The following is a 110,160-nucleotide window of genomic DNA, read 5'->3' as shown; positions in this document are numbered from 1 at the left end:
CGGCAATCGCTCGGCCACGCGCAAGCGCTTCTCCACTCCGCGTACCAGCTTCGACGAGCAGGAGATATCGGGCATCAGGGTTCCCACGATGGTCATGTGGGGCAAGGAGGATGCCCTGATCCCGTTCGAAGCTGCGGGCTGGTACATGGATCACCTCCCCGATGCGACGCTGGTCGCCTATGACGGTATCGGTCACATCCCGATGGAGGAAGCGTCTGAGCGCAGCGCGACCGACCTCATGGTATGGCTTTCGGAAATCCGCATGGCACCAATGGAACAATCCATGGAACTGCCGCCTGCCGAGGCCGTTCTAACCCCTTGAACATGAGGGGCCGCAACTGGGCGGCATAGAAAAGATCAGGAAGGAGCGCGGGCTTGCGCACATTGGGACTCATCGGCGGGATGAGCTGGATTTCCACCCGCGCGTTTTACGAGCGGATCAACAAGCAGGTGCAGAAGCGCGGCCAGCCGATGGCCAGCGCGCCGATGCTGATCGAAAGCCTCGACTATTCGCGGATCTACCAGGCCAAGCAGTCAGACGACTGGGACGAAGTCGCCAGCATCCTCGTCGACAGTGCGCGCAGGCTGGAAACCGCCGGAGCGCAAGGCCTCCTGATCGCGGCCAACACGATGCACAAGTGCTACGACCGGGTGGCTGAGGCGATCTCCATCCCCGTCCTCCACATCGCTGACAGCGTTGGCAAGGCCATGCAGGAAGCGAAGTGCGAGAACGCCGCACTGCTCGGTACGCGCTACATCATGACCGAAGGCTTCTATCGCCAGCGGCTGGTGTCCCACGGCGTCGACTTGCTGCCGCCCGATCCGCAGGACGTCGAACTGGTCGACGGCATCATCTACAAGGAACTGATGCTCGGCCGCGTGACCCGCGATGCGGAGCGCGCGCTCAAGACCATCATCACGATGAAGGAAAAGGAAGGGGCGAAAGCCATCGTCCTTGCCTGCACCGAACTGGAGATGGTGGTGGATACCGATGCCAACGTCCTGCCGGTGTTCGATTCCACCGATATCCACTGCCGCGCGGCGGCCGATTGGATGCTCGAAGCAACTTAAATCAATCTCGGATTGCAACCCAGATTGTATAATTGCGACATTTCGGTGACGGTCTGAAATTTTCCTGCGAAAACTAGCCTTAACGGGCTTGCGTCTCGATTTTCGTTCGGCATGTTCCCAATCCTCATTTCTCTGGGAAGGGACTGCAAATATGAAAATGAATATGGGTCGCCTCGCGACTGTAAGCCTCGTCGCGCTTGCGGGAGCTGCTGTTGCTACGCCTGCCGCAGCACAGAAGATCGAAAACCAGTACGTCTGCGTCTTCAACCCCGGCCTCGTGAGCCAGGGTCAGGTCAAGGCAGAAGCCAGCCGCTCGGCTCGCGCTGCCGGTGGCAATGTCAAGTTTACCTACGAACGCACCATTCGCGGTTTCGCGGTCAACGCTTCGGCACAGGGTGTCGCCAACATGCAGGCGAAGAACCCGCGCATCGCCTATTGCGAGCAGGAGCAGGTCTACAACGTCTCCGCTCCGCCTCCGGGCAAGGGCCCTGGCGGCGGTGGTGATGGCGGCGGTTCCAGCCCCGCGCAGACCACGCCTTGGGGTATCGAACGCGTTGGTGGTGGCCAGACCGGCGCGACCGGTCGTGCGCTCGTCATCGACAGCGGTGTCGATCTCGACCATCCCGATCTCAACGTGAATGCGGGCCTTTCGGTCAACTTCACGCGTGACAAGAACGCAGACGACGGCAATGGCCACGGCACGCACGTCGCCGGTACGATTGCGGCGATCGACAACAGCATCGGCGTGATCGGTGTTGCTCCGGGCGTCGAAGTGATCGGTATCAAGGTTCTCGACCGTCGCGGTTCGGGTTCGACCAGCGGTGTGATCGCAGGCATCGAATATGCCGCTTCGATCGCCAACGCGAACGACGTTGCCAACATGTCGCTCGGCGGCGGCTTCAGCCAGGCGCTGAACGATGCCGTGATCGCGGCAGCACAGGGCGGCCTCGAGTTCGCACTTGCTGCGGGTAACGAAAGCACCAGTGCGACGACCAAGTCGCCTGCGTCGGCCAACCACCCGAACATCTACACGATCAGCTCGTTTGCACAGGGCGACAACTGGTCGAGCTTCTCGAACTACGGCAACCCGCCGGTCGACTATGCAGAGCCGGGCTCGGGCATCCTGTCGACCTACAAGGACGGCGGCTACGCCACCCTTTCGGGTACCTCGATGGCAAGCCCGCATGCAGCAGGCCTGCTGCTGCTCGGTTCGATCCGTAGCGGTGGTACCGTCAACGGCGATCCGGACGGCAACCCGGATACCATCGGTATCAACTAAGACCCTCGGGGTCGCAGTTACGAAGGGCCGCGCGTTTCAGGACGCGCGGCCCTTTACTTTGCCCGCTCACAGCGAGCGTTCTGACGAAAAGCCCGCAAGTTCGCTATTCGTTCACGTTGTCGGCATGAATCGCCTGACCTAAGCCTCTCTCCCGCATGGAAAGAGCCCCTTACGCTGCCGATCCCGCCGCTTCGCGCGGACGCGAGTTTGCCGAAGATCGCGACGGTGCGCGCGGTCCGCGCAGCGAATTCCAGCGCGACCGCGACCGGATCATCCACTCGATTGCCTTCCGCCGCCTGCGTTCCAAGACACAGGTTTTCGTGGCGCCCGATGGCGATCACTACCGCACCCGGCTCACCCACAGCCTGGAAGTGGCGCAGATCGGCAGGGTGATCGCGCGCGAGCTAGGCCTCGACGAGGATTTGACCGAGGCCCTGTGCCTTGCCCACGACATCGGCCACCCCCCCTTCGGACATGCTGGCGAGGAAGCGCTCGAAGAAGCGATGACGCATGCCGGTGGCTATGACCACAATGCGCATGGCATCCGTGTGCTGGCGCGGCTCGAAAGCCCCTATCCGGACCATCCCGGCCTCAATCTCACCTGGGAGATGCTGGAAGGGATGGCCAAGCACAATGGTCCGGTTAAGACGATGAACTGGGCGCTTGCCGAGATCGACGACGCATTCAGCCTCGAACTGGATCAATGGCCGTCGCTCGAAGCGCAGGTTGCGGCGGTTGCCGACGACATCGCCTATGACAATCACGACATCGACGATGGCCTGAGGGCTGGTTTCCTCTCGCTCGACGACCTGATGGAGCTGGACCTCCTCGCCGACCAGTTCCGCCGGGTCGAGAAGCGCTTCCCCCATGCCGCGCGGGAGATCCAGCTGCGAGAGCTCGTGCGGAGCCAGATCGGGCTTATGGTCAACGACGTGCTTGAAAACACGCGCGCACGGGTCAAAGGCATGACCAGCGCCGACGAGGCGAGGAGAGCGGGCGAGCAGACGGCGGGCTTCTCGCCGGACATGGCTGCCGAAGAAAGACGATTGAAGAAGTTCATGTACGAGCGGCTCTATTATCATCCGGAGCAGATCCAGACGTCGGAGCGCGCGCGTGATGTCGTCGCTCGCCTTTTCGAAGCTTATCGCGACGATCCGAAGATCATGCCCAATGGCTGGGCGGAGCAGCTGCCCGCAGGCGAGCCGCACACGAGCCGGCACATCGCCGATTTCATCGCTGGGATGACGGACCGTTTCGCCATCGACCAGTGCCGCAGGATCTACGGCAAGACGCCCGAGGGGCTGTCCAATGTCTGATGCGCTGCGCCTGTGCCTCGTCGGTGCCACCGGCCTGATCGGCGGCGAGGTGATGCGCGAATGCGTCGGCCGCGAGGATATCCGCATACAGGGAATCGGCCGGAGCGAGGCGAAGTTTCCGCGGGGCCTGAGGATCGAATACTTCGTGGCCGAGCCGTCCAAATGGGGCGAAGTGCTGGAGGCGATCCGTCCCAAGGCGATGATCTGTTCGCTGGGCACGACATGGAAGAAGGCTGGCGAGGACGAAGCCGCTTTCAGGGCGGTCGACGAGACAATCGTACTCGATACGGCAAGAGCGGCCAAGGAATTCGGCGTCGAACGTTTCGTCGCAATCAGTTCTGCCGGGGCGGACCCGGCATCGAAGACATTCTACCTCAAGGTCAAAGGCGAGGTCGAACGCGAGCTGACGCGCATGCGGTTCAACCGGCTCGATATCCTGCGGCCCGGCCTGCTTCTGGGCAATCGCGAGAACGACCGCCGACCGGGCGAGCGCTTCGGTATCGCGGTCGCGCCGGTTGCCAACCTCTTGATGCATGGCAAGCTTCGCCAATATCGCGGTATCAAGGCCGAAACTGTGGCGCAGGCCGCTCTCTCACTGTCGAAGCGGGCGGCGCGCGGAAGGTTTGTGCATGACAATGACGCGATCATCCGCGCGGCGCGCACGCTCCCGCAACTCGTGAACGACTGAGGGGACACACCATGTGGTCGATAGCATTCAGCGCAGCCAATATCCTCGCGCTGGTGATGTGGGCGGCGCTTATCCTGCTGCCGCGCTGGCCCGCCCTGATGGCGGCTGCCCTCTATCTTGGGGTCGGGCTGCTGTGCGGCGCCTATTCCATCGGCCTGATCGGCATCCTTACCGGCACCATCGACCAGGTCGGAGGCACGGGGGCATCGATGGACTTCGGTTCGATTGAAGGCGTCCGCGCGATCTTCGCCAGCGATGGCGGAGTGACCATCGGCTGGATCCACTACCTCGCTTTCGACCTCTTCGTCGGCATCTGGATCGCCCGCGACGCCGATGCGAAGGGCTTTTCGCGCATCGTGCAGGCGCCGATCCTGCTGGCGACTTTCATGGCTGGGCCGCTGGGCTTGTTTATCTGGCTCTTGCTTCGTGAGCGGCGCGCGCGCGAAGGTGGCCGCTGGCAATAGGCCGCTTGTGCTCTTTTCCATGCGTGGCATGATGCACGCAGAGGAGAGAGCCACACATGACCGACGAGCCGAAGCTGTCATTCGATGCCTTCGTCCGCCACTGGGCGGCCGAGCGACCCGATCACATCGTTCTGGAGCAGGGCGATGAAGCGATTAACTTCTCGGATTTCGAAGAACGCAGCCGCAAGATCATCGCCATGCTCGCCTCCCACGGCGTGGGGAAGGGCGACCGGATAGCCTGGCTCGGCAAGAATTCGCGGCACTACTTCGAACTTTTTTATTCCGCCGCGCGCGTAGGTGTTGTGATGGTGCCGATCGGTTGGCGCCTCGCCGCGCCCGAGATCGCCTATATCCTTGGCGATACTGCTGCGAAGCTTCTGTTCCTGGGAGAAGGCTTCGAGGAAATGGCAGAAAAGGCATGCGGCCAGATGGACAGTCCGCCCGAGGTCCTGACCACTCCGGCGGGCCTTTCGGAGATCGATGCGTCACCGGCTGCCGAATTTGCCGCTGCAGGTCCGGATGACGCCGTCCTGCAGCTCTATACCTCGGGCACGACTGGTAATCCCAAGGGCGCGGTCCTGACCAATCGCAATCTCTTCTCGCTCCGCGTGCCGAGCAAGGAAGAGGGGCAGCCGTGGTCCTTCTTCGACGAGGGCGAGGCGATTCTCGTCTGCATGCCCTGCGCGCATATCGGCGGTACGGGGCTCGGTATCATGGCGATGGGGGCGGGCATCCGCGCGATCGTGCAGGAGGAATTTACTCCCGATGGCGTGCTCGATGCGTTCGAGCAGGGGATCACCCGCCTGTTCATCGTGCCGGCAGCGCTACAGATGGTCGTCCAGCATCCGCGTGCCAAGACGACCGATATGTCGGCGGTGAAATACGTCATGTACGGCGCTGCGCCGATCCCGCTGGACCTGCTCCGCGAGGCGGTGCGCACAATTCCCGAAGCGGGCTTCATGCAGTGCTACGGGATGACGGAGACGACCGGCACCATTGCTGCGCTTCCGCCCGAAGACCATTCGCTCGAAGGCAACCAGCGGATGAAGTCTGCGGGCAAGGCCGTGCCCGGTGCAGAACTCAAGGTGATCGGCGAGGACGGCGAGGAACTACCGCGCGGAGAAGTGGGCGAATTGATCTGCAAGAGCCCGTCAAACATGGCCGGTTACTGGAACTTGCCGGACGCGACGCAAAGCTCGCTCAAGGACGGCTGGATGCATACCGGTGACGCCGCCTACATGGACGAAGACGGCTATGTCTTCATCCAGGACCGGATCAAGGACATGATCATTTCTGGCGGCGAGAACGTCTATCCGGCGCAGGTCGAAAGCGCGATCTACGGCCACCCAGCGATCGCCGAAGTCGCCGTGATCGGCGTTCCCGACGAGACCTGGGGCGAGGCGGTGAAGGCCTGCATCGTCGCCAAGCCGGGCGAGGAAGTGGACGAAGCTTCGATCATCGAATGGACCAGGGAACGGCTGGCCGGGTTCAAGGTCCCCAAGAGTATCGACGTGATCGACGTGATGCCGCGCAATGCCAGTGGCAAGATCCTGCGCAAGGACCTGCGCGCGCCCTATTGGGAAGGGCGTGAGAGGCAGGTGAATTGAAACGTCACGCGCCCGCCACGGCGCGCAATTCCGAACCAATTGCCGAAGTTCTCGCCAGGGAATTGCCGGCTGAAGGACTGGTGCTGGAAATCGCCAGCGGCAGCGGAGAACACGCGGTCTTTATGGCGCGCCGCTTCCCGCACATCTCTTGGCAGCCGAGCGATCCCGATATTGATGCGCTCGCGTCGATCGCCGAATGGGCAAAGGAGGCTGGTCTCGACACCCTCGAACCACCCCTCCAGATCGATGCACGCGCCCCCGATTGGCCGGTCGAACGCGCCGATGCCGTGGTGTGCATCAACATGACCCACATCAGCCCCTGGGAAGCAACGGAGGGACTGTTCGCAGGTGCTGCGAGGGTTCTTGCGGTGAATGCGCCGCTCATCCTCTACGGTCCCTATTTCGAAGACGAGGTCGAGCCTGCGCCTTCCAATCTGGCATTCGACGAGAGCCTCAAGGCGCGCAATCCGCAGTGGGGCATCCGCAAGGTCGCTGATATGGACGCGATCGCTGCGCGCACGGGATTCGAACGAACATTCCGGGTTGAAATGCCTGCAAATAACTTGATCTTAATTTACTGCAGGACTGCATAGTTATGTGCAGTAAAATTATGAGAATGCGATAATTATACTGTTAATTCAGTTCGGAAATAATCATTTTACCCTAATTTCTTCTCGCCTTAACGTGATTAAGGAACAGAATTTCCTTTCATCCCTTCAGTCGGCGACGGGTTGAGGAGATAGGAAATGAAACTAATCAGAAACTTAGCAATTGCGCTTCTATCGACTGGCGCGGCGGTCACACCCGGAATGGCGCAAGTAAATCTGCCGGATACGGCGGCGCAGGAAGGTGAAGCAACAGCGGTGATGGGAGCAGATCTCGAAGCATCCACTGCTCGTGAAATCTCACGCCAAGAGGGGATATCCATCGGCGAGGCAGTCAACGGGTGCGCACTCAGGCAGTTCTGCCGGAATTGCAAAACCGCTTGGAATCGGCGTTTCCTGATAATTTCGCCCGGCTGACATTCGCGGGCCCCGCGAAGATCATTGCGCATTTCGATTCCGCGCCAGATCAATCGGAATTTCGTCGCGCGACCGCTGGATTGCCCGCTTCTATCCAGTTCGAAGTTGGTGAGGCGCGATACAGCGCGAGAGAGGCTGCCAAGATCGAAAATGGAATTCGCGCGACCACGCGCTCATTCCCGGAGATAAACTCGATAGCATTCGATCCTGTCGACGGTGTGATTTACGTGAACGATAAAGAAGACGCACAGATAGAAGCGGCTTTGCGTGGAGCCATTCCGATCGATGAACTCAAGATCATATTCAGGCCCGAAATGGCAATCACGCTCTCGGAAAATGCGATCTCGGGGTCGACCTGGAATGCCGAGACGGGCAGTCACAGCCAGTGTACGATTGGTCTCTCGGTCATCGATTCGTCCGGCACGAAATACACCACCACTGCAGGCCACTGTAACGACGACACGGCTCGCCACGAGTTCAATATCTACCAAGACCGGGCTTACGGTGAGCCGGGAGGAAGTCGCCTGAATTTCATCAGCCAGCGCCTTGACCTTGGAATGGATATTCAATGGCACACGCTTCGCGAAACCGATGATGCGATCAGGGCATATTACTGGGATGGGTCACAAAGCGTGCCGATCAAGGCACGCGGCAGTGGCGCGCCTACTTATGGCCAGACGTTTTGCAAGTTCGGCCGGAAAACCAGCTGGACATGTGGCACTGTCGGTTCGCGCGTCTGGCGCTATGGGGGCTACATGTACTACCTCACTGAACCAAATGGTAAAACCATCGTTCGACCTGGCGATAGTGGCGCCGGTGTCGTCCAGGGGAACACAGGCTGGGGCTGGGTCCATGGACAAAGCGGGACTGGCTCGGGATCAAGTACGCTCGTGTTCATGATTGTGCAGGAGATCTACGACCACACCGACCTTCGTATCCTCGGATGTTCTACCTGCTGACCGCATACGAAAAAGGGAGCCCGATCAACGGACTCCCTTTTTCATTTCGGCTCTATGATGCCGGAAAACGTCAGGTTTCTTTGTCAACGGCGTCGGCTACGGATTCGACGTCCTCGGCTGCGCCTCGAACGGTATTGCAGGCAGCTGCGCTGAGGCTCATGGTGGTAATTCCGAAGGCGATAAGCAGTTTCTTGATCATGATACTTCCTTCCCGAAGAGCCCGAGAATCGGACGTTCGCCGGGATAGAACGAGTGGATATTAGCGCGGTTCCCTTAACGCCAGCTTGGCAGGAAGGGCGCGATCACCCATATCGCCGCGCGATGCACGATTTCCTGACCTTTGCCAGCGATGCCGATTGGCTCGGCATGTGGGGCGCCGTATTCCTGCTTTTGGCAGGATTTGCGCTGCTTATGGAGCGAAGGCGCATGGAGCGCGCGCGGATCGACAGCGTCGGCTGGATACCTTGGACCGGCCTGTTTTTGACCTTCATGGTGGTAGGCGGCGGCCTGCTGGCCGTCGCTGTACCGGGCATAATTCGCGGCTGATGCCTTAGAGGCAGGCTTCCAGATACGCCTGGTCGAAGCCGAACTGGCGTGCCTTTTCCAGCGTGTAGGGACGCAGGCCCGAGGAGCGGAACTCGCCAAGGATCTTGCCGTCCTCGCTCTCGTCCAGATACTCGAACTTGAACAGGTTCTGCGTCACGATCACGTCGCCTTCCATGCCGATCACCTCGGTGATGTCGGTGGTGCGGCGCGAACCGTCGCGAAGGCGCTTCACCTGCACGATCAGATCGACCGATTCGGCGATCTGGCGGCTGATGGCTTCCTTCGGGATCTTGATGTCGCCCATCAGGATCATGTTTTCCATACGGCCGAGGCATTCGCGCGGGCTGTTGGCGTGAAGCGTACACATGGAGCCATCGTGGCCCGTGTTCATGGCAGCAAGAAGGTCGAAACATTCCGCGCCGCGGATTTCGCCCAGGATGATGCGGTCAGGACGCATACGCAGGGCGTTCTTCACGAGGTCGCCGATGGTGATGGCGCCCTGGCCTTCAAGGTTCGGCGGACGCGTTTCCAGCGGAAGCCAGTGCGGCTGCTGCAGGCGAAGTTCGGCGGCGTCCTCGATGGTGAGAACGCGCTCGCCCGGGTCGATCATTTTCGACAGCGCGTTGAGCATGGTCGTCTTACCAGAACCCGTACCGCCCGAGATAACGATGTTCATCCGGCAGGCGCCGGCAATCTTGAGCGCGGTACACATCTTCTCGCTCATCGAGCCGAAGCCCTGGAGCATGTCGAGCGTGATCGGCTTCTCGGAGAACTTACGGATCGAGATTGCAGTACCGCGCAGCGAAAGCGGCGGCACGATGACGTTCACACGGCTGCCGTCCTTGAGACGGGCGTCGGCGAGCGGGGTGGTCTGGTCGACGCGGCGGCCGACCTGGTTCACGATGCGCTGCGCAATCTGGAACAGGTGCTGTTCGTCGCGGAAGCGGATCGGAGCAATGACGAGCTTGCCCTTCTTTTCGATGTAGGTCTGGTCCGGTCCGTTGACCATGATGTCCGACACGTCGGGATCGTTCAGCAGCTCTTCCAGCGGACCGAAGCCGAGCAGTTCGTCGACGAGGACCTTTTCGAGCGCGAACTGTTCGCGGCGGTTGAGCGTGACTTTCAGCTCGGCCAGCACTTCCATGATGATCGGGCGGAATTCTTCCGACAGCTCATCCTTGGACAGCGTTGCTGCGGCTTCCGGATCGACGCGTTCGAGCAGGCGCGGCAGCACCTGTTCCTTGATCTTGTGAACGGATGCCTCGAAGCCGCCGACTTCGCCTTCGGTCTGGTGAGTGGCGTTCATGCGCTCCGAAAGGCGCGCCATGGCATCGGCATTCTTGCCCGAGCCACCTGCGCCCGGAGCGGGGGCAGCATCCTGCGGGAGGGGCGGGAACTGTTCGCCGCCGTCTTTCTTCTGATCGCCCGATTCCTCGTCCGACGAGGAACCGCCGCCGCGCATCGGGCGCGCAACGCCGAATTGCGGACGCGCACCGGCAGACATGCCCGCCGACCCGTTTTTCCGTCCGAATGCACTCATGCCCTAAACCCCCAGAAGGTATTGTTCGGTGACGGGGAATAGCTGCCAGAAAGTGACAAACCCCGTCTTGGTAGGAATGGTGAATAAGTTGGAAACCTTGATTTTTTCCTAAAGGCGATTGCGCGTTCAATATGCGGGGGTATCGTCACGAGGGAATGGCAAGCCGGCAGCGGGAATGCCGGGTCGAACGGGGTCTTGATGAGCGATAACAAGGGGTTGGACTGGAACTGGGCGCTTTCGCGCTCTGCAATAGCGATGGTTCTGGCGGGTCTGGCGATGTTGCCGATCGCCGGTATCAATTCGATTCCGAAGTTTTATCTTCGCACGCAGGACCTGCCGGTCATTCTCGCGATTGCCTCGGTGATGGGCCTGCTGATCTGGCGCCAGCCGGGCTGGAAGCTGCCGGAAAAGCTGCCTTCGACCCGCACGATCTGGATCGTGGCTCTCGTCCTGGTGCCGCTCCTTTGGGCTGGTACGCACCTGATCATGCTCGATTACCCGCTGACCCGCGACGAGCATATGGTCGTGTTCGACGGGGCCAATTTCGCATCCGGACGGCTCGGTTTCGCCTTGCCTGAAGAATGGGCGGGCTTCGGAGAACCGCTGGTACCGAACTTCCTGATCACGGCCGACGGCTGGCAAGCCATGGCTTCTGCTTACCTGCCGATCAACGCGATGATGCGCACCGGTTTCGGGATGTTCGCGGATCCCGCGCTGATGAACCCGATCCTCGTCGCGATCGGGCTGGTGGTCCTGTGGGGCCTCGCCCGTCGGATCTTCCCGGACAATAGTCGGGCGGTCTGGATCGTGATGCTGACATATCTCCTGTCGGCGCAGGTCATGACCAATGCCATGACCAATTATGCGATGACCGGGCACCTGGTTTTCAACATCATCTGGCTTTCGCTTTTCCTGCGCGGCGGAGTTGTGGGTCACGCGGGGGCGATCGTGGTGGGCTTCTTCGCGCTGGGCCTGCACCAGCCGGTCTTCCACCCGCTTTTCGCCGGTCCGATCCTGCTCGGCCTATTGTGGCAGCGCCGCTTCGGCCTGTTTGCGACCTATGCGGTCACTTACGCCGCTGCCCTGCTGTTCTGGTTCTCCTACCCGGTCCTGGTGGTGGACTCGCTCGGGCTTGAGCGCGCGGCCTCCGGTAGTGCGGCCGGGGCGGGCGGGTTTTTCGCCGAACGTGTCCTGCCGCTCCTGCGCATCGACGAGATCATGATCCCGCTCATGCTGGTTAATATCCTGCGCGCCATAGCGTGGAACGCTGCCTATCTGCTGCCGCTGTTCCTGATTGCCGCGTTCGGCTGGAAGAAGCTCGATGCGTTGGGCAAGCAACTTCTGGCAGGCGTCTTGCTGACGATCGTCGCGATTGCGATCCTGCTTCCCTACCAGGGCCATGGCTGGGGCTATCGCTATATGCATGCCCTGCTCGGCCCGCTGTGCCTGCTCGCTGGGTATGGCTGGAAGCTCCTGCCTGATGCGCAGAAGCCTGCTGCACAGGGCGGTATCATCGCGCTGGCGCTGGTCTCTGTGCTGGCGCTGCCCTTCCAGTGGTGGAGCGCGCACCGGTTTATCGAGCCGCATGTGAAGCTTTATGAGGTGCTGAGCACGCAGGGGACAGACTTCGTCCTCGTCGATTCCGAGATGCCGTCTCACGCAGTGGACGATGTGAGGAACCTGCCCGACCTGTCGAACCGTCCCCTGATGTTCTCGAGCCGCGAAATGGATGCTGCGCAGATGGACGAGCTGTGCGACAGGGGCAGCATCGCGGTCGTTACGCGAGCTGATCTGAAGACCGTCGGTCTTGCCGAAAACCTTCCCGACGAGAGCCCGGAATTCGATGCGAAGGCCCGGGTGCTTGAAGGCAGGGAATGTGTCCACCCGGTCAAGCACTAACGCTTGGCCATCACCTGCTCGATAAGCTTGGCGTAGTCGCGCGCCATTCGCTGCGCACTGTAATCGCGGATGATGCCCGCACGATCGGGCGTCGAGGCGGCAATTGCCGCATCCAGCCCCTCGCACCATAGACGCGCCGTGTTTTTCGGGTTTTCGACGTCGACCGGAAGCTGCGCCATCTGCCGGTCGAGCTCGGCGTCGGGCGCGGCTCCCTGCTGCCCGATAACCGTGGGAGCCTCGCATGCGAGTGCCTCGAGCGCGACAAGCGGGGTGCCCTCGGTCTCGCCGGGGAGAATGCAGGCGGCACAGGTCGAATAGAGCTGGGCGAGCTCGGCAGGGCCGGGGCGCCAGTGACAAGTCACGTTGCTTTGCGCCCAATCGCGCGGGTCGATCGTCCCGTATCCGGCAAGGACGAACTGTCGGTCCGGCATCGAGCGGGCCATTTCGCGCACGATCTCGATGCCTTTCTTGGCCACGAACCTTCCCACGAACAGCAGCGAACCATCGCGCGGCTGGCCGGTGGGGGCGAAGACATCGGTGTCGATGCCGTTGGGGATCACCGTCGCCAGCGGACCCTGGACGGGCCTGGAGTTCTTCAGCTTCGCCTTGGTAACAAACGCCAGCGCATCGGTGTTTCCGAGGATGCGCGGGGCAACGCGATCGTTGAATACCGAGAACGCGAGTTGACCGAAGCGCGAGGAAAACCTTACCTCGCCCGTGTGCTTGATCACGATAGAGGGGGTCTGCCGGTGCGCACTGGCAATTGCGGCAAGATTGGAAAGGTAGACGCTGTCGTGCACCAGCATGACGTCGGCCTCGCGCGCCGCCTTGTTGAGCGCGCTGACATCTGCCGGATGCGGGATGAGCAGCGGAACGCCGAGGCGCTTCTCGAACCAGTTGGTGGCGCGGATGGGCATTCGGACATAGGGCTTGTCCGAAGTGTCGCCCGCCTGTGCTTCACCGGTATGGGCCGCCAGCGTAACCTCGTTTCCGGGCATGCGCGCCAGTTCACGCGCGAGCAGGTGCGCCATATGCGCGACGCCGCCGCCTTCTTCGCGAAAAAAGCTCGAAATGCACAATATCCGCATCGGTCCTGCAGCCCTAGCATGAAGCACCCGATTTGAAATGAGTGGCAGCGTTCCATCCACCGGTGCGGCAGATACGGTGCCGCCCAAGCGCAATCTAGTGCGCCTGGCGATCGGGCTGGCCCTGGCCGGAGCCTTGCTCTGGTGGCTCTTCACGAGCTTTTCGGTTCTCGAGGCGGATGTGTGGACATCGCTTGGCCGCCACCCCTGGGCAATCGGCGCCATCGCTTTCGCGACCGCCTTCGCGATGGTCCTGGTCAGCACGATCAAGTGGCAGATGCTCCTGCGGCGAGGCGCGCCGGATCTCGCGCGTTCGGTGGGATTCGACCGGCTGTTCGCCTATACTGCGGCAAGCAGCGCGATCGGGCAGATCGTCCCGCCCTATATTGCCGGGCCGGCGGTGCGCGGCATGGCCATGAAGTCGCAGCACAATGCGGGGTTCGGCCGCAGCGCAATCCTCGCCGGATACGAGCAGGTTTTCGATGTCGTAACCCTGGTCATAGGCGGAATTGCGGCGCTTGCCCTGCTGGTCGGCGGGATTGGCGGCTGGGCGGGGGTGCTGGCTTTCGCTGCCACGCTCGCGCTGGCGTCGGCCGCGGTCTACCTGCTTCCGGAACGGTTTCGACCGGCGCGGATGGCTGCTGTCCTGCCGCGGCGATGGTCGACCACGCGCCGGATCAAGCAAAGCGTGGAAGCAGGGTCGGCGGCCGGTCTCGACGCGCCGCGCCTGCTCGGCCACCTCACGGCGCTGTCTTCGCTCCGCTATGGCGCGCTCGTGGCGCGTACCTTCGGTATCGGGATTTTCCTGCTGCCGATGATTCCATGGCAGACCATCGCGCTGGGATTTGGCGCTGTGCAAATGTCTGCACTGGCGGCGCTTACTCCCGGCAATCTCGGCATTACCGAGCTGGGCTGGAGCGCGATGACGCTGGTCACAGATGCTGCGACCATGGGCGAATTCGTGGCCTTTGCGCTTGCCTTGCGGGTCAGCGGCCTGATCGCCAGCGGCGCGCTGGCGGTGCTTTCGCTGCTCTGGCTCAGGCGGCCTTGATCAGCTTTCGCTCGTCGGCGAACTTCAGCACGCTCGGCAGCTGCAGGTAACGCAGGCGCTTTGCTTCCTTGCGGCCGCGCGTGACCGTGTCGAGGATCAAGCCGCTGAAAAGGCTCAGGAAAGCAAGGATCATCACGCCCGATGCCAGCAGGGCAGTGGGCAGGCGCGGCACGAGGCCGGTCTCGACATATTCGGCGATCACCGGGAAACCGAGGACGAGCGAGGCGAGGAACAGGCCCAGCGCCATCATCCCGTAAAGATACAGGGGGCGCTCCTGCTTGAGGAGGCCAGTAATGGTCCACAGGATACGCAGGCCGTCCGAAATCGTATTGAGCTTGCTCTCGGAGCCCTCGGGGCGTTCGGAGAACTGTGTCGGGACTTCCGCCGCCGGCATTTCGAGCTGGAGCGCATGGATGGTCAGTTCGGTTTCGATTTCGAAACCCTGCGCCATCACGGGGAACGACTTCACGAAGCGGCGCGAGAAGACGCGATAGCCGCTCAGCATGTCCTTGAAGCCGTTGCCGAACATGGTGCGCACCAGCGAGGTGAGCATCCAGTTGCCGAATTTGTGGGCGGGCCGGTAGGCGCCTTCCGCCGCGTTCGACCGCGAGCCGACGACCATGTCGAGCCCTTCCTCGACCAGCTTGTCGACCAGCGCGGGCGCAGCCTCTGCTTCGTAAGTCTCGTCGGCGTCGCACATCAGGTAGATATCGGCATCGATATCCGCGAACATGCGGCGGACCACGAAACCCTTGCCCTGGCGCGGTTCGCTGCGAACGACTGCACCGGCAGCGCGGGCGATCGCAGCGGAATCGTCGGAGGAATTGTTGTCGTAGACGTAGATCGTCGCCTGCGGCAGCGCCTTCTGGAACCGCTCGATCACTGCGCGGATAGCCAGCCCCTCGTTGTAACAGGGCAGGAGGACCGCAACGCTCGGTTCGGCGCTGGCGGCGTGGATTGCGGGCGCAAAGTCCTGCTTCAGCATATTCACGAGTGCTTCTCCGGCTGCTGATGCATGATACTTGCGACCCCCTCGAATTTCGTCTGCGAGCACCCTTGGCGAAGTTTGGTAAACAAGCGGTAAAGCATCGCCCGCTGGCCAAGCATGGCAGGAGCGGTTAGCGCGCGATTTCACACGATCTTGCGGGCCTTTCCTCCAGATGCACCAATCCGAACGCAGCGGCATCCTGCTGGCCCTTGCCGGCTTTGCGCTCCTGAGCATTGGCGATGCCGTGGTGAAGACGATGGCAGGCGAGTATTCGCCGCTGGGTGCGGCGGCGCTGCGGTTCGTCATCGGGGCGATCGGCGTATCGCTCCTGCTGCAACTGAATGAAGGGACTGCGGGTTTTCGTCCGAAGAACCCGTGGCTCCAGGCCGCAAGAGGCTTCTGTCTTGCCGCCGCGTCCTTGTGTTTCTTTTCAGCCGTTTTTGTCATGCCACTGGCGACCGTCATGGCGATTGCCTTTGTCGCCCCGATCATCGTTGCCTTGCTGAGCGGGCCGCTGCTTGGCGAGAAGGTGCGCTCCGCCACGTGGATCGCCTCCTTCGCGGCCCTGGGCGGCGTCGCGATGGTGTTGCGGCCGAACCTGGTCGAACTCGGCTGGGTTGCCTTGTTGCCGCTCGGCTCGGCCCTGTTCTTCGCGCTGATGATCATCGCGAACCGGGCCAGTGCAGGGCAGGGTAGCGCGCTTTCGATGCAGGCCTTCATGCAGATTGCCGCGCTTCCCCTGCTGGCCGTCGCGGCGCTGGGTGGGCATTTTTCCGGAGCTGAGAGCCTCGAGCTGACCGTGCCGGATTGGACGGTTCTCGCCCGCTGCACCCTGATTGCCCTCACGGCCAGCACCGCACACTGGCTGGTCTATCTCGGGACCCAGCGGGCAGGCGCTGCCACGATCGCCCCCATGACCTACGTGCAGATGCTCGTGGCGACTCTGATGGGCTGGTGGTGGTTCGGCGATGTCCCCGACCTGCCCACGCTGGCCGGTGCTGCGGTCATCATCGGGGCAGGCCTGCTGCTATGGTGGACTACGCCGCGGGAACCGCTTTCCTTGCCGACCGATTGATTGGATTGCGGGAAACGCTAAGGCTGGTTCCGCAAGGTCTTCCAAGGGGTCATCCATATATGTGCGGAATTATCGGTATCGTCGGCAAGGAAGCGGTTGCAGACAGGCTTGTCGACGGTCTGAAGCGGATGGAATACCGCGGATATGACAGTGCCGGTATCTGCACCATCGAGAATGGCGATCTGGTCCGCCGCCGCGCCGAGGGCAAGCTCAACAATCTGGTCACTGAACTGAAGGACCACCCCGCCGGCGGAGACATCGGCATCGCGCATACGCGCTGGGCCACCCATGGCGCACCGACGGCCAACAATGCGCATCCCCACGCGACCGACAAGGTGGCGATCGTCCACAACGGCATCATCGAGAACTACAAGGAATTGCGCGCCGAGGTGAAGGCTGCCGGTCGCACGATGGAAAGCGATACCGATAGCGAGGTCGTCGCCCACCTGCTGACGCGCCGGATCGAAGATGGCGAGACCCCGCACGAAGCGGTCGCCAACATGCTGCCGCGCCTGCGCGGCGCCTTTGCGCTGGCCATTGCGTTCCGCGACTATCCCGACATGCTGATCGGTGCACGTCGCGGCTCGCCGCTGGTCGTTGGATACGGCGAAGGCGAAACCTATATCGGCTCGGACGCGCTGGCGCTTGCTCCGCTGACACAGCAGATTTCATATCTCGAAGAAGGCGACTGGGTCGAGGTGACGCGCGAGGGCGCGACAATCTTCGACGAGGAGAACCACGAGGTTACCCGCGAGGTCCGCACTTCGGGCGCATCTGCCGCAGCGACCGAAAAGGGCAATTATCGCCACTACATGCAGAAAGAGATCTTCGAGCAGCCGACCGTGGTCGCGCAGACGCTCGGCTCCTACCTGCGCCGCGATGAAGTCTCGGTCGCACTGCCCCAGTTCGATTTCGACATTTCCAGCATCAAGCGCGTGACCATCGTCGCCTGCGGAACATCGTTCTACGCGGGTATGGTCGCGAAATACTGGTTCGAGCAGTTCGCCCGCGTTCCGGTCGACATCGATGTGGCCTCGGAATTCCGGTACCGCGAGCCGGTGCTCGAGGATGGCGGGCTGGCGCTGTTCATCTCGCAGAGCGGCGAGACAGCCGATACGCTCGCAGCATTGCGCCACTGCAAGGAGAAGGGGCAGACCATTGCCGTGGTGGTCAACGTACCCACCAGCACGATGGCGCGCGAGGCCGACCTGCTGCTGCCGACCCATGCCGGACCGGAGATCGGCGTCGCATCGACCAAGGCCTTCACTTGCCAGCTGGCCGTGCTCGCAGCGCTTGCCGCACATATGGCGGTCAAGAAAGGGCTGATGAGCCGCGAGCAAGAGCACGAGGTGGTCACACACCTGCTCGAGGCGCCTGCCTGCCTCAACTCCGCGCTCGACCACGATGACGATATTGCGGCGATGGCGCATCTCATCGCCCCGGCGCGCGACGTCCTGTATCTCGGGCGCGGCCAGGATTATCCGCTTGCGCTCGAAGGGGCACTCAAGCTCAAGGAAATCAGCTACATCCATGCCGAGGGCTATGCCAGCGGCGAGATGAAGCATGGTCCCATCGCGCTGATCGACGATGACGTTCCCGTGATCGTGCTCGCGCCTTCCGGACCGCTCTTCGAAAAGAGCATCTCGAACATGGAGGAAGTGCGAGCGCGTGGCGGCAAGATCGTGCTGATTTCGGATGCCAAGGGCCTGGAAGAGGCGGGCGAGGGCTGCATGGCGACCATCGAAATGCCCCGTGTCCACCCGCTGATCGCGCCTCTGGTCTATGCCATTCCGGTCCAGCTGCTCGCCTATCACGTGGCCTGTGTGAAGGGGACAGACGTCGACCAGCCTCGTAACCTCGCAAAATCGGTCACCGTCGAATAATTTCCCTTTCCGCTCTATCCTTTACCCGGAAATAACCTTTCCTGCGTAATTCGACATGCGTGAGCGACTGGAATTTCAACGCGCCCAATGAGGCCACCCCGCCGACCACGCGGCAGGTAATCGGTCTGGATGATCCAGAAACCGGTGACTGGGCACGTGTGCATGGCAGGCAGTATTCCCTCGTCGCACAACGCGCAGGGACGCGTGTCACCCTACACGCCATTGCGGCGCTCATTGTCACATGGCTGTGCAGTGGAAGCGTCGATCTGCTGTCCCTCCAGGCATGGGGCGCCGCGCTGGGCTTCACCGTGATGATTGCTTTCGCCAGCGATTACCGCCTGCGGGATGCCGAGGACCGGCTGTTCACGCGGACCGAGATGCGCAACCACGCCATAGTGGCTGGCCTCAAGGGAGTGGTCTGGTCGCTCGGCCTGTGCATTCTCGTGGCCTTGGGGGCAGGGGGGCAGATTGCCTCGATCTGGGGCGCAATCGCATTCCTCATCCTCGTGAGCGTTGCCAGCCGTTTCAGCGCGCCGCTCAGTTCGATCGCCTTTACTATTACGGCCTGCGCCGGCTCGTTCATCGCTGCGCTCGCAACCTTCAATTTCGGCCTTGCCCTGCTGATCGCGCTCAGCGCCGGCTTTGCTGTCTTCGGCCTGATCGAATCGGCCCGGCTGGCATTCGAAGCCCGGCTTGCGGACCTCGAAATGCAGGAGAAGAGCGAAACCGTCTCCATGCTCCTGCGCGAATTCGAGGAAGGCCAGGCCGACTGGCTCTGGCAGATCGATACCAATCGCCGCCTGCGCTCTGTAAGCCCGCGCTTCGCCTTTGCGCTCCAGCGCGACACGGCGGATATCGAGGGCAAGTCCTTCCTCCAGCTTATCTCCGGAGACGGCTGGAAGAACGGCGAATTCCCGCAGAGCCTGCATGAACTGGCCGACAAGCTGAAAGGTAAGGAAAGCTTCTCCAACCTCGTCGTCAAGGCCATGGTCCGCGGCGAGGTGCGCTGGTGGGAACTGTCCGGCACGCCGATGTTCGACGAAGACGGCGAGTGGCACGGTTTCCGCGGTGTCGGCTCGGACGTCACGACCCAGCGCGAGAGCACCGAGAAGATCGAATTCCTCGCCCGCTACGATCCACTGACCCAGCTTCCCAATCGCCTCCAGCTGAACGAGGCGCTGGGCAAGGCGCTGACCTATGCCGAACAGTGGCGCACACGCTGTGCCTTCCTGATGATCGACCTCGACCGGTTCAAGGCGGTGAACGATTCACTTGGCCATCTGGTCGGAGACCGCATGCTTGCGCAGGTCGCCTCGCGCCTGAAGCCGCTGATGGACGAAGGCGAACTCGTCGGCCGCCTTGGCGGGGACGAATTCGGCGTGGTCATCCGCGACGCTGCCGACCGCCGCCGTGTAGATACGCTTGCGAAGGCAATCATCGCTGCGCTCACCACACCCTTCTATATCGACAACCACGTGCTCTACGTCGGCACCAGTGTCGGTTCGGCGATCGGTCCGCGCGACGGCCATTCTGTCGAGGAACTGCTGCGCAATGCCGATCTCGCGCTCTATCGCGCCAAGGACGAGGGCGGCGGCACGCATTGCGAATACGAACCCTCGCTGCACTCCAACGCCGAAGAGCGCCGCCAGCTCGAGGTTGCGCTGCGCACGGCCCTGGAAAAGAACGAATTCGAGCTCCACTACCAGCCGGTGGTCGACACGCTCGATGAAAGCGTGGTCAGTTTCGAGGCGCTGGTGCGCTGGAACAGCCCCGAGCATGGCAACGTAAGCCCGGTCAAGTTCATCCCAATCGCCGAAGATACGCGCCTGATCGTGCCGATCGGTACCTGGGTCATGAACGAGGCTTGCCGCGAGGCCGCAACAAACTGGCCTGAAGACGTGAAGGTCAATATCAACGTCTCGCCCGAACAGCTGGTAGAGCCCGATTTCGCCGGAACGGTGGTTCGCGCCCTGTCACACAGCGGGCTCGATCCCTCGCGGCTCGAGATCGAAGTTACCGAAAGCATCTTCATGCGCGATGCGGCTGTTGCGCGCAAAGCGCTGGAACAGTGCATGGCACTGGGCTGCTCGGTCGCGCTGGACGATTTCGGCACCGGCTATTCCTCGCTCGGTTACCTACGCAAACTCAAGTTCACCACGATCAAGGTCGATCGCCTTTTCGTGCAGGGCGCGGCGCAAGACAGTCCCGAAAGCCTCGCGATTATCCGCGCCGTGGTGGCAATGGCCGACAGCCTCGGCATGACCACGACCGCAGAAGGCGTCGAGAACGAGGACGAGGTCGAAATGATCCGCCGTCTCGGCTGCACCAAGATCCAGGGGTATCACTTCGGCAGGCCGATGCCTGCGGACGAAGCCCGCAAGGTCCTGAAGCGCCGCGGTTTCGACGAGAAGCGCAAGAGCGCCTGAGGCCGGTCAGGCGCTGGCGAGCGCCTTCATCGCACCTTCGAACAGTGCAAGCCCATCGGTCCCGCCATGCGCTGCATCTACGGCACGTTCCGGGTGCGGCATCATGCCCAGCACATTGCCCGCCTTGTTGAGCACACCGGCGATATCGCGGCGCGACCCGTTGAGGTTGTCGGTGTAGCGGAAGGCCACACGGCCTTCGCCCTCGATCCGGTCGAGCGTTTCTTCGTCGGCGAAAAAGTTGCCGTCGTGATGCGCCACTGGGATGCTGATTTCCTGCCCTGCGGAATAGCCGCCGGTGAAGATCGACTGCGCGTTCTCCACTTTCAGCCCGGCATTGCGGCAGATGAAGTGCTGGCTGGCATTGCGCATCAGCGCGCCCGGAAGCAGCCGCGCCTCGGTAAGGACCTGAAAGCCGTTACACACACCGAGCACCGGCACGCCGCGATCGGCGGCACGGATCACTTCGCGCATGATCGGGCTGTTAGCGGCCATCGCGCCCGAGCGCAGGTAGTCGCCATAGGAAAAACCGCCCGGCAGGGCGATGAAGTCCAGTCCGTCGGGCAGCTGTGCATCGCCGTGCCAGACGCGAACCGGAGCCGTGCCCGAGACCTGTTCCAGCGCCACCGCCATGTCGCGGTCGCAGTTGGAGCCGGGGAAGGTGATGACGGCGCTGCGGAAAGCCATCAGCCGAGCTTCTCGATTGTGTAGTTTTCGATCACCGTATTCGCGAGCAGCTTCTCGCACATCTCGGTGAGGGCGGCATCGCTCGTATCGTCGGCAACATCGAGTTCGACTGTGCGACCGATGCGGACGTCGTCGACACCGTTGAAGCCGAGACCTTCGAGCGCATGGTGGACCGCGCGGCCCTGCGGGTCGAGCACGCCGGGCTTGAGGCTGACGAGAACGCGGATTTTCATGGGCGGCCTTTCAACTGGATCGCAGTGGGTCTGCTTTGCGCGCGCCTATGCCGCGAGAGGGCCACAAGAGCAAGAGACGAGCGGGATCGCCCCACAATCAGGCACTTGCAGGACACGGGCGCCTGCAGGGCCTGTCACCGCAATGCAACATTTGCTCAGAACCGCGCAATTCTGCGGCTTACCGACTCGCGTTCCGCGACATTTCGGCTACAGGGCGCGGGTCAATTCACTCCTCCCATCCCACCAACCCGCGCCGCGCATGGATTCGGCGCCGGGCCAAAAGGATTTCCTCTCCCATGATTGACCGCTCCCTTACCCTCCGCCTCCTTTCCGCCAGTACGCTGGCTCTCGCCTTCGCGCAGCCTGCCATCGCGCAGGATGTCGATAGCTCCGACACCGAAGCAACCGGTGCCGAGCAGGCCGACAACGGCGCGCTCGACGTCATCGTCGTCACCGCCAACCGCCGCGAGGAAAACCTGCAGGACGTTCCCGTCTCGGCAGCGACCATCTCCTCCGACGCAGTCCAGAACATCTTCGCGGCCGGTGGCGACACCACCGCGCTGGCCGGCCGCGTCCCGGGCCTGTTCGTCGAAAGCTCGAACGGCCGTGCTGCACCGCGCTTCTACATCCGCGGCCTTGGCAACACCGATTTCGACCTTGCCGCCTCGCAGCCGGTCTCGGTCGTCATGGACGACGTCGTCCTCGAAAACGTGACGCTCAAGAGTTTCCCGATCTTCGACGTCGAGCGCATCGAAGTCCTGCGCGGCCCGCAGGGCACGCTCTTCGGTCGCAACACGCCTGCAGGCATCGTCAAGATCGACACCGTGAAGCCGGGCGACGAATTCGCCGTCACCGGTTCGGCCAGCTACGGCAGCTTCAATTCGGTTTCGATCGATGGCGGCGTGACCGTTCCGATCGTGCCGGGCATTGCCTCGGTCCGCCTGTCGGGCCTGTGGCAGCAGCGCGACAACTGGGTCGACAATGGCTTCACCGGTGAAGAAGACGCCTATGGCGCCTACAGCGACATCGCCGGCCGTGCGCAGATCCTCATCACCCCAACCGATCGCCTGTCGATCCTCGGTAGCTACTCGGTCCGCGATCTCGACGGCACTTCCACGCTGTTCCGCGCCAACATCCTCGGCCCGGGCACGAACGACCTCAACGAGAACTACGACCGCGACACCGTCTTCTACGACGCCGGTGCAGGCAACCAGGCAAAGTACAATGCCGAGATCGCGACCGGTAAGGTCGAGTACGAAGCCGACTTCGCGACCTTCACCAGTATCACCAGCTTCGCCAACAGCGAAGGTTCGAGCCGCGGCGACATCGACGGCGGCTTCGGTGCCAGCTTCCTGCCGTTCATGGGCCCGGGCTTTATCCCATTCCCCTCGGATACGCAGGACTCGATCACTCTCGACCAGTTCACGCAGGAAGTGCGCATCGCTTCGCCCAGCGGCGGCACTTTCGAATGGCAGGTCGGCGGTTTCTACTTCGACAGCGATTTCGACGTGACCACGGTCGGCTTCGATTTCCCGCCGTCCGTGACCGTGAACCACACCAACGAAAGCTGGGCCGTGTTCGGCCAGGCGACGACCGAAGTCACCGAAGCCCTCAAGCTGACCGCAGGCATCCGCTACACAGAAGACGAGAAGGCCTTCTTCGTACGTGACGCAGCCGATCCGCAGGCACGTTCTGTTTCGGACGAGCGTATCAGCTGGGATGTCGCTGCATTCTACGAACTGAGCCTCGACGCCAGCGTCTACGCCCGTGTCGCAAGCGGCTTCCGTGCACCGACGATCCAGGGCCGCGACGTGGCCTTCTTCGCTGCTCCGTCGATCGCCACCAGCGAGAAGATCATGAGCTACGAAGCCGGCTTCAAGTCGGAGCTGTTTGATCGCCGCGTGCGCTTCAACCTCGCCGGTTACTACTACACGATCGACGATCCGCAGTTCTCGGCAGTCGGCGGCGCGGACAACCTCGTGCAGCTCGTCAATGCCGACAAGGGCCGTGGCTATGGTTTCGAGATGGACAGCGCGTTCCAGATCACGCCTGACTTCCTGATCACGCTGGGTGCCAGCTGGAACGACACGAAGATCCAGGACGAAAACCTTGCCGTGGGCATCTGCGCCCAGTGCACCGTGCTCGACCCGATCGTGAACATCGCCGGCACTGACCGCGCGCTGGTGGACGGCAACCCGTTCCCCAACGCTCCGGAATGGATCGGCGACGTCAGCGCCCGCTATGCGATCCCTGTCAGCTCGACCGGCGAAATCTTCGCCTATACCGACTGGACTTACCAGGGTGAGACGAGCTTCTTCCTCTACGACAGCTACGAATATGTCACCGACCCGCAGATCGAAGGCGGTCTGCGTATCGGTTACGCCAAGTTCGACGGCAGCCTCGAAGTTGCGCTCTTCGCGCGCAACATCACCGACGAGGACAATGTGAAGGGCGGCATCGACTTCAACAACAACACCGCTTTCGTGAACGACCCGCGCGTCATCGGCGTGTCGGTTCGCTTCGACTACTAAGTCGAAACGCGAAACCGAAATCCGAAGGGGCCGGGAGGGGAAACCTTCCCGGCCCCTTTTCTATTCGGTGTCCACCAGGCTCTGGTGGATGATGCGTATGCGAAGGGCCTCGTCGTCGCGCAGATACTTCGCTGCGGCTTCGCGGAGCATGTCCGGGCTAATGGCAAGCAGCCGCTCTTCGTAATCGCGATAGCGGCCGAGCCGCTCGGCGCGCAGCTGGGATTCGCTAAGCATTCCCAGCCAGTAGCTGTTCTCGCGACGGCTCTTTGCCAGCTGTTCCAGCATGGGCTTTCGCGCTCGTTCGAGAAGGTCGTCATCGACCGGCGCATCCCGCAGGCCCGCCGCGATGGCATCGATGGTTTCGAACACCGTTTCCGCATCTTCGGGCGCGATGACCACGGAGGCTGAGAAGCTTCCGAAGCCGTCGTAGGTGTCGCTCATAGCCGAGTTCGCACCCGGCGAATAGGATGCGCCCAAGTTCTCGCGGATCTCTTCGAGCAGTTGCAGGCGCATGACTGATGCCAGGAGCCGCATGGTCGCCTCTTCCTGCGCATCGTCATCGTCGGTCGTCGGCCAGTAAACCTGCGCCAAGGCCTGATCCTCTGCGCCTGCATGGCTAAGGGTCACCGGTGCCTTGCGCGACGTGAAGGACACCTGCCGTTCTTCGATAAAGGGCTGCAAGGTCTCCGCCCGTTCGGGCAGTGCGCCGAAAGTGCGTGCAACGGCAGCGATCACGGCTTCTTCGTCGATCTCGCCGACAACCGAGATCTCGATGGGTGCGGATGCGAATTGTGCACTTGTGAGCGCGCGCGCCTGCTCCAGCGTGATGGCATTGAGCGCCGCTTCCGACGGGATGCCGAAACGCGGATCGCCATCGGTGATGACCTGCGGCAGTTCGAATTGTGCCACCCCCTGCGGCGTGGCGTCGGCACGCGCGAAGAAGGGCGGGAGCAGCGCCTGCCAGCGGGTCAGTGCCTCCTCGCGGAAGCCGGGATCGGTGAGATAGGCCGTGGTCAGCTCCATCTGGAGCGGGAGGTCCGCCATGGTTGTCGCCCCGCCGACGCGGAACTGGTCGCTTTGTGTCGACAGGCCGTTCGACACGTCGCGGCCGGCCATGATCTGGCGCAGCTCGTCATAGCTGTGCTTGCCGAGCCCGCCGGAATCGAGCGAGGTCGAGATAAACATTCCGGTGCCGACAGCGTCGTCGGGTATCGACAAGAGGCCCGACCCGATGCGGATGTTGAACCGGACGCGACCCTTCTCGAAGTCCGTCGCCTTGAGGTTGAGGCGGACGTTGTTGGCAAAACGGATCTGGCGAAAGCCGAGATCCTCGACCGTCTCATCGGCGACGATCGACCCGGGCGTGCCGAAATCGGTATAGGCAAACTCTACGGTCTCACCGCCCTGCGGCGCTTCGACCGGGACCGCGCGGGAGGCGTCGAGGACGCTCAGTATGGCGCTTTCTCCCCCCTCTATCGCTTGCTTGGTGCTGACATGCACCAGTGGCGCGGACAGGGCGTAATCCTCGCGGAAAACTTCGGCGACGGCTTCGGGCGTGACCTCCCCGATCATGTCCTGAAACAATTGCCAGCTCGTCTGCGGGGTGACGAAAAGACGACCGGTCTTGGCAGTCGACAGGATCCCGCCTGCGAGAGACCCGCTGCGGCGCGTGTCCTGCTGCTCGGCTGCGGTGCGATACACGCGGGTGAAGTTGGCGACCTGCTCGGCCAGCTCGGCATCGGTAAAGCCATGCTCGATCGCGCGGCGCCATTCCTGTTCGCCGACCTGCAAGGCTTTTTCCCATTCGCCCTCCTTAGCCTGCACGGTCATGGTCGACTGGTCGTAGAGATCGAAGAAGTCGCCGGATGATATGCCGCCGGAAATGATCGGCGCATCCGGCGCGTTGGCGATCTTCTCCAGCCTGCGATTGACCATCGCTCGGCCAAGCGAGGACAATAGTGAGCGCTTGAAATCGGCCTGCCTGCTCTCACGCCGATCATGAGGGGCGAAACGGTCGATCACCACGATATGTTCGACATCGGGATCGACGAAATTGGCCGCGGCGGTACCGCGATCGAGATCGATTGTACCGCCTTCGATACGCTCGATGGCGTCCGGCTGCGCCTCCCAGTCGGCAAAAGTCTCGACCAGTTTCTCGCGCACCAGAGCCGGATCGACATCGCCGACTATCACCAGCGCGGCATTGTCCGGGCGGTAGTAGCGCCCATAGAGATCGCGCAGCCTTTGCGCCGGGGCTGCGTCGATATTCTCGACCGTTCCTTCCGCACGGAAGCGGGCCGAATAACGGGTTTCGGGGGCAATGAACTGGAGATAGTCCCTCAGCCGCCGGATCGAGTAATTGTTGCGGGTACGCGTTTCGGACTGGATCACCCCGCGCTCACGATCGACCGCGTCTTCGGCGATGGTCAACTCGCTTGCCGTCTCGCGCATCAGCATCAGCGCGGTGTCGAGCAATTCGGGATCGTTGCGTGGCAGGTCGAGCCGGTAGATCGTATCCTCGAAGCCGGTCGATGCATTGGTGTCTGCACCGAAGGCCAGCCCCTCGCGTTCGAGAAGCTTGATCATCTCGCCTTCGGGGATGTTGGTCGATCCGTTGAAGGCCATGTGTTCGATGAAATGGGCAAGGCCGAGCTCGTCGTCCTCTTCATCCACCCAGCCGACATCGAAGCCGAAACGGATCACCACGGTTTCTTCGGGCCGCTCGTTCTGCAGGATCGCGTAGCGCAATCCGTTGTCGAGCACGCCATATTCGACCCGTCCATCGGGCGCGATGTCGTAGATTGCATTGCCCCAGGCGTTTGTGGCAGCCGCTTGCTCCTGCTCCACACCGGTTTCCGCCTGCGCAACACAGGGCAGCGTGAGTGCCAGCAAGGGCAAGGGTGCAAGCACCCGCATCATGGTCTTCATTAACAGTCCTCTCCAACTCGCAGGCATAGCAAGGGCAGGCATGACTGCAAGCTGACCGAGCGGTGCACTCTGCCAAGCTGCGAGAGGCGTCGACGAATGCGAATTTGTCTTTCCCGCTCCTTGCGTTAGGGCTTGACCGATGACCGCAGTCGATCTCGTCTATAATCCCGTGTCGGGAAGCTTCAGCCAGGCTCACCTCGATGCTCTCGTCGCGGCATTGGGCGAACAGGGTTTCGCCGTCACGCCCATGCCGACCACCGCCGAGGGGGCACGGCTTTCGGGCACTGCCGAGCTGGTCTGCATCCACGGCGGCGACGGGACCTTGCGCGACACGGTGCAGGCCCTCGGCGAGGCGGCGGGTGAAGTGCCGCTGGCAGTCGCGCCATCGGGCACAATCAACCTCGTCGCGCGCGAACTGGGTTATGCGCGCAAGCCTTCAGCCTTTGCTAAGCAGGTGGCCGAGGGCTGGGCCAGGGGTAGCGGCGGCTGGGTCCGCGCGCCGCTTTACCGGCTGGGCGAAATGCCGATCGTTTCCTGCCTTTCGATCGGGCCCGACAGCCATGCGGTCGCCCGCGTTTCGGGCAAACTGAAGAAGCGCATCGGGCGCTATGCCTATGTCGTGGCGATGGTCCAGCAGATGAGCGAATGGCCACGCAATGCGATGACCGTGCGCGGCGAGCTTGCCGATGGCGAGCTATTCACCTGCGAGGCCGAGGCGGCAATCGTTTCGGGCGCGGCGCTCTATGCGGGGCCCTTCCAGCTGAGCCCCGAAGCCGCGCTCGCCGCCGACGCGGTAGAGCTGATCACCCTTGAACGCTCGACCCGGTTCAGCACCATGCTGCTCAGCCTTGCGGTCATGCTGCGCCTGCCGCTCGACAGGTTCGCAAAGGCACAGATCCGCAGCTGCCGGAGGATCGAATTCGACCGCTGCGTCACGCCCGTCCAGGTCGACGGGGACCACATGCCGGACTGCGCATACGCCATCGCACCTAGCGGGATGACGCTGCGCTACGTGGTGTGATAAGCTTGGATATATGATAGCGAAGCAGATCAGATGCATAGCGGCTTTGCCGATTGCCTTGGCAGCATTGTGGGCCGCCCCGGTCGCAGCATGTGTCTTCACTGTGCCGTTTGAGGCCGAGGTCGTTTACGATCCGCCGGCCGGCATGACCGATCCTGTCGAAATCGCGCAGTGGAAGGCCGAGCGGGCGGCTTTTGCCGAAGCCTATGAAAGCGTCTGGCAAGAGCAGAAGGTCAGAAAACGGCGCTCTGCGCTTGCCGACCTCGCCGCGCAAACAGAGGGAATGGCCCCCAGAGATCTTGCCGAAGATCTCGCGATCAATCTCACGCCGCCGCTGAAACCTGCCTTCGCGAACACCGATTCTTGTGGCGGGATCAGCGGCCCGCCCGTTCTCGACCCGGCTGGATATCATTCTATCGCCGGTTTCGAGGCTATGGCCGTCGAACGCGGACTGTTCGAAGATCCTGCAGACGCTAAGTTCATTCCGAGGCGCGTGGTCCGCGAGCTGGCTCGTTCACGAGGCAAAGGTGATCTGGGCGGTTGCCTCGTCGAAGCGCGGAGCAAGGTCGCCGACGCTTTGCTGCTCCGCTTTTCGCGGCGCGACCTCGTTCGTGCGCTCGCAACCCTACGTGAGAATGGCTTCGACCGCGTGCTGGATGACGGCAAGCACCATTCATACAGGCGTACGGGTGATTTCCGGCTGCTGGCCTTTGTCGACGGTCGCTCGGGAGCGCTGGAATTCAACAGCCGCGCGGGAGCAAACGAGACCTTTTGGGGAGATTCCGCGCGTCAGGAGCTCGCCGCCGAAGAGAGGCGGCGAGTGAGAGGTTTCTTTTCCGAAGACGAGTTGGGGCGCGCGCTGATCGAGGAAGTCCAGTCGATCGTTGCCAACGGCACCGAAGCATGCCCGCAATCGATGCAGGCCGAGGAGCGCTTCTGGATGCAGGTCCGCGAGCTAGCCCTTGCGAACAAGGCCAGGCGCCTAGAGCGCCGCGCGCAGCGAACGGGCCCTACTTCTTAGTCGGTTTGGCCGGCGTGCGCAGGCGGCCGCGGTGGGCGCTCATGTCGAGCACTTCGCCCGGCCCGTTATCCTCGTTCTGGAGGATTCCGAGGCGGCGCGCGACTTCCTGATAGGCTTCGCTTTCACCGCCGAGATCGCGGCGGAAGCGGTCCTTGTCGAGCTTTTCGCCGGTGTTGATGTCCCACAAGCGGCAGCCGTCGGGGCTGATCTCGTCGGCGAGGATCGTGCGGCTGAAATCGCCGTCCCAGATACGGCCGAATTCGAGCTTGAAGTCGACGAGGCGGATGTCGATCGCGGCGAACATGCCGCACAGGAAATCGTTGATGCGGATGGCCATGCTGGACATGTCCTGCATCTCTTCATGGCTGCACCAATTGAAGCAGGCGATTTCTTCTTCGGAGACCTTGGGGTCGCCCAGCGCATCGTCCTTCAGGCAGTATTCGATCAGCGTGTGCGGCAGCACCTCGCCTTCCTCGACGCCGAGGCGCTTGGTCAGCGAACCGGCAGCGACGTTGCGCACCACGACTTCGAGAGGAATGATCTCGACCTGGCGGACCAGCTGTTCGCGCATGTTGAGGCGGCGGATGAAATGCGTCGGAATGCCAATATGCGACAGGCGGGTGAACACATATTCGCTGATGCGATTGTTGATCACGCCCTTGCCGTTGATCGTGCCCTTTTTCTCCGCGTTGAAGGCGGTCGCGTCATCCTTGAAATACTGGATGATGGTGCCCGGTTCGGGACCCTCGTAAAGGATCTTGGCCTTGCCTTCGTAAATCTGGCGGCGACGTGCCATCTCTGCATTCCTTCGCGCGTAAAAGACAGCGCCCCGGTGGGTGGAATCGGGAAGGATCCGCACGGCCCGGGGCGATTGGCTGCCGCTTACCGGAAGGGCGGGCCGAAAGCAATTGTCGGCGGTTCGCTCACGTAGGACAATTTGCGCTTTCCTACCGCGAATTCGCGCCAATACCTGCCGTGCTCCTTGGAACAGTCAGGAGCAGCACATGACAATCGTTACGACACGCGCAGATGCGATCGGGCAGGACTTTAGCGGTTCGGACATGATCGAGACGACCGGTTTCGCGAATGCAGGCGACGGAGGCGAGGGGCGATACTGCCTCATCGATCCGGCGAGTTATTCGGGTGCACCTGCAGATGCCGGCCCTGGCACGATCGAGTGCCTCAACGGCTGGTACCGCCTGATGGGCGCAGAGCTCTACATCGAACAGTTCGGCGCCAGCAGCAGCGGAGTGAACCAGGCGGCCGCAGATGGCACCTCGGGCCTCGACAACGGTCCGGCCATCAATGCCGCGATTGCCTTTGCGTCGGCCAATGGAGCGAGCCGGATCGGTGCGCGCGGCAAGGGGCGTTTCGGGGTCGGGACGAAGATCGTGCTCGACGACGAAAGGCTGACCTTCGGCAACGGCATCTCGCCGTTCAGCCTCGATCTGGTCGCGCTGACGACCAACAGCTTCATCAGCGGCGAGGGCATCGTCGAGGTCACCAAGAACCGCGCTTCGCTCGACGGCTTCTGGCTGCGCATACCGAGCGGTGTCTGGGATCAGGAAACGCAGACCGGAACGCAGGTTTCGGGCGTGAAGACAATCGGGACCAGCGGCAACATCTACCATAACCGCGTCTGGAACGTCGAAGTCATCGGCGGGTACAAATCCTTCGACCTGCAGGGGCTCGAGGGCGATTTTCGCAAGACCCGCGCCAGGGGATCCTTCGCATTCGGCTATCACGTGACGGGAGCCGATAACGAGTTTTCACCCAGCTGCACCGCGGCCGATGGCGATATCGGCTTCTACAACAGCTCGGGTGCGGAAGGCGCGATGCATTGCGTGCGCAACCGGATCAATTTCCACCTCGATGGCGGGCTTCCCACGCGGATGTTCTGTTTCGACGATACGCCGCTCGAAACCGGCATCTGGGCAAGGAACCTGCGCGGCGCCCATATCCTGACCTATCACGGCAAGGTCGGCCAGCACGCTAATGCCGGTGCGACGGCGCATTACGTGAAGCTGGAGCGGTGCCGTCACTGCACTTTCGAGAATGTCGGGACCTATCGCGCGCAGGATGCCGCGACGCTCGCGGTGTCGGCGGACGCGTACTTCCTCGATATTCCGTCCGAGTGGAACGGCGATCCGTGGTCCAGCGTGCGCAACCGCTTCACCGGATACCGGCTGGACGATACCGAGATTGCGCAGGATGCAGCCACTCTCCGGCGCGTGGCGCGCAACGTTTTCCAAGGCTGCGAAGGGACGCATGTTGCGCGTCTTGTCGGCGACAATCACCAGCTGGTTGGCGAGGGTGTCTCGCTCGCCGCCGGTGCAACAGCCTCGTTCGAGCGATATCTGTCCCGCAAGCCCGGGGGTGCCCATCCGCACATCCTCCGCGTGCTGGGCAAGGCCATCGTCTCGCGCAGCGAAACCCAGGATGCCCTGGTCGGCATTTCGCTGAGGGTGCCGATCCTCGACGGTACTGCGACCAGTTTCGCCGGTACCGCCAATGTCACCGAGGTCGAACAGGCAGGCAGCGGCAATTTTGCCGTGTCGATCTCCAATGTGGTTTACGATGTGGTCGACAACCGCATCCGTTTCGACCTGACCGGGCCTGCCAATTTCGACAGCAAGTGCGAAGTCGTGCTGACCGATGTCCTGTGCGACAATGGAGCCTTCTAGCGATGTGCTGGCGGGAGGGGCCGCTGGTCCCTCCCGCCTAGTGCACGGTCTCTTTCCCGCCGTCCTCCTCGACGGCAGGGGCTTGATCGTGTTTCAGTTTCTCGATCAACCGGCCTAGCGTTGCCCGCTGGACAAGTACGCTGAAGAGCACTGCGGCAAAGGTCGCGGCAAGGATGAGGTCGCGCGTTTCGCCCGGCGGCAGCGACAGCGCCAGCGCAATCGAGATACCTCCGCGAAGGCCACCCCACCACAGCACGCGGCCCGCGCCCTTGTCCTGCAGGCGCGCCGCAGGGATCGTCTTGGTCGACACGAAGATGCCGACTGCGCGTGCGGCCAGCGTCAACGGAATGGCGAGCAGGCCGAAGAGCAGCGTGTCCGTGCCCGCCACCAGCACGATCATCTCGAGCCCGATCAGCAGGAACAGGACAGAGTTGAGGAGCTCGTCGAGCAATTCCCAGAACTTGAGCACATAGTCGCGCGTCACGTCGCTCATCGCATAGGTGACGCCGTGGTTGCCGATCAGCAGGCCTGCAACCGCCATGGCCAGCGGGCCGGAAATGTGGAGGTAACTGCACAGCGCATAGCCGCCCATCACGACTGCAAGCGTGATCAGCACCTCGAGCGTATATTCGTCCATTCCCGCAAGCGCACGATAGCCGAGATAGCCGGCGACAAGACCGACGAGAATCCCGCCGCCCGCTTCGATAGCGAACAGTTCGGCGCCCGCAATAAAGGAGAAATCGTTTCCGCTCACCGCGGCGCCGAGCAGGATGATGAAAATCACGATGCCCACGCCGTCATTAAACAGGCTCTCGCCCGCCACCGCGCTTTGCAGCGACTTGGGCACGTTCTCTTCCTTGAGGACGCCGAGCACGGAAACCGGATCGGTCGGGGCAATCAGCGCGCCGAAAACGAAGTACCAGATCGGCGCGATGGACAGGCCGAGCAGCATGCCCACGCCCCACATGGCGAGGCCTACCAGCACCGTCGAGATCATGACGCCGACCGTGGACAGCAAGAGCACGGGAAGCCATGCGACCTTGAGCCGGTCGAGATCGACATGCAGCGCGCCCGCGAAAAGCAGGAAGCTGAGCATCCCCTGCAGCAACGTGTCGGTGAAGTTCATCTGGCGAAGCGTGTCTGCCACCCAGTCATCCAGAGTGACGCCGGGGATGAACGCATTGGCGAGCATCAGCCCGATCGCGGCAATCGCGCCCATGACGGTGAGGCCGATGACATGCGGCAACCTGATGAAATGATGGTTGAACCATCCGAGCAGGGCGGAGGCGACAACCAGCAGTGCGGCGATGTCGAAGGCGGAGAGCGCGGTCGCGGTTTCTTCGTGCATGGCCGAGGAGATAACGCGAGCGTCGCAATTGGCAATGCTTGCGTGTTTTCATCCGCTTGGGCAGCTAGGTGCGCGTCATGCCGTTTCCCTTCCACTATCGCCATTCGGGTCTCGTCGTCGCTTCGGCACTCGAACTGCCCGAGTGGGAGGCGTTTGGCTGCGATCCGGGCGGGGAAGCGGATGTCGAAATCGCGATATCGGACGAACCCTGTCCCGACTGTCCGACCGATGGCAGCGTTGCGGTGGGCGAGGCGCTGCGCTTCGCAGTGGAGGGTATTGGCGGATGGCAGGTCGAGGGAGGCCGCCGGATCACCCTTCATCCCGGGCTGACCGCCGCTCCGCCGGAATTGCGCTTGTTCACGCTCGGGAGCGCATGGGGCGCGCTCGGCTACCAACGCGGCTTTGCCATGTGGCATGGCAGTGCGGTGGCCCGAAGTGGCCGGGCTATCCTGTTCTGCGGCGATGCTGGGGCGGGCAAGAGCACGATGGCGGGCGCCATGCTCTCGCGCGGTAGCAGTCTGGTCGCAGACGATCTGAGCCGCATCGAGCCGGGAGAAGAGCATGCGCTGATCCATCCCTCGTCCGCACGGATCAAGCTGTGGCGCGAAGCGATCGGCCATTTCGGCTGGGAGGAGCGTATCCTCCAGCGCGATTACTACCGCGAGGACAAGTTCCATTGCAGCTCGTCCGACCACCTCGCGGGCGAGGCGGCTTTGCCTCTGGTCGCTATCGTTACTCTTGAAGAGGGCGAGCAGGTGTCGCTTGACAGGCTGGCCGGTGCCGAAGCTCTCGGAGCGGCGATGAAGCAGACGATGTACCGGCCCGAGATGATCGAAGCGCTCGGCACATGGGGAGAGCAGGGCGCACTGGGCGCGCAGATCGCGGCGAAGTGTCCGGTCTATCGACTCACAAGGCCAAAAGACTTCGATTCGCTGGCACGCGCATGCGGGGCTGCCGAAGGGCTTTGGGGCGGTTGAGTGGGGAAAGTGGTGCCCGGGGACGGATTCGAACCGCCGACACTGCGATTTTCAGTCGCATGCTCTACCAACTGAGCTACCCGGGCTAACCTTCGCTGCGGCCTCTCGTGGGGCGCTCCAGCGGTTGGAGTGCGCGCCTATGGCGAAGCGCAGAGCGCTTGGCAAGGGGCTAATTCAATCGTCCTGTGGCTTGATCACTTCGGCAGCGATTTCTTCGGGCAGGGCAGTGCGGCCGGGCACGGCATATCCATCGCCGAACCACTTGGCGAGATCGCGGTCGCGGCAGCGCGTGGAGCAGAACGGCGCGTGTTCCTGGCTACGCGGCTTCTTGCAGATGGGGCAGGGCTTACTCATGCCCCACGATCTGGGCAGAGGCAGCTTCGATGGCAAGACCCGGATCGGTCTCTATCCGCAGTGGCCTTCCGGTGCGGCGCTCCACCTCGGCCAGCCATTCGGGCTTGAGCTTCGCCTTGAGCGCGGGATGCACGGTCAGCAGCGTCACGCCGGCACCTTCGACCGTTTCGGCCCGCCGCAATGCCATGCGCGCTGCCATGCCGGTACGCGAAGTGGCGAAGCGGTGGAGAAGCGAGGGACCTTCCAGCCGCGCGACCATTTGCACGAAACCGAAACCGTTCATCGCGGTGCGCTCGTGCGGCCAGCCATCCAGCGCATCCTCGAGCGCCACGTCGACCGCCTTGCGGTCCGCTTTGGCCTCCAGCGTGGGGAAGTCGATCCCGATCGAACCGCCAAGATCAAACTGGCGGATTGCCTGCGCGATAGGTGCGACCGAAGCCACCGCCAGCGGGCGCGGATCAAGGTGGCCGTCGATATCGACCAGCGTCATGGCAGGCGTCACCGCGAACAGCAGCGATCCGCCATCGAAGGCGATCTCGCCCGTGCTGGCTGCATGCCAGACATCTTCCCAAGCACCGGACGGAAAGCGATGCACGCGCTTGCCCGTCGCGAAGACATCCTCCGCAGGTCTGACTGAAGTGGCAGGACGCGCGGCTGGCAGTTTGTAACGGCCACGCTCGGTCATGGCGGCACGGGTCACGACTAGGTCGATCTGCGCACCCTCGTTGGCGTCGCGCGGGAGCTTGTCGACGAGCACCTCGCGCCCTTCGGCGGTCAGTGCTGTTCCACGGGTGCCTTTCTTCGTGACGAGCTTGGCCTGGAGGCTCTGTCCTGAATGCAATTCGCCCGGCCAGCGGCATTTGGCCGCCAGTACCTCGTCACCGTCGATCAGGATCGCGCGTGTTTCGCCGACGCCTTCCTCGACCAGCCACTCAGGCAATTTCGAAGCCTGCTGCTTTGAGGAGCGCGCGTGTTTCGTAAAGCGGGAGGCCAACCACGCCCGAATGGCTTCCCTGGATACGGGAGATCAGCCCTTCCGCGATGCCCTGGATGGCATAACCGCCAGCTTTGCCGTCCCATTCGCCGCTGGCGATATAGGCGTCGATCTCTTCGGCGGAGAGGCGCTTGAACATCACCACCGTCTCGCTCAATCGCTCGCGCACCGAACCGTCGGGAGCGCGTAGCGCAATGGCCGACAGCACGCGGTGTCGGCGACCGGAAAGCAGCTCGAGGCACTTGCGCGCCGTCGCCTCGTCTTCCGCCTTGGGCAGGATCCGGCGACCGGCGGCGACCACCGTGTCGCCTGCCAGCACGAAGCCGTCATCGCTGGCAGCCGCTTCAGCCTTCTCGCGCGCCATGCGTTTCGCATAGTCGCGTGGAAGTTCGCCCTTGGCAGGCGTTTCGTCGATATCGGCGGGATTGACGGCATCCGGCGTCAGCCCGAGCCGCGCGATCAGTTCGCGGCGACGCGGGCTGGCGGATGCAAGGATGAGCCTGGGCGCGGCCACGAAAGCTCGAACTACGGCTTACTGTGGGCCTGGGCCGCCGCGACCGGGCATGAAGCGATAGGTGATGCGCGCCTTGGTCAGGTCGTAAGGCGTCAGTTCGCAAAGCACCTCGTCGCCCACCAGCACGCGAATGCGGTTCTTGCGCATCTTGCCGGCGGTGTGGCCGAGTACCTCGTGGCCGTTCTCGAGCTCGACGCGGAACATGGCGTTGGGCAGCAGTTCCACAACGCGCCCGCGCATTTCGAGAAGTTCTTCTTTGGCCATTCGATTCCTTAAATTCGTGCAGTTGGTCGATTTGTGTCGCGCGCCCATAGCGTCAGGCGGGATAAAAGGGAAGACTTGGGCATTCAGGACGAGGCAATGCCGCTGCGACGAAATGTTACACGGCAAATGCTTGTTAGGGACTGCTTCTTCGTCGACACGCCGGTCGAGGGGGCCATTCGCGAACGAATGAGAAGAGACCTTCCTCGATGATTTTCTTTCAGAGACTGCCTGTAATTTCTGCTGTCATGCTGCTCGCCACGCAGGGAACGGCGCTGCAAGCACAGCAGGCGGCCGAACCCGAGGAGGAAGCGCCGGTCGCCGTCGATGGCGAAGCCGGATCGGCTCCGGTCAGCGAAGATGGCGATATCGTGGTCTTTGGCACGCGCCTGAAGGGGCAGCTGACGATCGACGACGCTCCGCTGGCGGAATACAACGAGGCCGATATCGCGGCCTTCGGCGCAAGTTCGATCGCGGACGTGATTGCCGCAATCGAACCGGCGACCGGCAGCAGTGCGCGCGGCAACCGCGGCGGCGGTAGGCCGGTTTTCCTGATCAACGGCATTCGCGTGTCGAGCTGGCGCGAATTCCGCTCCTATCCGCAGGAAGCCGTCGCCAAAGTCGAGGTATTCTCCGAAGAAGTCGCGCAGCGCTTCGGTTTCTCGCCCGATCAGCGGGTCGTCAACATCGTCCTGAAGCCCAATTTCCAGGCGCTGACGGCCGAAGTGGAATACGAACAGCCCGGCATCGGCGGCTATTCCTATAACGAACAGGAACTGACCTGGCTCAGGATCGGCGAGAAGGGCCGCCTTAACTTCGATGTCGAGGGCCAGGACCGCAGCCTGCTGACAGAGGCCGATCGCGGTCTCAGCGTGGGCGGCAATACCGACGAAGCGGAATTCCGCAGCCTCGTGTCGGACACTTTCGGCCTGCAGGCCGAGGCGAACTATGCCCGCGCCTTCATCGACAGCGGCACCTCGCTCAGCCTGAACGGTACTTTTGCGCGCAAGGAGAGCCTTTCTCTCGATGGTCTGGCGACTGACGGGATCTCGGTACTCGAGCGGCAGACGGATACGGACAGCTATTCGCTGGGCTCGACGATCAACAAGCCGCTTGGCGACTGGAACGCGACTTTCACCACCGATGCGAACCACACGCGCTCGGAGACCGACATCGACCGCTTCGATGCTTCGGGCTTCGATACCGCCACGAGCCGCACCTATACCATCGCCAACGACCTGACGCTGACCGGCTACCCGATCCAGCTTCCCGCTGGCGACCTGACCATGACGTTCGATGCCGGGTTCGACTGGAAGCGGATCGAAAGCGATGACACGCGCACCGACAATCCGCTCTCGCTTACGCGCAGGCGGGTGAACGGCGGGGTGAATATCAATGCGCCCGTCCTGCGGCGCGGCGGCCCGATTGGAGGTCTCAGCCTCAATTTCTCCGGCGGGGTGGAAGACCTCTCCGATTTCGGCACGCTGGCAAACTGGAGCCTTGGCGCCAACTGGTCGCCGACCGAGGCGCTCAACTTCAGCGCCACACGCATCTGGCGCGAAGTTGCTCCCAGTCTGACCAATCTCGGCAGCCCGCGTATCGAAGAGCTGAACCAGACCGTGTTCGACTATTCGACCGGAGAGACCGTGCTTGCGACCGTCATCAGCGGGGGCAATCCGAATCTTGTCGCAGAGACCCAGTCCGACTGGAGTTTCGGCGCCAATTGGGAATTGCCCTTCTGGGAAAACGCACGCCTGCAGGCGAATTACGGCATCAACCGTTCGCGCGATGTGACGTCGACGCCCTCCTTCAGTTCGGCTTTCGAGCAGGCCTTTCCCGACCGCGTGACGCGCGACGGGGCGGGTGAATTGCTGGCGATCGACCGGCGTCCGCTCACGCTGTACAAGACACGCAGCCGGATCCTGTCCTTCGGCCTCAACACGCGCGGGCAGATCGGCAAGGCGCCCGAACGCCCCGAGCGCGGCGAGGGTCGCGGAGGTCCGCCGCAAGGCGCGGCGAGCGGTCAGCAAAGAGGCGGACCCGGTGGCGGTTTCGATCCTTCGCGCATGGAAGCGATCCGCAAGGTCTTCTGCGAGACGCCCGAAGGCGAAACGCCCGACCTTTCGCAAATCCCCGAGATGTTCCGTGCACGCCTGCTCGATGATGCGGGCAATCCCGATCCCGAGAAGATCGCGGCAGCGCGCGAGCGTTTCTGCGGTGAAGAGGCCGATCAGCGGTCCGAACGCTTTGCCGCGATGCGCACCGCTCTATGTGCAGAGCCGCCCAAGCTCGACGAGTTGCCCGAGCGGATGCTTGCCCGGCTCAAGGGCGAAGACGGCGAGATCGATCCCGAAAAGCTGAAGGCGGCGCGCGAGCGGATGTGTTCTGCCGAGGGCGCACAGGGACAGGTTGAGAACCGTGGCGGAAGGCGCGGAGGCGGGATGGCGCGCATGTTCGGCGGCAATCCGAACGACACGCGCCCGCGCTATTTCCTGTCATTGAACCATGCGATCGCGCTGGAAAACGAAGTGCTGCTGTCGGAAAGCGGGCCGGTTTTCGACCAACTTGACGGCTTTGCCGTCGATGGCGCTCTCAGGTCGCGTGATACGACGCGCCTCGAAGGCGGCATTTTCTGGCAAGGTTACGGTATGCGCCTTTCCGGCAATTACGCCGGCGAAGGCGTCATTCGGGGCAGCGGCCAGCCTGGCTCTACCGACCTCTTCTTCGGTGATCTCGCGACTTTCGACATTCGCCTTTTCGCAGACCTCGGCGAGGTGACGAAATCCGAGGATGGCTGGCTCGAGGGCCTGCGCGTCGCGGTCCGCGTCGACAATGTCTTCGACGCGCGCCGGACGGTGGTCGACGGCAACGGCGATGTACCCGAGGCTTTCGAGCCATTCCGGATCGATCCGACGGGTCGTTACCTCGGCATCGATGTCAGGAAGGCGTTCTGACCTGACTTAGTGCAGCGCGCGCTTGGGGAAGAACAGGCTGGCGAGGCCGCGGACCTCGAAAGGTTTCCAGCTGCCTTCACCCTGCGCAAGGCGGTCCGCAATGGCGTAGACCGCCGCCGGATTGACCCCGAGCCCGCAATGGCTGGCGAGAACTTCGATATTCTCGCAATCCTCGCGGCCGCAGCGCTGGACCGAACCTCGCCAGTGAACCACGCCGTCAGTCCGTGTCAGGATCGAAGTCGTTGGCACCGGCGGTGCTTCGGCGAGCGCCTGGAAATTTCCGTCCCTCATGATCTCCGGCTCCTTGCCGTTGAGATACTCGAACAGGCGGGCGGCGTTTGTATGGCCGCGATCATCGCAGATCGGGCTGCCGAGGCTGATCACGAGGCGTACTTTTTCAGGAGCGAGCTTGGCCAGTTCCCGGGCGAACACCCCGCCGAGGCTCCAGCCGACGATGCTGATCGGGCGGCCGCTGCGGTCATGCAGCTCATCCACGCAATCCATCATCGCATCGATACGGGCCTGATCGACCTTGATGTTGCGTCCGAGGTTCCACCCGGCGCAGTCATAGCCAAGATCGCACAGCAGCCGGCGTAGCGGGCCGGTCGAATAGTCGGAGGCCATGAAGCCGGGCAGGACCAGCACGCCATGTCCGTCGCCCTTGGGCAATTGGCCCATCAGCGGGCGCAGGGCGTAGAAGCTGGCCAGTTCTCCCATGGCACGGCCGGGTTCGGCCAGCGTGAGCAGTCGGCTCGGCGGGCGGGCGTTGGATTGCTGCGTGGCGGCACTGGTCACGTTTTGGATGTTCCTTTCCCTTTCGGGGCAGCCGTTTTCCTCTTCGAGGATGTCTTTGAACGGCTGGCGACCCCTTTGGTGCCCCCCTTGCTCGTCGCTTTGGCGGCGGCAGGTTTTGCGGGCGTTTTCTTCTTTGGAGCAGCCCGCTTCTTGGCGGCAGGCTTGGTCGCACCCTTCTTAGGCGAAGATGGTTTCTTTTTGTTAGTTGGCGCTGGCTTTTCCGCAGTTTTCGCGGCTTTCTTAAGCTCTTCAAAGCTTTGCTGGATGCATTCGCGGTAGAATTCCGGGTCGGGCATCATTTCGCGGTCGGCAGTGAAGGCAATCGTTGCCTCGTCGGTGTAGCTTTGCACCACATGACCGAGCCCGAGACCGTCGGTGAGGCAAAGGAGCCCCATCATGCTCTCCATCTTCGCGCCTGCCGAATAGATCGGGATCGGCGGACCGGGGACATTGGTCACCACGGTCGAAAAGATCGGCCCCACGCCGCGATTGGCAAGGCTGAGCCGCGAATAGAGCTGCGCGCCGAGTGCCATGAACAGCGCAGGGCTGGCCTTGCTCATCTCGGTCATGTTCCGCGCGCCCAATGCGTCGGTCATCGCCTTGGAATTCTTCGTGCGGTCATGCACCCATTCGAGCCGTTCCACCGGGTCCGCGATATGCGTGCCCAGAGGCGCGATCATGGCCGCGACCTGGTTGCCCATCGAGTTTTTCTCGTCCTTCGCGCGGACCGAGATCGGTGCCATGGCGGTGAGCGTCTTCTTGGGCAGTTCGCCCTTGTCTTCCAGATAGCGCCGCATCGCGCCGCCTATGATGGCGAGGAACACGTCGTTGACCTTTGCGCCCTCCGCCGCGGTGCGGATCGCCTTGATATCGTCGAGGGCCACGCTGACGCCTTCGACAACGCGGTGGGGCGAGATCTTGCGGTTGAAGCGGGTCTTGGGCGCGATCATCTCGGTCGAGACGTCGAATTCCTTCGCGGCAAGTCCCTTCAATGCCTTGGCAAGGCCGGGGGCGGCCTTGGCCGCGACCTCGAGCTGTTTCAGCGGATTGGTGATCGCATTCATGTAGCTGCGGCCGAGCAGTTCGGCAGGGTTGGGCAGCTTTTCGGGCTTCCAGTTGTCCGGTCCGGGCGGAGGCGGTTCGTCGGGACGCAGCGTGTGCGTCGCTTCCATGAGGTCGATCCCGCTCATCCCGTCGATCGCGGCGTGGTGGACCTTGGTGATATAGGCGTAGCTGCCCTTTGGGATGCCTTCGATATTGGACAGCCCTTCGACCACGGTGATCTCCCAGGGCGGGCGGGTCAGGTCGAGCGGGCGGGCAAAAACGCGGGCAGCCTGGATGCACAGCTGCCGCCAGTCGCCCGGCTGCGGCAGGGCAACGTGCCTGACATGGTATTCGAGGTCGAAATCGGGATCCTCGATCCAATAGGGATAGTCGAGGTCGAACGGTACGCGCACCAGCCGCTGGCGCATGGTGGTGGAAAGCTGCAGGCGGCTTTCGATAAAGCCGAGGATGTCCTTGAACCGCACGAAGCCGCCGGGCGCGGTCTCGGGATTGTAAATAAGGATCGAGCCGATGTGCATCGGCGAATTGCGCGTTTCGAGCGCGACAAAGCTGGCATCCATGCCCTGAAGCTGCTGCATCAGGCTCTCCTGCAACGGCCCGCTTTTCGCGGGTCCACAAGCGGCAGAGGCTAGCAGAGCGCGGAAAGCGGTCAACTTGCCGCCCCGGTCAAAGCCTGCCGTAGCAGTTACAGGGGGTTAGAGCGCCTCACCCGCCGCAACGCCGCTCGCCCAGGCCCACTGGAAGTTATATCCGCCGAGCCAGCCGGTCACGTCGACCGCCTCGCCGATGGCAAACAGGCCGGGGACTTTCTTCGCTTCCATGGTCTTGGACGAGAGTTCCGCGGTCGAGATGCCGCCCACGGTGACTTCGGCCTTGGCAAAGCCTTCTGTGCCCGATGGGCGGAAGGTCCAGCGCTTCAGGCGTTCCTGTGCCGCTCGCAGCGCCTTGTCGCTCGCATTGCCCAGCTCGGTGTCTATCCCGAGCTTCTCGGCAAGGATGTCGGCGAGCCGGTCAGGAAGCGCCTCGCGCAGTACCGAACGTAAGGTTGCGCGCGGTGTCTCGCGCTTGCGGTCGAGCAGCCAGTCGCCCGAGGACTGGGGCAGGAAATCGATGCCGACTTCCTCGCCGGGTTTCCAGTAGGAAGAAATCTGCAGGATCGAGGGGCCAGACAGCCCGCGATGGGTGAAGAGTGCAGCCTCGGGGAAGCTGGCCTTGCCCGCACTGGCGACAACCGGTGCCGACACCCCCGAAATTTCGCGAAACAGGAGTTCCTCGCCGCCCAGCGTCAGCGGGACGAGGGCAGGGCGAGGCTCGACCACCTTGAGCCCGAATTGCCGGGCAAGGTCATAGGCAAAGCCGGTAGCGCCCATCTTGGGGATCGAGGGGCCACCGGTCGCGATCACGAGCGCCGGTGCGGTCACGATCTGCCCGTTTGCCATCACGGCGAAACGGCCATCCTCATGCTCGACAGCCGTTACCTCTGCGTTGCAGCGGACTTCGACATCGCCCCCAACTTTTCTGGATTGGGCGCATTCTTCGAGCAGCATCTCGACGATCTGTTTCGAGGAACCGTCACAGAACAGCTGGCCCAGCGTCTTCTCGTGCCATGCGATATCGTAGCTTTCGATCAGCGCGAGAAAGTCGCGAGGGGTATATCGGGCGAGGGCGGACTTGGCGAAATGCGGATTGCCGGAAAGGTAGTTCGCCGGCCCCGCGCCGATATTGGTGAAATTACACCGCCCGCCGCCCGAGATCAGGATTTTCTTGCCCGGCTTTTCCGCCTTCTCGAGCACCAGCACGCGCTTGCCCAATTGGCCCGCACGCGCGGCGCACATCAGCCCGGCTGCACCGGCGCCGAGGATTATAGCGTCAAAACTATCGGACATGGCTCAGGCTGCTTCAGGCTCCAGCGGCTTCTGGCGGGCCGCGATGAAATAGAACAGCGTGCCGAGCGCGAAGAGGCCGAAGAAAGTGATCCATGCCTGCGCATCCGCATGGCTCGCGACCCAGCCGGTGCTGACGAATGCAAGGCCCGCGACCACCGCGTGCAACGGATTGAGCGCGCCGTCGCGTTGCTCGATCACAGGCAGGGCAGCGGCGCTGACGAGATAGGTAAAGAGCCGCGTCAGCGTGCCGGCAAGTGCCAGCGCCTCGAAGCCTTCCCAGAGGCCGAATGCAATCCCCGCTACGCCATAGAAAATGATCGAGTTCGAAGGCGTTTGCCACCGCGGACTGACGCGTGCGAACCAGCGGGGCAGCATGCCGCGTTCGGCCATGCCATAGGTCATGCGCGGCAAGGTCACGCCGCCCTGGAAGTTGTTGCCCGCGATGCTGAAGGCGGCGGCAAAGACGATTGCGAATGCTCCGAACTGCCCCATGCTGGCTTCGGCAGCTCCTGCAAGGGCATTGTCCTCGCCTCCGGTGCCGGGCCCGATGGCAAGGAAGGCCCAGATGATCGCCATGTAGAGCAAGGTCACCGCGCCAAGCGTGGTGAGCAGCGCCAGCGGCACATCGCGCTTGGGCCGTTTCATCTCGCCTGCCGGCAGGACGACTGTCTCGAAGCCCATGAAGGCATAATAGAGCAGCAGCACCACGGTCTCGATCTCGCTGAACTCTGGCAGGGCGAAGGCCACATCGTTCGTGCCGGCGAAAAGAGCGGAAACGACAAGCAGGCCGAGCGGGGCCAGCTTGAGGATCGTCATCAGACCCAATGCGCCCACCGATTTCTTCATCCCGAACAGGTTGATCGCCGTGAGGATGGCGATGATCGTCGCGACCGCTCCCACCCGCATGACCGGATCGTTGAGAACGGGGAACAACGCCCCGAGATAGGCGACCATCACATGCGTATTCGCCGCCACGGTCACGATAGCGCTCATGTAGCGCATCCAGCCCGCCTGGTATCCGATGAAGCGACCGAAGGCCGCCTCGCCGTAAAGGACGGGACCGCCCGAATGGTCGAAGCGCGCCGCAAGCCATGCAAAGACGAGGATCAACGGGGCAAACAGGAGGCCACCGGCCAGCATCAGCCAAGGCGCGAAATCGCCGACCGCGGCCACGAGGATGGCGGGCATGGCGAAGATGCCTGCCCCGATCATGCCGTTTACCGGAAAGAGTGCCGTACCCCAGAAGCCGACCGTGCGCGGCGGTGCGATTGTTGTTCCGTCCATGCGGTAGGGGATGGCGGCAAACGCGCCTTTGCACAAGCGCCGCTCGCATACTATCTCCACCCCCATGTCGCGCAGCAAGGCCGGTTCCCCACACGACCCCAGAGGCAAGGAGCGTTTCAACGAGGAACGCGCCACCAAGACCGTGGCCAGCGCGCAGCCGGATCTCGAAACCGGCATCGCGACGATCCGCGAGACGGTGAAGACCCTTAAGCCGCGTCCCGGCGTCTATCGCATGCTCGATACGCGCGGTGACGTCCTCTACGTCGGCAAGGCGCGTAGCCTGAAGGCGCGCGTCGCCAATTACACGCAGGTGAAGGGGCTCTCGAACCGGCTCCAGCGCATGGTCAGCCAGTGCCGCGCGATGGAAATCGTGGTCACCAATTCGGAAGCCGAGGCGCTGCTGCTAGAGGCGCAGCTGATCAAGCGCTATCGCCCGCCGTTCAACGTGCTGCTGCGCGACGACAAGAGCTTTCCCTTCATCCTCCTGCGCGCCGATCACGCTTTCCCGCGCATCCAGAAGCATCGCGGGGCAAGGCGGGCCAAGGGCAATTACTATGGCCCCTTCGCCAGCGCCGGATCGGTCAACAAGACACTGAACGCGCTGCAGAAACTGTTCCTGCTCAGGTCTTGCACCGACAGCTTTTTCAACAATCGCGACCGGCCGTGCCTGCTCTACCAGATCAAGCGCTGTTCGGCCCCTTGCGTGGGAAGGATCGACGAGGCGGGTTACGAGAGCCTGGTGAACGAGGCCAAGGACTTCCTCTCGGGCAAGAGTGGCGCCGTGCAGGCCAATATCGAGAAGCAGATGGCCAAGGCGGCCGAGGATCTCGATTTCGAGACCGCCGCCATCCTGCGCGATCGGCTGCGTGCGGCGACCTTCATCCAGGGTTCGCAGGCCATCAACGCCAGCGGCGTGGGCGATGCCGATGTCTTCGCGCTGGCTGCCAAGGGCGGGCAGATCGGCGTACAGGCCTTCTTCATTCGCGGCGGGCAGAACTGGGGCCACAAGGCCTTCTTCCCGAAGAACACCGGCGACCTTGAACAGGCAGAGGTGCTTTCCGATGTGCTGCTTCAATTCTACGAAGAAGTCCCGCCGCCCAAGACGATCCTCGTCGACCGCGAACTGGCCGAGCAGGAACTGATCGCAGAGGCGCTGGCCGAAAAGGCGGGTCACGCGATTGCCATCTCGATCCCGCAGCGCGGCGACCGGCGCAAGCTCATGCAGCAGGCGCAGCGCAATGCTACCGAGGCGCTCGAACGGCGGCTGGCCGAAAGCGGCACCAAGGCCCAGCGCATGCGCGAACTGGCCGAATTCCTCGAACTGGACGAGGTGCCCCAGCGTATCGAAATCTACGACAACAGCCATATCCAGGGCGACAAGGCGCTGGGCGCAATGGTCGTCGCCTCGCCCGAGGGTTTCGAGAAGGGCCAGTACCGCAAGTTCAACATCAAGCAGGCCAAGACCAACGACGACTTCGGCATGATGCGCGAGGTCATGGCGCGCCGCTTCCGCAAGCTCGCCGAAAGCGAACGCGACGAGGAGAACGGACCCAAGGGGAAAGGCCACGAGGCTATCTGGCCCGACCTTCTCCTCATTGACGGCGGCAAGGGGCAGGTCTCCTCGGTGATGGCGGTGCTGGAGGACCTTGGCATTGCCGAGCAGGTTCCGGTCATCGGTATCGCCAAGGGCCCACACCATGGGCGGGAGGGGCGCGAGGTCTTCCACTTCCCTGACGGGCGCGAAAAGACGCTTCCGGTCAACTCACAGCTGCTTTTCTACCTCCAGACGCTGCGCGACGAAGTCCACCGTTTCGCCATCGGCGCGCACCGCGCCAAGCGCAGCCGTGCCATCACGGCATCGCCGCTCGATGAAATCCCGGGCATCGGGCCAGCGAGGAAACGCGCGCTGCTGCTCCATTTCGGCACTGCCGGAAAGGTCCGCGCTGCGGCGCTCGACGACCTGAAACGCGCGCCCGGTATCAGCGAGGGCGTGGCGCAGCAGATTTACGATTTTTATCATGCTCTGAGCTAGAACGACCGCATGACCAGCTTCCAGTTCGCCATGCTTTCCGTGTTCGGGATACCGGCACTGATTGTGGCGCTTCTCTTCCTTGCGCACCGAATGATGCCTCCGCACGTATGGAAGAGCTGGCCGGTCCAGACGCTCGCAACGATACTCTTCCTTGGTGTGATCGCCGTCCCGGTCGCTATCATCTGGCTGGACAGCCAGGGCGACTATTTTGAAGACCGCTATGCGCTCGTATCCGAAGGGCTGGGCATTCCCGACAGCGCGCAGGTCAGGCACCAAAGGTTCAACACGCTGGGGAATTGCTGGTCGAACGGGGTGAACTGGTCGCCGGATGTGACTTTCTCCTCGCCCGAGGCGCTCGATAGCTGGTTCGAGAGCGAGGCTTGGCACGATCCCTTGCCCCGACAGATAGCGGCCTATTTCGATGTGCCTATGGAGAACGTCACGATCCTCGATCGTGCGCTCGACCGGGCGGAGCGGGACGAGAAATATGTCTGGTCGAAGCGCGAAGACGTCCCCGAATGGCATGGACGGATCATCGGCTACACCAGCCCATTCGTGTGTACCGCTATCGAGCGCGATGAAACCGCAAACACGCTGACGCTGCGCCGCTGCGACCCCATCGCGCAGCCGATCGATACCGGGAACGGCGGACGCGTGATCCTGCGGTCGAGCGGTTCGCCCGGCAAGCTGATCGGCCTCATGAATTACCTTGGCGGTCCGCCTTATTGCACCAACCCCTTGCGGCGCGGGCTGAACCGAATGCTCGGCCTTCCCCATCCCGAGGGCGAGATCGACACGAAGCTGCCCGGATTCTAGTCGCTCAGACGACCTGCAGATGGGCGGAGGAAAGATCGTCTAAAGCGGGGCGATCCGGCTCGGGGAATGCGGCAAAGGTGGCTGCCTCTCCGAATGCGCCCGCAAATATAGCCTCCTTGCCGAAAGGGATGGCGGCTATCGTTCCGCTATCGACGACCCCGATGCGAAGCTGGAAGTCGCCGGTCAGCGAACCTTCCCCGCCCACCACGAGATAGAAGCGCCCCGTGTAGGGGGCGACGAAAACGTAATTGCCATCGAAGCCGAGCCCGGCATCGTCACCCGACTGGCCGATGTAGCTATTCACCGCCCACCCCTTGAGTGTGGTCACCACCAGTGTGGGGTCGGCCAGGCTACCGTCCGTGCCGAGCGTGCTCATGCCCAGTACGTTGAGCGTGTATTCCACCCCCTTCTTGAGCGAGACTAGGAAAGCTTCCGTCTCGCCGGCGGCCGCAATCGAACCGCTGAATGCCTCGCGCACTTCGGCTTCGAGCATTGGCATGACTTCGACCCATTCGCTGCCCTCGATCTCGGCAGCGATAAAGGAGCCGACCAGCGCGTGGACCTGCGCATTGGGGTGGACAGTGTCGAAGAACACGAGGTCGGAACATTCGAGCCAGTCGGCCTTCATTTCGTCGATCGTGAGACCGTTGAGCGCAGCGATTGTCGGCAAGACTGCCTCCAGCGCTCCCTGTTCGATGACATTGCCATCGGCGTCCGTAACATCGGCGAGCGGGACGTAATGGACCGTGGCACCCAGCGCTTCGAGCTGGGGAACGACCTCGGTCCGGATCAGCTGGTCGAGATAGGCCGAATACTCGCTGGCGCGCTGCGCGAAGTGGTATTCCTCGAAATAGCCCTTCCACCCGCCGCCTTCGCCGGGCGAGCCGTCGAGCACACCGTCGCCGTCGACATCGTAATGCGGGATCAGTCCGACGTCGGGAATGCCGGTCAGCACGATCTGCTGGAGGCCGCGCGACACCAGCTGGCTTAGCTCCTGCAAGAGTTCGGCTGCCGAGCTTTGCAGGTCGAGACGTGCATCGTAACGCGTACCAAGCGGTCCACCAGCCGATGCCAGTTCGCGGACATCGTTCCCGCCCATGGTCAGGATGACCAGATCGCCCGCATCGAAGCGCCCGTCGACTGCATCGCGCAAGGCATCTGTCTGTTCATCGAGGCCGGAAACGAATTCCTCGCCGCGGATGATCTGCGCGCCGCCATAGGCGAAATTCAGGCTGTCGCCCCTCGGATCGCCGCGGAAGGGCGCAATGGGGATGCCAATCCAAGGGTCGTCATATCCAAAGGGAAAGACCGGCTCGCTCGGCGATCCGACCAAGCGGTTCGCCAGCAGGTCGGCATAGGTATAGCCATTGGAAAACCGTCCGTCGAAATAGCCAAGGTCTTCGGTCGGCGCACCCTCGGGCAAAGCGGCGAAGGGCAGGCTGTCGTACCACTCGGCAAGGCCCAGCGCATTGCCCGCATCGACGAGGCTGTCGCCGAGAATGTAAACTGCGGAAACATCCAGCACATCGGCGGACAGCAGGTTTGCGTAGGATTTCTTCGCGACTGGATTTGGCATGACGACCTCCCTCGGGGGACGGCCCGATGCGAGATTGACCCGTGGAACGGTCCCGAACATGCGGGAGGGTCTCGCAAGAGGCGCAGCGCGTCAATTGGCTTAAGGTATTGGGCGAAAATGCGTCCTTCGCGAGAAATGCCGCAGAATTGCGCGGTTCATGCCCGCGCCAGATCTCGCGCCGCCAGTTTGCGCTCGATCAATTATTGGCACTCTCGGAAGGGCTAGGCTGCATCGCAGAAGGCTCGGGCGAGTCGTTGCCCGGCCGAACCCAGCCGGGAGACCTGCCATGAAAGCGATACTCTTCAACGCGCATTCCGACGAAGGCCATTCGCGACGTCTCGACGTGGTGCTGGACCTCGTTCGGGCATTCGACGGTCACCTGACCTTGCTCAATGCAGTTCCTTACGAGGCCGCTGCAAGCGCCGATCCCTATGGCGCGGCTTTCGCGGCGATGGTCCCCGTCTGGCGCGAGGAAGCGCGCAAGCTGCGCGAGGAGACCGAGAAGGACCTCGCCAACGAGGATGTGCCGTGGGACTGGATCGACAAAGCCGGACCGGTCTCGCTGGCCCTGTTGCAGAATTCGTCGCTGGCTGACCTGATTGTCCTGGGAGAGCGCGATCCGACCATTCGCGGGAAGACACCGTCCTTCACGGCCGGCGAACTGGCGGTCACGGCGGGGTGCCCCGTCCTTGTCCTGCCAGATGAGTGCGAGCGGCTCGATTTCGACAAGCCTGCGCTGGTTGCTTGGGATGGCTCGGCCGAGGCGAGCCATGCCCTGCGCGCGGCCGTGCCGCTCCTGAAGCGGGCAAGTTCGGTCTGTCTGGTTAGCGTACGCACGAAGAAATCGCGCAAGAAAGACACGCTGGACCTGCCTCCGATACGCGGGGCGGACTATCTCTCGCGCTATGGCATCAAGAGCGAAGTCGTCGAGGTCGACGAAGGCGATGAAGACACTGCGCATGCGCTCAGGAACGCAGCCGATGTGCGCGATGTCGGGCTGGTGGTGATGGGCGCCTACGGCCGGACACGCATATCCGAATGGATCTTCGGCGGCGTGACGCGCGCCATGCTCTCGGACGTCGGCGTGCCCTTGCTGCTCAGGCACTAGGGCCTGGCGGGGCGTCGACCGCGCAGGCCTAGCTGTGCGGTTTGCCGCCCGGCTTGCGCTTGCCGGCGAACTTCTTGCCCGACGGCTTGGGGCCTTTCTTGAACGGTGCGCCAGGCTTCTTGCCGCCCGGGCCACCATGCGGACCCTTCTTGCCGGGACCCTTCCCGAAAGGCTTGGGACGCACGCGCGGACCGCCTTCATGGCGATCGCGGCGGTTCTGGCGAGCCTCTACGCGCGGACCCTCGGGCGCTTCCTCGATCAGGATCGCGTCCTGTTCGTCATCGGCCGACGCAGTGCGGGCGATGGCTTCGGCGAACTTCGGGGCGATATTGGACGGTACCTGGAACCAGGTTTCGAACTGCCCGACGCGGATCGCGCCGATCTCGTTGCGGGTGATGTGACCACGGCGGCAGAGCAGCGGGAGGATCCAGCGCGGTTCGGCATTCTGGCGGCGACCGACGCCGATCTTGAACCACACCACGTCCTCGAAGCCCGGGCGATGGCGGTCGGCCTTGGCCTTGTCGCGCGCCTCGGGTGTATTGGGGATGAGATCTTCGGGCTCGGGCAGCTTCGAACGGTGTGCCTGCACCAGCGCTGCGGCGATATCTTCCGGCGAGCGCTTTTCCATCAGTTCCTTCGCCAGTTCGCGGTCGTGCTCTGCGAACTCGGTTTCGGCGGTGAGCATTTCCATCAGGCGCGAGCGATCCTGCTTGCGGATCATCTCTGGCGTGGGCGCATCCATCCACTGGGCTTCGATCTTCGCGCCGCGCAGCATGCCCTCGACGCGCTTGCGACGGTTGTAGGGCACGATGATCGCCGCCGTGCCCTTTTTGCCTGCACGACCCGTACGGCCCGAACGGTGCTGGAGCGTTTCGGCATCGCGCGGGATCTCGACATGGATGACGAGGCTCAATGTCGGCAGGTCGATACCGCGCGCCGCAACGTCGGTGGCGACGCAGGCGCGTGCACGGCGGTCGCGCAGGGCCTGCAGCGCCTGGTTGCGCTCACTCTGCGAATGCTCGCCAGACAGCGCTACGACGCCGAAGCCGCGTTCCTGCAGGGTCGCGTGGAAGCGACGGACATTGTCGCGCGTGGCGCAGAACAGGATGGCAGTCTCCGCCTCGTGGAAACGCAGCAGGTTCACAACCGCATTCTCGACCTCCGAGGGCGAGACGGTGATCGCCTGATAGCTGATATCGCCATGCCCGCGATCCTCGCCGACGAGGCTGAGGCGCAGCGAATTGGTCTGGTAACGTTCTGCCAGCCGCTCGATCGGGCGCGGCATGGTGGCGGAGAACAGCAGCGTACGGCGCGTATCGGGCGTCGCATCGAGGATCTCTTCAAGGTCCTCGCGAAAGCCCATGTCGAGCATCTCGTCCGCTTCATCCAGAACCACGCCGACCAGACCCGACAGGTCCAGCGCACCGCGCTCGAGATGGTCGCGCAGGCGTCCGGGCGTGCCGACCACGATGGCAGGCCCGGCACGCAGCGCGCGGCGTTCCTTGCTCGCATCCATGCCGCCGACACAGGTCGCGATACGCAGGCCAGCGCCTGCATAGAGCCAGCCGAGCTCGCGGCTCACCTGCAGCGCCAGCTCGCGCGTGGGTGCAATCACCAGCGCCAGCGGCTGTTCGACCAGTGGGAGGTTCGCGGTTTCGGCCAGCAGCGCGTCTGCCAGCGCGAGGCCGAAAGCGACCGTCTTGCCCGACCCGGTCTGCGCCGAAACGACGAGGTCACGCCCTCGCGCCTCTGGCTCGATCACGGCCGACTGGACGGGGGTGAGGGCGGTATAGCCGCGCGCGGAAAGGGCATCGCCGATAACGGGCGGGAGGGTTTCGAAAGACATCTTGGCTCGCAATACAAAAGCGCCGCGGCAACGGCCACGGGGCGAAAACAGAAAGAGGGATGGGGCCGTGTGCAATGACGGCAAAAGGCCCGCGCACCGGCTAACCGGCTCCCACGCGACCTTGGTTCGGCGAGCCCTCTACACGAGTGCGGAGCGTTTGGCTTGTTTTATTTTGCAGGTGCGAAATGAATGGCTCTCATCGCCACTCCCAGCTTCGCCCAATTCACCCCAGGATCACATGCGGGAGGTACCTTGCGAGGTCCCTTGTGATGGGGCTGGCGTCCTCGCGGATCGACATGGCGACGGCCTCGTCGCCCACGATCCAGCTGCCGATGACCGCGTGGTTCTCGCCGCTGCGGGCAAGGGGAGCATAGGCCTGGACGATAGCGCCTTCCGCGCCATAGCCTTCGTCCGGGCCTCGGTGGCGTTGCTGCCCGTCATAGAGCGAGATGTCCGCGCCCTCGCGGCTGAAGAAGGGTTTGCGCACATGGGGTCCGCGCGACATGTCGCGGCCTTCGGGCGAATATTCGAAGTAGGTGGGCAGTAGGTTGGGGTGGCCCTCGTTGCGCTCCCACAGCAGCGGAAGCATGGCCTTGTTGGAGAGGATGGCTTTCCAAGCGGGCTCGATGAAAAGGGTCTCGCTGCCCGGGATGTTCTTGGCGAAGCTTTCGCGCAGCATGTCTTCCCACGGGTAGAGCTTGAACAGCGCGCCGATCCTCAGGCCTTCTGGATCGACGAAGCGGCCATCCTCGGTCATGCCGATGGAAGAGATGTCGACGAAGCGTGTTTCCATGCCTGCCTGTCCGGCAAGGTCTTCGAGATAGGCGACGGTGGCCCGGTCCTCGATATGGTCGGCGACGCCGGAGAAATGGACCAGGCTGTCCTTCTCAAAGATCGCCTGGAAGCGTTCGATCAGTGCTTCGTGGAGGCGGTTGAACTGGTCGGCATCGGGGGGCAGCTGCCCGAGCTCGATCATGTCTTCGAGCCAGCCCCACTGGAAGAAAGCGGTCTCGTAGATCGAGGTCGGCGTGTCGGCATTGAATTCGAGCAGCTTGGCAGGGCCGGAGCCGTCATAGGCAAAGTCGAAGCGGCCGTAGAGCGACGGATCGCCGTCGCGCCAGCTGTTGGCGACGATGTCCCGCATGTCGTCGGGGATGGCGAGGCGTTCCATCAGTTGCTGGCTGCCGCATGCCTCGTCGACCAGCTGGAGGCACAGGGCATAGAGTTCGGTTGACGGATCTTCGATCCGGTTTTCGACCTCGTCGAGCGTGAATTGCCAGCAGGCGCGCTCGTCCCAGTAAAGATCGCCGTCGACGTGATGGAAAATAAAACCGTTGGCCTGAGCAATGTCCTGCCAATTGGGCCGTTCTTCGACCGTTTTTCTCAACATTTCGCGGCTGCGCCCCCGTCGCAAAGAATTTGTCAGGAATTTCCCTGTATGCCCATCAACATAACGGGAAACTGGGGACATCCAATGACGAATTCGCCTTTTCGCACCAGGCGCAGCAAGCGCTCCGGCAAAGTCGCACTGACGACCATGGCCGCACTGGGCGGCGGCGCACTTCTATCGGGCTGCGGCGAGGCTTCGGCCGAACAGACCGTTGCGCCGATGCAGGTGGCCAACGCCGAAGACGGACAGGAAGTACAGGTTTTCGAGAACGTCTTCGCCTGCGCCAAGGAAACCGGCCTCAGCCGCGAAGAATGTGCCGATATGCGCGAAGAAGCGATTGCGACCGCCAAGGAAGAAGCTCCGCGCTTCGAAGCGCTGGCCGATTGCGAGGCACAATATGGTGCCGGCAAATGCGTCGAGGAAGGCGCAGGCCAGGAGCAAACGAGTGGCCGCCGTAGCCATTTCTCGCCCTTCGTGGCGGCCTTCCTGTGGAGCCGCTCGAACCCGCGCCCGGTACCGGCATTCTCCGCTCCGGGTGGCGGCTACCAGACCAGCCGCGGTGTGCGTCTGGGCTATGCAGGTTCGCCGGGTAAGTATTACGCCGGGGCGCGCGCCTTCGAAAAGGCCCGCAGCATTCCGAAGGTGAAAGCTGCCTCGGCGATGGCCAAGGCTGGCGGTTTCGGCGAGAAGAGCCGGGGCTGGAGCGTCTCCAGCCGCACGGGCGCTGCGGGAGCCAAGGCTGCAAGCCGCGGCGGTTAAGCCCCGGCCCAAATCCCGAGATATTTTTACCGGGCTTTGCGGACGACGCCTTCTTGCGCGACGCTGGCGACCAGTTCGCCTGCGCGGTTGAAGATGCGGCCGCGGTTGAAGCCCCTGCCAGCACCCGACCAGGGGCTGTCGGTCGCATAGAGCAGCCATTCGTCGGCGCGTGCCGGACGGTGGAACCACAATGCGTGGTCGAGGCTGGCACCCTTCAGTTCTCCGCGCGCCCAGCTCAGGCCATGCGGCAAGGCGCTAGTCCCCAAAAGCGTGAAGTCGCTTGCATAGGCGATCACCGCGCGGTGAAGCGCCGCATCGTCGGGTAGCGGGGCGGCCGTCCTGAACCAGCTGTGCGCATGCGGGGGTTTCTTGTCCGCGTTCATCCAGTGCAGCTTGCCGCTGGTGCGCATCTCGATCGGTCGCGGGCGGAGCATGAGATTGCGCTGCATCTCCGAGACCTCGTCCATCTCCTCGATGAACTTCTTGCGCATCTCCATGTCCGAAGGGAGGTCCTCGGGATCGGGTACGTGAGGCATGGGGCTGTCGTCATGCTCGAGCCCCTGCTCGGGCCGCTGGAAGCTGGCGGTGAGGTTCAGGATCGGCGTATCTTCCTGCCGCGCCACGACGCGCCGGTTGGCGAAGCTGCGACCGTCGAAATCCGAAGCTACGGAATAGTCGATATCGATCCCTTCGCGGCCACCGCGCAGGAAATAGGCGTGAAGCGAATGGGCTTCCATGCCCTCTGGCGCGCTCGCTTGGGCTGCCTGCAAAGCCTGCGCGATCACCTGTCCGCCGAAGACCCTGCCGATACCGCCGGGCTGCTGGTTGCCCTTGAAGGAGTTCTCACCATCGGGAGCGACGGTCAGGAGGCGAATGAGTCCGGCAACGAGCTGTTCGGGGGTCTTGGTGTCGTTCACGCGGTAGGCTCTGCGTTCCCTTTACGTGAGGGTCAAGAAAAAGGCGGCGACACCGAAGTGCCGCCGCCCTTTGTAGCTTTATGATCGAACGGATCAGCCAGCCGCGAGCGCTGCAAGCAGCAGCAGTGCGACGATATTGGTGATCTTGATCATCGGGTTCACGGCTGGGCCCGCGGTGTCCTTGTAGGGATCGCCCACGGTATCGCCGGTCACGGCAGCCTTGTGGGCTTCCGAGCCCTTGCCGCCGTGATTGCCGTCTTCGATGTACTTCTTCGCATTGTCCCATGCGCCGCCACCGGCGGTCATGGAGAGCGCGACGAAGATACCGCCGATGATCACGCCGAGCAGCAGTGCGCCGACCGCCGCAAAGGCGTTTTCCTGGCCTGCAAGGAACAGGATCGCGAAGTAGACCACGATCGGTGTGAGCAGCGGGAGCATCGAAGGCAGGATCATTTCCTTGATGGCAGCCTTGGTCACGAGGTCCACCGTCTTGGCGTAGTTCGGCTTGCTGGTGCCGGCCATGATGCCAGGATCGGCTGCGAACTGTTCACGCACATCGACGACAACGTCACCCGCGGCCCGGCCTACGGCGGTCATGCCCATCGCACCGAAGAGGTACGGGAGCAGCGCGCCGAGCAGCAGACCCACGATGACGTAGGGGTTCTCGAGGCTGAAATCGACGTCAGCATCCGGGAAAAGCTTCGCCAGGTCGGTTGTGTAGGCGGCGAACAGCACCAGCGCGCCGAGGCCCGCCGAACCGATAGCGTACCCCTTGGTCACCGCCTTGGTGGTGTTGCCCACGGCATCGAGCATGTCGGTCTTTTCGCGAACGCTGTCGTCGAGACCGGCCATTTCTGCGATACCGCCTGCGTTATCCGTCACCGGACCATAGGCATCGAGTGCCACGACCATGCCAGCCAGAGCCAGCATGGCGGTAGCGGCATAGGCGATACCCATGAGGCCAGCGAGCTGGAAGGTGGCGATAATGCCCGCAACGATCACGATCGTCGGAAGCGCAGTCGATTCAAGGCTGATGGCGAGGCCCTGGATCACGTTGGTGCCATGGCCCGTTTCCGAGCTCTTGGCGATCGAGCGCACCGGACGGTAGTTCGTGCCGGTGTAATACTCGGTGATCCAGATGATCAGGCCGGTAATCGCAAGACCGATCAGCGAACACCAGAACAGGTCCATACCGGTGAAGCTGACGACCTGCTCTGCCGTGCCTTCTTCGGCCAGCGGAGCGCCCGGGTCGACACCGGCAACCGCGCCACCGATTTCCGTGCCCATTCCGCCCAGCGCGTAGCTGATGACGAAATAGATCAGGGGAATGGCGAGGACGGCCGAGACGATGAAGCCCTTGTACATCGCGCCCATCACATTCGTGCTGCCCTTGCCGAGCTTCACGAAATAGGTCCCGATGATGCTGGTGACGATGCAAGCACCGCCGATCAGCAGCGGAAGCGACATCATCGGCATCAACAGGTCGCCGAGCACTTCGCTGAAGAGCAGCGCGGTCAGCACCATGGTGACACCGACGGTGACGACATAGGTCTCGAACAGGTCGGCAGCCATGCCGGCGCAGTCGCCCACGTTATCGCCCACGTTATCGGCAATGACGGCCGGGTTGCGCGGATCGTCTTCGGGGATGCCCGCCTCGACCTTGCCGACGAGGTCGGCGCCGACGTCTGCGGCCTTGGTAAAGATACCGCCGCCCAGACGCGCAAAGATCGAAATCAGCGACGCGCCGAAGGCAAGGCCGACGAGGCCGTAGACCACTTCGTCACTGTCCGGTGCGAAATTGGCGATTGCGGTCAGATACCAGAAGAACACGGCGATCGAGAGCAGGGCCAGGCCTGCCACGAGCATGCCGGTAATGGCGCCTGCGCGGAAAGCGAGGGTGAGGCCCTGCTGCAGCCCGCTTTGCGCAGCGGCAGCCGTCCGCACGTTCGAACGCACCGAGATGTTCATCCCGATGAAGCCCGCAACGCCTGACAGCACTGCACCGATGACGAAGCCGATGGCAGGCATCAGGCCCAGGAAAACGAACACCAGGATGGCGACGACGACGCCAACCATGCCGATGGTCGTGTACTGGCGCTTCAGATAGGCTTGTGCGCCTTCCTGGATAGCGGCGGCGATTTCCTGCATTTTCTCATTGCCGGCGCCCGAATTGAGCACCTGGCGGCTGGTGACGAAGCCGTAAATTACGGCAAGCAGTCCCAACCCTATGGATAGGATTACAAGGTCCACGAAAAACTCCCCTCCCGTTATATGTTTGATGCGCTCGGCATGGGAGATGCCGGCGCAACGTGGCGAAGAGGTATATAGGGCATGCAAGTGCTGGCAAGGGGGCAAAGGCGCACATTTCCGCGCTTTTCCCCCGAGCTGCGCGAAAGATTAGTGCGTGTAGCCGAGATTGCCTTCGGGACACTCGCCGTCGAGTATGACCGGATCGGCGCCCTTTGCCGTCACCTGACCGATGCGCGTCACCGGGAATTGCGCGTCGAGACCGGCAGGGCCGGTGCAGAGCAGGACATAGTCGTCACCCCAGCGCATGGCATCTTCCAGCCTGTCTTCCGGAGCCAGTGGAGCGACCAGGGTCCGCTCGATTGCAAGGGTCACACTGCTTGCGTTCGCAATGCGGGATGCATCGAGCAGCAGGCCATCGGAGATGTCCATCATCGCCGAAACATGAGGAGCAAGGTCGCGTCCCAGCGCAAGCTGCGGAACCGGGCGGCGATAGGCACTATCGTCATCATCCGTGTCGTCGCGCAACGCCTCGAAACCGAGCATGGCGAAGCCGATCCGTCCGCCGAGGTAGATTGCGTCACCCGGCCTTGCGCCATCGCGCGCCGGTACGGGACTATGGCAAGCGCGGCCGATTGCCGTGCAGCCCCATGCACGGGCGCCGTCGCCGCGCACCGTGTCACCCCCAAGCAGCAGGACATCGTAGGTTTCGAGTACCTCTTTCAAGCCGGCGACCAACCGGTGATCGTCGCTGCCGAGCATGTGCGAGATGAGAACGCCGACCGGCTCTGCGCCCTTGCCGGCGAGATCCGACAGGTTCACCGCCACCAGCTTCCAGGCGATATCGGCGGGGTCCTGCCCTTCGAGGACATGGACGCTTTCGACCATGGTGTCATGGGTCAGGACCAGCGTTTCGCTGCCGAATTCGATAACGGCCGCGTCATCGGCGAGCCCCCGGGCTTGAGGGGAGGTCGCGATCGCGCGCAGGGCAGATATGAATTCCGCTTCGTTCAATTTGTGGGGGGTGCGGATTGAAGCGACCGGAAAACAGCCAGGGCGCGGTCGAGCCGTGTCACCATGGCATCTTCCTCGTGGGGCCAATTCGCGATGCTTTCGCACTTTTCCGAACTTCGTACGGCCAGTGTCTCGCGCAGGTCGATCTGCATTTGGGAACCACGGATCGTCTCGCCATCCTGCAGGATACCGTCGCGGAGAAAAAATTCGTGACCGCTGGTGCCATCGCCCGGTTCGACGCAACTGCGTTTGATATAATAGAAGTAACGCCCGTCGCCCCGTGTCATCATTTCGATACTGAGCAGGTAATGCGAAAACTGCAGCATGCAGCTTTCGACAGTGCCTCCGGGATTTGGAAGGCGGCAACGGATTGCCACACCATCGACAGAGAAATCCAGCGCATTGGCCGGGGGAAGCGGTGGCGGAATGGCGCCCGCCGGAACAGGCGCGATCGCCATCGAGGTTACCGCCAAGCCTAACGCGGCGAGGCGTAGATTCACCGACCGGCTTCCTTGGCTACTGCGTCGAGAATTCCGTTCACGAATTTCGCCTCTCTGTCGTCGAAAAATGCTTTTGCAACATCGACATACTCGCTGATTGCGGCAGCTTTAGGGACATCGGCGCGGGCGAGCAGTTCGTAACTGCCTGCGCGCAGGATCTGCAGCATGGTCTTGTCGAGACGGGCCAGCGTCCAGCCCGAAGCGAGGCGGGCGGTCAGCAGTTCGTCGATCTCTTCGCGGCGGGCATCGACACCCTTCACGAGGTCATCGAAGAAATCGACGTCGGCATCGGCATATTCCTCGTCCTCGATCACCTTGCCGAGGCGGTGCTGGTGGAATTCGTTGAGCAGCTTGGCAGTGGCCGTGCCTTCCATCTGCTGCTGGTAGAGCGCCTGCACCGCGCCGAGGCGGGCTGCGCTGCGGGCCATTGCGCGGGGGTTGGAGCGGGGGCTGGTGTTCATGACAGTCTCTTGGAAATCGAAAGGGCGTGGGCGGGAAGGCCCTCGGCATCGGCGAGGCGTACGGCAGCCGGGCCGATGGCGGCCAGCGCGTCCGCAGACGCGCCGATGAAGCTGGTGCGCTTCATGAAGTCGAGCACCGACAGGCCGCTGGCAAATCGCGCGCGGCGACCGGTGGGAAGGACGTGGTTGGGTCCGGCGATATAGTCCCCGACCGCTTCAGGGGTCATCCGGCCGAGGAACACGCTACCGGCGTGACGAAGCTTTGCGAATATGGTTTCGGGATCGTCGGTGGCGATCTCCACATGCTCTGCGGCGAGGCGGTCCGACAGGGCAGGGGCCTCGTCGAGGCTGTCGACGATGACGACCAGTCCGTGATCGTCCCAGCTGGCCTTGGCGGTCTTTGCTGTCGGCAGCTTCATGAAGGCTAGATCGATGGCGTCGCTCACCTGTGCTGCGAAGCCGGCATCGTCGGTAATCAGGATCGACTGGCTGGTCGGATCATGTTCGGCCTGGCTGAGCAGGTCGGCGGCAATCCATTCCGCATTATTGTCGCCGTCCGCGATGACGAGGATTTCGCTCGGCCCTGCGACCATGTCGATGCCGACGACGCCGTATAGCTGGCGCTTCGCTTCCGCGACCCATGCGTTGCCCGGGCCGGTGACCACATCGACCCGCTTGATCCGTTCCGTCCCATAGGCGAGCGCGGCCACCGCCTGTGCGCCGCCGACGCGGTAGATTTCGTCGACGCCCGCGATATGCGCAGCGGCGAGGACAAGATCGTTCATCTCGCCCTTCGGGGTAGGCGTCGTGACGACGAGCCGATCCACGCCTGCCACCTTTGCCGGAATGGCATTCATCAGCAGCGAGGAGGGATAGGCCGCCCTGCCACCGGGCACGTAGAGGCCGGCTGCTTCGACAGCGCCCCAGCGCGCGCCGAGGCGCATGCCGATATCGTCGGTATAGTCGCGATCCTCGGGAAGCTGGCCTTCGTGATAGGCGCGGATGCGCGCGGCAGCCGTTTCCAGCGCCTCGCGCAGCTCTGCATCGAGCCTGTCGTAAGCCGCCTTGCAGGCCTCTTTCGAAATCGACCAGTCGTCGTCGGTAGACAGGTTATGCTGGTCGAAGCGCTTGGTGTATTCCACCAGCGCCTTGTCGCCGCGCTCGCGCACTTCGTTGAGAATGCCCGCGACATCGCGCCCGACCTGCATGTCGCTTTCGCGGCGGTCGCGCACGACACGTTCAAACTTCGCTTCGAAGCCGGCGTCGCTGGTACGCAGCAGCTGCATCAGGCTGCTTTCCGGTTTTCGCTGTCGGCGCGGAAGGCTTCAACCAGCGCTGCGACACGCGGATCGGTCTTGAGCGCTGCGCGATTGACGATCAGCCGCGCCGTGATGTCGAGAATGTGGTCGGTCTCGACCAGCCCGTTCTCCTTGAGTGTGCGGCCACTGGAGACAAGATCGACGATCCGGCCTGCAAGGCCTAACTCGGGGGCGATTTCCATCGCGCCGTTCAGCTTTACGCATTCGGCCTGAATGCCCTGGCGCTCGAAATGGCGACGGGTGAGGTTGGGATACTTGGTCGCAACGCGCAGGTGGCTTGCGCCATTGGTCGCGCTCGCGCCCTTGGGTTCGGCCACGGCGAGGTGGCAGTGCCCGATGTCGAGATCGACGGGGGCGTAGAGATCGGCGTAGTCGAACTCTTCGATCACATCGCTGCCCACGATGCCCATCTGCGCCGCGCCATGGGCGACAAAGGTCGCCACGTCGAAAGCGCGCACGCGGATCAGCCGCATGTCGTCGCGCGTCGTCGCGAAGGTGAGCGAGCGGTTGGCCTTGTCGTGGAAGGCATCTTCCGGCACCACGCGGGCACGCTCCATGACGGGAAGCGCTTCATCGAGAATGCGCCCCTTGGGAATGGCGAAGGTCAGGCTGTTGGTCATTGCGGAGCGGCAAATAGGCACGCCAGGCGAAAAGGGCAACGAATATGGGCACCAGCGGAGTGATGGATATCGTTTCGGTCCCAGAAGCCATCGAATGGCAGGCCGAACATGCCGAAATGGCAGGCGCACCCGGAACCGCCCAGGTCGTCCGTGCGCTGCTGGCGCTTGAAACTAGCGATGCTGCGACGGCCAGACGGATCTTCGCGTGGCAGGGCCTGTCCTTGCGCGATGCCATGCCGCTGCGGATCGCGGGCGGGCTGCACAATCTCCTGCTGACCGGTGAGGAACCGCGGTTGGAGGATGTCTATGCTGGCCGCATGCCGGCTCAGGACCAGGTCGATGCGCTGGTACGCGAGATTGTCGAAACGCACGACTTCCAGCTCATGCCGTGGCTCGACGGGCCGCCGCAGACGAACGAGGCAGGGCGCTCGGCGAGCCTCGCCGCCGGTTTGTTGTGGCTTGCGGACAGGCGCACGACGGCGCAGTTCGAATGGCTGGAAATCGGGGCGAGTGCGGGCATCAACACCATGCTGGGGCGCTATCGCTACAATCTGGGCGGTGTGCCCGTCGGCCCGGCGACGAGCCGGATGCAGATCGAACCGGAATGGCGCGGCGGTCCTCCGCCTGCCAAAGAGATCGGCTTCGTGGATGCGCGCGGAAGCGACATTGCTCCGGTGGACCTGACCGACGAACGCCAGGCGCTGCGCCTGAAGAGCTATGTGTGGCCGGAAGCCACCGGCCGCATGGCGCGGATCGATGCCGCGATTGCCCTTGCAAAGCGAATGCCGCCCGAAATCGAGCGAATGGATGCGGGCGATTGGGTGGAACAGGAGCTGGCGCGCGATCAGGAGCACGGCGTTACCCGCGTGATCGCCCATTCGATCATGTGGCAATATCTTCCCGACTCCACGCAAGAGCGGATCAGGACTGCCCTTGCGGCGGCTGGTGAAGCTGCCACGCCAGAGCGCCCGCTTGCCCATCTCTCGCTGGAAACCAATCGGGAGACTTTCGCGCATGAATTGCGGGTGCGCTACTGGCCCGGCGGCGAAGAGGAAACGCATCTCGCGAACGCCCATCCGCATGGCGCGTGGGTGGAATGGCTGGGCGCTTAGCCCGTTCGCGCGAAGAATTCCTCCATCGTGGAATTGACCGCATCGGGCTTTTCCCAAGGGACGAAATGTCCGCACTCGGGCACTTCGACCAAGGTCAGGTCCTCGATGTGATCGGGCAGGGCGGCGGTGTTTTCCGGGGGTAGCGCGAGATCGTCCTGCGCCCAGATCACGAGCGTGGGAATGCCCAGCTTGGGGAAGGGCGGCGGTGCCCAGCCTTCGGGTATTTCGAAGGGCGCGTCCATCGCCGGAATGTCGATCGGGCTTGCGCGGTACCAGTTGAGCATGGCGAAAGCGGCATCGCGGTCCTGCCAGTCCTTTAGCAATTGCTCGCGCTCTTCGGGCTCCATCTTGTCGGGGGCGTCCCAGCGGATTTCCTGTGCGAGAATGCCGTAAAGCCCTTGCTCGCGGACGAGCTCGTCATTCGCGCTATCGCGGAAACCGCGCATGTACTGGCTCGCCTCGCGCTGGACGGGCGAGGTATAGAGCAGCTTCTGGAAAACCGCGTGATGCGGCGCGTTGGCGATTACCGCGCGGGGCACGCGGCCCATCTGCTCGCCCGCCATGGCAACGCCCCAGGCGATGGCTCCGCCCCAGTCATGGCCCACGACGGTAAAGTCTTTCACGCCGAGCGCGTCGGCCAGCAGGAAGATATCGCCCACCAGCTTGTCGGGCGTGTAATTGTCGACGCCTTCGGGCTTCGATGACCCGCGATAGCCGCGCTGGTCGGGCGCGATACAGCGGAAGCGATCGGAGAAATGGGCGATCTGGTGACGCCATGTTCGATGGCTTTCCGGAAATCCGTGAAGGAAGATCAGCGCGGGCGCATCGCGCGGTCCGACATCGACTGTGTCGAGTTCGATACCATTGGCGAGTGTGACGCGCGTCTGTTCCATCAATCTTCCGCCTGCATCTTTTCCATGTATCCGGCCGCGACCATGCCGGCGACCTGGTCGAATAGCTGGTCAGGCGTCCGTCGCATCTCACCCATCGCCTCTTCCATTCCGTCGGCCACGATGATTTCCCGCTGGTTGAGTTCGACGGCATCAATGATCCGTTTCGCCGCATCGTCGGGCCTGATGCCGTTGTCGATCACCTTGTCGCTGCGACCGCGCGGCGTGCCGTCGGCGGAAAGCGCGTTGCGGCTGACATCGGTGGCAACAGATCCGGGGCAGATGACATGCACGTCGATCCCGCTTTGCGACAGCTCACCGCGCAGGGCGTCGGCATAACCGATCATCCCGTGCTTTGCAGCGCAATAGGCAGTGCGCATCGGAACGCCGACCTTCCCCGCGATCGACGAGATGAAAAGCAGCTTCCCGCTGCCGCGCTGCGTCATGTGCGGCAGCAGCGCCTGCGTGGCGGCGATCTGCGCGGTGAGGTCGATGTCGATAATGTCGCGATAGACCTGCATGTCCGTATCGACCGCGGGGCTGCGCTGCGAAATGCCCGCATTGGCCACGAAGATATTGACCCCGTCCTTCCAGCTTGCGGCTTCCTCGGTGGCCTGCCGCATTGCCTCGTCGTCTCGCACATCGAAGGGGAGGGTTTTCGTTTCGGTTTCGAGGCGGTCGGCGACCGCGCTCAGCCTGCTTTCATCGCGGCCGGACAGGATGATGTTGGCGCCTCTCCTGGCCCATTCGCCTGCCAGCGCGGCGCCGATCCCGGAGGATGCGCCGGTGATCCATGCAGTCTTGCCTTCGAAACTCATGCTTGCTCCCTCACGGATAGGTAACGGTCTTCGGCTGGCCGTCGGGGAGCGGGATATATTCCTCGCTATCGCCCGGGACTTCGGGGAAACGTCCCTTCCGCCAGTCTTCCTTGGCCTGGTTGATGCGTTCGCGGCTGGAACTGACGAAATTCCACCAGGCATGGCGCGGTGTCTGGAATGCCTCGCCGCCCAGCAGCATCACCCGCGCGCCGGACTCGCTCTCGAGCGTCATGTCCCGGCCTGGCTGGAGGATGGCGAGTTCATAGGGCTTGAGCGGATGACCATCGATCACTGCCTCGCCGCCCACCAGCATGACCGCGCGCTCGTCGGCTTCTTCCTCGATCGGGATAGCGCCGCCTGCGCCAAGGACGATCTCGGCATAGATGGTGTCGGCATAGGTCGTGGTCGGCGCACGTTCGCCCCAGAGTTCGCCCATGATGACGATCGCCTTGGCGCGGCCATCCTCGATCAAGGGCAGGTCACTAACAGCCTCGAACGCCGGATCGATCTCTTCCTTGCCGTCGGGTAGGGCGAGCCATGTCTGCATGCCGTATAGCTTGGGGCCGGCCGTGCGCTCGGCTTCGGGAGATCGTTCGGAATGAACGATACCCTTGCCTGCCGTCATAAGGTTCACCTGACCGGGCCGGATGGTCGAGAAACTGCCCAGGCTGTCGCGGTGATCGATCGCGCCTTCGAACAGCCATGTGACCGTTGCGAGATTGATGTGCGGATGCGGTCGCACATCCATGCCGGTGCCAAGGTCGAGCTGTGCGGGGCCGAACTGGTCGACGAAAATGAAGGGACCGACCATGGTCCGCTTCTTGGACGGCAGCACGCGTCGGACCTCGAACTGCCCGAGATCATGCGTCGTCGGTGTCAGCGTGAGGTCGATCTGGCTCATGTCATGCCCCTTGTTCCTATGGTGTCGGTGCGGAAGCCTGTATGGCGAGGGCGTGGACGCGCTCTCCGGGAATGTCGCCCAGCGCCTTGTTGACCATGCGCTGGCGGTCGAGGCGCGATTTGTCGGCAAAGGCGGGCGCTTCGATCACCACGGTGAAATGCGATTCCCCGCTGCCGTCGTCGCCCGAATGGCCGGCATGTTTTGCGCTATCGTTGATGACTTCGAGCCGCGTCGGTGCAAAGGCCTCGGTCAGAAGGCGTTCCATCTCCTGTTGGACCGATCCCGACATACGCTCGAATCTCCTCTCGCCTCTTTCCATACAGGGTTTCACTCCCCATCCTAGAACGAATGCGCCAGTCAAAGTTTCACGGAAGATATGAAGACACCGGCAGGGTGTGCGACCACCCGGCCTGCAACGAGCCGGGCGAGTTCCGCGCGCCGGGCAGTGCGGGGCACGGTTTCGACGGGCCGGGAAGCTGGCGCTGGATGTGCCTCGATCATGTGCGCGAATTCAATGCCGGTTACGACTGGTTCGAAGGCATGAGCGCGGAGGAAATCTTCGACGCGCAAAGCCCTGCGAGCGGCTGGCGCACCGAAAGCCCGACATTCCGGCCCACCGCGGGCGTCGACGGTATGCCGCGCTGGGCGGATTACGACGATCCGCTAGATGCGATTTCCGCGCGGGCCAGCGGCATCAAGAGCCGCGCCCGGCGCGAGGCGGAATTGGCGATGGACGGCCGCTTCAGCCGCCAGGAGGCCGAGGCGCTGGAGGTCATGGGGCTGGGCAGCGACATCGACCGACGCAGGCTGAGGCGTCGTTATTCTGAGCTCGTGCGCCGCTACCATCCCGACCGCAACGGCGGGGATCGCCAGTACGAGAGCCGATTGAACCGCGTCGTCGAGGCCTACAACACGCTGCGAAGCTGCCGCGCAATTGCCTGATTAGTCAGCTTTTGCCAGCGCCGCGCGTCGATAAAGCGAGTTATGGTGAGCTCGTTTGTTCCTGCGCCTCGGCAATCAACTGCATGTCGATCGCTTTCGCTTCCTTGTAGGCCGGTCGTTCGCGAAAGCGTGCCGCATAGTCCTCGAAAACCTTGCGTTTCGGGATCGATCCGAATTGCAGCCCCCAGTCGACTTGGCTGCCGACATAGACATCGGCCATGGTGAAGCGGTCGCCGCAGACGTAGTCGCGGTCGGAAAGCAGCATGTCGAACGTGTCCATTGCGCGTTCGTAGCTGCCGAAACCGACCATGCCCTGCTTCTGCGGATCGTCAACGCCCCAGCCCATGCTCCGCGCGACCACGGCCTGCTCGACGGGGCCGGCGGCAAAGAAGAGGCGGCGAAAATAGGCGGCTTTTTCGTGCGTCTCTGGCAGCAGGCCGGCGTCGGGATGCATCTCCGCAAGATAGTGACAGATCGCAGCAGCCTCGGTCACGACATGGACGTGGTCGCCATGATGGTGGACCAGTGTCGGCACCTTGCCGAGCGGGTTCGCCTTGAGGAAAGCCTCGGATTTCGCCGCCCATTCCACCAGCTCGGTATCGTAGTCCGCCGCCACCTCATGCAGCGCCCAGCGCGCGATCTGGCCGCGGCTCATCGGATTGGTGAAGAAGGTGTATTCGGCCATCAGTCTCTCCCGCTTGTATAGAGGGGAGTGAAGCCGCCCCACATCATGCGCATGCCATCGAATGGCATCTCCGCCATTTCATTTTCCCAGAAGGGATCGTTTTCCATCTTCGAATGCGCCGCGTCGGCGGTCTCCTTGTCGGGCCAGATCATCCAGCTGAAGACGATTCTTTCGCCCGGCTCTGCCTTGGTCGCCATGCGGAAATCGGTGACCTTGCCGTCGGTGATGTCCTCTTCCCAGGCTTCGACGATCTCGGTCACGCCATATTCGCGGAACTTCGCGCCGGCCTTTTCCGCCGTCGCGCGATAGGCTTCCTTGTTGCCCTCGGGGACTGCGATGAGAAATCCTTGAACATACATGGCTGCTCTCCTCTCATTCGCGAGGCTAGCACCGAAGCAAGTGCGTTGCGCGTCAATTCTGGCGGAAAGCCCAGCGGAGCGTCTTGCCCATGCCCCATGTCGCCGCACGTGCGGGGATCGAGGCGAGGCCGGGTCGTTCGAGACCGAGCATCGAGCGGGCGAAAGGCGGGAGAAGGGCGACGGCCTCCGCGCCGAGCATCGCCTGCAGGGCGGGAGGTGCGCCTTGCGGGCGCTGGCTGAGGACGAGGTCCGCGATCTCGCGCGCTTGCGGCGATGTGGCGAGATCGCCGCGCAGCTCGCGGAAGATCGCTTCGGCCTCGCGCCGGTCGGTTGGGACCGGGTCTGCGCCCAGGGCATTGGCGATGACTGCGAACTGGCGATAATATTCGTCCTGCTCACTGCCCGGCATGTCGGGCCGGACATGACGCAGATAGGCGGCGAGGAAGCTGGTTGCCTCGGCAACATGGACCCAGGCAAGCGTGCGCGGATCGGTCGCGGAGTAATTCGATCCGTCAGGCAGTGTGCCCCCGACAGCTGCGTGAATCCGGTTCACGCGCTCGATCGCCTGCATCGCATCGTCGCGGTGGCCGAAGGAGGTGACCGCGATGAACCGCGCTGTCCTGCGCAGGCGCCCATGCATGTCGCTGCGGAAGTTCGAGTGGTCGAGCACGCCCTGCAGGGCATGCGGATGGAGCATCTGCAGCAGCAAGCCGCGGATGCCGCCGACCATCATCGCCACGATATCGGCATGGACCATCCGGATTGGCGTGTTCTTCTCGAACAGGGCCTCGTCCGAAACCGGCACCGGCTGTTCGCCGCCCTCGACATCGTTGAAGACGCCGCGAACCTTCTCGACGAGCTTGAGGCGAAGATATTCGCTGGGGGAGGGCGACGCCATGGCACCAATGTAGGAGGACCTTGCGCACTTGGCGAGGGGCTGTGTCGTTCCCATGTGGCCCCTGCAAATAATTTTCGGGAGCACGTGATGCGCGTCAATGCCGACTTTTCCGATCGGGCCATCGTTCACACAGACAGGCTCGAATGGCAGCCGTCGCCCATGATGGGTGTCGATCGCCGCATGCTCGACCGGATCGGCGGCGAGGTGGCCCGCGCGACCTCCATCGTCCGCTATGCCCCAGGCAGTGCCTTTTCGGAGCATACCCACAGCGGTGGAGAGGAATTCATTGTCCTTGAAGGTACATTCCAGGATGAGCACGGCGATTATCCGGCCGGGACCTATGTCCGCAATCCGCCGACCACGCACCATATCCCGCGAGCCGACGATGGTTGCACGATCTTCGTGAAACTCTGGCAGTTCGATCCGGAGGACCGCAACCAGTTCGACCTCGATATGGGTAAGGTTGCGCTCGAGCAGGTGAAGGAGGGCGTCTCTTCCGCGACCCTGCATGCCGATGAGCGGGAGGTTGTCGTGTTGCTCCGGCTCGATCCCGGCGCGCATCACTCGGTCGGGGATACCGGCGGCGCGGAACTGCTCGTTCTCGAAGGCGAGCTGAAAATAGCTGGCGAGGCAATGCAGCGCCATGACTGGCTACGTCTTCCCAAGGGGGATCGCGCCGACCTCCTTGCCGGTCCGCAAGGCGCCCGCATCTGGATGAAGACCGGCCACCTCGCCCATGTCCGGGAACCACAAGCGGCCTGAAATCGGTTTCTCATTGCAATGGGGCATTGCGAGCAGCGCGCGCCTGATCTAACCCGCCTCACGATATGAATGAGATGACCGACAAGACCTTCGAGCCTTCCGCCAAGACCGTGCTGCCCGCGCCCGACACCGAAGTCGATGTGCGCGAGACTTTCGGGATCGACCTCGACTGGAAGGTTCCGGCCTTCTCCAAGCCCGATTCCCGCACGCCCGACCTCGACGAAGCCTATGTGTTCCATCCGGACACGACGCTCGCGATCCTTGCCGGCTTTGCCCACGACCGCCGTGTGATGGTGCAGGGCTATCACGGCACGGGTAAGTCGACCCACATCGAACAAGTTGCCGCGCGCCTCAACTGGCCGTGTATCCGCATCAACCTCGATGCGCATATCAGCCGTATCGACCTCGTCGGCCGCGATGCCATCGTGCTGCGCGACGGCTTGCAGGTTACCGAATTTCGCGAAGGCCTGCTGCCCTGGGCGCTGCAGCACCCGGTCGCTCTCGTGTTCGACGAATATGATGCCGGTCGTCCGGACGTGATGTTCGTTATCCAGCGCGTGCTCGAACAGCAGGGCAAGCTGACCCTGCTCGACCAGAACCGCGTGATCCGTCCCGATCCCAACTTCCGCCTGTTCGCCACCGCGAACACGGTCGGCCTCGGCGATACAAGCGGGCTTTATCATGGCACGCAGGCGATCAACCAGGGCCAGATGGACCGCTGGAATATCGTCACCGCGCTCAACTACCTGCCGGCAGAGACTGAGCAGCAGATCGTCGAGGCGAAGAACCCGGACATCGATCCCAAGATCCTCGCCGACATGATCAAGGTCGCGGACCTGTCGCGCCAGGGCTTCATCAATGGCGATATCTCGACCGTGATGAGCCCGCGTACGGTCATCACCTGGGCGCAGAACTACGCCATCTTCAAGGATGTCGGCTTCGCCTTCCGCCTGTCGTTCCTCAACAAGTGCGACGAGGAAGAGCGCATGCTGGTGGCCGAATACTACCAGCGCGTTTTTGGTGAAGACCTGCCCGAAAGCGTTGTTGGCAAGAGTTAAGGTTGGAGGCTCTATGCATCGCTGTGTTATTTGTGTAGCACAGTAGGTCCATGGGGGTAATCGACTCAATTTTCCGCCGCAAAAGGCCCGAGCCGGAATTCACCGGCCATCGCGGTTATTACGCGACCCATGACGCCTTCGACGATGCGGACTGGGACAGGCGGCTCGACGATCTCGACCACGCGCTTGCTGCCGAGGAAAAGCGGCGACAGCGGTTCTGGCAGCGCGACTACTGGCGCGGCCGGCGCAAGCGCTGGTGGGCTGCGCGCATTGTTGCCGGTATGATCGGAATATTCATCCTGCTTGTCGCGTGGCTCGCCATCACGGCGCCGCTTGGCAAGTCGCTCGAACCGATTGCTCCGCCGCAAATCACGCTGCTCGCTGCCGATGGCACGCCCATAGCGCGCAACGGGGCGATTACCGACGAGCCTGTCGACGTCTCGAAGCTGCCGCCTCATGTCGTCGAGGCATTCCTCGCGATCGAGGACCGGCGCTTCTACAGCCATTGGGGCGTGGACCCGCGCGGTATTGCCCGCGCAGCCATTTCCGGCACGGGCGGTGGCAGCACGATCACCCAGCAGCTGGCGAAATTTACGTTCCTGACGCCGGAGCGCACCCTGACGCGAAAGGCGCGCGAGGCCTTGATCGCCTTCTGGCTGGAGGCATGGCTGACCAAGGACGAAATCCTCGAGCGCTACCTCTCGAACGCGTACTTCGGTGACAATGTCTACGGGCTGCGCGCGGCGAGCCTGCACTATTTTTACCGCAAGCCAGAGAACTTGAGGCCCAACCAGGCAGCCATGCTCGCCGGATTGCTCCAGGCGCCCAGTGCCTATGCGCCGACCCGCCATTACGATCGCGCCGCCAAGCGTATGGGATTGGTCGTCCAGTCGATGGTCGCAGCCGGTTACATAACCGAGGCCGAGGCCCGCGCCATGCGCCCGCCCGCGCTTGATGTGAGGATGAAGAGCGACATACCTACCGGCACCTATTTCGCCGACTGGGCGTTGCCCGAGGCGCGCGAAATGTCGGACAGCGGCTATGCGCGGCAGACGCTCACCACCACGCTCGATTCCAAGCTGCAGAATATCGCCCGCCGGGTAACCTCGCGTGCTCCGCTCGGCGATGCGCAGGTCGCGCTGGTCGCCATGCGAACCAATGGCGAAGTCGTGGCGATGATCGGCGGCAAGGATTACGAGAAATCGCCCTTCAATCGCGCAACGCAGGCCAAGCGCCAGCCCGGCTCCACCTTCAAGCTGTTCGTCTACCTTGCCGCATTGCGCGACGGATGGGAGATCGACGACCGGATCGACAATCGCCAAATTACCGAGGGTTCGTACCGTCCGGGAAATTCGGGCGGCCGCTATTCGGACAGCCTCACGCTGGAAGATGCCTTCGCCCAATCGAGCAATGTCGCGGCGGTGCGCCTTTTCGGCGAAGTGGGGAGCGAGAAGGTTATCGAGACCGCCCGCGACCTCGGGGTGACATCCGATCTCACCAAGGGCGATCCGAGCACGGCTCTGGGCACCTCGACGATGAGCTTGCTGGAACTCACCTCGGCTTACGCCGCCATTGCCGGCAACGCCTATCCCGTCGAACCCCATGCTTTCGCCCGTCCCGAGCGGGGATGGTTCGAAAATCTCGTCGATGGTCCCTCCAGCCTGTCCGGCGATACGCACCGCGAAATGGAGGCCCTGCTAAGGACCGCGATCAACAAAGGCACCGGCCGCGCGGCAACGCTGAGCGGGCCGAACTTCGGCAAGACCGGCACCACGCAGGACAATCGCGATGCGCTGTTCGTCGGCTATGCGGGCGATCTCGTGGTCGGCGTGTGGATCGGCAATGACGACAATTCGCCGCTCGACGGTATTTCCGGCGGCGGACTACCGGCGCGTATCTGGCGCGACTTCATGACGCAGGCGCTCGGCGTGTCGGCTGCTCCCAGCCAGCCCGGTCCGCGCGAGAACACCGATCCGGGCGGACCTGTCGAGCCGCTCGACGTTCCGGACCTGGAGGACATCCCGCTCGGCGATGGCAACAGCCGCCTACGCATCCGCGACGGCGAGGCCGTTTTCTCGACCGAGGTCGATGGCATCCCCATCGATATTACGATCACCGAAGGCGGTATAGGAATCGACGAGGCGGCTATTGAGGAAGCCCGGCGCCGGGCAGAGGAAGCTCGTTACGAGGCAGTCAGGGAAGAGCTGGAGCGCCGACGCGAACCAGCGCAGTAAAGCCTAATCCTTAGGGTCGGCGACCAGCACGTTCATCACGGCAGTAGCGATCGGTCGCGTTCGGTCGTCCTGCCATGCCTCGACCGTCAGATTGGCACTGCGACGGCCAAGCTTGGTCACACGTCCCTTGGCATAGCTGGTCCGGCTCTTGCCGGCGGACAGATACTGCACCGTGATATTGATCGGCTTGAGCAGTGCCTCGCGCCCGCGTTCGGCAAGCTCGGCCCTCAGGGCGGCATAGCCTGCCGTTTCGAGTAATCCGCCGGTGGCGCCGCCGTGATAGTGTTCGGGCCGGCCCTCGACAGCCTCTTCGAAGGCGACACACATCACCGGGACACCGTCTTCCGTGCCCGAAATCTCGATGCCGAGCGAGCGGGCATAGGGCGTCAGCGCGTCGGGATTGCCTCGATCACTCACCGGGCAGCTCCCGCTTGTCGGCCGACTGCCCGATTTTCATGAAAACCGCCTGGATATGGGCGACCGGGTCGCTCGCGTCGCCATCATGCGCAAGTCCGCGCACGAAGGCAGCAGAGCGGGTGACGCGATAGCATTGCGAGCGTCCGAATACCGGCGATCCCTCGCGCGCCGGGCGCACGTAATCGACGCGCAAGTCGAGCGTTGCGATCGGCTCGAACCGGTCCATCGCCTTCCAGATCGCGAGCCCGCTGGCCATGTCCATCAGGCTGAGGATCGGCCCGGAGGCGAGTACGCGCTGCCCGTCTTCACCCAGCAGGTCTTCGCGCCAGGGGAGCTCGAGTTCGACCCAGTCGTCGCCATGGTCGGAATAGCGCAGGCCAAGCCATCCGGAATGTCCGCGGCTGGTGAGGAACGGCGTCGCCGTCCTGGGATCGAAGGAGGGTTGATCGGTCATAGTGGAGAGCCGCCGATAGCGTCCGGTTCCCGACGATTACAATGTTTTAATTCGATCGCGTGGCAACAAGCCGCCAGCCTCCTTGCCGGAGCGTGACACCGGGTCGCGCCTCCCACAATCAGGAGGATTACCTAATGAACCTACCCAAGATCGATCTTTCGAGCCTGCCCGACCTCGACACTTTGACCGGCCTGTTCGGTACCTTGTCGGCGTCCGAAGGCCCGACCGTGGATGACCGCGTGGTCGTGATCATGACCTACATCTACGAAGTCGCTCCGCCCGAAGCGCTGCTGTGACCGGGAACGCGGAACGATGAGAATCGACCCGCAATTGCGCGCGCTGCGGAGCGACACTGCTCCGCAGCGCAAGGCGCAGATCGCGCTCGAAGCGGCGCGCGATGCGTGGGCCCATGGTCCGGCGCGCAGCGTGCTCGAGCAGCTGGAGAGCTATGGCCGCAAGGGCGATCTTGCTGATTATCCTGCGCTGTCCGGGCTCTTCGCAGAGCCCGGGACGGCGAGCGCATTGATCGAGGCCCTGATGGCTTCGCTGCTGGACGAGGTAAGGGCGCACCCGCTCGGGCAGGTCCCGCTGCGGCATCAGTACAAGGATGGCTTGTCGGTCCTGCAGATCGCCCAGCGCGGGCGCGCTGCCTTGTCGCTGATCACATACGAGGAAACGGAAGTCGATCCGACCTCGGTATGTTTTGCCGGAGGCGAGCGTCACGAGGCGGTCCTCGCAGGATCGGCGGACATCTGCGAGTTCGAGCTGCTTGCAGAAGCACCTGGACGCGCCTCCATCGATTGCCGCACCCGCCGCGCAGTGGCCGGCGAATACTTGCTCTGCGAGGGAGAAAAGCAAACCCGCCAGATCCGGCAGGTGCATGGCCGTTTCGTTGTCCTGCGGCTTTCTCGCACCGAAGAAATGCCGCCCGAAACGCGCCAGTACAGCCTTGCCGACGGGCGCCTGCTCCACCGTGCAAGCGGCTGCCGCGCGGAAAGCCAGCGCGAAATGGCGACGGCTCTTCTAGGCAGAATGGGCCGCAGCGATGTCGCCCCGCTTCTTGCGCGGCTTACCAGGGAAGGCAGCGATCACATCCGCTGGCAGACCCTGCGCGAATGCCTCGCTCTCGATACGGTCGAGGGCTTCGGCGCGCTTTCGGCCATTGCGCGCAATCCTGCCGATCCGCTCGCGACGCCTGCCGGTGCGCTGATGGCGCAGCTGGTCGAGGCGCACCCCCAACTCTCTCAAATCGAGGTTTCGCAATGCCCCGTATAATCCCTTCCGATGAAACCGCAGCGCATGGCCTGGAGGACTGCCTCGAAATGCTGGACGCGGTGCCCTTCGAACCGGAAGACGAAAGCAGCCTCGCCAACGGCGCCGTCGCGTTGAAGCGACTGGCCAACAATCGCGACTTCCTCAGTGACTTGCTGATCGAGCAATTGAAGGTCGGTCACAAGGATGGCGGGATCGAGAGTGCTTACGGCCCCCAGTCGATCGTGCTGTCGCGCATGCGAGGCCGCAGTTTCCTGCGCGCCAATATCTGGCCCAGCGAACAGGAAAGCTGTTTCCGGGCGAGCGGGGCGGACGCCTTTGTCTACGGCGTGCCGCATGACCACAATTTCAGCTTCCTAACCGCAGGCTATTTCGGGCCGGGCTACAGCAGCGATTACTATGAATATGACTACGAGAGTGTCGCCGGATATCGCGGCGAGGTGTGCGACCTGCGCTTTGTCGAACGCACGCAGCTGGAGGAGGGCAAGCTGATGCTCTACCGCGCCAATCTCGACATCCATTCGCAATTGCCGCCCGAAAGCATGTCGGTATCGCTCAATATCATGCACATCGACCCGGCACAGGCGTGGTCGGACCAGTACGGCTTCGATCTGGACAGCAATGCAGTGACCGGTGTGCTCAATCCAACGTCGACCGAGTGCTTCCTGCGCTGCGCGGTGGGTATGGGCGGCGAAGAGGCGCTGGACTTCGCCAAATGGGCAGGCCGTGAGCATCCGAGTGACCGGCTGCGGCTCGCCAGCTTCGAGGCGCGCAGCGGGCTGTTGTCCGGGTCCGAGCGCGATCAGCTCTGGCGCGAGGCCGAGCTATCGGGGAGTGTCATGCTGGCGAAAGAAGCGGCGGAAAAGCGCCGCAGGATTGAGCGCGCCTACCAGAGCGCGTAGATCGTCATCACGAGGAAAAGGACGATGAATGCCATGCCGAGCAGGCGGCCAAGTGCGTTGAATAGACCGCGCCGCCGCCTGCCGCGATTGGGCACGGCTTCGAATACGTCCAGAAAATCCAGCATTGATGCGACCCTTCCCCCTTAAAAACCACCTCCTGCGAGCGTATCGATTGCCCCCTGGAGGATGACCGCAGCCGCGTGGCTGTCGATCTTTTCGGCACGCTTGGCGCGGCTCATGTCCTGGCCGATCATCGCGCTCTCGGCGGAAGATGTCGACCAGCGTTCGTCCCACAAAAGGACCGGTAGTTCAAGCGCTTGGGCAAGGTTCCTGGCGTAAGCACGGCTCGCTTGGGCGCGAGGGCCTTCGCTGCCGTCCATATTGCGCGGCAGGCCGAGGACGAGGCCCTTGATGCCACGCTCGGTCACGATTTCCCGCAGTTTGCCGCAGTCCTTGGTGAACTTGCTGCGCGGGATAGTCTTGCCTGCGGTCGCAAAGCGCCAGCCTGCATCGCAGGTAGCGACGCCGATGGTCTTCGTCCCCAGGTCGAGCCCCAGCAGCGCGCCGCCATCGGGCAGCGCATCGCCATAATCGAGCGCGTTGTCGGTTACGACTGTGACGGCGCCCATGCGTCCACGCGCCTGAGCACGTCTTCCTGAAGGTTCTTCCAGAAAAGCGGGATATCGTAGACGTGATAGTTGCCGCCCGGCAGCACGCCTTGTCCGATATCGGGCCCGTCGCCGATGCGCAGGATGCCACTGGTATCGCAGCTTGCCGGGACAGCACCTGCAACGAGTTCGCCGGAGGACATATCCTCGCTCGGCTTGAGCGTGCCGAGATTGTCTGCGGCAGAGGCTGCGCCACCGGTCATGCCGGTGAGCGGATTGACGCACAATATCGTATCGTCCGAGCCGCGTGGTTTGCCGTCCATGCCGGGAAGGGCGCTGTAGCGCTTGAGGAGTTGGCCCGGATCGCCGTCATCGGTGAAGCTGATGAAGCTCACGATGCAGCGCGCCTGGTCCGGCGCGGCGCAGGCGGGCAGGGGATAGGACGGCAGGTCATGCTCGACCGAGATCGGCCAGCCGGGGGCATAGACGGCGGCGATGCGGCCTTCGACCGAGCTGCCGGGTACCTTTTCGCGCAAGAGGCGCAAGATATGGACCGAACCCTGGCTGTGCCCGGCAAGCACGATCGGTTTGTCCTCTCCGACGCTCTCGATGAAGAATTCGAAAGCCTTCTCGACATCGGCATAGGCCGCGTCGATGGCCATGGTCGCTTCTTCCCGGTCGGTCAGGAAGGCACCGACCGCCGCTTGCCGGTATTTCGGAGCCCAGATCTCGTCGGCCCGGTTGAAGGGGCTGGCAAGGCCGCGCAGGAAGAGACGGGCGAGACGATCGGTTTCCTCGTCATCGAGCGGTGCATTCCATTCGCCCAGCGCGCCCTTGGTGTAGCTTGTGGGCGGGACGAAGAAGACGGCGAAATCGGGCGTGGCCTGCGCATCGGCAGCTTCGCCCCTCTGCGATCCTGCGGTGTCTAGGGTGCCCGGAGCATCGAGGCTCTGTTCGGCAGCGGGACTGTCGGGCGAGGGGGTCTGCGCTGCCGGATCGGCGACGGGCTGTGCGACGGCGGGCTGGTAGCGGGACGGGTCGCTCGTGCCGATACCGGGCCGCGAATACCACATGGCAGGATCCTGGTAGGCATTGTCGGCCAGCGCTTGCTGCTCCACGAACTCGCCGCGCGGGACCATTGCGATTTCCGTCGCTTCGCGGGACCAGATCGAAAGCGCGATTACGCCCACGATCAGCGTCACGATGATAATGGCAACAAAGTAGAGAAACTTACGCGCCATTCTCGGCGGCCTCCTGTTTCCTTGCTTCCACGTCGTTCTGTTCGGCGCGGCGTTCCAGCGCGACCTTGATCATGGCGAGCAGCGGATCGGCGAGGAAAAGGCCGATGATGCCGAACAGGATACCCATGATCAGCTGCGTTGCCAGAACTAGCGCTGGTGCAAGATCGACCGTCTTCTTGGCGATCATCGGAATGACCACATATCCGTCGAAGTTCTGGACGATGAAATAGGCTATCAAGGTATAAAGGCCCATGTCCGTGCCACCGGAGAAGCCGACGAGCACCATCAATGCGCCCGAAATGATCGCGCCAAGGTTGGGGACGAAGGCCAGCAGGCCGGTCAGGATCGCGAGCAGCGCGGCCATGGGGACCGGATCGATCCCGAACAACTGCCCGCCGAACGCGAGCAGGATGTAGGTGAAGATGCCTTCGACCAGCATACCGACCAATCGGCCGGCCATGAGGCGCCGCAGGGTCTGCCCCATCCGGGCTGCGGTAACGTAGAAATCGTCGCGACGATTGCGCGGAAGCATCCAGGCGACGCCGCGCTCGTAGACGCTGGGATCGACCGCGACATAGATCCCGATGATCGCAATCAGTAGGATCGTGGTCAGCCCGCCAACTATGCCGCTTAGCGCGCGGGTGACGGTACTGATCCCGCTGCCGATACTGCCGGCATAGTTTTCAAGATGATCCTGCGAAATGTTGAAGCCCTGCGACCTCGCGTAGTCGAGGAGTCCGCCGATCTGACGTTCGATGATGGCGGGAAATTCGGCCGCTTCCTGCGAGATGGTCGAACCGGCGAAATAGACCAGCCAGGCGAAGAACAGGACCACGCCGATCAACACGATGGTGACGCGCCAGGTCCTTCCGATCGGCAGGACACGTCCGAGAAGCCGCGTACCGCCTTCGATCATCGATGCGAATACAAGCGCCCCGAAAATGACCAGCAACGGGCGCGCGATGTAGACGGCAAGAATACACAGGCCGATCACGCCAGCCCAGATCGCTGCCCGCTTGATCTCGGTAAGCATCAGCGGATCGCCGATACGCGATGGGCTTGTGCCGAGATCCTCGTTGGCGATATCGAGCTTGTCGTCGGCCATCTAATTCCCTGTTATTGTGCCTCTTCCGAAGGCTTCGACGGGCGCAGCGTGGTCCATGCGCGACCTTCGCGCAAGCTCGTAAACCAGGTCACCGGATTGAGCGTGGTGGTCCCGTCGAGCGAGAAGGTGATGAATTCAGCCCGGCCGCCGATATTCTCCAGCGGCACTGGCCCGAGCAGTCCGCGCGAGGAATCGAGCTCGCGGCTGTCGGCCGAATGATCGCGGTTGTCGCCCATGACGAAGACATGGCCTTCGGGAATGGTAATCTCGGGGAAATCGTCGAGCGGCTGGTTCATGTGATCGATGATCAGGTAGCTGGCGCCGTTCGGCATGGTTTCCCGATAGACGGGAACGCGGCACACCTGCTCGCCCGCGTCATTGGTGACGAGGAAGCTGGGATCGTAGAAGCCCATGCAGGTAGAGTTCGCATCGACCGGCAGGTCGAGCGGCGGTTCGGCTTCCTGCGGCACGGGTTTGCCGTTCAGGATGATCTGGCCGTTGCTCACTGCAAACCGGTCTCCAGGCCGGCCGACGACGCGCTTGATGTAATCCTCGTCGCGTTCCGGGTGCACGGGAATGACGATGTCGCCATATTCGGGCGTCGCTCCGGCAACGCGCCAGTCGCCGCGCGGCGCGAGATGGAAGCTGACCGAGGACCAGTTCCAGCCATAGGGATATTTGCTCACCACCAGCCGGTCCCCGACCAGCATGTTGGGCAACATGCTCTCCGACGGGATGTAGAAAGGTTTCGCTACGAAGCTGTGGAAGGCGAACACCGCCAGCAACATCAGGGCGAGGCCGCGGATTTCCGCCAGCCAGTTGACCTTCTTGTCGTCGTCGTTGGTGTCGGTCTTTTCGGGGGTCGGTTCTGTCACGGCCGCGGTATCTGAACTCATGCGGGGTGGGCCTCGATGATTACGAATGCCTGTGCCCATGGATGATCGTCTGTGAGGGTGAGATGAATGCTGGCCTCATGGCCGTGCGGCAGCATTTCGGCAAGCCTTAGTGCAGCGCCGCCGGTCAGCGCCAGCGTCGGCGCGCCCGACTTGGCGTTCACGACGCCGATATCGCGCATGAAGACGCCGCGCCTGAAGCCGGTGCCAACGGCCTTGGAGAAGGCCTCCTTGGCAGCGAAGCGCTTGGCGTAGGTGCCGGCGATGGTGAAGGGACGCTTGCGCGCCTTGGCGCGCTCGATCTCGGTGAAGACGCGGTTTTCGAACCGCTCGCCATAGCGCTCGAGCGAATTGGCAATGCGCTCGATATTGCAGAGGTCGGAACCGAGGCCGATAATCATAGAACCCTCGCGAAAATGCCGATGAGGATGACGAGCATCATCCAGTGCAGCACGACCTGCGCCTTGACCAGCGGATGATCGATCTGCCCGCCCGAACGTTTGAGCGCGCCTGAGTATCCGAACAGCTGGACCAGCGGCCAGCCGATCGCGAAGGCCAGCAGCACCTGGCGCGAGAAGGCCATGCCGAGCAGGGCCAGGCTGAGCAGGAAGGGGATCGCTGCAGCTAGTGCCCACAATTGCGCCGCGCGTGAAAGTCCAGCCTCGCTCACCGTGCCCACCTCAACGTGCGTCATCCATCAGCTCGCGCATGTGGCGCACGGCCTGCTCCAGTCCGACGAACACCGCCTCGCCGACGAGGTAATGGCCGATGTTGAGTTCGGCGATCTGCGGAATGGCTGCGATCGGCTGAACGTTTTCGTAGGTGAGGCCGTGACCTGCATGCGGCTCGATGCCGTTCTTCGCGGCGAGCGCGGCCATGTCGGAAATGCGCTTCAATTCGCGCGCGACCTTCTCGCTCTCACCGTCAAGATGGGCGTGCGCATATTCGCCGGTGTGGAATTCGACGACCTCCGCGCCAAGTTTGAGCGCTGCATCGAGCTGGCGTTCGTCCGCCTCGATGAAGAGCGACACGCGGATGCCCCTGTCGCGCAGCTTCCAGACGATAGGGGCAAGCGTATTGTGCTGGCCCGCCGCGTCGAGCCCACCCTCGGTCGTGCGCTCCTCGCGCTTTTCGGGGACGATGCAGGCGGCATGCGGCATATGCCTGAGCGCAATCTCGAGCATTTCCTCGGTCGCGGCCATTTCCAGGTTGAGCGGCAGGTCGGTCGCTTCCTGAATGCGTTTCAGGTCCGCATCGCGGATATGCCGCCGGTCTTCGCGCAGGTGCGCGGTAATCCCGTCACCGCCGACACTCGCCACGATTTCGGCCGCACGCACCGGGTCCGGATGGTCGCCGCCGCGCGCGTTGCGGATAGTGGCGACGTGGTCGATATTGACGCCGAGGCGAAGGGGGCGGTTCAAGCCTTCCGGCTCCCGGGCTTGGTAATCTCGATTGCCGCGAGCTCCTCGGGGACCTCGTCATCGGCATAGGTCGGGAAGTTGATGTCGATCAGCGGGAAGAACGGAACGCCCAGATCGGCCGCGCCATTGCTGCGGTCGACGAGCGAGACTTCGGCGATGACCTCGCCACCCTCGCGCGCGACGGCGGCAATCGCCTCGCGGCTGGAAAGACCGGTGGTGACCACGTCTTCAACCATCAGGACCTTTGCACCCGGTTCGAGACGGAAGCCGCGGCGCAGGTGGAATTCGCCTTCGGGGCGTTCGAGGAACATGGCGTCCTTGCCGAGCGCACGGCCCATTTCCTGGCCGATGATGATCCCGCCCATCGCGGGGCTGACGACCACATCGATCTTGCTGCGGATGTCGCGCGGGATCTTCTGGGCGAGGGCAAAGGCAAGCCGGCCGGCGCGCTCCGGATTCATCAGGACTCGGGCGCACTGGAGATAGTGCCCGCTGTGGCGTCCGCTGGAGAGGAGGAAATGGCCTTCGAGCAGGGCTTCGCTGGCGCGGAATTCGGAGAGGATTTCGTCTTCTGTCATGGTGCGGATGCTCAAAGCGCCTCGCGCGCGTTTGCGCAAGAGGCAAAGGGACTTGCACATTTTTATCCGCCACCCGCTTGAGGCGCGCGCCATCCCTGCCTATAGGGCGCATCGCAAACGGACCTCGCATGAGGTACGGTCGCCGCGCACACGCGGTCTCCGTGAAAGCTCCAGGGTCCGCCTGACGACACGACACGAAAGAGTTCCAACGTAATGAAAACTCTCGGATTTCACCGGATCGTAGCCAGCCTCGCACTGGCGTTTTCGCTGGTCATCGGCACCCCTGCCGCCATGGCGCAGGACGCTATCGAAGCAGCGCAACTCGAATCCGTCGATCCCGCCGATGCGGCGAATCCCGATGCTGTTTCGGAAGGCAGCGGCGGCTACGAGGCAATGGCTCCGACCGAAGGCAAGGGCATGCCCATACCCGGTGGCTGGGACGTCCAGGCGCAGTATTCCGAGACTGGTGAAACTGCCTACACGCTGCACCACGGCCTGATCTGGGTCATGGCGGCGATCAGCGTCTTCGTGCTCGTCCTGATGCTCTACACGGTTTTCCGTTTCCGCCAGTCGGCCAACCCCGTGCCGTCGAAGACCAGCCACAACACGCTGATCGAAGTCGTCTGGACGGTGGTGCCCGCACTCATCCTGCTGGTGATCGCGGTCCCCTCGATCACGCTGATTGCAAAGCAGTACGAAACCCCGCCGAAGGATGCGATCACCATCAAGGCGATCGGTTACCAGTGGTATTGGGGCTATGCTTATCCGGACAATGGCGACTTCGAAATCGTTTCGAACATGCTGTCTGCCGAAGAAGCCGATGCGCGCGGCGAGCCGCACCAGCTGGCCGTCGACAACCGCATGGTCGTACCCGCAGGCGTTCCCATCCGCCTCCAGGTGACTGCGGCAGACGTGATCCACTCGTTCGCGGTGCCGAGCCTCTGGTTCAAGATGGACGCCGTTCCGGGCCGCCTGAACGAGCGTATCTTCGAGGTTGACGAGCCGGGCGTATATTACGGCCAGTGTTCGGAACTGTGTGGTGCGCGTCATGGCTACATGCCCATCGCGGTCGAGGCACTGCCGATGGATGAGTACAATGCCTGGGTCCTGGCGCAGGGTGGTTCGATCAAGGGCGCAGGCGATGACCTCGCTGTCGAAGATGCCGAATCTGCTGCCGATGCCGCCGCTGCCGGTGATGCCGAAGGCGTTACTGAAGCCGCCGCCGCCGAATAAGCCCGAAACGATATTTAGATAAGGTCTAGAGAAACACCATGGCCACTACCGCCGATAGCTTCGAGGCTCACACCGACCACCACGCACACGATGCCGATCACAAGCCCGGCTTCTTCGCGCGCTGGTTCATGTCCACCAACCACAAGGACATCGGTACGCTTTACCTGATCTTCGCGATCATCGCCGGTATCATCGGCGGCGCGATGTCGGGCGTGATGCGCTTCGAACTTGCAGAGCCGGGTATCCAGTACCTCGGCTGGTGGGTCGAATTCTTCGGCGGCGAAGCAAGCTTCGATGCCAACCTCCACATGTGGAACGTGTTCATCACCGCGCACGGCCTGATCATGGTCTTCTTCATGGTCATGCCGGCGATGATCGGCGGCTTCGGCAACTGGTTCGTACCGCTGATGATCGGCGCGCCGGACATGGCCTTCCCCCGCATGAACAACGTCTCGTTCTGGCTCACCGTTGCCGGTTTCGTCAGCCTCTGCTTCTCGCTCTTCGTACCGGGCGGCACGGGTCTCGGCGCAGGTACGGGCTGGACGGTCTACGCACCGCTTTCGACCTCGGGCTCGACCGGTCCGGCAGTCGACTTCGCGATTTTCTCGCTGCACCTCGCCGGTGCCGGCTCGATCCTCGGTGCGACCAACTTCATCACCACCATCTTCAACATGCGTGCGCCGGGCATGACCCTGCACAAGATGCCGCTGTTCGTGTGGTCGGTGCTGGTTACCGCATTCCTGCTGCTGCTGGCCCTCCCGGTCCTCGCAGCTGCCATCACCATGCTGATCACGGACCGTAACTTCGGTACGACCTTCTTCGATCCGGCAGGCGGCGGCGACCCGGTCCTTTACCAGCACCTGTTCTGGTTCTTCGGTCACCCCGAAGTCTACATCATGATCCTGCCGGGCTTCGGCATGATCTCGCAGATCGTAGCCACCTTCAGCCGCAAGCCGGTCTTCGGCTACCTCGGCATGGCCTACGCCATGGTCGCGATCGGCGTCGTCGGCTTCATCGTCTGGGCGCACCACATGTATACCGTGGGCCTCGACGTGAACACGAAGATGTACTTCACCGCGGCCACCATGGTCATCGCGGTTCCGACCGGCGTGAAGATCTTCAGCTGGATCGCCACGATGTGGGGCGGTTCGATCGAATTCAAGTCGCCCATGGTCTGGGCACTCGGCTTCATCTTCCTTTTCACCGTCGGCGGTGTGACCGGGGTCTACCTCGCCAATGGCGGCGTCGACGACGTGGTCCACGACACCTACTTCGTGGTGGCTCACTTCCACTACGTGCTGTCGATGGGTGCCGTCTTCTCGATGTTTGCGGGCTTCTACTACTGGTTCCCGAAGATGAGCGGCCGGATGCACTCCGAACTGCTGAGCCACCTGCACTTCTGGGGCTTCTTCATCGGCGTGAACGTGATCTTCTTCCCGCAGCACTTCCTTGGCTGGCAGGGCATGCCGCGTCGTTATCCCGACTATGCCGAGGCCTATGCCTACTGGAACGAGATCAGCTCGTTCGGCTACACCATCATGGCGCTCTCGATGATCTTCTTCTTCGTGAACATCATCTACGCCTTCGTCGCCGGCAAGAAGGCGGAAGACAACTACTGGGGCGAAGGCGCGACCACGCTCGAGTGGAGCCTGTCCAGCCCGCCGCCGTACCACCAGTTCAGCGAACTGCCGGTGATCGAGGACCACCACGACCACCACGACCACATTGGCGAAGCCAAGCCCGCAACGGCCTGAGGCTAGCTAGTCACTGGACACAGACAAGCGGCCGGTTCCACAAGGGACCGGCCGTTTTCTTTTGCCTGAAAGGATTGCGATGCCCGAAATGAGGACCGTCAGTGTCGGAGATCTGAGCCTGCGCTGCGCGATCGAGGGAGAAGGACCGCTGGTCATCATGGTCCACGGCTTTCCGGAAAGCTGGTACAGCTGGCGCCACCAGCTGGCTCCGCTGGCGGAAGCGGGCTTCACCGCCTGTGCGATCGACGTGCGCGGCTATGGCGGTTCGGGCAAGCCTGAGCCGGTCGATGCCTATGCGATGGAGCATATCGTCGGTGATCTGGTCGGCCTGAGGAAAGCCTTGTCGCCCGATCGGCCCGCGATGCTTGTCGGGCACGACTGGGGCGCCCCCATCGTGTGGAATTCGGCGCTGACCCATCCGGAGCATTTCCGTGCAGTCGCCGGCCTGTCCGTGCCCTTCGCAGGCGTCCCGAGCCGTCCCTTCACCGAGGTCTTCCACGAGCACTTCACGAGCCAGGGCAAATTCTTCTACCAGGAATATTTCCAGGAACCGGGCGTTGCCGAAGCGGAAGCGGAAAAGGATCCGCGCGACTGGGTCTCCCGCATGATGTATTCGATCAGCGGTGACGTGCCGCCGGGTGAATACTGGTCGAAGCCCTATGGCGCGACCTTCCTCGAGGGACTGCCCGATCCGCAGCCTGTCGACTGGCTGACCGAGGAAGATCTCGATTTCTACGAGGCGGAATTCAAACAGTCGGGTTTCCGCGGGCCGCTCAACCGCTATCGCAACCATGTCGACGACTACGAATGGTTGCAGACCTGGCAAGGCAAGCGCATCGAACAGCCTGCCCTATTCATCGGCGGAACGCGTGATCCGGCTACCTACCTGTTCGGTGCAGTGGAGGACCCGATCGCTCTGATGCGGATGTTCGCGCCGAAGGTCGAAGGGCATATTCTGGAGGGCGTGGGCCACTGGACCCAGCAGGAGCGCCCCGCTGAGGTCAACCGCTTGCTGATTGACTGGATTCAGCGGCTCTGAGCCACTATAGGGCGGCCAAGCGAATCCCATGACCGAAGCAACCACATCCTCCACCCAGCTCCCCGCGGACTGGCGCGACTTTTTCGCGCTGACCAAGCCGCGCGTGATGAGCCTCGTGATTTTCACCGGCCTGTGTGGTCTGCTCGCGGCACCAGGCAGCATCCATCCCATCATCGGTTTCACCGCGATTCTCTGTATCGCGCTGGGCGCGGGCGGGGCCGCGGCGCTCAACCAGTGGTGGGAAGCGGATATCGATGCAGGCATGAAGCGCACGTCCAAGCGGCCTCTGCCCGCCGGGCGGATGAACCGCACCGACGCGCGTGACTTCGGTATCCTGATCTCTGCCGCCTCGGTGGTCATCATGGGACTGGGCGTGAACTGGCTCGCGGCAGCGATCCTCTTCATCAGCATCGTCTATTATGCCGTCGTCTACACGATCTGGCTGAAACCGCGCACGCCGCAGAATATCGTCATCGGCGGCGGGGCGGGGGCGTTCCCGCCTATGATCGGCTGGATCGCGGTGACCGGCGACATCACGCTGATGCCGGTCCTGCTGTTCGCGATCATCTTCTTCTGGACGCCGCCGCACTTCTGGGCACTCGCCCTGTTCGTGCAGAGCGATTATGCCAAGGTCGGTATCCCGATGATGCCGGTGGTGAAGGGCGAACGTTCGACACGTCGCCAGATCCTTGCCTATTGCATCCTGCTGGTCCCGATCGCGGCCGCGCCGTGGTTCATCGCCGGCACCGGCGCATTTTATGGCGTTACCGCAATCGTGCTGTCGCTCGCCTTCCTGCTGATGAGCGTGCCGGTCGCCCTGCGTACGGCAGTCAAAGGCGACAAGATGAGCCTTGAGAAACGCCTGTTCGCCTTCAGCGTTTTCTACCTGTTCGCCCTGTTCGCGGCGCTGGTTGTCGACCGTGTCGCAGCCCAATATGGAGTTTTCGGATGACCCCCGAAGAGGAAAAGGAATTTCGCCGCCGCCAGAAGAGCCGGAACCTCGTGCTTGGCGGAATCCTGCTGTTCATGGCGATCCTGTTCTACGCAATTACCATCGTGAGGATGTGAGGGACTTATGACCACCGCGACTTTGCAAAACCGGAAGAACCGCACGGCGATGCTCGCCCTGCTGGCGGCGGCGGGCATGCTAGGTCTCGGATATGCGGCGGTCCCGCTCTACCAGCTGTTCTGCCAGGTCACCGGTTTCGGCGGAACCACTCAGCGCGCAACCGAAAGCGAAGCGGCCATTGCCGAGCGGATTGGGCAGGCGGCGGGCGGCCAGCAGATCTCGATCCGCTTCGATGCCACGACCGCGCCGGGCCTTGGCTGGACCTTCAAGCCCGGACAGGTGACCGATACCGTCACCATCGGCCAACGCGACCTGGCGATCTATCTCGCGAAGAACAATTCGGACCGTCCGGTGACCGGCACTGCGACCTTCAATGTCGAGCCCGAGCAGGCAGGCGCCTATTTCAACAAGATCCAGTGCTTCTGCTTTACCGAGCAGACGCTGCAGCCGGGGCAGGAAGTGCGCATGCCCGTACTTTACTATGTGGACCCCAAGGCTCTGGACGACCCCAACATGGAAGGCGTGGAGCAGATCACCCTGTCCTATACCTTCCACGAAGCGATCGATTAGACCACGAACGCAAGAATAACCTCGGCTGCCCCCTAGACCCGCGCGTTCTTGCGCATTAAGGGCACCCGCATAGCGAAACCCAGGACACAGGTACTATGGCTGGTAACGTCAATCACGAATATCACATCCTCGAACCCGATATCTGGCCGCTGATCGGCTCGATCTCGGCGCTGACCTTCACCAGCGGCATGGTTCTGTTCATGCATGATATGGGCAGTGCCCATCTCGTGCTGGGCCTCGGTATCGCAGGTCTCATCGCCACTTTCTTCTCCTGGTTCTCGAACATCGTGAAGGAAGCGCAGCGCGGCGATCACACGCCGATCGTGCAGTTGCACATGCGTTACGGCATGATCCTGTTCATCGCTTCGGAAGTGATGTTCTTCGTCGGCTGGTTCTGGAGCTGGTTCGATTTCGCGCTGTTCCCCAGCGAGATTTCCGAAGTCATCGGCGGCGAGTTCCCGCCCGTGGCTATCGAATATGTCATCAATCCGTTCAGCCTGCCCTTGCTCAACACCCTGATCCTGCTTTGCTCGGGTACCACGGTGACCTGGGCGCATCATTCGCTGATCCACGGTGACCGCGACGGCCTGAAGAAGGGCCTGTGGGCAACGGTCCTGCTCGGCGCGGTCTTCACCGCGATCCAGGCTTACGAATACGGCGTTGCCCCCTTCGCATTCGGCGGCAACACCTATAGCTCGGCCTTCTACATGGCGACCGGCTTTCACGGCTTCCACGTGCTCGTCGGCACGATCTTCCTGATCGTCTGCCTGGTACGCGCCTATGCGGGCCACTTCACGCCGCGCCAGCACTTCGGCTTCGAAGCCGCTGCGTGGTACTGGCACTTCGTCGACGTGGTGTGGCTGTTCCTCTTCGCCGTCGTCTATGTCTGGGGCGGCTGGGGCGCAGAGTTCCACTGATACGTTCCGGCTTGCCGGACACATGAAAAGGGGCAGTCCGGCAAGTCCGCGACTGCCCCTTTCGCTTTTCGATCGGACGAAACCCAAGATGACCCGCAACATTCCCATCATCCCGACGATCATCGTGGCCGCCGCCATCGCGGTCATGATCGCGCTAGGTTTCTGGCAGCTTGGCCGGATGGGCGAGAAGGAAGCCCTGATCGCACAGGCAGAGCAGTCGTTGAAGATGTCATCCGAGGTCGAATACCCCCGCGATCAGGCAGGGATCGAGGCAGCCATGTATCGCCGCACGACGATCCTTTGCGCCAGCGCATCGGGCGGGACGACGACTGCCGGGACCAGTGCGCGCGGCGAAAAGGGCGTGGCGCAGCGCGTGCTCTGCGAATTGGCGGACGGCACCCCCGTGAAGGTGGACCTCGGCTTCTCGCGCAATCCCGCGCCGGTCCAATGGAGCGGCGGTGAAGTACGTGGCACCATCGCGCCCGGCGGCCGAGTAGTCGCCGCAGAGCCGCTGGCAGGGCTGGAGCCGCTCGCCACGCCGGATCCGCGCGACCTGCCCAACAACCACCTTGCCTATGCCGGACAGTGGTTCTTCTTCGCGCTCACCGCGCTCGTCATCTACATCCTCGCGCTGCGCCGCCGTTCTGCCACCAAGGCTAGGGACGACTAAACACCCGCTTGCTTGCCCGTATGAGCCAGCGCGGCTAACCGCATGCGCGACATGAAATACGTCTCGACACGCGGTGAGGCCCCGAGCCTCGATTTTGCAGGAGTCACGTTGGCGGGTCTCGCCAGCGATGGCGGCCTATACGTGCCCGAAAGCTGGCCGCAGTTCTCGCAGCAAGAGATCGCGGCCATGCGCGGGCTTCCCTATGCCGAACTGGCCGCACGGGTGATGGAGCCCTTCGTCGGTGATTGCCTGACGGGTGAGCGCCTGCGCGAACTGACGGCCAAGGCCTATGGCCGCTTCGCCCACAAGGCGGTTACTCCGCTGGTGCAACTGGACGAGCAACACTGGGTGCTCGAACTCTTCCACGGCCCCACGCTCGCCTTCAAGGACGTGGCGCTGCAGATGCTCGGCCTGCTGTTCGAGGAATTCCTCGGCCGCGAAGAGGGCAGCCTGACCATTGTCGGTGCGACCAGCGGAGACACGGGCAGCGCCGCGATCGATGCGGTAGCAGGCCTCGACAATGTCGAAATCTTCATGCTCCACCCCAAGGGCCGGGTGAGCGACGTCCAGCGCCGCCAGATGACCACGGTGCGCGCGCCCAACGTCCACAACATCGCCATCGACGGTAGTTTCGACGATGCGCAGGCGATGGTGAAGCGCATCTTCGCCGATACCGATGTGGCTGCGAAACACCGCATCGGCGCGGTCAATTCCATCAACTGGGCGCGGCTGATGGCGCAGGTGGTCTATTACTTCGCCGCCTCGCTCCAGCTTGGCGGACCGGAGCGCAAGCTCGCCTTCAGCGTGCCCACCGGCAATTTCGGAGACGTCTTTGCTGGTCATGTGGCAGCGCGCATGGGCCTGCCCATCGAGCAGCTGATCGTCGCCACCAACGTCAACGATATCCTCCATCGCGCGCTGGCGGACGGCGACTATTCGACCGGCACGGTAACGCCCACCTCCGCGCCCAGCATGGATATCCAGGTCAGTTCCAACTTCGAACGACTGTTGTTCGATGTGGGCGGCCGCGACGGGCTGGCCCTTGCGCAGCAGATGCGCGATTTCGATGCGACGAAGGCGATGCGCCTGTCCAACGCACAACGCGAAGGGGCGGCTGCGCTCTTCACCAGTGCCCGTGCTGACGAAGACGATACGCTTCAGGCCATGCGCTGGGCCTGCGAGGAATGCGGCGAGATGCTCGACCCGCATACGGCGATCGGCCTGCACGCGGCGCGCAAGGCCGGCATCGATCCGGCCACGCCGGTGGTGACGCTCGCGACGGCGCATCCGGCCAAGTTCCCCGATCCGGTGGAACGCGCCACCGGTCTGCGCCCCAGCTTGCCTGCCCGCGTCGGCGATCTCTTCGCGCGCGAGGAGAGCTATATCGAACTGCCCGGCGCCTACGAGGCCGTGCGCGATCACATCATGGAGAAGGCTTCCTGATGGCCGAGCTCGTCCGCGATCCGGTGCTGATGGTCGGCGAAGGCTGGGACGGCTATCGCCTGCTCGACAGCGGTCACGGCCGCAAGTTCGAGGCCTATGGCGACTATCGCTTCGTAAGGCCCGAACCGCAGGCCATGTGGACACCGCGCATGGAAGAGTGGGACGCCCATGCCGAATTCGTGCCCGGTAGCGATGAGGACGGCGGCGGGCGCTGGCAGTATCTCAAGGATGTGCCGCGCGATGGCTGGCAACTGGGCTGGGGCGACGAAGTGCGCTTCACTGCACAGTGCACGCCCTTCCGCCACGTCGGCTTCTTCCCCGACATGGCGCCCGTGTGGACATGGATGGGCGAGCAACTCGAGGGCCGCACGGACGCAGAGACGATGAACCTGTTCGGCTATACCGGTGTCGGCACGCAGGCATTGAGCAAATACGGCCGCGTCACCCATGTCGATGCGAGCAAGAAGTCTGTCGCACAGGCGCGCGAGAACGCCGCGCTGGCAGGTCTCGATGATCGCCCCGTGCGCTGGCTGGTCGAAGACGCGATGAAATACGCTGCACGCGAGGTCCGCCGCGGCCGCCGCTATGACGGCATCATCCTCGATCCGCCAAAGTTCGGCCGCGGTCCGGATGGAGAGGTATGGCGGCTCGAACAGGGCCTGCCCGATCTGGTGTCGGATTGCCGCCAGCTGCTCGACAAGGACAGCAGTTTCCTGTTCCTCACCGTCTATGCCGTGCGTATGAGCAGTCTCGCGCTCGGCGGGCTGTTGCAGGAAGTCTTCGAGGGCCTTCCGGGCACGATCGAGCACGGCGACCTCGCCGTGCAGGAAGAGGGTGGTCGGATGCTGCCAACGGCGATCTTCGCGCGCTGGTCCAATCCGCGCTAGGGAAACTTCATGACCGATTCGCTGATCCTCGAAGTCGCCGATTTCGAACATGATGTCCTGACCGGCATCTATTCCGAAGAAACCGGCAAGCCGCAGCCGCTGCGCTTCACCATCCAGGTGCGGATGAAGCCGCTGCGCCACTACGATGCCGACACCCCGCTCGACGATTCGAAGAATTACATGGACCTCAAGTTCGCGGCGTCGCAGGCGCTGCCCGAGGGCGTGCATTTCAAGCTGATCGAGGCGGTGGCGGACCATGTCTGCGAAACGCTGTTCCTCCAGGACAAGCGAATCGAGGCGGTAACGGTGAAAATCGTGAAGCTCGCCATTGCCGAGGCGGGCGAGAAAATCGGTATCACGCTCCACCGCGAGCGTCGCTGATGAAGCGTGTCGAGGTGGAGGGTTTGCCGGAGGAACCTCTCGCTGCGGCGGGGCTGTTTCACCAGAACTGGCTCGACCCGATCGAACGCGCCCTCGACGAAGGCCTCGACGTGATGGCCGTCCTCGTTCCTGCCGATCACACCCATTCCGACTGGCGGCACGCTGCGGTCGCCATGCTGGCGCGCAAGCACACGCCGCACCGCGTGAACTTCATCGCGGGGGAGGGGCGCGGGGTCGACGAGGCAGAAGCCTATCTGGCCGACGCTCCCGGCGTGACCGGCCAATATCTGCAGGTGACCTGATGAGCGTGACGATTCTCTTCCTCGGCCCGCTGGCCGACCTTGCGGGCGCAACGGAGCGCGAGGTCGATGCGCCGGTCGATTGGGCGGGCCTGATCGACGCCGTTGGCGCAGACGTGGCCGGACAGCTCGAACTCGAACGCGTCAATGTCGCCTGCAAGGGCCGCGTGCTGGCAGACAAGCGCGCGCTCATGGCGCAAGATGGTGACGAGGTTGCACTGCTGCCCCCGGTGAGCGGTGGCTAGGCTATCCATATCCAGCCCGCTCGACGTCCGCCTTCTCGACAGTGGGATGTCGGTGGGCGAGGCCTTGGCGGCATTCAACGCGGCGCATGGCGAAGCGGGCGGTGTGGTTTCCTTTCTCGGCAAGGTCCGTCCCGAGGACAATGTCCGCGCGCTGGAACTGACGCATTACGAACCGCTCACGCTTCCCGGGATGGAGGAATTGGCCACGACCGCCGCAAGCAGGTTTGCCCTCGATGGCGCCCTGGTCTGGCACCGGGTTGGCGTGATGACGCCGGGCGAGGCGATCGTTCTGGTCGCCACGGCAGCACGCCACCGGCGCGATGCGTTTCAGGCCGCCGACTATCTCATGGACCACCTCAAGTCCGCAGCATGGTTCTGGAAACGCGAAAGGCGCGATGACGGATGGCACTGGATCGAACCGCGCGGCCAGGACCACGATGACCTCGCCAGATGGCAATAAATTACCCGGTTTGATCTCGATCAAGGAAGCGTGATCGCGGGTTCGGCATAAAGGCTCCAACAAAGGAGATCGTCATGTCGAAGCATCTTACCCGTGACCTGGTGGCCGAGCAGGCCGTTATCGTCGAAGCGCCGGCCAAGCATCAGGAAGCCGATCGCACGTTCGAGCTGCCCAAGGGCCTCTATGGTGCAACGGTCGCGCTCTACCTGGGCTTCATTGCCGTCATGGCTACCGGCCTCCCGTCGCCGGGCCTTATCATTCCGATGACCATCTTCGCCTTGTTCATCGTCGCAGCCTTCGGTGTTCCGGCCATCTGGACGAAGCTCGCGCCGGAAAGCTCCTCGAAGCCGATGTCTTTCGCCAAGCTGCGCAGCCAGGGCATCCAGACGCTGACGGGTCGCCTTTCGGCCAAGGATGCAGCCGTGCAGATGCTCATCCTGCCCGCAATCATCTTCTGCTGGGGCGTAGCGACCATCACAATCGCGGCACTGGTCCGCTAAGAGAAGCCTCAGGAGAGGGGCAAGAGCGCGGGGTCGACCAGATCGATCCCGCGCTTACCTGTGCGCTTGATCGCCCCGTCCTTTTCGAACCGCGTGAGCATGCGGCTGACGGTTTCGATCGTGATGCCCAGCATGTCGGCAAGTTCGCCGCGTGAGAGGGGCAGTTCGAAGCTCGTGGCCGGATGGCAGGGCGAATCGCTGGCAGCGCGGGCGAGCGAGAGCAGGGCACCTGCCACGCGCTGCTCGGCCGAGGCATTCCCGGTGAGCGCGAGCAATTCGCGGCTGGCGTAGAGATCTTCCTGCGTGCGCCGCAGGAGCGCCTGTCCGAGCCGGGGAAAGCGGTTCACCGCCTCGGCAAAATTGGGGCCGGAGAAAACGCACAGCTCCGCATCACCCAGCGCTACGACGTCGTGGCGCATGTAGGGACCGAACATCTCACCGATGAAACCGGAAGGGTGAACGAGCGACAATATGCGTTCGCGTCCGTCGATATCGGTCGAAGTGATCTTCAGCGCGCCGGATTTCAGCGTGGCGCAGGCCGCTTCGCTCTCGCCCGCAGAGAAAAGCGTTTCGCCCCTCGACAATTTGCGGGTGCGGCCGACCCGGGCCAGCTCGTCCCGCTCTTCTTCGCTCAGCACCGCGCAGGCGGCACGGTCGCGAACCGGGCAGGTGGCGCAGGAAAGGCTCATCGAATGCGGCCGCGCAGGGTCGCCAGAACGGCGTCCTCTTCGCTGACCATGGCGATAACGGTTCTACGGGCCTCGTCGATCTTGGTGATATCTTCCGCCGCGACGCGGCTGGCGATGTAGAGAGTGTCGAGGTCGGCCAGCGGCACGGCGGCGCGGCTGCGGGCCGAATCGAGTTCGGCGAGGGCAACCTGCGCTGCCGCCCAGCGGTCGCTTGCAATCTCGCTGCCGCTAGCTTGTGCGACCAATTGCCTTGCGCCGGGTTCGATACGGGTGAATTCGGCATGTGCCTCGCGCGCGGCACCCACGAGGCTGTCCAGGCGCGCATCGAGACCGCCGGTCAGGTCCACTTCGACGGGCGGGACATCCAGGCGCTGGGGCACGGGACTTTCAAAGGTTCCTTCGGTCCGCTCGGAAGCGCGGATAGAGAGCGAGGGATACTCGGATCCGCTCGATGCGCACGCGCCAAGGGCGAGCAACAATGCGAGGGATACCGGAACACTTGCAATTGTAGGCATGCCCGCCACATAGCACGCGGAAGCACAGGTGCCAGTGCGAAAGCCAAAAAACCACCGCATCGAGCGTTGACTTAGTGGCACCTTTCGCCTAACGGCACGCTTCTTTCCGGGCCCGCACACCAGCGGGTCGACGGGCGCGCCGTAGATTCGCAAGGATGCGGCACAGCAATTTGTAACGAGAGATACGACCATGTTCGCAGTAGTGCGCACGGGCGGCAAGCAATACCGGGTTGCCGCCGGAGACAAGATCGCGGTTGAGAAGCTGGCTGGCGAAGCCGGTGACACCATCACGCTGGGCGACATCCTGCTCGCCGGCGAAGGCGACAAGATCGAAGACGCCTCGAAGGTGACTGTTTCGGCCGAAATCATCGCTCAGGCGAAGAGCGAAAAGGTCGTCGTCTTCAAGAAGCGTCGTCGTCACAACTACCGTCGCAAGAACGGTCACCGTCAGATGATGACGCTGCTGCGCATCACCGACGTCGGCACCGGCGGCGCCAAGAAGGCTGCTCCGAAGAAGGCCGAAGAAAAGAAGGCCGCTCCGAAGAAGGACACTTCCGAAGAGAAGGCAGCGCCCAAGGCCAAGAAGGCTGCGCCGAAGAAGGCTGCAGCCACCAAGGCGGCTCCCGCCAAGAAGGCTCCTGCCAAGAAGGCAGCGCCTAAGAAGACCGAATCCAAGAAGTAAGGAACCCGGACCATGGCACATAAAAAAGCAGGCGGTTCATCGCGTAACGGTCGCGACTCAGCCGGTCGTCGTCTTGGTGTGAAGAAGTTCGGCAGCGAAAACGTCGTCGCCGGCAACATTATCGTGCGCCAGCGCGGCACCAAGTTCTACCCGGCCGTCAACGTCGGCATGGGCAAGGACCACACGCTGTTCGCGCTTACCGACGGCGTAGTCCGATTCCACTCGGGCAAGCTCGGCCGCAAATACGTTTCGGTCGACGCGATGGCAGAAGCTGCCGAATAAACGGACGCTCCGATAACGGGATCGTCCAGACGAGACGGTCCCAGCCGGGCTAACGATCCGGCAGACGAAGAGGGAGATGGGGCCGACCCGTCTCCCTCTTGTCGTTTCTCCCTCTTCAAAACCGCTTGGGCGAAAATTCCTTTCGTCATCACGCAATTGTCACGTGTCCGGCCTAGGAGCCCGGAGCGTGGTCCTACGGGGAGTAAAACGTATGTTCCATGTAACCGAAAGGCTGCTGTTGCGGCCTGCCTGGCCCGAAGATGCAGATGCACTGTTTGGCGGTATCGCCGACAAGGGAGTCGTCCGCAATCTTGCCCGTGCGCCCTGGCCGTACCTTCCCGAGCATGCCCTTACCTTCGTCAAGCGCATGCAGGACCCGCGATATCCGGTCTTCCTGATTACCATGCCCACCGAGCGTGGGTCGCAACTCGTCGGCTGTATCGGGATCGATGCAGGCGAGGAGGCTACCGAGCTCGGTTACTGGATTGCCCGGCCCTTCTGGGGCCGCGGCTTCGCGACCGAGGCAGGTCGCGGCGTGATCGAGGTGGCCCGCTTGCTGGGGCATGAGCGCCTGACAGCCGGTCACTTCACCGACAATCCCGCCTCGGGCAAGGTGCTGCGCAAGCTCGGCTTCCTGCCCACCGGCAAGACCGCCATGCGGCACAGCTGCGGGCGCGGCGAGGACGCCGAATGCGTCATGTACAGCCTCGACCTGGAAGAAGGCGAGGTCTCCAGCCTGCAAGCAGCCTGACACGAAAAAGGGCCCCGCGATCGTCTCGCGGGGCCCTTATCGATTCGCTTGTCGAGGCGATTATTCGGCAGGCATCAACGCCGCCCGGAATTCGCCTTCGTACTTGCCGATCAGCGCGCGGTCGTCGTGGTCCCACGGGTGGAAGCCCGGCTTGAAATAAGCCAGCCACGCAGGGAGGATGCGGCGCACCACGCCCGGAGTGACCGTGAGATACTTGAACAGGCCCCACTTGGCCTTCCAGCCGGTGATGCCATCCTGCGCGAGCAGCTCGAGCGTGTCGTGGCAGCGGTTCTTGAAGAAGTTGAACGTCACGATCAGCATCATGAGGCTGCGCAGCTTCCAGCGGCGCCAATTCGTCCAGTCCTTCGTCGCGTGGAGATAGGTATCGAAGGCGACGCCCTTGTGCTCGATTTCCTCGATCGAATGCCATTCCCACATCTTGCGAACCTCGGGATCGGCGTCCTTGAAGTGCCGCGGGTTGGCGAGGAATTCGGCAGCCATCATGGCGGTATAGTGTTCCAGCGCCATGGTCGCTGCGAGATTGACGATGACCGGGCGATCCTTGGTCAGGGCTAGCATCTCGGCAACGCGCTGGTCGATCGCCTTGATGTCGTAGCCGTGATCTTCGGCGAGGCGATTGAAGGCGATGTGTTCGCGGGTGTGGTTGATTTCCTGCTTTACGAAAGCGCGGATTTCTTCGGCCAGCTGCGGGTCTGCACCCTCGCGGTGCGCCTTCACGGCTTCGATGAAGAATGCCTCGCCGCGCGGGAAAGTAGCGGAAAGGGCATTGTGCCATGCAGTGCCGAAGGGTTCACCTGCCCACCAGCGACGCGGCGTGGTGCCGCGATTGAAACGCTCGTCGCGCACGGTGATGGTGAGGTCGGCCGGCGTGGGTGCCTGGCGGTCGGTATCGGTATCGATCTTTACGGGGGCGTTCATGACGGCTCCGGATTGGTTACTTACATGAGTGTAAATAGGCTTTACTGACATAAATGTCAATAACAGTCCGCTATCGGCTTTGCGATCTAGCGGGGATGGGTTAACGCTGGTTGACGATGGCAACTCGCAAACGACTTTCACCCGAGGAATCCCGACTGGCCGCGCTTGAAGCGGCGCGTTCGCTGCTGATCGAAACGGGGCCGCAGTCGGTCACCCTGAAGGCGGTTGCCGGACGAATCGGGCGTACCCACGCGAACCTGCTGCATCACTTCGGCTCGGCTGCGGGCCTGCAAAAGGCATTGGCCGGGCATCTGGCAGAGGCTGTGTGTGCGACCATCGCCGATGCCGTTCGCGCCAGCCGCGCAGGACTGGGCAGTCCGCGCGAAGTGGTCGACCTGGCGTTCGATGCATTCGACAAGGAGGGTGCAGGTGCGCTCGCCAGCTGGATGATCCTCACCGGCAATGAAGACGCGCTGACGCCGATCGTCGAGACTATTCACGAACTGGTCGATGAGATTGCGCCAGAAGAAGCCGCGCATTCCGGAAATGCGACCCAGGTACATGAAGAAACCTTGGCGCTGGTGCTGATGGCCATGGGCGATGCGTTGATCGGCTCCGCGCTTGCCCGCTCACTCGGCCTGCCCGCCACTGCCGCACGCGACCGTGCCGAGCGAATGCTGGTCCGTTCGCTGGAAGCGGTTACTCCGCCGGCGTGAGGCCCGCGCGCAGCCATTCCGGCGCGCTCTCGGCATCGATATCGCTGACCCGCAGGTGATCGACCGCGAGGCCGAGCCTGTCGTAAGCAAGCTTGCGCCGTTTCTCGTCCGACTGCTCCAGCGGCACCACGACAAGCCTGCGATTGACCTTGCTGCGCCAGTTCATGCGGGCGGTATTTTCCTGACCGATGTAACACCCCTTGTCGAAAGCTACGCCGTGTAGCTCCACCGCATTGGTTTCGAGCCAGAGAATGTCGCCCAGCTCAGCCCGTCCTTCCGGCACGCCAAGCGAGAGGCGATGCTCGAGATAGGCCTCGTCTGCCGCGTCCTCGCCGTCCTGCGCGGGGGCAAGCCACCGCTGGCCGAGCGCCGCAAGCCGGGGATCGGGCGCGCCGCCGTCCCCCTGATGTCCCTGCCAATGGACGGCGACACTGTCGTCGACCTCGATGTCGATCCGGCGGCGCAGGCGATAAAGCGTCAGGCGCTTGGCCAGATCCTGTGCGACCTCGGCCTCGCAATCGAGCAGGATCGCACCATCGCCTGCGGGCCAGACAAACATGTCGAACATGGTCTTGCCCTGCGGTGTCAGCAGGGCGGCATAGACCGGCAGCGGCTGCCTGAGATCGTTCGTCAGCAGGCCTTGCAGGAAATCGAGGACATTGTCGCCGTCCTCCCCCTGCGGGCTCAGGCGGATCACGGCGCGGTTCATCAGGCGGGTTGCTGTCATGGGTGACAGATAGGTGCCTGCCCGCCATAGGCAACCGTCATGAGCACGGTATCCGAATCGCTAACCATCCGCCGCCCCGACGACTGGCATCTCCATTTCCGCGATGGCGAGACCATGCGCGCCGTGGTGCCGCATACGGCCCGCCAGTTCGGCCGTGCGATCGTAATGCCCAATCTCGCGCCGCCGGTCACCACCAGCGCTCTCGCGGCGGCCTATCGCGACCGTATAGCTGCGGCCGTACCCGAGGGTGTCGACTTCACGCCGCTGATGACTGCTTATCTTACCGACGAGACAGATGCCGACGACATGGCCGCAGGCTTTGCCGATGGTGTGCTGACCGCGGCCAAGTTGTATCCGGCGGGCGCGACCACAAATTCCGCGCATGGCGTGACCGATGTCGCCAATATCGAGGGTGTTCTCGAGCGCATGGCCGAAATCGGCATGCCGCTCTGCGTCCACGGCGAGGTCACCCATTCGGACATCGACATCTTCGACCGCGAGGCTGTCTTCATCGACCGGATCCTCGCCCCGCTGGTCGAGCGGCTACCCGATCTCAAGGTGATCTTCGAACACATCACCACGAAGCAGGCGGTCGAGTTCGTCGATGCTTCGGGGCCGCGCATCGGCGCGACGATCACGCCGCAGCACCTGCATATCAACCGGAACGCGATTCTGGTCGGCGGCATCCGTCCGCACATGTTCTGCCTGCCCGTCGCCAAGCGCGAGGAACACCGGCTCGCGCTGCGCAAGGCGGCGACATCGGGTTCGGCCAAGTATTTCCTCGGCACGGACAGCGCTCCGCACCATCGCCACGCCAAGGAAAGCGATTGCGGCTGTGCGGGTATCTTCAACGCGCCCTTCGCGCTCGAAAGCTATGTCACGGTCTTCGACGAGGAAGGTGCGCTCGACCGGTTCGAAGGATTTGCCAGCCTCAATGGCCCGGCATTCTACGGGCTGCCGGTGAACGAGCAGACGATCACGCTGGAGAAGGCACCCGTCGAAGTGCCTGCAGAGGTCGATGGCGGCGAGGCCGAGATCGTGCCCTTCCACGCGGGCGAGACGCTCAAGTGGCGGCTGGCTTCCTAGAGCGCGACCACAGGTCCCAGACGAACAGCGCCGCCGCCGTCCAGATAAAGGCGAAGCAGGCAGCCTGAACGGGCTTCAAATCCTCGCCAAACACGGTCAGGCCGAGGATGAAAACGATACTCGGCGCAAGGAACTGGATGAAGCCCAGCGTCGAGTAGGGCAGTTTCTTGGCCGCGATGGCGAACAACAGCAGCGGGAAGGCCGTCAGCGCCCCGCCGAGCATGATCGCCAGGGTCAGGTCGAAGCTATCGTCGATCGAGGTGCCCATCGGCGATTGCGCATAGAACCAGGCGACGCCGGCTGCAGGAAGCAGCAGTACGATGGATTCAATAGTGAGCCCGGGCAGGGCGCCCACATCCACCTGCTTGCGGATCAGGCCATAGGTGCCGAAGCTGATGGCGAGCGTCAGGCTGATCCACAGCGTCGTCAGAGCCCCGCCGAGCAGCAGGGAGACGCCTATCACGGCCAGGCCGACGGCTGCCCACTGCGTGCGCGTCAGGCGCTCCTTCAGCAGCAGGGTGCCGAGCAGCACGTTGAACAGCGGGTTGATGTAATAGCCGAGGCTGGCTGCGTAGACATTGCCCGCCTGGATCGCCCAGACATAGACCACCCAGTTCACCGCGATCAGCGTTGAGCTTGCAAGCAGCCACATCATGGTCCTGCGATTGCATAGCGCGCGTTTCAGGTCTGGCAGTTGCTTGCGAACCGCCACGATGACGAGGCAGATCGGCAAGGTCCAGATGATGCGCCAGCCGACGAATTCGAACGGCGGAACGCTCTTCACCAGTATCAGGTAGAGCGGCAAGAAGCCCCAGATGACATAGGCCGTGAGCGCCGCGATGAGACCCTTGCGGCCATGCTCGGTTTCTGTCGTGTCCATGAATATCCGGCGCCTAGGGCGCGGCATTCGCTGCCGCAAGCCTCATCTCGTCGCAGCCAGATATTCGGTTCGTCGATTAACGCAAATCTGTCGCTCGCGTTGCATTCCGTTCAGGAAGGTATGCGTAAACCTGAACGGCATCAAGGCTCCACCGAGTCGAACACGATCCACAGGACGAAGAACATGAACCGCATTTTGAAGACCGCATCGCTGGCGCTGGCCGCATCGGGCCTGACGCTCGCTGTGCCCGCAGCCGCCGCACCACTTCCCGCCCATGCCGCACCGCAGGCCCATGTGATGGCAGGCGATACGGTCTACGAGCACGGTCGCGGTCATCACAAGCACAAAAAGCACAAGGACCGGCGCTATCACGGCCGTCATTACGACGACCGCCGCTATTATCGCGAAGACCGTCGGTATTACCGCGAAGACCGTCGGGACTACCGCGACACACGCCCCTACTACATGCGCTACGACCGCAACTGGGGTCGCCCGGTCTATCGCGACACCCGCATCTGGCGCGGCCGCGACAACCGCTACTATTGCGAGCGTGAAGACGGCACCACGGGGCTGCTGGTCGGTGCCGGGGTCGGCGCGCTGATCGGCCACGAGGTCGCAGGGCGCGGCGGAGATCGCACGCTCGGCGCGATCATCGGCGGCGCGGCCGGCGCACTGCTGGGTCGCTCGATCGACCGCTCCAGCACCCGCTGCGGCTAACGAATACGAACTTCGGGCTGCGCCCACCCGCAGCCCGAGGGCGGCCTTCGGGTCGTTCTGGGCGTCGTCCGGACCCTCGTCACGAGGGACGGGCGGCGCCCTTTACTTGTGCGCGTCCTTGGACTTGCGGGTTGTCTTGACTGCATCGGCCAGGCCGACACCGATGCTTGCGCGGGGCTGGTCCAGCTCGGAGCTGGCGACCGGATAGGCGCAATAGTCTGCCGCATAATAGGCGGCCGGACGGTGATTGCCCGACAGGCCAATGCCGCCGAAAGGTGCGGCGGACGAAGCGCCGTTGGTCGGGCGGTTCCAGTTGACGATACCGGCGCGAGCCTCGTGCCAGAAGCGTTCGAAATCGGCAGGCTCGCCCCCGACGAGCGAAGCGGAAAGGCCGTAACGCGTGTTGTTCGCTTCCGCGATCGCCTCGTCGAAATCCTTGACCCGGATGACCTGCAGCAGCGGGCCGAACAGTTCCACATCGGGGCGTTCGTCGATCGCGGTGCTGTCGATGATGCCCGGCGTGAGGAACGGCAGGCTGTCATCCTTGCGCGTCATCTCCAGGATCGCTTCCGCACCGTGCGATGTCAGCGCCTCGTAGCTCTGGACGAGCAGATCAGCCGCTTCATTGTCGATCACCGTGCCCATGAAGGGCTGCGGATCGGCGAAGGGTTCGTCCACCAGCAGGCGCTTGGCGAGGTTCGTCACCGCAGGCACGATCTCGTCATACATGCTGTCGAGCACGACCAGGCGGCGCGCGGCGGTGCAGCGCTGGCCGGCAGTGGTGAATGCCGACTGGATGATGGTGACCGCCGCATCCTCGATCTTGGGAGTCTCAAGCATGACGATCGGATTGTTACCGCCCATTTCGAGCGCCACGATCTTGGAAGGATCGCTTGCCAGCTTGCGATTGATCGCGATGCCGCCCCGCGCGGAGCCGGTGAACAGGACGCCGTTGACCAACGGGTGCCCGACCAGCGCCTTGCCCGCTTCTGCACCGCCATGAACCACCTGCACCACGTCTTCGGGCACCTGCGCCTCGTGGAACAGCTTTACGAGGAATTCACCGACGGCGGGGGTCTTCTCGCTCGGCTTGAAGACCACGACATTGCCCGCGATGAGGGCGGGCACGATGTGGCCGTTGGGCAAGTGAGCGGGGAAATTGTAGGGGCCGAGCACGGCCATCACGCCGTGGGGCTTGTGACGCAGGGCTGCCGAACCCTGAAGCGCACTGTCGAGCTTCTTCTGGCCGGTACGTTCGGCATAGGCCGAGATCGAGATCTCTACCTTGTTCTTGACCGCTTCGACTTCGGTGCGGGCTTCCCACAGGGGCTTGCCCGTTTCGCGTGCGATCAGTTCGGCGAAGGGTTCTGCGTGCTTGAGGACTTCATTGGCAAAGCGGCGCATGAATTCCATGCGGCGGGGGGCGGATTCGCGTGCCCATCCGGTGCGCGCCTTTGCCGCACGCTCCATGATCTCGTCGACATCACCGATCTTGCCGCGCCAGATCTCGTTTCCGGTCGCAGGTTCGGTGGAAATCATTACGTCCGACACTGAAGTTATTACCCCTGAACCCGTTGCTCTATCTGCAACTGCCTATGTGCTTTCTGTCTGGGGAGGTCAAATTGAGTTTCCGCTAATATGTCCACACGGCACAGGCGCATCACCATGTGCTTCGCCCATCCGGCGCAGGCGCGAAACCTTCTCATGAAGCGGCGCCCAGTCGTCGCGTTCGTCGATGGCCGACCAGATCGCTTCGACCTCGTCGATGAGCATGCTTTCGGGCGCGTTCTCTTCCCAGTAATCGTGACTGTCACCGACAGCCTCGTATCCCGCCAGAATTGCGGCCAGGTCCCCTTCGGCATTCCGGCCGCCGCGCAGGCTATAGAAGAAGGCATCCGGTTGCTCTCCGCTTGCGGCCATCGACGCTTCGCAGGCGCCGACCAGCTTGCCATCCTCTTCAAGGCCGCGGCTGGCGATACCGAGGCGCCAGCACCAGCGCCGGCCGACCGCTTCCATATAGAGCGGTCCGAAACGCTCCATTGCCGCGATCAGCGGCGGGGCATCGCAGATGAGGCGCAGCGCGATCGCGAATTGCCCGCAATTCCAGTGCAGCGCCTCCGGCTGGCGTCCGAAGGCATAAAGCCCTGCGTGGTCGAAATAGGCCGCCGTAAAACCGGGCTTCCATTGCTGCAGGAAACGCCAGGGCCCGTAATCGAAGCTCTCGCCCGAGATGTTCATGTTGTCGGTGTTGAGCACGCCATGGACGAAACCTGCGACCATCCAGCTTGCCGCAAGATCCGCCATGCGTTCGACCACGAGGTGCATCAGCCGGACGGCCGGCTCGTCGCGGCCGGGCGCATCGTCCGGAGGAAGAGGGCCCGGGAACTGGGTGAGGCAGTAGTCAACCAGCTGCCTCATGTGCTCTTCCTCTTCCAGCGCGAGCAGCCGCTGGAAGGTGCCGATGCGGATATGCCCGTGGCTCAGACGCGTCATCACCGAGGAACGCGTCGGCGAGGGTTCGTCGCCCCGCATGAGTTCTTCGCCCGTCTCCACGATGCTGAAGGTCTTGGAGGTATTGACGCCGAGCGCCTCGAGCATCTCGGTCGCAAGGATTTCGCGAACGCCGCCCTTCAGCGTCAGGCGGCCGTCGCCGTCGCGGCTCCATGGCGTCTGTCCGGAACCCTTGGTCCCCAGATCGAGCAGCCGCCCCGAAGAATCGCGCATCTGCGCGAACAGGAAGCCGCGCCCGTCACCGATTTCGGGGTTGTAAACGCGGAACTGGTGGCCGTGATATCGGAGTGCGAGCGGCTTGGGCAGGTTATCGGGCAAGGCCTCGAAGCGTCCGAAATGCCTGACCCAGTCTTCGTCGGAGAGACCCTCGAGACCCACCGCAGCGGCCCAGCGATCGTTGCGAAAACGCAGTGTCGCTTGCGGAAAATCGGCGGCACGGACCTCGTCGCCAAGCCAGTCGGCGAGCTGGGTGATCGGCGTTTCGGGGCGGTATTCGGCGGGTTTGGGGGCGCTGGGCATAGGTTGGGGGATGGGGAAGCAGGCACGCGCATGCAAGTCGTCTCTCGAAATTTGCTTCAGGTGGCGCTACCGCAGCATTCATGGATACCGATTTCAGCGAGCGCAGCTGGCAGAGCCCCGACGGGCTGGAGCTGTATTTCCGCGATTATGCGGGCGACAAACTGCCCGTCCTGTGCCTTCACGGCCTGACCCGCAACAGCCGCGATTTCGAGGGGCTGGCGCCTTTCGTTGCGGAGAAAGGTCACCGCGTCATCGTGCCCGACATGCGCGGACGCGGCCAGAGCGCCTATGCCGATGACAGCGCGACCTATGCCGTGCCGACCTATATCGCGGACGTGATGGCACTGCTCGAGCAGGAAGGTATCGACCGTTTCGTCTCCATCGGCACGTCGATGGGCGGTTTGATGACCATGCTGATCGCCCAGCTTGCCCCGCAGAGGCTGGCGGGCGCGCTGATCAACGATATCGGGCCGGTGGTCGACCCGCGCGGGATCGACAAGATCAAGACCTATCTCGGCAAGGGCGGGAGCTTCCCCACCTGGATGCACGCTGCCCGCAGCCTCGAGGAAGTGCACGGAGACTCGCATCCCGGTTTCGACACGAACGACTGGATTGCCATGGCCAAGCGGTCGATGACGCTGTGCAACAATGGCCGCATCGCGTTCGATTACGACATGAAGATCGCCGATCCCTTCAACGAGGTCGACGATAATGCCGTCCCGCCCGACCTGTGGCCGGGTTTCGAGGCGCTGGCGGGCAAGCCGCTCGTGCTCGTGCGCGGCGAAGTTTCCGAGATCCTCAGCGCTGATACGCTGGCAGAGATGCAGAAGCGTGCGCCCGATGCGGATACCGTGGTGGTCCCTCAGGCAGGCCATGCGCCGACGCTGGACGAACCCGAAGTCCGTAGCGCGGTCGAAGCGCTGCTCGCCTCCGTCAAATGAGCAAACCCAACGACGGCATCCCGCCGCACGTCCTGCACATCTACCCCGACCGCGAGGCGGCAGAGCTGATCGCGCATTACGGACGCAAGCTGCGGCATACGATCGTCACCGATGACGATCTAGTCATGCAGGCGATGCCGAAGGGGCTGACGCTCAAGCAGGCATCGCATTTCCCGCCGCTCGAGGGTGTTCCTACGCCGGGCCGCCTGCAGAAGCTCGCCCGCGCGATGACGCCCTTCGACCTCGTGCTGACTCATGGCTGGGGGGCGATGGATGCGGCGATGGCGCACACGCTGTTCAAGGACGCGATGCAACTTCCGCCGCTGATCCACCACGAGTTCTCGCTCGGTGAGGCCGAGGCCAAGCGCCCTTCCAAGCGGCGGACATGGTATCGCCGGATCGCGCTGGGCAAGTCTTCGGGTCTCGTGGTGCCGTCGGAGAAACTGGAAGAGGCGGCGCTGGTCGACTGGCAGCAGCCGCTCGGCCGCGTGAAACGCATCGCACCCGGTGTCGATACGAAACTGTTCGCCAAGCAGCCCAAGCCCGATGGCTTCAGGGTCATCAAGCGGTCCGGCGAATTCTGGCTCGGCACGCATGTCGATCAGGCAGACGCGCAGGACCTGTCGATGCTTGTGCGCGCTTTTTCGACGCTCGGCGTGGACTGGCACCTGATCGTACTGGGCGAGGGCGCAGGGCGCGTCGAGGCGGAACAGACCATCGATGCGCTCGAACTGAACGACCGGGTGCACTGGGTCGGCACGACAGCGCAGCCCGGAAAGGTCATGGGCCTGCTCGATATCTTCGCCGTTGCAGCCGATGCGGGGCACTTCCCCGAGGCCGGGGTGCAGGCCATGGCGGCTGGCGTGCCGCTGGTGGTGCCCGACGAGGGCGAGCTTGCGCATACCGTTGCGCAAGCCAACCACCCCTGGCTCTTCCAGAAGGGCGACGAGACGGCGCTCGGAGAAAAACTGGGCGGTCTCGCAAGGGACAAGACAGAACGCCGCACGGTTGGCGAGGCCAATCGCGCGCATGCCGTTTCCAGCCTCGATCGCGACAAGACCGTCGCAACCTATCGCCGCCTTTACGGCAGCGCGATGCGGATCGAGCTGTAGTGCCTTTCATCGCGCATTCACGCGGGCGGGGACAGGCTTGTTCCAATGGGGTCGAAACCATTGCCCTTGCGCGGTGCGATGCTTAAAGACCCGCCCATTCAATTCTAGCCAATACTGGAGCCCGCGCCACAGTGGCCCGCACACCCAAGACCGAACCGACCCGCGAAGAAAAGAAGGCCAAGGCCGAAGCTGCAGAGCAGGAAGCGCTGCTGCGCGAAGTCGACGATGCCGTCAGGCAGGGCGATCTCGACAGCTTCCTGTCCACTTACGGCAAGCCCCTGCTTGGCCTGGTCATCCTCGGCCTCGCGGCCTTCGGCGGCTATATCTACTGGCAAAACCAGCAGGAAAAGGCGATCGAGGCGTCGAGCGAACAGCTCGTCCTTGCGCTCGAGAAACTGAGCGATGGTGACGAGGCCAGCGCCCTGTCTCGCCTCGCCCAGGTCGATGGCAAGGGCAGTGCGGTCTACAGCGCCAAGATGGTGCGCGCAGGCCTGATTGCGCAGGATGGCGATAACGCGCAGGCGATCGAACTGTTCGGCGAAGTCGCGAATGCCGAAGGCGCTCCCGAAGAAATTCGCAACCTGGCGCTGATCCGCATGACGGCGCTGCAGATGGACACGATCACGCCGGAAGACGTCGTTGCGGCCATGCAGCCGCTCGCAGCTCCGGGCGAACCCTTCTTCGCGTCGGCAGGCGAACTGCTCGGCCATGCCTATCTCGAACAGGGCAAGCGCGACGAGGCAGCTGCGTTGTTCGCGGAAATCGCGCGTGATGAAAATACCCCGATGACGGCGCGTGCGCGCATGCTCAACCTGGCTTCGAGCCTCGGCGTGAATGCCGTGGACGACGTGCAGGAACTGCTCGACGTACAGGGTGGCGGCTCGGCTTCGCCCACGCTCGTCAACGAATGAAAAGAAACGGAATTTCGATGAGCCAGATCAATCTCAAGACCATCCTGCGTGCCGGTTCCGGCGCAGCGCTCGCGCTTGCGCTCGGGGCCTGCAGCGGCGGCCTGTTCGGTGGCGGCGACGGCGAAAAGGACACGCCCACTCTCGGCGATCGCCAGCCGATCCTCTCGCGGATCGCCACCGGCGCCGAGGTCGATCCCGCTCTCGTGGGTACGCCGGTCCTCCTGCCCGCAGCCGAGGCTAACGATGTCTGGGGCCAGGCTGGCGGCACCGCCAGCAAGAGCTACGGCCAACTGGCGCTGGCAGAAACGCCCGCCCGCGCATTCACCGTGAATGTCGAAGGGGCCGGCGAACGCCGCCGCCTCGGTGCATCGCCCGTGATTGGCGCAGGCAAACTCTTCGTCGTAGGGACCGATGGCCGCGTGACGGCATTCGACGCCCAGACCGGCGCGGCGCTGTGGAATTACCAGAGCGACATCACCGACGACACGCGCGCGTCCGCCTTCGGCGGCGGCGTCAGCTTCGACAACGGTCGCCTTTTCGGCACCGACGGTGCCGGCAACGTCTATGCGCTCGACGCCGATACCGGTGCGCTGCAATGGAAGGTGAAGCCCGGCGGTCCGCTACGTGGTTCGCCCACGGTTGCTTTCGGCAATGTCTTCGTCATGTCGCAGGATAACCAGCTCTTCGCGCTCGACGCGAATGACGGCGCGCTGCAGTGGCAGGAATCCGGTTCGACAACCATGGCCGGCGTCTTCGGCGTTGCTGCTCCGGCGGCAGGCCAGGGCACCGTGGTGGCCGGCTACACCTCCGGCGAATTGATCGCCTATCGTTACGAGAACGGTCGCAGCCTGTGGGCCGACGCGCTGGCTCGTACCTCGATCTCGACGCAGGTCGGCGCACTGTCGGATATCGACGCCGATCCGATCATCCACAATGGCCGCGTCTACGCGCTGGGCCAGGGTGGCCGCATGGCCGCTTACGAGCTGGTGACTGGCCAGCGCCTGTGGGAACTGACCGTGTCCGGCATTTCCACTCCCGCCGTCGCCGGTGACTGGGTCTTCGCGCTGACCGACGAAGGCAAGCTGCTCGCGATCAGGGCAGACACCGGCAAAGTGCGCTGGCTGACCCAGCTGCCGCGCTACCGGAACGAGGAAAAGAAGAAGAATCCGATCTTCTGGCAGGGTCCGGTTCTTGCCGGCGGCCAGCTATGGGCGGCCAATTCGGAAGGCCAGATCTACCGGATCAGCACCGGTGAAGGTTCGGCTACCTTGTTCTACGATCTGGAAGAGCCGGTGAGCCTTGCACCCGTCGTGGCGCAGAACACGCTCTACGTGCTCGACGACAGCGGCCGCGTCACCGCGTTCCGCTAGGTTCCGGAAGGGGTCAGCCTAGCGGCTGGCCCTGGTCCGTTTCATACATCCTGAGTTCCTGCGAGGCGGGCGGATTTGCCGCCATGACCTCGCGAAACGCGGCCATGTGCGCGCTTTCGCCATGCGCGGCGAGCGCGGCTTGATCGCGCCAGCGTTCGAACAGGATCAGAGTGTCGGGATCGGCGATGTCGCGGGCGAAGGAATAGTCGAGACAGCCATCTTCTGCGCGGCTGGCGCGGACCATTTCAACCATCGCTTTCTGGGTTGCCGCGTCGATCGTGCGCCCCAGCTTGATGGTGCCGTTGATCTGGATCATCGCCTCTCTCCTTCGCTCAGAAGCTGTATTTGTAGACCCTTGAAACGTCGCCTTGCCATTCACCGTGATAGCGGTCGAGCAGGATCTGCGCCGGGACCTTCCCGCTCGCGACGATTTCGTCCAGTGTTTCGAGGAAGCCGGTCTCGTTGTCGCCCGAACTGTTGAGGCGGGCCCTTGCGGTCAGCCCGCTGCGCGCGGCGGCCATCACATCCTTGGCGAGATCGCGCAGCTTGCCGCCTCCCGGGATGGGCGCATCGAGCGCCAGCTTGGGAACCGCGTTACGAAGCTCCTCGCGCTCTTCCATCGTCCAGTGCTTGACCAGGTCCCATGCCGCATCGAGCGCATCCTGTTCGTAGAGCAGGCCGACCCAGAAGGCGGGCAGGGCGCAGATGCGGCTCCACGGTCCGCCGTCCGCGCCGCGCATTTCGAGGAAGCTTTTCAGACGCACTTCGGGAAAGGCGGTGGACAGGTGGTCCCACCAGTCGCTCTCGGTCGGTTTCTCGCCGGGCAGCACTTCGAGCTTGCCCTCGAGGAAGTCACGGAAGCTGAGGCCCGCTGCGTCGATATACTTGCCGTCGCGGAAGACGAAATACATCGGCACGTCGAGCATGTAGTCGACCCAGCGTTCGTATCCGAAGCCGTCCTCGAACACGAAGGGCAACATGCCGGTGCGGTGCGGGTCGGTGTCGCTCCAGATATGGCTGCGATAGGACAGGTAGCCGTTGGGCTTGCCTTCGGTGAAAGGCGAATTGGCGAACAGCGCAGTGGCGAGCGGCTGCAGCGCGAGGCCGGTGCGGAATTTCTGCGCCATGTCGGCTTCGCTCGAATAGTCGAGGTTTACCTGGATCGTGCAGGTGCGCAGCATCATGTCGAGGCCCAGCGTGCCCACGCGCGGCATGTGCCGCTTCATGATGTCATAGCGACCCTTGGGCATCATCGGCAGTTCTTCGCGGGTCTTGTCCGGCCACATGCCGAGACCGAGAAAGCCGACGTCCAATGCTTCGCCGACTTCTTTCACCTGCTGGAGGTGGCGACCCGTTTCAGCGCATGTTTCGTGCAAGTTCTCCAGCGGCGCGCCCGACAGTTCGAGCTGTCCGGCCGGTTCAAGGCTGACCGTACCGTCCGCTCCGCGCATGGCGATGACCTTGCCGCCTTCCTCGACCGGCTCCCAGCCGAACTGGCGCAGCGAGAGGAGGATATCGCGGATGCCGCCTTGCTCGTCATAGCTGGGCGCGCGGTGATCGCTCTTGTGGAACACAAGCTTTTCGTGCTCGGTCCCGATCCGCCAATCGGACTTCGGCTTCTCGCCATTCTGCATCGGCGCGACCAGCTGGTCGCGGCTTTCGATGATCGGATCGTCCTTTGCGGAAGTATCGCGCGTGCTCATGATCGGTGGCGATAGGCAACCGAACCTTGCGTGAAAAGGAAATTATTCCTCGTCGAGCCAGTCACCCGCCTCGGCCATCCAGACGGCTGTGCCTGCGATGGCGGCGGTTTCTCCGCGAAGGATGCGCGGACCGAGGCTGACAGGGCGCGCGCTGGGATGGGCGCGAATCATGGCGCGCTCGGCATCATCGAAACCGCCTTCCGGCCCCACCAGCAGGGCGGCTGGGTCATCGGCATAGCAGAAAGCGTCGGCGGCAGCTTCGCCTCCGTCCTCGTCCGCGAAATAGAGGATGCGCTCTTCGGGCCAGTCGCGCAGCATGGCTTCTAGTTTCTGGACCGGTGCGATTTCGGGCAGCGCCGTTCGCGCGCATTGTTCGGCCGCTTCGGTGACGATGCTGTCGGCGCGCTCTGTATTGAGCTTGTCGGCGACGCAGCGCCGCGTGACCACGGGTGCGATCCGCGCAACGCCCAGTTCGGTCGCCTTTTCGAGCACGAGGTCGAACCGGTCCTTCTTGAGCAGCGCGGGGCAGAGCCAGAAATCGGGCACTTCCTCGCGCTCGCGCAGCTGTTCCTTGACGCAAAGCGTGACGTGACGTTTGGCCGCATCGACGACCTCTGCCGCCCATTCGCCCGTCACATCATCGCACAGGATCACGGCATCGCCGGGCGAAACACGCATGACCTTGCCGAGGTAATGCGCCTGGTTGCCCTCGATCACGACCTGTGCATCGGCGGCAAGCGGGTTTTCGACGAATAGGCGGGGTGCGCTCTTGGGCGGCCAGGCGGGTGTTGCAGGCATGGCTTTGCAGGTGGCACGTGCGCTTGTAGGGAGCAAGCCATGAGCGACAGCGCGGCACCCGAAATCGTCCCCGACAGCGAACATCGCGGCCTTGTCGCGCGCCTGCCGCAGCTTCCGCGCGACCTTGCGCAACTTGCGCGTTTCGACCGGCCGATCGGCTGGTGGCTCTTGTTCTGGCCCTGTGTCTGGGGTGTCTGGCTGACCGGCGCAGGCTGGCAGTGGGCGCTGCTCGGCTGGCTGCTCCTAGGCAGCATCG

The 110,160-nt window shown here is 63.2% G+C and carries 113 protein-coding genes and 1 tRNA gene (2 of these 114 running past the window's edge); 58 read left to right on the top strand and 56 right to left on the bottom strand.

Going from position 1 to position 110,160, the window contains the following annotated elements; all coding sequences use genetic code 11:
* From K3136_RS04490 to K3136_RS04450, 9 genes are all read left to right on the top strand, one after another.
* A protein-coding gene (locus tag K3136_RS04490; RefSeq protein ID WP_221431700.1) for an alpha/beta fold hydrolase crosses the window boundary here: on the top strand, window positions 1–322 show its 3' portion. 680 nt of this gene lie to the left of the window's left edge; 322 of the gene's 1,002 nt are visible here — the last part of the coding sequence; its start codon lies off the left edge, out of view; its stop codon occupies window positions 320–322.
* Between the two features lie 53 nt (window positions 323–375).
* On the top strand, window positions 376–1,071 hold the full coding sequence (locus K3136_RS04485; protein WP_221431699.1) for an aspartate/glutamate racemase family protein: 696 nt from the start codon (window positions 376–378) through the stop codon (window positions 1,069–1,071).
* 151 nt (window positions 1,072–1,222) lie between these two features.
* Entirely contained in the window at window positions 1,223–2,350 is a 1,128-nt protein-coding gene (locus K3136_RS04480) for a S8 family serine peptidase (RefSeq protein ID WP_247711432.1), read from the top strand.
* 155 nt (window positions 2,351–2,505) lie between these two features.
* Window positions 2,506–3,666, top strand: a complete 1,161-nt coding sequence (locus tag K3136_RS04475; RefSeq protein ID WP_221431698.1) for a deoxyguanosinetriphosphate triphosphohydrolase — start codon at window positions 2,506–2,508, stop codon at window positions 3,664–3,666.
* Window positions 3,659–4,354 (top strand): NAD(P)H-binding protein, encoded by a 696-nt coding sequence (locus K3136_RS04470; protein WP_221431697.1) that lies wholly within the window; start codon window positions 3,659–3,661, stop codon window positions 4,352–4,354. Before K3136_RS04475 ends, K3136_RS04470 begins: the two co-directional genes overlap by 8 nt.
* A gap of 11 nt (window positions 4,355–4,365) precedes the next feature.
* Window positions 4,366–4,818 carry an ABA4-like family protein gene (locus K3136_RS04465; protein ID WP_221431696.1) on the top strand — a complete coding sequence of 151 codons (453 nt, stop codon included), beginning with the start codon at window positions 4,366–4,368 and terminating at the stop codon, window positions 4,816–4,818.
* Between the two features lie 56 nt (window positions 4,819–4,874).
* Entirely contained in the window at window positions 4,875–6,425 is a 1,551-nt protein-coding gene (locus tag K3136_RS04460) for a long-chain-fatty-acid--CoA ligase (RefSeq protein ID WP_221431695.1), read from the top strand.
* A complete protein-coding gene (locus K3136_RS04455; protein ID WP_221431694.1) occupies window positions 6,422–7,018 on the top strand; it encodes a DUF938 domain-containing protein in 597 nt (198 codons plus the stop codon). Before K3136_RS04460 ends, K3136_RS04455 begins: the two co-directional genes overlap by 4 nt.
* A 353-nt stretch (window positions 7,019–7,371) precedes the next feature.
* Window positions 7,372–8,406, top strand: a complete 1,035-nt coding sequence (locus tag K3136_RS04450) for a S1 family peptidase (protein WP_221431693.1) — start codon at window positions 7,372–7,374, stop codon at window positions 8,404–8,406.
* Between the two features lie 70 nt (window positions 8,407–8,476).
* Here the strand turns inward: K3136_RS04450 and K3136_RS14115 are convergent, their stop codons facing one another.
* Window positions 8,477–8,605: a hypothetical protein gene (locus tag K3136_RS14115; RefSeq protein ID WP_282100024.1), complete on the bottom strand. Its 129-nt coding sequence runs from the start codon at window positions 8,603–8,605 to the stop codon at window positions 8,477–8,479.
* A 122-nt stretch (window positions 8,606–8,727) separates the two neighbouring features.
* Between K3136_RS14115 and K3136_RS04445 the strand changes: the two genes are divergently transcribed.
* The gene (locus tag K3136_RS04445) at window positions 8,728–8,952 is read left to right on the top strand and encodes a hypothetical protein (RefSeq protein ID WP_221431692.1); all 225 of its coding nucleotides are present in this window, start codon (window positions 8,728–8,730) and stop codon (window positions 8,950–8,952) included.
* Between the two features lie 4 nt (window positions 8,953–8,956).
* On the opposite strand, the gene K3136_RS04440 is transcribed toward K3136_RS04445, so the two are convergent.
* Complete coding sequence (locus tag K3136_RS04440) at window positions 8,957–10,492, bottom strand: TadA family conjugal transfer-associated ATPase (protein WP_221431691.1); 1,536 nt, start codon at window positions 10,490–10,492, stop codon at window positions 8,957–8,959.
* A gap of 198 nt (window positions 10,493–10,690) precedes the next feature.
* On the opposite strand from K3136_RS04440, the gene K3136_RS04435 reads away from it, so the two are divergent.
* On the top strand, window positions 10,691–12,391 hold the full coding sequence (locus K3136_RS04435) for a hypothetical protein (protein ID WP_221431690.1): 1,701 nt from the start codon (window positions 10,691–10,693) through the stop codon (window positions 12,389–12,391).
* Here K3136_RS04435 and K3136_RS04430 read toward each other — a convergent pair.
* Window positions 12,388–13,479 (bottom strand): glycosyltransferase family 4 protein, encoded by a 1,092-nt coding sequence (locus K3136_RS04430; protein ID WP_221431689.1) that lies wholly within the window; start codon window positions 13,477–13,479, stop codon window positions 12,388–12,390. The genes K3136_RS04435 and K3136_RS04430 overlap by 4 nt on opposite strands.
* A 37-nt stretch (window positions 13,480–13,516) precedes the next feature.
* Between K3136_RS04430 and K3136_RS04425 the strand changes: the two genes are divergently transcribed.
* Entirely contained in the window at window positions 13,517–14,527 is a 1,011-nt protein-coding gene (locus tag K3136_RS04425; protein ID WP_221431688.1) for a lysylphosphatidylglycerol synthase transmembrane domain-containing protein, read from the top strand.
* On the opposite strand, the gene K3136_RS04420 is transcribed toward K3136_RS04425, so the two are convergent.
* Complete coding sequence (locus K3136_RS04420; protein WP_221432211.1) at window positions 14,514–15,512, bottom strand: glycosyltransferase family 2 protein; 999 nt, start codon at window positions 15,510–15,512, stop codon at window positions 14,514–14,516. The two genes, K3136_RS04425 and K3136_RS04420, sit on opposite strands and share 14 nt — an antisense overlap.
* A 175-nt stretch (window positions 15,513–15,687) precedes the next feature.
* Here K3136_RS04420 and K3136_RS04415 point away from each other — a divergent pair, with 175 nt between their 5' ends.
* From K3136_RS04415 to K3136_RS04405, 3 genes are read left to right on the top strand one after another with little or no spacing between them, the layout of a single operon-like run.
* On the top strand, window positions 15,688–16,590 hold the full coding sequence (locus tag K3136_RS04415; protein WP_221431687.1) for a DMT family transporter: 903 nt from the start codon (window positions 15,688–15,690) through the stop codon (window positions 16,588–16,590).
* 59 nt (window positions 16,591–16,649) lie between these two features.
* A complete protein-coding gene (glmS, locus tag K3136_RS04410) occupies window positions 16,650–18,473 on the top strand; it encodes a glutamine--fructose-6-phosphate transaminase (isomerizing) (RefSeq protein ID WP_221431686.1) in 1,824 nt (607 codons plus the stop codon).
* Between the two features lie 59 nt (window positions 18,474–18,532).
* A complete protein-coding gene (locus tag K3136_RS04405) occupies window positions 18,533–20,899 on the top strand; it encodes a putative bifunctional diguanylate cyclase/phosphodiesterase (RefSeq protein ID WP_221431685.1) in 2,367 nt (788 codons plus the stop codon).
* Window positions 20,900–20,905: 6 nt separating this feature from the next.
* Here K3136_RS04405 and purQ read toward each other — a convergent pair whose 3' ends face one another.
* Together purQ and purS are read right to left on the bottom strand one after the other, a co-directional pair.
* Complete coding sequence (gene purQ / locus K3136_RS04400; RefSeq protein ID WP_221431684.1) at window positions 20,906–21,583, bottom strand: phosphoribosylformylglycinamidine synthase subunit PurQ; 678 nt, start codon at window positions 21,581–21,583, stop codon at window positions 20,906–20,908.
* Entirely contained in the window at window positions 21,583–21,816 is a 234-nt protein-coding gene (gene purS, locus K3136_RS04395) for a phosphoribosylformylglycinamidine synthase subunit PurS (RefSeq protein WP_221431683.1), read from the bottom strand. Before purS ends, purQ begins: the two co-directional genes overlap by 1 nt.
* Before the next feature lie 296 nt (window positions 21,817–22,112).
* On the opposite strand from purS, the gene K3136_RS04390 reads away from it, so the two are divergent.
* On the top strand, window positions 22,113–24,347 hold the full coding sequence (locus tag K3136_RS04390) for a TonB-dependent receptor (protein ID WP_221431682.1): 2,235 nt from the start codon (window positions 22,113–22,115) through the stop codon (window positions 24,345–24,347).
* A gap of 60 nt (window positions 24,348–24,407) precedes the next feature.
* Here K3136_RS04390 and K3136_RS04385 read toward each other — a convergent pair whose 3' ends face one another.
* Window positions 24,408–27,275 (bottom strand): M16 family metallopeptidase, encoded by a 2,868-nt coding sequence (locus K3136_RS04385; protein WP_221431681.1) that lies wholly within the window; start codon window positions 27,273–27,275, stop codon window positions 24,408–24,410.
* A gap of 139 nt (window positions 27,276–27,414) precedes the next feature.
* Between K3136_RS04385 and K3136_RS04380 the strand changes: the two genes are divergently transcribed.
* Both K3136_RS04380 and K3136_RS04375 read left to right on the top strand, forming a co-directional pair.
* Window positions 27,415–28,296 carry a diacylglycerol/lipid kinase family protein gene (locus tag K3136_RS04380; RefSeq protein ID WP_221431680.1) on the top strand — a complete coding sequence of 294 codons (882 nt, stop codon included), beginning with the start codon at window positions 27,415–27,417 and terminating at the stop codon, window positions 28,294–28,296.
* Window positions 28,297–28,441: 145 nt separating this feature from the next.
* A complete protein-coding gene (locus K3136_RS04375) occupies window positions 28,442–29,317 on the top strand; it encodes a hypothetical protein (protein WP_221431679.1) in 876 nt (291 codons plus the stop codon).
* On the opposite strand, the gene purC is transcribed toward K3136_RS04375, so the two are convergent.
* Complete coding sequence (gene purC, locus K3136_RS04370; RefSeq protein WP_221431678.1) at window positions 29,307–30,113, bottom strand: phosphoribosylaminoimidazolesuccinocarboxamide synthase; 807 nt, start codon at window positions 30,111–30,113, stop codon at window positions 29,307–29,309. The genes K3136_RS04375 and purC overlap by 11 nt on opposite strands.
* Window positions 30,114–30,321: 208 nt before the next feature.
* Between purC and K3136_RS04365 the strand changes: the two genes are divergently transcribed.
* A complete protein-coding gene (locus tag K3136_RS04365) occupies window positions 30,322–32,001 on the top strand; it encodes a hypothetical protein (protein WP_221431677.1) in 1,680 nt (559 codons plus the stop codon).
* A gap of 37 nt (window positions 32,002–32,038) precedes the next feature.
* On the opposite strand, the gene K3136_RS04360 is transcribed toward K3136_RS04365, so the two are convergent.
* A complete protein-coding gene (locus K3136_RS04360; RefSeq protein WP_221431676.1) occupies window positions 32,039–33,349 on the bottom strand; it encodes a cation:proton antiporter in 1,311 nt (436 codons plus the stop codon).
* Between the two features lie 77 nt (window positions 33,350–33,426).
* Here K3136_RS04360 and K3136_RS04355 point away from each other — a divergent pair, with 77 nt between their 5' ends.
* A complete protein-coding gene (locus K3136_RS04355) occupies window positions 33,427–34,326 on the top strand; it encodes a phosphoenolpyruvate carboxykinase (ATP) (protein WP_221431675.1) in 900 nt (299 codons plus the stop codon).
* Window positions 34,327–34,336: 10 nt separating this feature from the next.
* Here the strand turns inward: K3136_RS04355 and K3136_RS04350 are convergent.
* The 5 genes from K3136_RS04350 to infA all read right to left on the bottom strand — a co-directional run bounded on the left by K3136_RS04350 (window position 34,337) and on the right by infA (window position 36,452).
* Window positions 34,337–34,412, bottom strand: a tRNA-Phe gene (locus K3136_RS04350).
* An 88-nt stretch (window positions 34,413–34,500) separates the two neighbouring features.
* Window positions 34,501–34,680, bottom strand: coding sequence for a DNA gyrase inhibitor YacG (locus tag K3136_RS04345; protein ID WP_221431674.1), 180 nt, complete (start codon window positions 34,678–34,680; stop codon window positions 34,501–34,503).
* Window positions 34,673–35,620, bottom strand: coding sequence for an Rne/Rng family ribonuclease (locus tag K3136_RS04340; RefSeq protein WP_221431673.1), 948 nt, complete (start codon window positions 35,618–35,620; stop codon window positions 34,673–34,675). Before K3136_RS04340 ends, K3136_RS04345 begins: the two co-directional genes overlap by 8 nt.
* Window positions 35,613–36,188, bottom strand: a complete 576-nt coding sequence (locus K3136_RS04335) for a Maf family protein (RefSeq protein ID WP_221431672.1) — start codon at window positions 36,186–36,188, stop codon at window positions 35,613–35,615. Before K3136_RS04335 ends, K3136_RS04340 begins: the two co-directional genes overlap by 8 nt.
* An 18-nt stretch (window positions 36,189–36,206) precedes the next feature.
* Window positions 36,207–36,452, bottom strand: coding sequence for a translation initiation factor IF-1 (infA, locus tag K3136_RS04330; protein WP_007163491.1), 246 nt, complete (start codon window positions 36,450–36,452; stop codon window positions 36,207–36,209).
* A gap of 245 nt (window positions 36,453–36,697) precedes the next feature.
* On the opposite strand from infA, the gene K3136_RS04325 reads away from it, so the two are divergent.
* The gene (locus tag K3136_RS04325) at window positions 36,698–39,403 is read left to right on the top strand and encodes a TonB-dependent receptor plug domain-containing protein (protein WP_221431671.1); all 2,706 of its coding nucleotides are present in this window, start codon (window positions 36,698–36,700) and stop codon (window positions 39,401–39,403) included.
* Window positions 39,404–39,409: 6 nt separating this feature from the next.
* Here the strand turns inward: K3136_RS04325 and K3136_RS04320 are convergent, their stop codons facing one another.
* From K3136_RS04320 to K3136_RS04305, 4 genes are all read right to left on the bottom strand, one after another.
* On the bottom strand, window positions 39,410–40,198 hold the full coding sequence (locus K3136_RS04320; RefSeq protein ID WP_247711431.1) for an esterase/lipase family protein: 789 nt from the start codon (window positions 40,196–40,198) through the stop codon (window positions 39,410–39,412).
* Window positions 40,195–41,841, bottom strand: coding sequence for a WS/DGAT/MGAT family O-acyltransferase (locus K3136_RS04315; RefSeq protein WP_247711430.1), 1,647 nt, complete (start codon window positions 41,839–41,841; stop codon window positions 40,195–40,197). Before K3136_RS04315 ends, K3136_RS04320 begins: the two co-directional genes overlap by 4 nt.
* 117 nt (window positions 41,842–41,958) lie before the next feature.
* Complete coding sequence (locus K3136_RS04310) at window positions 41,959–43,149, bottom strand: BaiN/RdsA family NAD(P)/FAD-dependent oxidoreductase (protein ID WP_221431670.1); 1,191 nt, start codon at window positions 43,147–43,149, stop codon at window positions 41,959–41,961.
* A gap of 3 nt (window positions 43,150–43,152) precedes the next feature.
* On the bottom strand, window positions 43,153–44,433 hold the full coding sequence (locus tag K3136_RS04305; protein WP_221431669.1) for an APC family permease: 1,281 nt from the start codon (window positions 44,431–44,433) through the stop codon (window positions 43,153–43,155).
* Between the two features lie 64 nt (window positions 44,434–44,497).
* Between K3136_RS04305 and uvrC the strand changes: the two genes are divergently transcribed.
* Together uvrC and K3136_RS04295 are read left to right on the top strand one after the other, a co-directional pair.
* Window positions 44,498–46,465: an excinuclease ABC subunit UvrC gene (gene uvrC, locus K3136_RS04300; protein WP_221431668.1), complete on the top strand. Its 1,968-nt coding sequence runs from the start codon at window positions 44,498–44,500 to the stop codon at window positions 46,463–46,465.
* Window positions 46,466–46,474: 9 nt separating this feature from the next.
* A complete protein-coding gene (locus K3136_RS04295; RefSeq protein WP_221431667.1) occupies window positions 46,475–47,281 on the top strand; it encodes a hypothetical protein in 807 nt (268 codons plus the stop codon).
* Between the two features lie 4 nt (window positions 47,282–47,285).
* On the opposite strand, the gene K3136_RS04290 is transcribed toward K3136_RS04295, so the two are convergent.
* Window positions 47,286–48,857, bottom strand: coding sequence for an SGNH/GDSL hydrolase family protein (locus K3136_RS04290; protein ID WP_221431666.1), 1,572 nt, complete (start codon window positions 48,855–48,857; stop codon window positions 47,286–47,288).
* A gap of 286 nt (window positions 48,858–49,143) precedes the next feature.
* On the opposite strand from K3136_RS04290, the gene K3136_RS04285 reads away from it, so the two are divergent.
* Entirely contained in the window at window positions 49,144–49,965 is an 822-nt protein-coding gene (locus K3136_RS04285) for a universal stress protein (RefSeq protein WP_221431665.1), read from the top strand.
* A 28-nt stretch (window positions 49,966–49,993) separates the two neighbouring features.
* Here K3136_RS04285 and K3136_RS04280 read toward each other — a convergent pair whose 3' ends face one another.
* Window positions 49,994–51,811 carry a DEAD/DEAH box helicase gene (locus K3136_RS04280; RefSeq protein ID WP_221431664.1) on the bottom strand — a complete coding sequence of 606 codons (1,818 nt, stop codon included), beginning with the start codon at window positions 51,809–51,811 and terminating at the stop codon, window positions 49,994–49,996.
* A 223-nt stretch (window positions 51,812–52,034) separates the two neighbouring features.
* The gene (locus tag K3136_RS04275) at window positions 52,035–53,201 is read right to left on the bottom strand and encodes a glutathionylspermidine synthase family protein (RefSeq protein ID WP_221431663.1); all 1,167 of its coding nucleotides are present in this window, start codon (window positions 53,199–53,201) and stop codon (window positions 52,035–52,037) included.
* An 84-nt stretch (window positions 53,202–53,285) separates the two neighbouring features.
* On the opposite strand from K3136_RS04275, the gene K3136_RS04270 reads away from it, so the two are divergent.
* On the top strand, window positions 53,286–53,960 hold the full coding sequence (locus tag K3136_RS04270) for a DUF1190 domain-containing protein (protein ID WP_221431662.1): 675 nt from the start codon (window positions 53,286–53,288) through the stop codon (window positions 53,958–53,960).
* A gap of 26 nt (window positions 53,961–53,986) precedes the next feature.
* Here K3136_RS04270 and K3136_RS04265 read toward each other — a convergent pair whose 3' ends face one another.
* The 7 genes from K3136_RS04265 to hisG all read right to left on the bottom strand — a co-directional run bounded on the left by K3136_RS04265 (window position 53,987) and on the right by hisG (window position 61,038).
* A complete protein-coding gene (locus tag K3136_RS04265) occupies window positions 53,987–54,877 on the bottom strand; it encodes an acyl-CoA thioesterase (RefSeq protein WP_221431661.1) in 891 nt (296 codons plus the stop codon).
* A 93-nt stretch (window positions 54,878–54,970) separates the two neighbouring features.
* Window positions 54,971–57,127 (bottom strand): sodium-translocating pyrophosphatase, encoded by a 2,157-nt coding sequence (locus K3136_RS04260; RefSeq protein WP_221431660.1) that lies wholly within the window; start codon window positions 57,125–57,127, stop codon window positions 54,971–54,973.
* A 147-nt stretch (window positions 57,128–57,274) separates the two neighbouring features.
* On the bottom strand, window positions 57,275–58,138 hold the full coding sequence (gene thiL / locus K3136_RS04255) for a thiamine-phosphate kinase (protein WP_221431659.1): 864 nt from the start codon (window positions 58,136–58,138) through the stop codon (window positions 57,275–57,277).
* Complete coding sequence (locus tag K3136_RS04250) at window positions 58,135–58,638, bottom strand: hypothetical protein (RefSeq protein WP_221431658.1); 504 nt, start codon at window positions 58,636–58,638, stop codon at window positions 58,135–58,137. The genes thiL and K3136_RS04250 overlap by 4 nt, the downstream gene beginning before the upstream one ends.
* Window positions 58,635–59,099, bottom strand: a complete 465-nt coding sequence (nusB, locus tag K3136_RS04245) for a transcription antitermination factor NusB (protein WP_221431657.1) — start codon at window positions 59,097–59,099, stop codon at window positions 58,635–58,637. The genes K3136_RS04250 and nusB overlap by 4 nt, the downstream gene beginning before the upstream one ends.
* Window positions 59,096–60,385, bottom strand: a complete 1,290-nt coding sequence (gene hisD, locus K3136_RS04240; protein ID WP_221431656.1) for a histidinol dehydrogenase — start codon at window positions 60,383–60,385, stop codon at window positions 59,096–59,098. The genes nusB and hisD overlap by 4 nt, the downstream gene beginning before the upstream one ends.
* Window positions 60,385–61,038 (bottom strand): ATP phosphoribosyltransferase, encoded by a 654-nt coding sequence (gene hisG, locus K3136_RS04235; RefSeq protein WP_221431655.1) that lies wholly within the window; start codon window positions 61,036–61,038, stop codon window positions 60,385–60,387. Before hisG ends, hisD begins: the two co-directional genes overlap by 1 nt.
* A 44-nt stretch (window positions 61,039–61,082) precedes the next feature.
* Here hisG and K3136_RS04230 point away from each other — a divergent pair, with 44 nt between their 5' ends.
* Complete coding sequence (locus tag K3136_RS04230) at window positions 61,083–62,150, top strand: DUF2332 domain-containing protein (RefSeq protein WP_221431654.1); 1,068 nt, start codon at window positions 61,083–61,085, stop codon at window positions 62,148–62,150.
* Here K3136_RS04230 and K3136_RS04225 read toward each other — a convergent pair.
* The 4 genes from K3136_RS04225 to K3136_RS04210 are packed head-to-tail and all read right to left on the bottom strand — an operon-like array spanning window position 62,147 to window position 65,048.
* Window positions 62,147–63,043: an alpha/beta fold hydrolase gene (locus K3136_RS04225; protein WP_221431653.1), complete on the bottom strand. Its 897-nt coding sequence runs from the start codon at window positions 63,041–63,043 to the stop codon at window positions 62,147–62,149. The genes K3136_RS04230 and K3136_RS04225 overlap by 4 nt on opposite strands.
* Window positions 63,043–63,858: an SDR family NAD(P)-dependent oxidoreductase gene (locus K3136_RS04220; protein ID WP_221431652.1), complete on the bottom strand. Its 816-nt coding sequence runs from the start codon at window positions 63,856–63,858 to the stop codon at window positions 63,043–63,045. The genes K3136_RS04225 and K3136_RS04220 overlap by 1 nt, the downstream gene beginning before the upstream one ends.
* Window positions 63,859–63,868: 10 nt before the next feature.
* On the bottom strand, window positions 63,869–64,759 hold the full coding sequence (locus K3136_RS04215; RefSeq protein ID WP_221431651.1) for a pirin family protein: 891 nt from the start codon (window positions 64,757–64,759) through the stop codon (window positions 63,869–63,871).
* A 16-nt stretch (window positions 64,760–64,775) separates the two neighbouring features.
* Window positions 64,776–65,048 carry a BolA family protein gene (locus K3136_RS04210; protein WP_221431650.1) on the bottom strand — a complete coding sequence of 91 codons (273 nt, stop codon included), beginning with the start codon at window positions 65,046–65,048 and terminating at the stop codon, window positions 64,776–64,778.
* 59 nt (window positions 65,049–65,107) lie between these two features.
* Here K3136_RS04210 and K3136_RS04205 point away from each other — a divergent pair, with 59 nt between their 5' ends.
* Window positions 65,108–65,701: a J domain-containing protein gene (locus tag K3136_RS04205; protein ID WP_221431649.1), complete on the top strand. Its 594-nt coding sequence runs from the start codon at window positions 65,108–65,110 to the stop codon at window positions 65,699–65,701.
* A gap of 40 nt (window positions 65,702–65,741) precedes the next feature.
* On the opposite strand, the gene K3136_RS04200 is transcribed toward K3136_RS04205, so the two are convergent.
* The 3 genes from K3136_RS04200 to K3136_RS04190 are packed head-to-tail and all read right to left on the bottom strand — an operon-like array spanning window position 65,742 to window position 67,643.
* Window positions 65,742–66,386 (bottom strand): glutathione S-transferase family protein, encoded by a 645-nt coding sequence (locus K3136_RS04200; protein WP_221431648.1) that lies wholly within the window; start codon window positions 66,384–66,386, stop codon window positions 65,742–65,744.
* On the bottom strand, window positions 66,386–66,745 hold the full coding sequence (locus K3136_RS04195) for a DUF1428 domain-containing protein (protein WP_221431647.1): 360 nt from the start codon (window positions 66,743–66,745) through the stop codon (window positions 66,386–66,388). The genes K3136_RS04200 and K3136_RS04195 overlap by 1 nt, the downstream gene beginning before the upstream one ends.
* A 52-nt stretch (window positions 66,746–66,797) precedes the next feature.
* On the bottom strand, window positions 66,798–67,643 hold the full coding sequence (locus tag K3136_RS04190; RefSeq protein ID WP_221431646.1) for an oxygenase MpaB family protein: 846 nt from the start codon (window positions 67,641–67,643) through the stop codon (window positions 66,798–66,800).
* A gap of 87 nt (window positions 67,644–67,730) precedes the next feature.
* Between K3136_RS04190 and K3136_RS04185 the strand changes: the two genes are divergently transcribed.
* The 3 genes from K3136_RS04185 to K3136_RS04175 all read left to right on the top strand — a co-directional run bounded on the left by K3136_RS04185 (window position 67,731) and on the right by K3136_RS04175 (window position 71,697).
* On the top strand, window positions 67,731–68,405 hold the full coding sequence (locus K3136_RS04185; protein ID WP_221431645.1) for a cupin domain-containing protein: 675 nt from the start codon (window positions 67,731–67,733) through the stop codon (window positions 68,403–68,405).
* A 65-nt stretch (window positions 68,406–68,470) separates the two neighbouring features.
* Window positions 68,471–69,463, top strand: coding sequence for a cobaltochelatase subunit CobS (gene cobS, locus K3136_RS04180; RefSeq protein WP_221431644.1), 993 nt, complete (start codon window positions 68,471–68,473; stop codon window positions 69,461–69,463).
* 50 nt (window positions 69,464–69,513) lie between these two features.
* Window positions 69,514–71,697: a transglycosylase domain-containing protein gene (locus K3136_RS04175; protein WP_221431643.1), complete on the top strand. Its 2,184-nt coding sequence runs from the start codon at window positions 69,514–69,516 to the stop codon at window positions 71,695–71,697.
* Window positions 71,698–71,700: 3 nt separating this feature from the next.
* Here the strand turns inward: K3136_RS04175 and K3136_RS04170 are convergent, their stop codons facing one another.
* Window positions 71,701–72,114, bottom strand: a complete 414-nt coding sequence (locus tag K3136_RS04170; RefSeq protein WP_221431642.1) for a PaaI family thioesterase — start codon at window positions 72,112–72,114, stop codon at window positions 71,701–71,703.
* Window positions 72,107–72,568: a PaaI family thioesterase gene (locus tag K3136_RS04165; RefSeq protein ID WP_221431641.1), complete on the bottom strand. Its 462-nt coding sequence runs from the start codon at window positions 72,566–72,568 to the stop codon at window positions 72,107–72,109. Before K3136_RS04165 ends, K3136_RS04170 begins: the two co-directional genes overlap by 8 nt.
* Window positions 72,569–72,702: 134 nt before the next feature.
* Between K3136_RS04165 and K3136_RS04160 the strand changes: the two genes are divergently transcribed.
* Genes K3136_RS04160 through K3136_RS04150 form a run of 3 tightly spaced genes read left to right on the top strand, consistent with a single transcriptional unit; the run spans window position 72,703 to window position 74,742 of the window.
* Entirely contained in the window at window positions 72,703–72,864 is a 162-nt protein-coding gene (locus K3136_RS04160) for a hypothetical protein (RefSeq protein WP_221431640.1), read from the top strand.
* Between the two features lie 16 nt (window positions 72,865–72,880).
* A complete protein-coding gene (locus tag K3136_RS04155; RefSeq protein ID WP_221431639.1) occupies window positions 72,881–73,843 on the top strand; it encodes a hypothetical protein in 963 nt (320 codons plus the stop codon).
* Window positions 73,831–74,742: a transposase gene (locus K3136_RS04150; RefSeq protein ID WP_221431638.1), complete on the top strand. Its 912-nt coding sequence runs from the start codon at window positions 73,831–73,833 to the stop codon at window positions 74,740–74,742. Before K3136_RS04155 ends, K3136_RS04150 begins: the two co-directional genes overlap by 13 nt.
* On the opposite strand, the gene K3136_RS04145 is transcribed toward K3136_RS04150, so the two are convergent.
* The 9 genes from K3136_RS04145 to pyrE are packed head-to-tail and all read right to left on the bottom strand — an operon-like array spanning window position 74,727 to window position 80,588.
* Entirely contained in the window at window positions 74,727–74,867 is a 141-nt protein-coding gene (locus K3136_RS04145; protein WP_221431637.1) for a hypothetical protein, read from the bottom strand. The genes K3136_RS04150 and K3136_RS04145 overlap by 16 nt on opposite strands.
* Before the next feature lie 18 nt (window positions 74,868–74,885).
* A complete protein-coding gene (gene ruvX, locus K3136_RS04140; protein WP_221431636.1) occupies window positions 74,886–75,371 on the bottom strand; it encodes a Holliday junction resolvase RuvX in 486 nt (161 codons plus the stop codon).
* Complete coding sequence (locus K3136_RS04135) at window positions 75,350–76,591, bottom strand: DUF3089 domain-containing protein (RefSeq protein WP_221431635.1); 1,242 nt, start codon at window positions 76,589–76,591, stop codon at window positions 75,350–75,352. The genes ruvX and K3136_RS04135 overlap by 22 nt, the downstream gene beginning before the upstream one ends.
* Window positions 76,581–77,696: an AI-2E family transporter gene (locus K3136_RS04130; RefSeq protein ID WP_221431634.1), complete on the bottom strand. Its 1,116-nt coding sequence runs from the start codon at window positions 77,694–77,696 to the stop codon at window positions 76,581–76,583. The genes K3136_RS04135 and K3136_RS04130 overlap by 11 nt, the downstream gene beginning before the upstream one ends.
* 11 nt (window positions 77,697–77,707) lie before the next feature.
* The gene (lepB, locus tag K3136_RS04125; RefSeq protein WP_221431633.1) at window positions 77,708–78,592 is read right to left on the bottom strand and encodes a signal peptidase I; all 885 of its coding nucleotides are present in this window, start codon (window positions 78,590–78,592) and stop codon (window positions 77,708–77,710) included.
* A complete protein-coding gene (acpS, locus tag K3136_RS04120; RefSeq protein WP_221431632.1) occupies window positions 78,589–78,990 on the bottom strand; it encodes a holo-ACP synthase in 402 nt (133 codons plus the stop codon). The genes lepB and acpS overlap by 4 nt, the downstream gene beginning before the upstream one ends.
* Window positions 78,987–79,283 carry a pyridoxal phosphate biosynthetic protein gene (locus tag K3136_RS04115; RefSeq protein ID WP_221431631.1) on the bottom strand — a complete coding sequence of 99 codons (297 nt, stop codon included), beginning with the start codon at window positions 79,281–79,283 and terminating at the stop codon, window positions 78,987–78,989. The genes acpS and K3136_RS04115 overlap by 4 nt, the downstream gene beginning before the upstream one ends.
* Window positions 79,270–80,010, bottom strand: coding sequence for a pyridoxine 5'-phosphate synthase (locus tag K3136_RS04110; protein WP_221431630.1), 741 nt, complete (start codon window positions 80,008–80,010; stop codon window positions 79,270–79,272). The genes K3136_RS04115 and K3136_RS04110 overlap by 14 nt, the downstream gene beginning before the upstream one ends.
* Window positions 80,007–80,588 (bottom strand): orotate phosphoribosyltransferase, encoded by a 582-nt coding sequence (pyrE, locus tag K3136_RS04105; protein WP_221431629.1) that lies wholly within the window; start codon window positions 80,586–80,588, stop codon window positions 80,007–80,009. Before pyrE ends, K3136_RS04110 begins: the two co-directional genes overlap by 4 nt.
* Window positions 80,589–80,801: 213 nt before the next feature.
* On the opposite strand from pyrE, the gene coxB reads away from it, so the two are divergent.
* The 14 genes from coxB to K3136_RS04035 all read left to right on the top strand — a co-directional run bounded on the left by coxB (window position 80,802) and on the right by K3136_RS04035 (window position 92,055).
* Window positions 80,802–81,821 carry a cytochrome c oxidase subunit II gene (coxB, locus tag K3136_RS04100; RefSeq protein WP_221431628.1) on the top strand — a complete coding sequence of 340 codons (1,020 nt, stop codon included), beginning with the start codon at window positions 80,802–80,804 and terminating at the stop codon, window positions 81,819–81,821.
* 38 nt (window positions 81,822–81,859) lie between these two features.
* Window positions 81,860–83,575 carry a cytochrome c oxidase subunit I gene (gene ctaD / locus K3136_RS04095; RefSeq protein WP_221431627.1) on the top strand — a complete coding sequence of 572 codons (1,716 nt, stop codon included), beginning with the start codon at window positions 81,860–81,862 and terminating at the stop codon, window positions 83,573–83,575.
* A gap of 79 nt (window positions 83,576–83,654) precedes the next feature.
* On the top strand, window positions 83,655–84,614 hold the full coding sequence (locus K3136_RS04090) for an alpha/beta fold hydrolase (RefSeq protein ID WP_247711429.1): 960 nt from the start codon (window positions 83,655–83,657) through the stop codon (window positions 84,612–84,614).
* Between the two features lie 28 nt (window positions 84,615–84,642).
* Window positions 84,643–85,566 (top strand): heme o synthase, encoded by a 924-nt coding sequence (locus K3136_RS04085; protein WP_221431626.1) that lies wholly within the window; start codon window positions 84,643–84,645, stop codon window positions 85,564–85,566.
* Window positions 85,567–85,689: 123 nt separating this feature from the next.
* On the top strand, window positions 85,690–86,253 hold the full coding sequence (locus K3136_RS04080; RefSeq protein ID WP_221431625.1) for a cytochrome c oxidase assembly protein: 564 nt from the start codon (window positions 85,690–85,692) through the stop codon (window positions 86,251–86,253).
* A gap of 95 nt (window positions 86,254–86,348) precedes the next feature.
* Window positions 86,349–87,170, top strand: a complete 822-nt coding sequence (locus K3136_RS04075) for a cytochrome c oxidase subunit 3 (RefSeq protein WP_221431624.1) — start codon at window positions 86,349–86,351, stop codon at window positions 87,168–87,170.
* 88 nt (window positions 87,171–87,258) lie between these two features.
* Complete coding sequence (locus K3136_RS04070; RefSeq protein ID WP_221431623.1) at window positions 87,259–87,840, top strand: SURF1 family cytochrome oxidase biogenesis protein; 582 nt, start codon at window positions 87,259–87,261, stop codon at window positions 87,838–87,840.
* Between the two features lie 51 nt (window positions 87,841–87,891).
* Entirely contained in the window at window positions 87,892–89,283 is a 1,392-nt protein-coding gene (gene thrC, locus K3136_RS04065) for a threonine synthase (RefSeq protein WP_221432207.1), read from the top strand.
* Window positions 89,283–90,170 (top strand): class I SAM-dependent methyltransferase, encoded by an 888-nt coding sequence (locus tag K3136_RS04060; RefSeq protein ID WP_221431622.1) that lies wholly within the window; start codon window positions 89,283–89,285, stop codon window positions 90,168–90,170. The genes thrC and K3136_RS04060 overlap by 1 nt, the downstream gene beginning before the upstream one ends.
* Before the next feature lie 9 nt (window positions 90,171–90,179).
* Window positions 90,180–90,551 carry a dihydroneopterin aldolase gene (locus K3136_RS04055; RefSeq protein ID WP_221431621.1) on the top strand — a complete coding sequence of 124 codons (372 nt, stop codon included), beginning with the start codon at window positions 90,180–90,182 and terminating at the stop codon, window positions 90,549–90,551.
* Window positions 90,551–90,853 (top strand): Rossmann fold domain-containing protein, encoded by a 303-nt coding sequence (locus K3136_RS04050; protein ID WP_221431620.1) that lies wholly within the window; start codon window positions 90,551–90,553, stop codon window positions 90,851–90,853. The genes K3136_RS04055 and K3136_RS04050 overlap by 1 nt, the downstream gene beginning before the upstream one ends.
* A complete protein-coding gene (locus K3136_RS04045; protein WP_221431619.1) occupies window positions 90,853–91,095 on the top strand; it encodes a MoaD/ThiS family protein in 243 nt (80 codons plus the stop codon). Before K3136_RS04050 ends, K3136_RS04045 begins: the two co-directional genes overlap by 1 nt.
* A 46-nt stretch (window positions 91,096–91,141) precedes the next feature.
* Window positions 91,142–91,555, top strand: a complete 414-nt coding sequence (locus K3136_RS04040) for a molybdenum cofactor biosynthesis protein MoaE (RefSeq protein WP_221432206.1) — start codon at window positions 91,142–91,144, stop codon at window positions 91,553–91,555.
* Between the two features lie 74 nt (window positions 91,556–91,629).
* Window positions 91,630–92,055 carry a hypothetical protein gene (locus tag K3136_RS04035; RefSeq protein WP_221431618.1) on the top strand — a complete coding sequence of 142 codons (426 nt, stop codon included), beginning with the start codon at window positions 91,630–91,632 and terminating at the stop codon, window positions 92,053–92,055.
* Window positions 92,056–92,063: 8 nt separating this feature from the next.
* On the opposite strand, the gene K3136_RS04030 is transcribed toward K3136_RS04035, so the two are convergent.
* A complete protein-coding gene (locus tag K3136_RS04030; protein WP_221431617.1) occupies window positions 92,064–92,744 on the bottom strand; it encodes a Crp/Fnr family transcriptional regulator in 681 nt (226 codons plus the stop codon).
* Window positions 92,741–93,124: a hypothetical protein gene (locus tag K3136_RS04025; RefSeq protein ID WP_221431616.1), complete on the bottom strand. Its 384-nt coding sequence runs from the start codon at window positions 93,122–93,124 to the stop codon at window positions 92,741–92,743. The genes K3136_RS04030 and K3136_RS04025 overlap by 4 nt, the downstream gene beginning before the upstream one ends.
* A 325-nt stretch (window positions 93,125–93,449) precedes the next feature.
* Between K3136_RS04025 and rplU the strand changes: the two genes are divergently transcribed.
* The 3 genes from rplU to K3136_RS04010 all read left to right on the top strand — a co-directional run bounded on the left by rplU (window position 93,450) and on the right by K3136_RS04010 (window position 94,974).
* Window positions 93,450–93,941, top strand: a complete 492-nt coding sequence (gene rplU / locus K3136_RS04020) for a 50S ribosomal protein L21 (RefSeq protein WP_221431615.1) — start codon at window positions 93,450–93,452, stop codon at window positions 93,939–93,941.
* Between the two features lie 12 nt (window positions 93,942–93,953).
* Window positions 93,954–94,223 (top strand): 50S ribosomal protein L27, encoded by a 270-nt coding sequence (gene rpmA, locus K3136_RS04015; RefSeq protein ID WP_221428915.1) that lies wholly within the window; start codon window positions 93,954–93,956, stop codon window positions 94,221–94,223.
* Between the two features lie 211 nt (window positions 94,224–94,434).
* A complete protein-coding gene (locus K3136_RS04010; protein WP_221431614.1) occupies window positions 94,435–94,974 on the top strand; it encodes a GNAT family N-acetyltransferase in 540 nt (179 codons plus the stop codon).
* A 60-nt stretch (window positions 94,975–95,034) separates the two neighbouring features.
* Here K3136_RS04010 and K3136_RS04005 read toward each other — a convergent pair whose 3' ends face one another.
* On the bottom strand, window positions 95,035–95,913 hold the full coding sequence (locus tag K3136_RS04005) for a metal-dependent hydrolase (RefSeq protein WP_221431613.1): 879 nt from the start codon (window positions 95,911–95,913) through the stop codon (window positions 95,035–95,037).
* A gap of 116 nt (window positions 95,914–96,029) precedes the next feature.
* Here K3136_RS04005 and K3136_RS04000 point away from each other — a divergent pair, with 116 nt between their 5' ends.
* Entirely contained in the window at window positions 96,030–96,629 is a 600-nt protein-coding gene (locus tag K3136_RS04000) for a TetR/AcrR family transcriptional regulator (RefSeq protein ID WP_221431612.1), read from the top strand.
* Here K3136_RS04000 and ygfZ read toward each other — a convergent pair.
* Window positions 96,613–97,356 carry a CAF17-like 4Fe-4S cluster assembly/insertion protein YgfZ gene (gene ygfZ, locus K3136_RS03995; protein ID WP_221431611.1) on the bottom strand — a complete coding sequence of 248 codons (744 nt, stop codon included), beginning with the start codon at window positions 97,354–97,356 and terminating at the stop codon, window positions 96,613–96,615. The genes K3136_RS04000 and ygfZ overlap by 17 nt on opposite strands.
* A gap of 39 nt (window positions 97,357–97,395) precedes the next feature.
* Between ygfZ and pyrC the strand changes: the two genes are divergently transcribed.
* Complete coding sequence (gene pyrC / locus K3136_RS03990) at window positions 97,396–98,442, top strand: dihydroorotase (protein ID WP_221431610.1); 1,047 nt, start codon at window positions 97,396–97,398, stop codon at window positions 98,440–98,442.
* On the opposite strand, the gene rarD is transcribed toward pyrC, so the two are convergent.
* Complete coding sequence (gene rarD / locus K3136_RS03985; protein ID WP_221431609.1) at window positions 98,420–99,322, bottom strand: EamA family transporter RarD; 903 nt, start codon at window positions 99,320–99,322, stop codon at window positions 98,420–98,422. The two genes, pyrC and rarD, sit on opposite strands and share 23 nt — an antisense overlap.
* Before the next feature lie 183 nt (window positions 99,323–99,505).
* Here rarD and K3136_RS03980 point away from each other — a divergent pair, with 183 nt between their 5' ends.
* Entirely contained in the window at window positions 99,506–100,039 is a 534-nt protein-coding gene (locus tag K3136_RS03980; protein ID WP_221431608.1) for a glycine zipper 2TM domain-containing protein, read from the top strand.
* A gap of 102 nt (window positions 100,040–100,141) precedes the next feature.
* Here the strand turns inward: K3136_RS03980 and astD are convergent, their stop codons facing one another.
* Window positions 100,142–101,590: a succinylglutamate-semialdehyde dehydrogenase gene (astD, locus tag K3136_RS03975; protein WP_221431607.1), complete on the bottom strand. Its 1,449-nt coding sequence runs from the start codon at window positions 101,588–101,590 to the stop codon at window positions 100,142–100,144.
* Between the two features lie 66 nt (window positions 101,591–101,656).
* Window positions 101,657–103,069: a protein adenylyltransferase SelO family protein gene (locus K3136_RS03970; RefSeq protein WP_221431606.1), complete on the bottom strand. Its 1,413-nt coding sequence runs from the start codon at window positions 103,067–103,069 to the stop codon at window positions 101,657–101,659.
* A gap of 80 nt (window positions 103,070–103,149) precedes the next feature.
* On the opposite strand from K3136_RS03970, the gene K3136_RS03965 reads away from it, so the two are divergent.
* The 4 genes from K3136_RS03965 to K3136_RS03950 all read left to right on the top strand — a co-directional run bounded on the left by K3136_RS03965 (window position 103,150) and on the right by K3136_RS03950 (window position 107,403).
* Window positions 103,150–104,010, top strand: a complete 861-nt coding sequence (locus K3136_RS03965) for an alpha/beta fold hydrolase (RefSeq protein ID WP_221431605.1) — start codon at window positions 103,150–103,152, stop codon at window positions 104,008–104,010.
* Window positions 104,007–105,122: a glycosyltransferase family 4 protein gene (locus K3136_RS03960; RefSeq protein ID WP_221431604.1), complete on the top strand. Its 1,116-nt coding sequence runs from the start codon at window positions 104,007–104,009 to the stop codon at window positions 105,120–105,122. The genes K3136_RS03965 and K3136_RS03960 overlap by 4 nt, the downstream gene beginning before the upstream one ends.
* 131 nt (window positions 105,123–105,253) lie before the next feature.
* The gene (locus K3136_RS03955) at window positions 105,254–106,033 is read left to right on the top strand and encodes a tetratricopeptide repeat protein (protein WP_221431603.1); all 780 of its coding nucleotides are present in this window, start codon (window positions 105,254–105,256) and stop codon (window positions 106,031–106,033) included.
* A gap of 17 nt (window positions 106,034–106,050) precedes the next feature.
* Window positions 106,051–107,403 (top strand): outer membrane protein assembly factor BamB family protein, encoded by a 1,353-nt coding sequence (locus K3136_RS03950; protein WP_221431602.1) that lies wholly within the window; start codon window positions 106,051–106,053, stop codon window positions 107,401–107,403.
* 13 nt (window positions 107,404–107,416) lie between these two features.
* On the opposite strand, the gene K3136_RS03945 is transcribed toward K3136_RS03950, so the two are convergent.
* Genes K3136_RS03945 through K3136_RS03935 form a run of 3 tightly spaced genes read right to left on the bottom strand, consistent with a single transcriptional unit; the run spans window position 107,417 to window position 109,904 of the window.
* Entirely contained in the window at window positions 107,417–107,719 is a 303-nt protein-coding gene (locus tag K3136_RS03945) for a putative quinol monooxygenase (RefSeq protein WP_221431601.1), read from the bottom strand.
* A gap of 16 nt (window positions 107,720–107,735) precedes the next feature.
* Complete coding sequence (locus K3136_RS03940; RefSeq protein ID WP_221431600.1) at window positions 107,736–109,106, bottom strand: glutamate--cysteine ligase; 1,371 nt, start codon at window positions 109,104–109,106, stop codon at window positions 107,736–107,738.
* 42 nt (window positions 109,107–109,148) lie between these two features.
* Window positions 109,149–109,904, bottom strand: a complete 756-nt coding sequence (locus K3136_RS03935) for a 16S rRNA (uracil(1498)-N(3))-methyltransferase (RefSeq protein ID WP_221431599.1) — start codon at window positions 109,902–109,904, stop codon at window positions 109,149–109,151.
* A gap of 39 nt (window positions 109,905–109,943) precedes the next feature.
* Here K3136_RS03935 and ubiA point away from each other — a divergent pair, with 39 nt between their 5' ends.
* Window positions 109,944–110,160 carry the 5' end (the start) of a 4-hydroxybenzoate octaprenyltransferase gene (gene ubiA / locus K3136_RS03930; protein ID WP_221431598.1) on the top strand. Its footprint extends 698 nt past the window's final position, so only the first 217 of its 915 coding nucleotides appear in the window; the start codon lies at window positions 109,944–109,946; the stop codon falls past the right edge of the window.

The organism is Qipengyuania gelatinilytica, from assembly GCF_019711315.1.
Lineage (GTDB): Bacteria > Pseudomonadota > Alphaproteobacteria > Sphingomonadales > Sphingomonadaceae > Qipengyuania > Qipengyuania gelatinilytica.
The sequence above is the reverse complement of the archived record's forward strand: the minus strand, read 5'-3'. Positions and strand labels throughout refer to the sequence as shown.

What these genes read in the sequence shown, in the direction of transcription:
- K3136_RS04480 (WP_247711432.1), top strand. Translation starts at nt 1,223, where the DNA reads ATGAAAATGAATATGGGTCGCCTCGCGACTGTAAGCCTCGTCGCGCTT.
- K3136_RS04475 (WP_221431698.1), top strand. Translation starts at nt 2,506, where the DNA reads ATGGAAAGAGCCCCTTACGCTGCCGATCCCGCCGCTTCGCGCGGACGC.
- K3136_RS04470 (WP_221431697.1), top strand. Translation starts at nt 3,659, where the DNA reads ATGTCTGATGCGCTGCGCCTGTGCCTCGTCGGTGCCACCGGCCTGATC.
- K3136_RS04465 (WP_221431696.1), top strand. Translation starts at nt 4,366, where the DNA reads ATGTGGTCGATAGCATTCAGCGCAGCCAATATCCTCGCGCTGGTGATG.
- K3136_RS04460 (WP_221431695.1), top strand. Translation starts at nt 4,875, where the DNA reads ATGACCGACGAGCCGAAGCTGTCATTCGATGCCTTCGTCCGCCACTGG.
- K3136_RS14115 (WP_282100024.1), bottom strand. Translation starts at nt 8,605, where the DNA reads ATGATCAAGAAACTGCTTATCGCCTTCGGAATTACCACCATGAGCCTC.
- K3136_RS04445 (WP_221431692.1), top strand. Translation starts at nt 8,728, where the DNA reads ATGCACGATTTCCTGACCTTTGCCAGCGATGCCGATTGGCTCGGCATG.
- K3136_RS04440 (WP_221431691.1), bottom strand. Translation starts at nt 10,492, where the DNA reads ATGAGTGCATTCGGACGGAAAAACGGGTCGGCGGGCATGTCTGCCGGT.
- K3136_RS04435 (WP_221431690.1), top strand. Translation starts at nt 10,691, where the DNA reads ATGAGCGATAACAAGGGGTTGGACTGGAACTGGGCGCTTTCGCGCTCT.
- K3136_RS04430 (WP_221431689.1), bottom strand. Translation starts at nt 13,479, where the DNA reads ATGCGGATATTGTGCATTTCGAGCTTTTTTCGCGAAGAAGGCGGCGGC.
- K3136_RS04425 (WP_221431688.1), top strand. Translation starts at nt 13,517, where the DNA reads ATGAGTGGCAGCGTTCCATCCACCGGTGCGGCAGATACGGTGCCGCCC.
- K3136_RS04420 (WP_221432211.1), bottom strand. Translation starts at nt 15,512, where the DNA reads ATGCTGAAGCAGGACTTTGCGCCCGCAATCCACGCCGCCAGCGCCGAA.
- K3136_RS04415 (WP_221431687.1), top strand. Translation starts at nt 15,688, where the DNA reads ATGCACCAATCCGAACGCAGCGGCATCCTGCTGGCCCTTGCCGGCTTT.
- glmS (WP_221431686.1), top strand. Translation starts at nt 16,650, where the DNA reads ATGTGCGGAATTATCGGTATCGTCGGCAAGGAAGCGGTTGCAGACAGG.
- purQ (WP_221431684.1), bottom strand. Translation starts at nt 21,583, where the DNA reads ATGGCTTTCCGCAGCGCCGTCATCACCTTCCCCGGCTCCAACTGCGAC.
- purS (WP_221431683.1), bottom strand. Translation starts at nt 21,816, where the DNA reads ATGAAAATCCGCGTTCTCGTCAGCCTCAAGCCCGGCGTGCTCGACCCG.
- K3136_RS04390 (WP_221431682.1), top strand. Translation starts at nt 22,113, where the DNA reads ATGATTGACCGCTCCCTTACCCTCCGCCTCCTTTCCGCCAGTACGCTG.
- K3136_RS04385 (WP_221431681.1), bottom strand. Translation starts at nt 27,275, where the DNA reads ATGAAGACCATGATGCGGGTGCTTGCACCCTTGCCCTTGCTGGCACTC.
- K3136_RS04380 (WP_221431680.1), top strand. Translation starts at nt 27,415, where the DNA reads ATGACCGCAGTCGATCTCGTCTATAATCCCGTGTCGGGAAGCTTCAGC.
- K3136_RS04375 (WP_221431679.1), top strand. Translation starts at nt 28,442, where the DNA reads ATGACCGATCCTGTCGAAATCGCGCAGTGGAAGGCCGAGCGGGCGGCT.
- purC (WP_221431678.1), bottom strand. Translation starts at nt 30,113, where the DNA reads ATGGCACGTCGCCGCCAGATTTACGAAGGCAAGGCCAAGATCCTTTAC.
- K3136_RS04365 (WP_221431677.1), top strand. Translation starts at nt 30,322, where the DNA reads ATGACAATCGTTACGACACGCGCAGATGCGATCGGGCAGGACTTTAGC.
- K3136_RS04360 (WP_221431676.1), bottom strand. Translation starts at nt 33,349, where the DNA reads ATGCACGAAGAAACCGCGACCGCGCTCTCCGCCTTCGACATCGCCGCA.
- K3136_RS04355 (WP_221431675.1), top strand. Translation starts at nt 33,427, where the DNA reads ATGCCGTTTCCCTTCCACTATCGCCATTCGGGTCTCGTCGTCGCTTCG.
- K3136_RS04345 (WP_221431674.1), bottom strand. Translation starts at nt 34,680, where the DNA reads ATGAGTAAGCCCTGCCCCATCTGCAAGAAGCCGCGTAGCCAGGAACAC.
- infA (WP_007163491.1), bottom strand. Translation starts at nt 36,452, where the DNA reads ATGGCCAAAGAAGAACTTCTCGAAATGCGCGGGCGCGTTGTGGAACTG.
- K3136_RS04325 (WP_221431671.1), top strand. Translation starts at nt 36,698, where the DNA reads ATGCTGCTCGCCACGCAGGGAACGGCGCTGCAAGCACAGCAGGCGGCC.
- K3136_RS04315 (WP_247711430.1), bottom strand. Translation starts at nt 41,841, where the DNA reads ATGCAGCAGCTTCAGGGCATGGATGCCAGCTTTGTCGCGCTCGAAACG.
- K3136_RS04310 (WP_221431670.1), bottom strand. Translation starts at nt 43,149, where the DNA reads ATGTCCGATAGTTTTGACGCTATAATCCTCGGCGCCGGTGCAGCCGGG.
- K3136_RS04305 (WP_221431669.1), bottom strand. Translation starts at nt 44,433, where the DNA reads ATGGACGGAACAACAATCGCACCGCCGCGCACGGTCGGCTTCTGGGGT.
- uvrC (WP_221431668.1), top strand. Translation starts at nt 44,498, where the DNA reads ATGTCGCGCAGCAAGGCCGGTTCCCCACACGACCCCAGAGGCAAGGAG.
- K3136_RS04295 (WP_221431667.1), top strand. Translation starts at nt 46,475, where the DNA reads ATGACCAGCTTCCAGTTCGCCATGCTTTCCGTGTTCGGGATACCGGCA.
- K3136_RS04290 (WP_221431666.1), bottom strand. Translation starts at nt 48,857, where the DNA reads ATGCCAAATCCAGTCGCGAAGAAATCCTACGCAAACCTGCTGTCCGCC.
- K3136_RS04285 (WP_221431665.1), top strand. Translation starts at nt 49,144, where the DNA reads ATGAAAGCGATACTCTTCAACGCGCATTCCGACGAAGGCCATTCGCGA.
- K3136_RS04280 (WP_221431664.1), bottom strand. Translation starts at nt 51,811, where the DNA reads ATGTCTTTCGAAACCCTCCCGCCCGTTATCGGCGATGCCCTTTCCGCG.
- K3136_RS04275 (WP_221431663.1), bottom strand. Translation starts at nt 53,201, where the DNA reads ATGTTGAGAAAAACGGTCGAAGAACGGCCCAATTGGCAGGACATTGCT.
- K3136_RS04270 (WP_221431662.1), top strand. Translation starts at nt 53,286, where the DNA reads ATGACGAATTCGCCTTTTCGCACCAGGCGCAGCAAGCGCTCCGGCAAA.
- nusB (WP_221431657.1), bottom strand. Translation starts at nt 59,099, where the DNA reads ATGAACACCAGCCCCCGCTCCAACCCCCGCGCAATGGCCCGCAGCGCA.
- hisD (WP_221431656.1), bottom strand. Translation starts at nt 60,385, where the DNA reads ATGCAGCTGCTGCGTACCAGCGACGCCGGCTTCGAAGCGAAGTTTGAA.
- hisG (WP_221431655.1), bottom strand. Translation starts at nt 61,038, where the DNA reads ATGACCAACAGCCTGACCTTCGCCATTCCCAAGGGGCGCATTCTCGAT.
- K3136_RS04230 (WP_221431654.1), top strand. Translation starts at nt 61,083, where the DNA reads ATGGGCACCAGCGGAGTGATGGATATCGTTTCGGTCCCAGAAGCCATC.
- K3136_RS04225 (WP_221431653.1), bottom strand. Translation starts at nt 63,043, where the DNA reads ATGGAACAGACGCGCGTCACACTCGCCAATGGTATCGAACTCGACACA.
- K3136_RS04220 (WP_221431652.1), bottom strand. Translation starts at nt 63,858, where the DNA reads ATGAGTTTCGAAGGCAAGACTGCATGGATCACCGGCGCATCCTCCGGG.
- K3136_RS04215 (WP_221431651.1), bottom strand. Translation starts at nt 64,759, where the DNA reads ATGAGCCAGATCGACCTCACGCTGACACCGACGACGCATGATCTCGGG.
- K3136_RS04210 (WP_221431650.1), bottom strand. Translation starts at nt 65,048, where the DNA reads ATGTCGGGATCGGTCCAACAGGAGATGGAACGCCTTCTGACCGAGGCC.
- K3136_RS04205 (WP_221431649.1), top strand. Translation starts at nt 65,108, where the DNA reads ATGCGCCAGTCAAAGTTTCACGGAAGATATGAAGACACCGGCAGGGTG.
- K3136_RS04200 (WP_221431648.1), bottom strand. Translation starts at nt 66,386, where the DNA reads ATGGCCGAATACACCTTCTTCACCAATCCGATGAGCCGCGGCCAGATC.
- K3136_RS04195 (WP_221431647.1), bottom strand. Translation starts at nt 66,745, where the DNA reads ATGTATGTTCAAGGATTTCTCATCGCAGTCCCCGAGGGCAACAAGGAA.
- K3136_RS04190 (WP_221431646.1), bottom strand. Translation starts at nt 67,643, where the DNA reads ATGGCGTCGCCCTCCCCCAGCGAATATCTTCGCCTCAAGCTCGTCGAG.
- K3136_RS04185 (WP_221431645.1), top strand. Translation starts at nt 67,731, where the DNA reads ATGCGCGTCAATGCCGACTTTTCCGATCGGGCCATCGTTCACACAGAC.
- cobS (WP_221431644.1), top strand. Translation starts at nt 68,471, where the DNA reads ATGAATGAGATGACCGACAAGACCTTCGAGCCTTCCGCCAAGACCGTG.
- K3136_RS04175 (WP_221431643.1), top strand. Translation starts at nt 69,514, where the DNA reads ATGGGGGTAATCGACTCAATTTTCCGCCGCAAAAGGCCCGAGCCGGAA.
- K3136_RS04165 (WP_221431641.1), bottom strand. Translation starts at nt 72,568, where the DNA reads ATGACCGATCAACCCTCCTTCGATCCCAGGACGGCGACGCCGTTCCTC.
- K3136_RS04160 (WP_221431640.1), top strand. Translation starts at nt 72,703, where the DNA reads ATGAACCTACCCAAGATCGATCTTTCGAGCCTGCCCGACCTCGACACT.
- K3136_RS04155 (WP_221431639.1), top strand. Translation starts at nt 72,881, where the DNA reads ATGAGAATCGACCCGCAATTGCGCGCGCTGCGGAGCGACACTGCTCCG.
- K3136_RS04150 (WP_221431638.1), top strand. Translation starts at nt 73,831, where the DNA reads ATGCCCCGTATAATCCCTTCCGATGAAACCGCAGCGCATGGCCTGGAG.
- K3136_RS04145 (WP_221431637.1), bottom strand. Translation starts at nt 74,867, where the DNA reads ATGCTGGATTTTCTGGACGTATTCGAAGCCGTGCCCAATCGCGGCAGG.
- ruvX (WP_221431636.1), bottom strand. Translation starts at nt 75,371, where the DNA reads ATGGGCGCCGTCACAGTCGTAACCGACAACGCGCTCGATTATGGCGAT.
- K3136_RS04135 (WP_221431635.1), bottom strand. Translation starts at nt 76,591, where the DNA reads ATGGCGCGTAAGTTTCTCTACTTTGTTGCCATTATCATCGTGACGCTG.
- K3136_RS04130 (WP_221431634.1), bottom strand. Translation starts at nt 77,696, where the DNA reads ATGGCCGACGACAAGCTCGATATCGCCAACGAGGATCTCGGCACAAGC.
- lepB (WP_221431633.1), bottom strand. Translation starts at nt 78,592, where the DNA reads ATGAGTTCAGATACCGCGGCCGTGACAGAACCGACCCCCGAAAAGACC.
- acpS (WP_221431632.1), bottom strand. Translation starts at nt 78,990, where the DNA reads ATGATTATCGGCCTCGGTTCCGACCTCTGCAATATCGAGCGCATTGCC.
- K3136_RS04115 (WP_221431631.1), bottom strand. Translation starts at nt 79,283, where the DNA reads ATGACGCACGTTGAGGTGGGCACGGTGAGCGAGGCTGGACTTTCACGC.
- pyrE (WP_221431629.1), bottom strand. Translation starts at nt 80,588, where the DNA reads ATGACAGAAGACGAAATCCTCTCCGAATTCCGCGCCAGCGAAGCCCTG.
- coxB (WP_221431628.1), top strand. Translation starts at nt 80,802, where the DNA reads ATGAAAACTCTCGGATTTCACCGGATCGTAGCCAGCCTCGCACTGGCG.
- ctaD (WP_221431627.1), top strand. Translation starts at nt 81,860, where the DNA reads ATGGCCACTACCGCCGATAGCTTCGAGGCTCACACCGACCACCACGCA.
- K3136_RS04090 (WP_247711429.1), top strand. Translation starts at nt 83,655, where the DNA reads ATGCCCGAAATGAGGACCGTCAGTGTCGGAGATCTGAGCCTGCGCTGC.
- K3136_RS04085 (WP_221431626.1), top strand. Translation starts at nt 84,643, where the DNA reads ATGACCGAAGCAACCACATCCTCCACCCAGCTCCCCGCGGACTGGCGC.
- K3136_RS04080 (WP_221431625.1), top strand. Translation starts at nt 85,690, where the DNA reads ATGACCACCGCGACTTTGCAAAACCGGAAGAACCGCACGGCGATGCTC.
- K3136_RS04075 (WP_221431624.1), top strand. Translation starts at nt 86,349, where the DNA reads ATGGCTGGTAACGTCAATCACGAATATCACATCCTCGAACCCGATATC.
- K3136_RS04070 (WP_221431623.1), top strand. Translation starts at nt 87,259, where the DNA reads ATGACCCGCAACATTCCCATCATCCCGACGATCATCGTGGCCGCCGCC.
- thrC (WP_221432207.1), top strand. Translation starts at nt 87,892, where the DNA reads ATGAAATACGTCTCGACACGCGGTGAGGCCCCGAGCCTCGATTTTGCA.
- K3136_RS04060 (WP_221431622.1), top strand. Translation starts at nt 89,283, where the DNA reads ATGGCCGAGCTCGTCCGCGATCCGGTGCTGATGGTCGGCGAAGGCTGG.
- K3136_RS04055 (WP_221431621.1), top strand. Translation starts at nt 90,180, where the DNA reads ATGACCGATTCGCTGATCCTCGAAGTCGCCGATTTCGAACATGATGTC.
- K3136_RS04050 (WP_221431620.1), top strand. Translation starts at nt 90,551, where the DNA reads ATGAAGCGTGTCGAGGTGGAGGGTTTGCCGGAGGAACCTCTCGCTGCG.
- K3136_RS04045 (WP_221431619.1), top strand. Translation starts at nt 90,853, where the DNA reads ATGAGCGTGACGATTCTCTTCCTCGGCCCGCTGGCCGACCTTGCGGGC.
- K3136_RS04040 (WP_221432206.1), top strand. Translation starts at nt 91,142, where the DNA reads ATGTCGGTGGGCGAGGCCTTGGCGGCATTCAACGCGGCGCATGGCGAA.
- K3136_RS04035 (WP_221431618.1), top strand. Translation starts at nt 91,630, where the DNA reads ATGTCGAAGCATCTTACCCGTGACCTGGTGGCCGAGCAGGCCGTTATC.
- K3136_RS04030 (WP_221431617.1), bottom strand. Translation starts at nt 92,744, where the DNA reads ATGAGCCTTTCCTGCGCCACCTGCCCGGTTCGCGACCGTGCCGCCTGC.
- rplU (WP_221431615.1), top strand. Translation starts at nt 93,450, where the DNA reads ATGTTCGCAGTAGTGCGCACGGGCGGCAAGCAATACCGGGTTGCCGCC.
- rpmA (WP_221428915.1), top strand. Translation starts at nt 93,954, where the DNA reads ATGGCACATAAAAAAGCAGGCGGTTCATCGCGTAACGGTCGCGACTCA.
- K3136_RS04010 (WP_221431614.1), top strand. Translation starts at nt 94,435, where the DNA reads ATGTTCCATGTAACCGAAAGGCTGCTGTTGCGGCCTGCCTGGCCCGAA.
- K3136_RS04005 (WP_221431613.1), bottom strand. Translation starts at nt 95,913, where the DNA reads ATGAACGCCCCCGTAAAGATCGATACCGATACCGACCGCCAGGCACCC.
- K3136_RS04000 (WP_221431612.1), top strand. Translation starts at nt 96,030, where the DNA reads ATGGCAACTCGCAAACGACTTTCACCCGAGGAATCCCGACTGGCCGCG.
- ygfZ (WP_221431611.1), bottom strand. Translation starts at nt 97,356, where the DNA reads ATGACAGCAACCCGCCTGATGAACCGCGCCGTGATCCGCCTGAGCCCG.
- pyrC (WP_221431610.1), top strand. Translation starts at nt 97,396, where the DNA reads ATGAGCACGGTATCCGAATCGCTAACCATCCGCCGCCCCGACGACTGG.
- rarD (WP_221431609.1), bottom strand. Translation starts at nt 99,322, where the DNA reads ATGGACACGACAGAAACCGAGCATGGCCGCAAGGGTCTCATCGCGGCG.
- K3136_RS03980 (WP_221431608.1), top strand. Translation starts at nt 99,506, where the DNA reads ATGAACCGCATTTTGAAGACCGCATCGCTGGCGCTGGCCGCATCGGGC.
- K3136_RS03970 (WP_221431606.1), bottom strand. Translation starts at nt 103,069, where the DNA reads ATGCCCAGCGCCCCCAAACCCGCCGAATACCGCCCCGAAACGCCGATC.
- K3136_RS03965 (WP_221431605.1), top strand. Translation starts at nt 103,150, where the DNA reads ATGGATACCGATTTCAGCGAGCGCAGCTGGCAGAGCCCCGACGGGCTG.
- K3136_RS03960 (WP_221431604.1), top strand. Translation starts at nt 104,007, where the DNA reads ATGAGCAAACCCAACGACGGCATCCCGCCGCACGTCCTGCACATCTAC.
- K3136_RS03950 (WP_221431602.1), top strand. Translation starts at nt 106,051, where the DNA reads ATGAGCCAGATCAATCTCAAGACCATCCTGCGTGCCGGTTCCGGCGCA.
- K3136_RS03945 (WP_221431601.1), bottom strand. Translation starts at nt 107,719, where the DNA reads ATGATCCAGATCAACGGCACCATCAAGCTGGGGCGCACGATCGACGCG.
- K3136_RS03940 (WP_221431600.1), bottom strand. Translation starts at nt 109,106, where the DNA reads ATGAGCACGCGCGATACTTCCGCAAAGGACGATCCGATCATCGAAAGC.
- K3136_RS03935 (WP_221431599.1), bottom strand. Translation starts at nt 109,904, where the DNA reads ATGCCTGCAACACCCGCCTGGCCGCCCAAGAGCGCACCCCGCCTATTC.